Annotated in this window: 108 protein-coding genes and 2 pseudogenes (2 of these 110 cut by a window edge); 54 read left to right on the forward strand and 56 right to left on the reverse strand. The window is 69.4% G+C overall.

Annotated features, from left to right (window positions below):
* The 3 genes from ACNI65_RS13300 to ACNI65_RS13310 all read left to right on the forward strand — a co-directional run.
* Positions 1-495: the 3' portion of an alpha/beta fold hydrolase gene (locus ACNI65_RS13300; RefSeq protein ID WP_416757151.1), read on the forward strand. It extends 492 nt beyond the left edge of the window; only the last 495 of its 987 coding nucleotides appear in the window; its start codon lies beyond the left edge, outside the window; its stop codon occupies positions 493-495.
* Positions 496-648: 153 nt separating this feature from the next.
* On the forward strand, positions 649-1,242 hold the full coding sequence (locus ACNI65_RS13305) for a GNAT family N-acetyltransferase (protein ID WP_416757152.1): 594 nt from the start codon (positions 649-651) through the stop codon (positions 1,240-1,242).
* Positions 1,243-1,367: 125 nt separating this feature from the next.
* Complete coding sequence (locus ACNI65_RS13310; RefSeq protein WP_416757154.1) at positions 1,368-2,585, forward strand: lactonase family protein; 1,218 nt, start codon at positions 1,368-1,370, stop codon at positions 2,583-2,585.
* Between the two features lie 12 nt (positions 2,586-2,597).
* Here the strand turns inward: ACNI65_RS13310 and ACNI65_RS13315 are convergent, their stop codons facing one another.
* From ACNI65_RS13315 to ACNI65_RS13330, 4 genes are read right to left on the reverse strand one after another with little or no spacing between them, the layout of a single operon-like run.
* Complete coding sequence (locus ACNI65_RS13315; protein ID WP_416757156.1) at positions 2,598-3,314, reverse strand: ABC transporter ATP-binding protein; 717 nt, start codon at positions 3,312-3,314, stop codon at positions 2,598-2,600.
* Positions 3,315-3,337: 23 nt separating this feature from the next.
* A complete protein-coding gene (locus ACNI65_RS13320) occupies positions 3,338-4,129 on the reverse strand; it encodes an ABC transporter ATP-binding protein (RefSeq protein WP_416757158.1) in 792 nt (263 codons plus the stop codon).
* 22 nt (positions 4,130-4,151) lie between these two features.
* Positions 4,152-5,282, reverse strand: coding sequence for an ABC transporter permease subunit (locus ACNI65_RS13325; RefSeq protein WP_416757159.1), 1,131 nt, complete (start codon positions 5,280-5,282; stop codon positions 4,152-4,154).
* 10 nt (positions 5,283-5,292) lie between these two features.
* Positions 5,293-6,216: a branched-chain amino acid ABC transporter permease gene (locus tag ACNI65_RS13330; RefSeq protein WP_416757160.1), complete on the reverse strand. Its 924-nt coding sequence runs from the start codon at positions 6,214-6,216 to the stop codon at positions 5,293-5,295.
* Between the two features lie 283 nt (positions 6,217-6,499).
* Here ACNI65_RS13330 and ACNI65_RS13335 point away from each other — a divergent pair, with 283 nt between their 5' ends.
* Together ACNI65_RS13335 and ACNI65_RS13340 are read left to right on the forward strand one after the other, a co-directional pair.
* The gene (locus ACNI65_RS13335; RefSeq protein WP_416757162.1) at positions 6,500-8,395 is read left to right on the forward strand and encodes a sensor histidine kinase; all 1,896 of its coding nucleotides are present in this window, start codon (positions 6,500-6,502) and stop codon (positions 8,393-8,395) included.
* Entirely contained in the window at positions 8,388-9,728 is a 1,341-nt protein-coding gene (locus tag ACNI65_RS13340) for a sigma-54-dependent transcriptional regulator (protein WP_416757164.1), read from the forward strand. The genes ACNI65_RS13335 and ACNI65_RS13340 overlap by 8 nt, the downstream gene beginning before the upstream one ends.
* Positions 9,729-9,895: 167 nt before the next feature.
* Here ACNI65_RS13340 and ACNI65_RS13345 read toward each other — a convergent pair whose 3' ends face one another.
* Positions 9,896-10,270, reverse strand: a complete 375-nt coding sequence (locus tag ACNI65_RS13345) for a response regulator (RefSeq protein ID WP_416757166.1) — start codon at positions 10,268-10,270, stop codon at positions 9,896-9,898.
* A gap of 277 nt (positions 10,271-10,547) precedes the next feature.
* Here ACNI65_RS13345 and ACNI65_RS13350 point away from each other — a divergent pair, with 277 nt between their 5' ends.
* The 4 genes from ACNI65_RS13350 to ACNI65_RS13365 are packed head-to-tail and all read left to right on the forward strand — an operon-like array spanning position 10,548 to position 15,891.
* Positions 10,548-11,162, forward strand: coding sequence for a biliverdin-producing heme oxygenase (locus ACNI65_RS13350; protein WP_416757168.1), 615 nt, complete (start codon positions 10,548-10,550; stop codon positions 11,160-11,162).
* Positions 11,159-13,432 (forward strand): ATP-binding protein, encoded by a 2,274-nt coding sequence (locus ACNI65_RS13355; protein ID WP_416757170.1) that lies wholly within the window; start codon positions 11,159-11,161, stop codon positions 13,430-13,432. The genes ACNI65_RS13350 and ACNI65_RS13355 overlap by 4 nt, the downstream gene beginning before the upstream one ends.
* A 2-nt stretch (positions 13,433-13,434) precedes the next feature.
* Positions 13,435-13,893 (forward strand): response regulator, encoded by a 459-nt coding sequence (locus ACNI65_RS13360; RefSeq protein ID WP_416757172.1) that lies wholly within the window; start codon positions 13,435-13,437, stop codon positions 13,891-13,893.
* A 3-nt stretch (positions 13,894-13,896) separates the two neighbouring features.
* Positions 13,897-15,891 (forward strand): response regulator, encoded by a 1,995-nt coding sequence (locus tag ACNI65_RS13365; protein WP_416757174.1) that lies wholly within the window; start codon positions 13,897-13,899, stop codon positions 15,889-15,891.
* Positions 15,892-16,069: 178 nt separating this feature from the next.
* Here the strand turns inward: ACNI65_RS13365 and ACNI65_RS13370 are convergent, their stop codons facing one another.
* From ACNI65_RS13370 to pmbA, 3 genes are all read right to left on the reverse strand, one after another.
* A complete protein-coding gene (locus ACNI65_RS13370) occupies positions 16,070-16,462 on the reverse strand; it encodes a type II toxin-antitoxin system RelE/ParE family toxin (protein WP_416757176.1) in 393 nt (130 codons plus the stop codon).
* A gap of 174 nt (positions 16,463-16,636) precedes the next feature.
* The gene (locus ACNI65_RS13375) at positions 16,637-17,719 is read right to left on the reverse strand and encodes a TRAP transporter substrate-binding protein (RefSeq protein ID WP_416757177.1); all 1,083 of its coding nucleotides are present in this window, start codon (positions 17,717-17,719) and stop codon (positions 16,637-16,639) included.
* 114 nt (positions 17,720-17,833) lie between these two features.
* Positions 17,834-19,201, reverse strand: a complete 1,368-nt coding sequence (gene pmbA / locus ACNI65_RS13380; RefSeq protein WP_416757178.1) for a metalloprotease PmbA — start codon at positions 19,199-19,201, stop codon at positions 17,834-17,836.
* A 121-nt stretch (positions 19,202-19,322) separates the two neighbouring features.
* Between pmbA and yjgA the strand changes: the two genes are divergently transcribed.
* From yjgA to ACNI65_RS13395, 3 genes are read left to right on the forward strand one after another with little or no spacing between them, the layout of a single operon-like run.
* Positions 19,323-19,937 carry a ribosome biogenesis factor YjgA gene (gene yjgA, locus ACNI65_RS13385; protein WP_416757180.1) on the forward strand — a complete coding sequence of 205 codons (615 nt, stop codon included), beginning with the start codon at positions 19,323-19,325 and terminating at the stop codon, positions 19,935-19,937.
* Positions 19,930-20,556 (forward strand): molybdopterin adenylyltransferase, encoded by a 627-nt coding sequence (gene mog / locus ACNI65_RS13390; protein WP_416757182.1) that lies wholly within the window; start codon positions 19,930-19,932, stop codon positions 20,554-20,556. Before yjgA ends, mog begins: the two co-directional genes overlap by 8 nt.
* Positions 20,557-20,613: 57 nt before the next feature.
* On the forward strand, positions 20,614-21,117 hold the full coding sequence (locus ACNI65_RS13395; RefSeq protein WP_416757184.1) for an FKBP-type peptidyl-prolyl cis-trans isomerase: 504 nt from the start codon (positions 20,614-20,616) through the stop codon (positions 21,115-21,117).
* Between the two features lie 164 nt (positions 21,118-21,281).
* On the opposite strand, the gene cysE is transcribed toward ACNI65_RS13395, so the two are convergent.
* Both cysE and ACNI65_RS13405 read right to left on the reverse strand, forming a co-directional pair.
* Complete coding sequence (gene cysE, locus ACNI65_RS13400; protein WP_416757186.1) at positions 21,282-22,049, reverse strand: serine O-acetyltransferase; 768 nt, start codon at positions 22,047-22,049, stop codon at positions 21,282-21,284.
* Positions 22,050-22,159: 110 nt separating this feature from the next.
* Positions 22,160-23,020 (reverse strand): RNA methyltransferase, encoded by an 861-nt coding sequence (locus tag ACNI65_RS13405; protein ID WP_416757188.1) that lies wholly within the window; start codon positions 23,018-23,020, stop codon positions 22,160-22,162.
* 123 nt (positions 23,021-23,143) lie between these two features.
* On the opposite strand from ACNI65_RS13405, the gene ACNI65_RS13410 reads away from it, so the two are divergent.
* The 12 genes from ACNI65_RS13410 (at position 23,144) to ACNI65_RS13465 (ending at position 35,927) form a co-directional block, all read left to right on the forward strand.
* Positions 23,144-24,112: an inositol monophosphatase family protein gene (locus ACNI65_RS13410; protein ID WP_416757190.1), complete on the forward strand. Its 969-nt coding sequence runs from the start codon at positions 23,144-23,146 to the stop codon at positions 24,110-24,112.
* 196 nt (positions 24,113-24,308) lie between these two features.
* Positions 24,309-24,779, forward strand: coding sequence for a Panacea domain-containing protein (locus ACNI65_RS13415; protein WP_416757192.1), 471 nt, complete (start codon positions 24,309-24,311; stop codon positions 24,777-24,779).
* The gene (locus ACNI65_RS13420) at positions 24,776-25,192 is read left to right on the forward strand and encodes a hypothetical protein (protein WP_416757194.1); all 417 of its coding nucleotides are present in this window, start codon (positions 24,776-24,778) and stop codon (positions 25,190-25,192) included. Before ACNI65_RS13415 ends, ACNI65_RS13420 begins: the two co-directional genes overlap by 4 nt.
* A 101-nt stretch (positions 25,193-25,293) precedes the next feature.
* Positions 25,294-27,903 (forward strand): DNA mismatch repair protein MutS, encoded by a 2,610-nt coding sequence (gene mutS, locus ACNI65_RS13425; RefSeq protein WP_416757196.1) that lies wholly within the window; start codon positions 25,294-25,296, stop codon positions 27,901-27,903.
* A 43-nt stretch (positions 27,904-27,946) separates the two neighbouring features.
* Entirely contained in the window at positions 27,947-28,774 is an 828-nt protein-coding gene (locus ACNI65_RS13430; protein WP_416757198.1) for an alpha/beta fold hydrolase, read from the forward strand.
* A 61-nt stretch (positions 28,775-28,835) separates the two neighbouring features.
* Entirely contained in the window at positions 28,836-30,512 is a 1,677-nt protein-coding gene (locus ACNI65_RS13435) for a CTP synthase (RefSeq protein WP_416757200.1), read from the forward strand.
* A 49-nt stretch (positions 30,513-30,561) separates the two neighbouring features.
* Positions 30,562-30,849: a DUF1330 domain-containing protein gene (locus tag ACNI65_RS13440; protein WP_416757201.1), complete on the forward strand. Its 288-nt coding sequence runs from the start codon at positions 30,562-30,564 to the stop codon at positions 30,847-30,849.
* Positions 30,850-30,932: 83 nt separating this feature from the next.
* Positions 30,933-32,219 (forward strand): phosphopyruvate hydratase, encoded by a 1,287-nt coding sequence (eno, locus tag ACNI65_RS13445; RefSeq protein ID WP_067063345.1) that lies wholly within the window; start codon positions 30,933-30,935, stop codon positions 32,217-32,219.
* A gap of 94 nt (positions 32,220-32,313) precedes the next feature.
* Entirely contained in the window at positions 32,314-32,583 is a 270-nt protein-coding gene (gene ftsB / locus ACNI65_RS13450) for a cell division protein FtsB (RefSeq protein WP_416757204.1), read from the forward strand.
* An 84-nt stretch (positions 32,584-32,667) separates the two neighbouring features.
* Complete coding sequence (gene pnuC / locus ACNI65_RS13455; protein ID WP_416757206.1) at positions 32,668-33,333, forward strand: nicotinamide riboside transporter PnuC; 666 nt, start codon at positions 32,668-32,670, stop codon at positions 33,331-33,333.
* Positions 33,334-33,343: 10 nt separating this feature from the next.
* On the forward strand, positions 33,344-34,027 hold the full coding sequence (locus ACNI65_RS13460; protein ID WP_416757207.1) for an AAA family ATPase: 684 nt from the start codon (positions 33,344-33,346) through the stop codon (positions 34,025-34,027).
* Between the two features lie 115 nt (positions 34,028-34,142).
* Complete coding sequence (locus ACNI65_RS13465) at positions 34,143-35,927, forward strand: bifunctional metallophosphatase/5'-nucleotidase (protein ID WP_416757209.1); 1,785 nt, start codon at positions 34,143-34,145, stop codon at positions 35,925-35,927.
* A 164-nt stretch (positions 35,928-36,091) separates the two neighbouring features.
* Here the strand turns inward: ACNI65_RS13465 and ACNI65_RS13470 are convergent, their stop codons facing one another.
* Complete coding sequence (locus ACNI65_RS13470; protein ID WP_416757211.1) at positions 36,092-37,117, reverse strand: Hsp33 family molecular chaperone HslO; 1,026 nt, start codon at positions 37,115-37,117, stop codon at positions 36,092-36,094.
* 55 nt (positions 37,118-37,172) lie between these two features.
* On the opposite strand from ACNI65_RS13470, the gene ACNI65_RS13475 reads away from it, so the two are divergent.
* Together ACNI65_RS13475 and ACNI65_RS13480 are read left to right on the forward strand one after the other, a co-directional pair.
* Positions 37,173-37,994, forward strand: a complete 822-nt coding sequence (locus tag ACNI65_RS13475; protein WP_416757213.1) for a ferritin-like domain-containing protein — start codon at positions 37,173-37,175, stop codon at positions 37,992-37,994.
* A gap of 1 nt (position 37,995) precedes the next feature.
* Positions 37,996-38,889, forward strand: coding sequence for a DMT family transporter (locus ACNI65_RS13480; RefSeq protein ID WP_416757215.1), 894 nt, complete (start codon positions 37,996-37,998; stop codon positions 38,887-38,889).
* Positions 38,890-38,893: 4 nt separating this feature from the next.
* Here ACNI65_RS13480 and ACNI65_RS13485 read toward each other — a convergent pair whose 3' ends face one another.
* Positions 38,894-39,376: an Lrp/AsnC family transcriptional regulator gene (locus ACNI65_RS13485; protein WP_416757216.1), complete on the reverse strand. Its 483-nt coding sequence runs from the start codon at positions 39,374-39,376 to the stop codon at positions 38,894-38,896.
* A gap of 125 nt (positions 39,377-39,501) precedes the next feature.
* Between ACNI65_RS13485 and ACNI65_RS13490 the strand changes: the two genes are divergently transcribed.
* From ACNI65_RS13490 to ACNI65_RS13515, 6 genes are all read left to right on the forward strand, one after another.
* Positions 39,502-40,830: an aspartate aminotransferase family protein gene (locus ACNI65_RS13490; protein ID WP_416757218.1), complete on the forward strand. Its 1,329-nt coding sequence runs from the start codon at positions 39,502-39,504 to the stop codon at positions 40,828-40,830.
* Positions 40,831-40,921: 91 nt separating this feature from the next.
* Positions 40,922-41,911, forward strand: a complete 990-nt coding sequence (locus ACNI65_RS13495; RefSeq protein ID WP_416757219.1) for a DMT family transporter — start codon at positions 40,922-40,924, stop codon at positions 41,909-41,911.
* A 138-nt stretch (positions 41,912-42,049) separates the two neighbouring features.
* Entirely contained in the window at positions 42,050-43,003 is a 954-nt protein-coding gene (locus tag ACNI65_RS13500; protein ID WP_416757220.1) for a PIG-L deacetylase family protein, read from the forward strand.
* A 140-nt stretch (positions 43,004-43,143) separates the two neighbouring features.
* Positions 43,144-44,139: a succinylglutamate desuccinylase/aspartoacylase family protein gene (locus tag ACNI65_RS13505; RefSeq protein WP_416757222.1), complete on the forward strand. Its 996-nt coding sequence runs from the start codon at positions 43,144-43,146 to the stop codon at positions 44,137-44,139.
* Between the two features lie 22 nt (positions 44,140-44,161).
* Positions 44,162-44,860: a DsbA family oxidoreductase gene (locus ACNI65_RS13510; protein ID WP_416757223.1), complete on the forward strand. Its 699-nt coding sequence runs from the start codon at positions 44,162-44,164 to the stop codon at positions 44,858-44,860.
* A 207-nt stretch (positions 44,861-45,067) separates the two neighbouring features.
* Complete coding sequence (locus ACNI65_RS13515; protein ID WP_416757225.1) at positions 45,068-46,075, forward strand: recombination-associated protein RdgC; 1,008 nt, start codon at positions 45,068-45,070, stop codon at positions 46,073-46,075.
* 75 nt (positions 46,076-46,150) lie between these two features.
* Here the strand turns inward: ACNI65_RS13515 and ACNI65_RS13520 are convergent, their stop codons facing one another.
* Both ACNI65_RS13520 and dusA read right to left on the reverse strand, forming a co-directional pair.
* The gene (locus tag ACNI65_RS13520) at positions 46,151-46,732 is read right to left on the reverse strand and encodes a methylated-DNA--[protein]-cysteine S-methyltransferase (protein WP_416757228.1); all 582 of its coding nucleotides are present in this window, start codon (positions 46,730-46,732) and stop codon (positions 46,151-46,153) included.
* Between the two features lie 25 nt (positions 46,733-46,757).
* The gene (gene dusA / locus ACNI65_RS13525; RefSeq protein WP_416757230.1) at positions 46,758-47,813 is read right to left on the reverse strand and encodes a tRNA dihydrouridine(20/20a) synthase DusA; all 1,056 of its coding nucleotides are present in this window, start codon (positions 47,811-47,813) and stop codon (positions 46,758-46,760) included.
* A gap of 179 nt (positions 47,814-47,992) precedes the next feature.
* Between dusA and ACNI65_RS13530 the strand changes: the two genes are divergently transcribed.
* On the forward strand, positions 47,993-48,784 hold the full coding sequence (locus ACNI65_RS13530) for a hypothetical protein (protein WP_416757232.1): 792 nt from the start codon (positions 47,993-47,995) through the stop codon (positions 48,782-48,784).
* On the opposite strand, the gene ACNI65_RS13535 is transcribed toward ACNI65_RS13530, so the two are convergent.
* The 3 genes from ACNI65_RS13535 to ACNI65_RS13545 all read right to left on the reverse strand — a co-directional run bounded on the left by ACNI65_RS13535 (position 48,772) and on the right by ACNI65_RS13545 (position 51,498).
* Positions 48,772-49,107: a hypothetical protein gene (locus ACNI65_RS13535; RefSeq protein ID WP_416757234.1), complete on the reverse strand. Its 336-nt coding sequence runs from the start codon at positions 49,105-49,107 to the stop codon at positions 48,772-48,774. The two genes, ACNI65_RS13530 and ACNI65_RS13535, sit on opposite strands and share 13 nt — an antisense overlap.
* Positions 49,108-49,236: 129 nt before the next feature.
* Positions 49,237-50,343 (reverse strand): enoyl-CoA hydratase/isomerase family protein, encoded by a 1,107-nt coding sequence (locus ACNI65_RS13540; RefSeq protein WP_416757236.1) that lies wholly within the window; start codon positions 50,341-50,343, stop codon positions 49,237-49,239.
* 165 nt (positions 50,344-50,508) lie between these two features.
* Positions 50,509-51,498, reverse strand: a complete 990-nt coding sequence (locus ACNI65_RS13545) for an isoaspartyl peptidase/L-asparaginase family protein (protein WP_416757238.1) — start codon at positions 51,496-51,498, stop codon at positions 50,509-50,511.
* 164 nt (positions 51,499-51,662) lie between these two features.
* On the opposite strand from ACNI65_RS13545, the gene ACNI65_RS13550 reads away from it, so the two are divergent.
* The 4 genes from ACNI65_RS13550 to ACNI65_RS13565 are packed head-to-tail and all read left to right on the forward strand — an operon-like array spanning position 51,663 to position 55,531.
* The gene (locus ACNI65_RS13550; protein ID WP_416757240.1) at positions 51,663-52,841 is read left to right on the forward strand and encodes an acyl-CoA dehydrogenase family protein; all 1,179 of its coding nucleotides are present in this window, start codon (positions 51,663-51,665) and stop codon (positions 52,839-52,841) included.
* A gap of 21 nt (positions 52,842-52,862) precedes the next feature.
* Positions 52,863-53,984 carry an acyl-CoA dehydrogenase family protein gene (locus ACNI65_RS13555; protein ID WP_416757241.1) on the forward strand — a complete coding sequence of 374 codons (1,122 nt, stop codon included), beginning with the start codon at positions 52,863-52,865 and terminating at the stop codon, positions 53,982-53,984.
* A 51-nt stretch (positions 53,985-54,035) separates the two neighbouring features.
* On the forward strand, positions 54,036-54,590 hold the full coding sequence (locus tag ACNI65_RS13560; RefSeq protein WP_416757242.1) for a DUF3617 domain-containing protein: 555 nt from the start codon (positions 54,036-54,038) through the stop codon (positions 54,588-54,590).
* Positions 54,587-55,531, forward strand: coding sequence for a P1 family peptidase (locus ACNI65_RS13565; RefSeq protein ID WP_416757243.1), 945 nt, complete (start codon positions 54,587-54,589; stop codon positions 55,529-55,531). The genes ACNI65_RS13560 and ACNI65_RS13565 overlap by 4 nt, the downstream gene beginning before the upstream one ends.
* A 2-nt stretch (positions 55,532-55,533) precedes the next feature.
* Here the strand turns inward: ACNI65_RS13565 and ACNI65_RS13570 are convergent, their stop codons facing one another.
* Together ACNI65_RS13570 and ACNI65_RS13575 are read right to left on the reverse strand one after the other, a co-directional pair.
* Positions 55,534-56,676: a hypothetical protein gene (locus tag ACNI65_RS13570; RefSeq protein WP_416757244.1), complete on the reverse strand. Its 1,143-nt coding sequence runs from the start codon at positions 56,674-56,676 to the stop codon at positions 55,534-55,536.
* Between the two features lie 33 nt (positions 56,677-56,709).
* Positions 56,710-57,825, reverse strand: a complete 1,116-nt coding sequence (locus ACNI65_RS13575) for a hypothetical protein (protein ID WP_416757245.1) — start codon at positions 57,823-57,825, stop codon at positions 56,710-56,712.
* A 38-nt stretch (positions 57,826-57,863) separates the two neighbouring features.
* Between ACNI65_RS13575 and ACNI65_RS13580 the strand changes: the two genes are divergently transcribed.
* The 5 genes from ACNI65_RS13580 (at position 57,864) to ileS (ending at position 64,890) form a co-directional block, all read left to right on the forward strand.
* On the forward strand, positions 57,864-58,628 hold the full coding sequence (locus tag ACNI65_RS13580; protein ID WP_416757246.1) for a pseudouridine synthase: 765 nt from the start codon (positions 57,864-57,866) through the stop codon (positions 58,626-58,628).
* A 103-nt stretch (positions 58,629-58,731) separates the two neighbouring features.
* Positions 58,732-58,854: a hypothetical protein gene (locus ACNI65_RS13585; protein WP_416757248.1), complete on the forward strand. Its 123-nt coding sequence runs from the start codon at positions 58,732-58,734 to the stop codon at positions 58,852-58,854.
* A gap of 145 nt (positions 58,855-58,999) precedes the next feature.
* Complete coding sequence (locus tag ACNI65_RS13590) at positions 59,000-60,907, forward strand: ATP-binding protein (protein ID WP_416757249.1); 1,908 nt, start codon at positions 59,000-59,002, stop codon at positions 60,905-60,907.
* Positions 60,853-61,908 (forward strand): bifunctional riboflavin kinase/FAD synthetase, encoded by a 1,056-nt coding sequence (locus tag ACNI65_RS13595; protein WP_416757250.1) that lies wholly within the window; start codon positions 60,853-60,855, stop codon positions 61,906-61,908. The genes ACNI65_RS13590 and ACNI65_RS13595 overlap by 55 nt, the downstream gene beginning before the upstream one ends.
* A gap of 138 nt (positions 61,909-62,046) precedes the next feature.
* Entirely contained in the window at positions 62,047-64,890 is a 2,844-nt protein-coding gene (gene ileS / locus ACNI65_RS13600; protein WP_416757251.1) for an isoleucine--tRNA ligase, read from the forward strand.
* Here ileS and ACNI65_RS13605 read toward each other — a convergent pair.
* The 7 genes from ACNI65_RS13605 to ACNI65_RS13635 form a co-directional block, all read right to left on the reverse strand.
* A complete protein-coding gene (locus ACNI65_RS13605; protein ID WP_416763622.1) occupies positions 64,857-65,690 on the reverse strand; it encodes a hydroxypyruvate isomerase family protein in 834 nt (277 codons plus the stop codon). The genes ileS and ACNI65_RS13605 overlap by 34 nt on opposite strands.
* A gap of 75 nt (positions 65,691-65,765) precedes the next feature.
* The gene (locus ACNI65_RS13610; protein ID WP_416757252.1) at positions 65,766-67,652 is read right to left on the reverse strand and encodes a hypothetical protein; all 1,887 of its coding nucleotides are present in this window, start codon (positions 67,650-67,652) and stop codon (positions 65,766-65,768) included.
* Positions 67,653-67,934: 282 nt separating this feature from the next.
* Positions 67,935-68,096 (reverse strand): YbdD/YjiX family protein, encoded by a 162-nt coding sequence (locus ACNI65_RS13615; RefSeq protein WP_416763623.1) that lies wholly within the window; start codon positions 68,094-68,096, stop codon positions 67,935-67,937.
* Between the two features lie 79 nt (positions 68,097-68,175).
* Entirely contained in the window at positions 68,176-70,254 is a 2,079-nt protein-coding gene (locus tag ACNI65_RS13620; protein ID WP_416757253.1) for a carbon starvation CstA family protein, read from the reverse strand.
* 144 nt (positions 70,255-70,398) lie between these two features.
* Positions 70,399-71,511, reverse strand: coding sequence for a hypothetical protein (locus ACNI65_RS13625; RefSeq protein WP_416757254.1), 1,113 nt, complete (start codon positions 71,509-71,511; stop codon positions 70,399-70,401).
* 72 nt (positions 71,512-71,583) lie between these two features.
* Positions 71,584-72,246 (reverse strand): response regulator, encoded by a 663-nt coding sequence (locus ACNI65_RS13630; RefSeq protein ID WP_416757255.1) that lies wholly within the window; start codon positions 72,244-72,246, stop codon positions 71,584-71,586.
* The gene (locus ACNI65_RS13635; protein WP_416757257.1) at positions 72,243-73,682 is read right to left on the reverse strand and encodes a cache domain-containing protein; all 1,440 of its coding nucleotides are present in this window, start codon (positions 73,680-73,682) and stop codon (positions 72,243-72,245) included. The genes ACNI65_RS13630 and ACNI65_RS13635 overlap by 4 nt, the downstream gene beginning before the upstream one ends.
* Positions 73,683-73,786: 104 nt before the next feature.
* Here ACNI65_RS13635 and lspA point away from each other — a divergent pair, with 104 nt between their 5' ends.
* Together lspA and ACNI65_RS13645 are read left to right on the forward strand one after the other, a co-directional pair.
* On the forward strand, positions 73,787-74,284 hold the full coding sequence (lspA, locus tag ACNI65_RS13640; RefSeq protein WP_416757259.1) for a signal peptidase II: 498 nt from the start codon (positions 73,787-73,789) through the stop codon (positions 74,282-74,284).
* A gap of 249 nt (positions 74,285-74,533) precedes the next feature.
* Positions 74,534-76,255 carry an ATP-binding protein gene (locus tag ACNI65_RS13645; RefSeq protein WP_416757260.1) on the forward strand — a complete coding sequence of 574 codons (1,722 nt, stop codon included), beginning with the start codon at positions 74,534-74,536 and terminating at the stop codon, positions 76,253-76,255.
* On the opposite strand, the gene ACNI65_RS13650 is transcribed toward ACNI65_RS13645, so the two are convergent.
* Positions 76,235-77,218, reverse strand: a complete 984-nt coding sequence (locus ACNI65_RS13650) for a quinone oxidoreductase family protein (protein WP_416757262.1) — start codon at positions 77,216-77,218, stop codon at positions 76,235-76,237. The two genes, ACNI65_RS13645 and ACNI65_RS13650, sit on opposite strands and share 21 nt — an antisense overlap.
* 122 nt (positions 77,219-77,340) lie before the next feature.
* On the opposite strand from ACNI65_RS13650, the gene ACNI65_RS13655 reads away from it, so the two are divergent.
* Entirely contained in the window at positions 77,341-78,231 is an 891-nt protein-coding gene (locus ACNI65_RS13655; RefSeq protein WP_416757264.1) for a DMT family transporter, read from the forward strand.
* 58 nt (positions 78,232-78,289) lie between these two features.
* Here ACNI65_RS13655 and ACNI65_RS13660 read toward each other — a convergent pair whose 3' ends face one another.
* Complete coding sequence (locus ACNI65_RS13660; RefSeq protein WP_416757265.1) at positions 78,290-79,078, reverse strand: SDR family NAD(P)-dependent oxidoreductase; 789 nt, start codon at positions 79,076-79,078, stop codon at positions 78,290-78,292.
* A gap of 33 nt (positions 79,079-79,111) precedes the next feature.
* Positions 79,112-80,071, reverse strand: coding sequence for a DMT family transporter (locus ACNI65_RS13665; RefSeq protein ID WP_416757267.1), 960 nt, complete (start codon positions 80,069-80,071; stop codon positions 79,112-79,114).
* A gap of 358 nt (positions 80,072-80,429) precedes the next feature.
* Here ACNI65_RS13665 and ACNI65_RS13670 point away from each other — a divergent pair, with 358 nt between their 5' ends.
* On the forward strand, positions 80,430-81,464 hold the full coding sequence (locus ACNI65_RS13670) for a GGDEF domain-containing protein (RefSeq protein WP_416757269.1): 1,035 nt from the start codon (positions 80,430-80,432) through the stop codon (positions 81,462-81,464).
* A 68-nt stretch (positions 81,465-81,532) separates the two neighbouring features.
* Positions 81,533-83,086, forward strand: a complete 1,554-nt coding sequence (locus ACNI65_RS13675) for an ATP-binding protein (protein ID WP_416757271.1) — start codon at positions 81,533-81,535, stop codon at positions 83,084-83,086.
* Between the two features lie 63 nt (positions 83,087-83,149).
* Here the strand turns inward: ACNI65_RS13675 and ACNI65_RS13680 are convergent, their stop codons facing one another.
* From ACNI65_RS13680 to ACNI65_RS13700, 5 genes are all read right to left on the reverse strand, one after another.
* Positions 83,150-83,374 (reverse strand): hypothetical protein, encoded by a 225-nt coding sequence (locus ACNI65_RS13680; protein ID WP_416757273.1) that lies wholly within the window; start codon positions 83,372-83,374, stop codon positions 83,150-83,152.
* Positions 83,375-83,530: 156 nt separating this feature from the next.
* Positions 83,531-85,213 (reverse strand): MFS transporter, encoded by a 1,683-nt coding sequence (locus tag ACNI65_RS13685; RefSeq protein ID WP_416757275.1) that lies wholly within the window; start codon positions 85,211-85,213, stop codon positions 83,531-83,533.
* Positions 85,214-85,408: 195 nt separating this feature from the next.
* Positions 85,409-86,053 carry a 2-hydroxychromene-2-carboxylate isomerase gene (locus ACNI65_RS13690; RefSeq protein ID WP_416757277.1) on the reverse strand — a complete coding sequence of 215 codons (645 nt, stop codon included), beginning with the start codon at positions 86,051-86,053 and terminating at the stop codon, positions 85,409-85,411.
* 2 nt (positions 86,054-86,055) lie between these two features.
* Positions 86,056-86,322, reverse strand: a complete 267-nt coding sequence (locus ACNI65_RS13695; protein WP_416757279.1) for a DUF1289 domain-containing protein — start codon at positions 86,320-86,322, stop codon at positions 86,056-86,058.
* Positions 86,319-86,855 carry a YbaK/EbsC family protein gene (locus tag ACNI65_RS13700; RefSeq protein ID WP_416757281.1) on the reverse strand — a complete coding sequence of 179 codons (537 nt, stop codon included), beginning with the start codon at positions 86,853-86,855 and terminating at the stop codon, positions 86,319-86,321. Before ACNI65_RS13700 ends, ACNI65_RS13695 begins: the two co-directional genes overlap by 4 nt.
* Positions 86,856-86,979: 124 nt before the next feature.
* Here ACNI65_RS13700 and ACNI65_RS13705 point away from each other — a divergent pair, with 124 nt between their 5' ends.
* Positions 86,980-87,489, forward strand: a complete 510-nt coding sequence (locus tag ACNI65_RS13705) for a thioesterase family protein (RefSeq protein WP_416757283.1) — start codon at positions 86,980-86,982, stop codon at positions 87,487-87,489.
* Positions 87,490-87,796: 307 nt separating this feature from the next.
* On the opposite strand, the gene ACNI65_RS13710 is transcribed toward ACNI65_RS13705, so the two are convergent.
* The 4 genes and pseudogenes from ACNI65_RS13710 to ACNI65_RS13725 all read right to left on the reverse strand — a co-directional run.
* Positions 87,797-88,501 (reverse strand): helix-turn-helix transcriptional regulator, encoded by a 705-nt coding sequence (locus ACNI65_RS13710; protein ID WP_416757285.1) that lies wholly within the window; start codon positions 88,499-88,501, stop codon positions 87,797-87,799.
* Positions 88,498-89,763 carry an MFS transporter gene (locus ACNI65_RS13715; protein WP_416757286.1) on the reverse strand — a complete coding sequence of 422 codons (1,266 nt, stop codon included), beginning with the start codon at positions 89,761-89,763 and terminating at the stop codon, positions 88,498-88,500. Before ACNI65_RS13715 ends, ACNI65_RS13710 begins: the two co-directional genes overlap by 4 nt.
* Complete coding sequence (locus ACNI65_RS13720; RefSeq protein WP_416763624.1) at positions 89,760-90,644, reverse strand: questin oxidase family protein; 885 nt, start codon at positions 90,642-90,644, stop codon at positions 89,760-89,762. Before ACNI65_RS13720 ends, ACNI65_RS13715 begins: the two co-directional genes overlap by 4 nt.
* Before the next feature lie 45 nt (positions 90,645-90,689).
* A pseudogene (locus ACNI65_RS13725) lies at positions 90,690-91,094 on the reverse strand (VOC family protein); the annotation flags it as partial.
* A gap of 159 nt (positions 91,095-91,253) precedes the next feature.
* On the opposite strand from ACNI65_RS13725, the gene ACNI65_RS13730 reads away from it, so the two are divergent.
* A complete protein-coding gene (locus ACNI65_RS13730) occupies positions 91,254-91,730 on the forward strand; it encodes a protein-tyrosine phosphatase family protein (protein ID WP_416757287.1) in 477 nt (158 codons plus the stop codon).
* Between the two features lie 69 nt (positions 91,731-91,799).
* Here the strand turns inward: ACNI65_RS13730 and ACNI65_RS13735 are convergent, their stop codons facing one another.
* Positions 91,800-92,960 carry an AAA family ATPase gene (locus ACNI65_RS13735; protein WP_416757289.1) on the reverse strand — a complete coding sequence of 387 codons (1,161 nt, stop codon included), beginning with the start codon at positions 92,958-92,960 and terminating at the stop codon, positions 91,800-91,802.
* 184 nt (positions 92,961-93,144) lie between these two features.
* On the opposite strand from ACNI65_RS13735, the gene ACNI65_RS13740 reads away from it, so the two are divergent.
* Positions 93,145-93,798: a pseudouridine synthase gene (locus tag ACNI65_RS13740; protein ID WP_416757290.1), complete on the forward strand. Its 654-nt coding sequence runs from the start codon at positions 93,145-93,147 to the stop codon at positions 93,796-93,798.
* Between the two features lie 40 nt (positions 93,799-93,838).
* Positions 93,839-94,642: an SDR family NAD(P)-dependent oxidoreductase gene (locus ACNI65_RS13745; protein WP_416757292.1), complete on the forward strand. Its 804-nt coding sequence runs from the start codon at positions 93,839-93,841 to the stop codon at positions 94,640-94,642.
* Positions 94,643-94,709: 67 nt separating this feature from the next.
* Here the strand turns inward: ACNI65_RS13745 and ACNI65_RS13750 are convergent, their stop codons facing one another.
* The 6 genes from ACNI65_RS13750 to rpsP all read right to left on the reverse strand — a co-directional run bounded on the left by ACNI65_RS13750 (position 94,710) and on the right by rpsP (position 98,909).
* Positions 94,710-95,699, reverse strand: a complete 990-nt coding sequence (locus ACNI65_RS13750) for a CobD/CbiB family protein (protein WP_416757294.1) — start codon at positions 95,697-95,699, stop codon at positions 94,710-94,712.
* Positions 95,700-95,768: 69 nt separating this feature from the next.
* Positions 95,769-96,608, reverse strand: coding sequence for an NUDIX hydrolase (locus ACNI65_RS13755; protein ID WP_416757295.1), 840 nt, complete (start codon positions 96,606-96,608; stop codon positions 95,769-95,771).
* Positions 96,609-96,741: 133 nt separating this feature from the next.
* Positions 96,742-97,110 carry a 50S ribosomal protein L19 gene (rplS, locus tag ACNI65_RS13760; protein WP_091723501.1) on the reverse strand — a complete coding sequence of 123 codons (369 nt, stop codon included), beginning with the start codon at positions 97,108-97,110 and terminating at the stop codon, positions 96,742-96,744.
* Positions 97,111-97,214: 104 nt separating this feature from the next.
* The gene (gene trmD, locus ACNI65_RS13765) at positions 97,215-98,006 is read right to left on the reverse strand and encodes a tRNA (guanosine(37)-N1)-methyltransferase TrmD (protein WP_416757297.1); all 792 of its coding nucleotides are present in this window, start codon (positions 98,004-98,006) and stop codon (positions 97,215-97,217) included.
* A gap of 19 nt (positions 98,007-98,025) precedes the next feature.
* On the reverse strand, positions 98,026-98,622 hold the full coding sequence (rimM, locus tag ACNI65_RS13770; RefSeq protein WP_416757298.1) for a ribosome maturation factor RimM: 597 nt from the start codon (positions 98,620-98,622) through the stop codon (positions 98,026-98,028).
* Between the two features lie 17 nt (positions 98,623-98,639).
* Positions 98,640-98,909: a 30S ribosomal protein S16 gene (gene rpsP, locus ACNI65_RS13775; protein ID WP_416757300.1), complete on the reverse strand. Its 270-nt coding sequence runs from the start codon at positions 98,907-98,909 to the stop codon at positions 98,640-98,642.
* Between the two features lie 269 nt (positions 98,910-99,178).
* On the opposite strand from rpsP, the pseudogene ACNI65_RS13780 reads away from it, so the two are divergent.
* Positions 99,179-99,721 (forward strand): annotated as a pseudogene (locus tag ACNI65_RS13780) (GNAT family N-acetyltransferase); the annotation flags it as partial.
* A gap of 89 nt (positions 99,722-99,810) precedes the next feature.
* A complete protein-coding gene (locus tag ACNI65_RS13785) occupies positions 99,811-100,278 on the forward strand; it encodes a TM2 domain-containing protein (protein WP_416757302.1) in 468 nt (155 codons plus the stop codon).
* 77 nt (positions 100,279-100,355) lie between these two features.
* Here the strand turns inward: ACNI65_RS13785 and ACNI65_RS13790 are convergent, their stop codons facing one another.
* The 9 genes from ACNI65_RS13790 to murJ all read right to left on the reverse strand — a co-directional run bounded on the left by ACNI65_RS13790 (position 100,356) and on the right by murJ (position 109,456).
* Positions 100,356-101,366: an anion permease gene (locus ACNI65_RS13790; RefSeq protein WP_416757304.1), complete on the reverse strand. Its 1,011-nt coding sequence runs from the start codon at positions 101,364-101,366 to the stop codon at positions 100,356-100,358.
* A gap of 31 nt (positions 101,367-101,397) precedes the next feature.
* Entirely contained in the window at positions 101,398-102,045 is a 648-nt protein-coding gene (locus ACNI65_RS13795) for a DUF47 domain-containing protein (RefSeq protein WP_416757306.1), read from the reverse strand.
* 167 nt (positions 102,046-102,212) lie between these two features.
* On the reverse strand, positions 102,213-103,322 hold the full coding sequence (locus tag ACNI65_RS13800) for an SLC13 family permease (protein ID WP_416757308.1): 1,110 nt from the start codon (positions 103,320-103,322) through the stop codon (positions 102,213-102,215).
* The gene (gene folK / locus ACNI65_RS13805; protein WP_416757310.1) at positions 103,319-103,807 is read right to left on the reverse strand and encodes a 2-amino-4-hydroxy-6-hydroxymethyldihydropteridine diphosphokinase; all 489 of its coding nucleotides are present in this window, start codon (positions 103,805-103,807) and stop codon (positions 103,319-103,321) included. The genes ACNI65_RS13800 and folK overlap by 4 nt, the downstream gene beginning before the upstream one ends.
* Entirely contained in the window at positions 103,804-105,450 is a 1,647-nt protein-coding gene (gene pcnB, locus ACNI65_RS13810; protein ID WP_416757312.1) for a polynucleotide adenylyltransferase PcnB, read from the reverse strand. The genes folK and pcnB overlap by 4 nt, the downstream gene beginning before the upstream one ends.
* The gene (locus tag ACNI65_RS13815; protein ID WP_416757314.1) at positions 105,447-106,115 is read right to left on the reverse strand and encodes an HAD family hydrolase; all 669 of its coding nucleotides are present in this window, start codon (positions 106,113-106,115) and stop codon (positions 105,447-105,449) included. The genes pcnB and ACNI65_RS13815 overlap by 4 nt, the downstream gene beginning before the upstream one ends.
* Positions 106,116-106,171: 56 nt before the next feature.
* Complete coding sequence (locus tag ACNI65_RS13820; protein ID WP_416757316.1) at positions 106,172-106,846, reverse strand: HdaA/DnaA family protein; 675 nt, start codon at positions 106,844-106,846, stop codon at positions 106,172-106,174.
* A 158-nt stretch (positions 106,847-107,004) separates the two neighbouring features.
* Positions 107,005-107,781: a SirB1 family protein gene (locus ACNI65_RS13825; RefSeq protein WP_416757318.1), complete on the reverse strand. Its 777-nt coding sequence runs from the start codon at positions 107,779-107,781 to the stop codon at positions 107,005-107,007.
* A 100-nt stretch (positions 107,782-107,881) separates the two neighbouring features.
* Positions 107,882-109,456, reverse strand: coding sequence for a murein biosynthesis integral membrane protein MurJ (gene murJ / locus ACNI65_RS13830; RefSeq protein WP_416757320.1), 1,575 nt, complete (start codon positions 109,454-109,456; stop codon positions 107,882-107,884).
* Positions 109,457-109,586: 130 nt separating this feature from the next.
* Between murJ and rpsT the strand changes: the two genes are divergently transcribed.
* Positions 109,587-109,883, forward strand: a complete 297-nt coding sequence (rpsT, locus tag ACNI65_RS13835) for a 30S ribosomal protein S20 (protein WP_088385633.1) — start codon at positions 109,587-109,589, stop codon at positions 109,881-109,883.
* 88 nt (positions 109,884-109,971) lie between these two features.
* Here rpsT and ACNI65_RS13840 read toward each other — a convergent pair whose 3' ends face one another.
* Positions 109,972-110,775: an alpha/beta fold hydrolase gene (locus tag ACNI65_RS13840; protein WP_416757322.1), complete on the reverse strand. Its 804-nt coding sequence runs from the start codon at positions 110,773-110,775 to the stop codon at positions 109,972-109,974.
* Positions 110,772-111,368: the 3' portion of a M14 family zinc carboxypeptidase gene (locus ACNI65_RS13845; RefSeq protein WP_416757323.1), read on the reverse strand. 459 nt of this gene lie beyond the right edge of the window; only the last 597 of its 1,056 coding nucleotides appear in the window; its start codon lies off the right edge, out of view; its stop codon occupies positions 110,772-110,774. Before ACNI65_RS13845 ends, ACNI65_RS13840 begins: the two co-directional genes overlap by 4 nt.

Here is a 111,368-nt window from a genome sequence, read left to right on the forward strand (position 1 = left end):
TCCCGCGTGGCCAAGGCGGTGCTGGTCTCGGCCGTGCCGCCGATCATGGTCAAGTCCGACAAGAACCCCGGCGGCGTGCCCAAGGAGGTCTTCGACGGCATCCGCGCCGCGCAGCTGGCCAACCGCTCGCAGCTCTACAAGGACATCCCCGCCGGACCGTTCTACGGCTTCAACCGGCCGGGCGCGAAGGTCTCGCAGGGCCTGATCGACAACTGGTGGTTCCAGGGCATGCAAGGCGGCCACAAGAACACCTATGACTCGATCAAGGCGTTCTCCGAGACCGACTTCACTGACGACCTCAAGAAGTTCGACAAGCCCACGCTGGTCATCCACGGCGACGACGACCAGATCGTGCCCATCGACATCTCCGGCCGCGCCTCGGCCCGCCTGATCAAGGGCTCGCAGCTGATCGTCTACGCCGGCGCCCCGCACGGCCTGACCGACACCCACAAGGATCGCCTCAACGCCGACCTGCTGGCCTTCATCCGCCAGTGATCCCCTCCCCCCGTCCGGATGAGCGAACTCACTCCGGCGGGGGCCCACCTTCGGGGGAGATCAACGCGGGGTTTCGCTCTGCGCTCGGTTTGGTACGCTCGGTGATCTTTCCGATGAGCGGCGCCCCGATGCGCCGGCACGTGGACCTCGCCGATGCCGATCCCCTTCCCGCCCGCCGCCTCGCTGCCGCATGTCCGCGTATTCGAACTGGAAGCCGGCGACGAGGACCTGCTGCAGCGGTTCTACGAGCGCAACCCGCTCTACTTCGAGCAGGTCAACGGCACCCCGCCCCGCCCCGATGAAGCGCGCGAGGAGATCCGCGATCTGCCCCCCGAGGGCTGGAGCTTCACAGCGAAGCGCTTGCTGGGCTACGCGGACGAGTCCGGCGAGCTCGTGGCGATGGCCTCGCTGGTGTCGGACCTGATGGCGCCACGGGTGTGGCTGGTGGGCCTGTTCATCGTCGCCACGACGCTGCACGGCTCGCAGGCCGCGCGTGAGATCTACGCGGAACTCGAGCGCTGGATGCAGCGCCACGGGGCGGCCTGGGTGCGACTGGGCGTCGTCGTCGGCAACACCCGCGCGGAGCGCTTCTGGGAGCGCCAGGGTTTCATCGAGGTCCGCCGGCGTGACGGCCTCGCGATGGGCGAGCGCGTCAACGCGCTGCGCGTGATGGTCAAGCCGCTGGACGGTGGCCGGATCGACGACTACCTCGTCATGGTCCCTCGCGACCGCCCTGGCGAACCCTAACAATCGCATCGACGACGATCGCCAGCCGGCCTGAACCGGCCTCCCTGCTCGGGGGACTCTGGGCGTCCGGTCGAACTTGGTCGACCGCAACACCGCGCATGTCGCGCTCACCCACGCCCCTTTCCATGACACACGTTTTCTCGCGCGCTCCCGGCTACGTTCCCCGTTGGCTCGGCGCCTTCACCTTGACGGCGATGCTGATGGCCTGCAGCGACCACCGATCGTCCCCGGAGCCGAGACCGGTGGTCCCGACTCGCGCCGTCAATCACCTCTACACAGAAACCAACGAGACCCATAACACCGTCGTGCACTTCATCCGTGAGGCGGACGGCAGGTTGGTGCGTCAGGCCACGACCGCCACCCACGGTGCTGGCACGAACGGGCAACGCGACGGCAAGCTGGTGCCGGACTCACTGGTTAGCCAGCACGCGATCGTCATCAGCACCGATGCCAGCCGGCTCTTCGCGGTGAACGCCGGCGATCAGAGCCTCTCGGTGTTCGAGATCTCCCCCACGACGGGCGCCTTGACACTGCTGAAGAAGAACGCGACGCAAGCGGGCGTGAAGCCCAACAGCCTCGCCTATCACCACGGCCACCTTTACGTCACCTTCCTGGAAGGCGCGACTCGCTTCGCCGCTTACAAGGTCGGCGCCGACGGCAGCCTGACGCAGCGCGGCGCGTATGACCTGACCGCGCTGGCCGGCATTCCCGCCGCGGCGCAGCCGACGCAGGTGCTCGTCTCGCCGGGCGGGAAACATGTGATCGTCAACGCCGGGGTCGCGAGCAACGCGATCGTGGCCTTCCCCATCCTGCATGACGGCGGCCTGGGCGTGCCGGTCAAGAACACCGCGCAGGTCGAATCGCCATTCGCCGGCGTCTTCGTGCCTGGCGCCGCCACGCCCACCTACCTGGCCACCAGCATCTCCGGAGTCGGACTGGCGTCCTTCCACTACCAGCCGTCGACCGGCAAGATGACGCGGATCAACCAGGTCCAGATCCCCCATGTGAAGGACCCCTGCTGGGTCGCGGTCACCCCGAACGGGCAACTGGCGTATGTCGGCAATGCGTCGGGCGCCATCTCGTCATTCCGCATCGACGTCGATGGCCGGCTCACGCTGCTGAATGCGAAAGCGGCCGTCGAGCCCCAGGTGCTGCCCGACATCGACAGCGTCGCCGGCGATTCGTGGATCAGCCCGGACGGCAGGTATCTCTACACGGCCTTCCTGGGCGCGGACAAGGTCGTGGCCTACGCCATCAACGCGGACGGCGCGCTGTCCAAGCTCAACGAGGTGGTGGTGGGGACCTCGACGCGGCAAAGCCTGCAAGGCCTCGCCGGTCTGTGATCCCCGCGCTGCTCACTCGCCCAGATAGGCCGCGCGGACCTTCGGGTCGTTGAGCAGCGTCTTGCCGTCGCCCTTCATCGTGATCACGCCGGACTCCATCACGTAGCCGCGGGTGGCCAGTTCCAGCGCGCGGCTGGCGTTCTGCTCGACGAGCAGCACCGTCACGCCCTGCTGGTGGATGTCGTTCACGACCTCGAAGATCTTGTCGACCATGATCGGCGACAGGCCCATCGACGGCTCGTCCAGCAGCAGCAGCTTGGGACGCGCCATCAGCGCGCGGCCCATGGCCAGCATCTGCTGCTCGCCGCCGGACATCGTGCCGGCGAGCTGGTTGCGACGTTCCTTGAGACGCGGGAACAGGCCGAAGACCTTCTCGATGTCGGCCTCGATCTCCTTGTCCTTGCGGATGAAGGCGCCCATCTGCAGGTTCTCGGTGATCGTCATGCGCGTGAACGTGCCGCGGCCCTCGGGCACCATCACCAGGCCCTGCTTGGCCAGGTTCCATGCGCCCTGGCCCTTGATGGACTGGCCCATGAACTTGACGTCGCCGACGCCCAGCGGCTGCAGGCCGGTGATGGCCTTCAGCGTCGTGGTCTTGCCCGCGCCGTTGGCGCCGATCAGCGAGACCAGTTCGCCCTGGCGCACGTCGAAGTCCACGCCCTTGACCGCCTGGATGCCGCCATAGGCGACGGCGAGGCCCTCGACCTGGAGGAGGATGTTGTCTGCCATCTTTTCGATTTCCATGGGTCGGGTCAGGGGGCCGCGTGCACTTCTTGCGCGGCGTGGGCGCCGAGGTAGGCCTCGATCACCTTGGGGTTGCGCTGCACTTCCGCAGGCGTGCCCGACGCGATGAGCTTGCCGTAGTCCAGCACCGACACGCGGTCGCACAGGCCCATCACCAGCTTCACGTCGTGCTCGATCAGCAGGATGGTGCGGCCGTCGTTGCGGATGCGGTCGATCAGCTCGCGCAGCACGACCTTCTCGGTCGCGTTCATGCCGGCGGCGGGCTCGTCCAGCGCGATCAGCTTGGGATCGGTGGCCAGCGCGCGCGCGATCTCCAGCCGGCGCTGGTCGCCGTAGGACAACGTGCGGGCCTTGAAGTCGGCGTGCCGGCCGATGCCGACGTAATCCAGCAGCTCGCGGGCGCGCGCCGTGATCTCGGCCTCTTCCTTCTTGAAGCCCGGCGTGCGGAACACCGCGCCCATCAGGCCCGAGTGCGTGCGCACATGGCGGCCGACCATCACGTTCTCCAGCGCGGTCATCTCGGCGAAGAGCCGGATGTTCTGGAAAGTGCGCGCGATGCCGGTCTTGGCCACCTGGTGCACGGCCTGCGGCTTGTAGGGCTGGCCGCCGAGCTCGAAGGTGCCGCCATCGGGCACGTACAGCCCGGTGATGACGTTGAAGAAGGTCGTCTTGCCGGCGCCGTTGGGACCGATCAGGCCATAGACCTGGCCCTTCTCGATCTCGATGCCCACATCCGACAGCGCCTGCAGGCCGCCGAAGCGCTTGGACGCGCCGGCCACTTTCAGTACGGTTTCAGTCATTGGTTCTTGCTCCTGGCGCGGATCAGGCGTTGATGGCGCTGCCGGCATTGGCGGGCGGCTGCGATCCCGGCGGCAGGGGCCGGGACTTGCCGTGTTCCGGCGAGGGCCACAGGCCGCGCGGACGCAGCAGCATGATCACGATCATCGCCAGCGCGATCAGCAGCTGACGCAGGATGGCGGCGTCCAGCCGGCCATCGGTCATCTCCTGCAGCGGACCGGCGACGTAGCGCAGCACTTCCGGCAGCGCGGCCAGCAGCAGCGCGCCCAGGATGACGCCCGGGATGTGGCCGATGCCGCCCAGCACGACCATCGCGACGATCATCACCGACTCCTGCAGGCTGAACGATTCCGGCGACACGAAGCCCTGGAACGCGCCGAACATCGAGCCCGCCACGCCGCCGAAGGTCGCGCCCATGCCGAACGCGAGCAGCTTCATGTTGCGGGTGTTGATGCCCATGGCCTTGGCGGCAATCTCGTCCTCGCGGATGGCCATCCACGCGCGGCCGATGCGCGAGTTCTCGAGCCGGTAGCAGATCACCACCGAGCCGATCACCAGCGCCAGGAACAGGTAGTAGTACATCGACACCGAATTCACGGCGATGCCGAAGAACTCGTGGTTCTTGCTGAACTCGAAGCCCAGGAAGTGCACGCCGTCGATCTGGCCGATGCCGCGCGGACCGTTGGTGATGTTCAGCGGGTATTCCATGTTGTTCAGGAACACGCGGATGATTTCACCGAAGCCCAGCGTCACGATGGCCAGGTAGTCGCCGCGCAGCTTCAGCGTCGGGGCGCCCAGCACCACGCCGAAAAGGCCGGCCAGCAGCGCCGCCGCCGCGATGGCGATCAGCAGCGGCAGGTGCAGCCCGTTGGGGAAGGCGGCGGCGATGTTCTCGAAGTTCTCCGCCAGGTGCGGGCTGTTGAGCAGCGCGAAGAGATACGCGCCCACCGCGTAGAACGCGACGTAGCCCAGGTCCAGCAGGCCGGCGTAGCCGACGACGATGTTCAGGCCGAGCGCCAGCAGCACGTACAGCAGCGCCAGGTCGATGATGCGGACCGGGCCGTTGCCGAAGGACTGCGCGAACAGCGGGAGCACCAGCAGCAGCGCGCCGGCGATCAGGAAGGTGATGATCTTGGAAGACTTGTTCTGGAACATGTGAGGCTCCTCAGGCGCGGTCGGCGACACGTTCGCCCAGCAGGCCCGACGGACGCAGCGTCAGCACCAGGATCAGCGCGATGAACGCGAAGATGTCGGCGTAATGGCTGCCCAGCACGCCGCCGGTCAGGTCACCCAGGTAACCCGCTCCGATGGCCTCGATCAGGCCGAGCAGCACGCCGCCGACCATCGCGCCGGCGAGGTTGCCGATGCCGCCGAGCACCGCGGCCGTGAAGGCCTTCAGCCCGGGCATGAAGCCCATCGAGTGCTGCACGGTGCCGTAGTTGGCGGCCCACATCAGGCCGGCCACCGCGGCCAGCGCGGCGCCGATGATGAAGGTCAGCGAGATGACCGCGTCAGGCTTGACGCCCATCAGCGCGGCCACGCGCGGGTTCTCGGCGGTGGCGCGCATCGCGCGGCCCATCTTCGTGTGGTTCACCAGGAACAGCAGACCGCCCAGGATCACCACGGTGGACACCAGGATCAGCACCTGCGTCACGGTGATCACCGCGCCGCCGATCTGGATCGGGTCGGTGGGCAGCAGTTGCGGGAAGGGCTTGGGATTCGGCTTCCAGATGATCATGGCCAGCGTCTGCAGCAGCAGCGACATGCCCATGGCGGTGATCAGCGGCGCGAGTCTGGGGGCGTTGCGCAGCGGCCGGTAGGCGATCTTCTCGATCGTGAAGTTGAGCAGCGTGCAGACCACGATCGCGCACACCAGCGCGATGATCATCAGCAGCCAGCCCGGCAGGCCCAGGCCCGCCAGCGCGGTCACCACGGTCCAGCTCACCAGGGCGCCGGCCATCAGCACCTCGCCGTGCGCGAAGTTGATGAGGTTGATGATCCCGTAAACCATCGTGTAGCCCAGCGCGACGAGGGCATACATGCTCCCGAGCACCAGGCCGTTGATGATCTGCTGAAAAAGTATCTCCATAAGGCCCCAGCATGTTGTTGGACACGGCTCGCGCCGCGTGACGGGGCTCCGGGGTGCAACCCCCGTGCCAGACCGTCCGTTTCAAGGGTATTCACCGACAAGCTGGCATGCGTGCGCACCGGTCGACGTTGTGTTCCCAGTCTCGGTGACGCAACGAGGTGCGGAAATCCGCACAAACCGCCTAGCCAGCCGGGCGAATCCTCGCCAGAGGCAAAAAAGCCGGTGCACCGGGTGCCGGTCGCGCGCCAACTTGGGCACACTGGGCGCCGATTTCTTGTCTTCCATGGAACCGGTCGTCACCTCCTCCTTCGCGTCCTCGTCCGCTGGCCAGCGGCTGGCGCACTTCCTGGGCCGGCCCAGCTTCTACCTGTACCTGACCGGCGTGCTGATGCTGCTGGGCCTGCTGCTGGGCCATCGGCTCAGCGAACGCGCCAGCCTGGACCAGCTCAGCGCGCTGGCCACCGAGCGGCTGGAGCTCTACGCCTCCAACCTGCAGACCGAGCTCGGCCGGCACGCCTACCTGCCCAGCCTGCTGGCCATCGACGGCGACGTCACGCGGCTCGTCGAGCATCCCGACGACGAGGCGCTGCGCAAGTCCGCCAGCCTGGTGCTGGCGCGCGTGAACGTGCGCGCGGGCACGACGCAGATCTTCGTGGCCGACCCCGAGGGCCGCGTGCTCGCGTCCAGCGAGCCGCTCACGCCGCCGCTGCGCCTGCAGCAGGCCATCGAGCAGGACCGCCACCATTTCTTCGCCTCCGACGCCGGCCAGGCCGGGCTGAGCGGCTCCACCAACTTCTTCCTGCTGCATCCGCTGCGCCGCAACCAGCAGCTGCAAGGCGTGATCGTCGTCAAGCTCAACCTGGCGCCGCTGGAGTCGACCTGGGTGGACCTCGGGCTGCGATCGCAAGGCGAGCGCATCCTGGTGTCCGACGACCAGGGCGTGGTGATCATGAGTTCGGTGGAGGACTGGCGCTACGCGGTGCTCAACCGCGCGGACGCGTCCGAGCGCGACCGCCTGCAGGCCAGCGCGCGTTATCCGCGCGTGGGTCCGGACCTGGGCCTGCCCGGCGCGCTGGAGGCCTACAACAGCCTGCTGGTACGCGCGCCCGCGCCGGCCAGCACGACGCTGCTGGCCCAGGAGCGGCAGTTGCTGCCGCTGGGCCTGCGGCTGCTGGCGCTGTCGGACCTGTCCGAGGTCCGGCGTCAGGCACGGCTCGCGGCGTGGAGCGGCGCGGCCTTCGGCGCGGCGATCGGCATGCTGCTGCTGTACCTGGCCTCGAGACGGCGCGCGCTGCGCCAGCTCTTCCACGCCAAGACCGAATTGCAGAACGCGCATGCGCAGTTGGAGCGCATCGTGGATGAACGCACGGCGGAACTCCGCCAGATCAACGAGGAGCTGCTCGACCAGATCGCCCAGCGCCGCCAGGCCGAAGGGGAGCTGCTGCAGACCAGCAAGCTCGCGGTGCTGGGGCAGATGTCGGCGGGCCTGTCGCATGAAGTGAACCAGCCGCTGACGGCGCTGCGCGCGCTGGCACGGAATTCGCAACGGCTGCTGGAGGCCGGCCGCCTGCAAGCGGTCGCGGACAACCTGCAGACGATGGACGACATGGTCGAACGCATGGGCCAGATCACCCGCCAGCTCAAGAGCTTCGCCCGCAAGGCGGAGCCCGCGCGCACGGCCGTGTCGCTGCTGGCGAGCGTCAACAACGCGCGGCTGCTGCTGGAGCACCGCACCCGCGCGCTGGACCTGCCGGTGGAGGTCGACGTGCCGCCCGGGCTGCGGGTGAGCGCCGAGTCCAACCGGCTGGAGCAGGTGCTGGTGAACCTGCTGGGCAACGGCATCGACGCGATCGCGTCGGAGGCCGCGCACGACAGCCCCGAGGATCATCCCCGCCGGCTGCGCGTGGCCGCGCTGCCGCTGGAGGATGGTCGGCGCGTGCTGGTGCAGGTGCAGGACACCGGACCGGGGCTGAGCGAATCGCTGCTGCCGCGCCTGTTCGAGCCCTTCTTCACGACCAAGCCCGCCGGCGAGGGGCTGGGGCTGGGGCTGGTCATCTCATCCAAGATCGTCCACGAGTTCGGCGGCGCGCTGCGGGCGCACCGTCTGGACCAGGGCATGAGTTTCGAATTCGACCTGGAGGTCGACACCTGGCAGGCCGAGGAGGGTCAGTATGTTTGAGGGCTACAAGGTCGTGTTCGTCGAGGATGACCTGCCGGTGCGGGTGAGCCTGACGCAGACGCTGGAGCTCGAGGGGCTCGCGGTCGTGCCCTGCCGCTCGGCCGAGGAGGCGCTGCCGCACGTGCAGCCCGGCGCGCAGGTCATCGTCATCACCGACGTGCGCCTGCCCGGCATGGACGGACGGGCGCTGCTGGCGCACGTGCAGGCGACCGATCCGCAGATCCCGGTGATCCTGATCACCGCGCATGGCGACGTGAACATGGCCGTGCAGGCGATGCGCAACGGCGCCTACGACTTCATCGAGAAACCCTTCGCGCCCGAGCGGCTGCTGGAGACCGCGCGCCGCGCGCTGGACCTGCGCATGCTGCGGCATTCCGCCGACGAGCTGCGCGCGCAGCTGTCCGCGGCCAGCGGCATCGAGGCCGCGCTGCTGGGCAAGTCCGCCGCGATGCAGCAGCTGCGCCGCCAGGTGCTGAACCTGGCGTCCACGTCGGCCGACGTGATGATCCTGGGCGAGACCGGCACCGGCAAGGAACTCGTCGCGCGCTGCCTGCACGACCAGAGCCCGCGCCGCGACCGGCACTTCGTCGCGATCAATTGCGGCGGGCTGCCCGAGGCGCTCTTCGAGAGCGAGCTCTTCGGCCATGAGTCCGGCGCGTTCACCTCCGCGGGCAAGCGCCGCATCGGCAAGATCGAGCACGCCAACGGCGGCACGCTGCTGCTCGACGAGATCGAGACCATGCCCGTGCCGCTGCAGATCAAGCTGCTGCGCGTGCTGCAGGAACGGCGCGTGGAGCGGCTGGGCTCCAACGAGGAGCAGGTCATCAACGTGCGCTTCATCGCCGCGAGCAAGGCCGATCTCAAGGAGATGGGCGAGCGCGGCCAGTTCCGCAGCGACCTGTACTACCGGCTCAACATCGCCACGCTGGTGCTGCCCCCGCTGCGCGAGCGCCGGGAGGACATCCCCCTGCTGTTCGAGCACTTCGTCGCGCAGGCCTGCAAGCGCTACGAGCGCGAGGCGCCGGAGCTCACGCCGGACAAGCTGCGCGAACTGATGGCGCACGACTGGCCGGGCAATGTGCGGGAGATCCGCAACGCGGCCGACCGTTTCGTGCTGGCGCTGGATGACCTCGATTCGAGCGCCGCGATCCAGGCGGTGCCCAACCTGGCGCTGGCGCGTCAGATGGAGATGGTCGAGAAGGCGCTGATCGAGCAGGCCCTGCGCCGCTCAGGCGGCAAGGTGCCCGCGGCAATGGAGCTGCTGGGCACGCCGCGCAAGACGCTGTACGACAAGCTGCACCGTCACGGGATCCAGCTGGACGATTTCCGCTGACATCGCTGCATTCCCGCGCGGCCTCTTGACTCCCCTCGCCCGCGGAGCGGGAGAGGGGTGGGGGTGAGGGCTCGGGTGAGGGCTCGGTGCCCTTCGAAGAGCCCTCACCCCCCGCCCTCTCCCGCTTCGCGGGCGAGGGAGCTTTCAAGGATCCGCTCAAGGCGTCGTCAGGCTGCCTGACGCGCGCCCTGTTGCGCCTGATCGAGCACGGCCTTGAGCTGATCGATCGTCGCGGGCTTGACCAGGTAGGCGCTCGCGCCGCGGCGGATCGCCTCGGCGGCATCGCCCGCGTCCGAGGTCCCGGTCAGCATCACCACCGTCATCGGACCGCCGGCCAGCGCCTCGGTCAGGAAGTCCATGCCCTGCCCGTCCGGCAGCGCGCGGTCCAGGATCAGCACTTGCGGCCGGCGTTCCGCGAGTCGCTGACGCGCCTCGGCGAGCGAGGCCGCGGTGGCCGCGCTGTAACCCTCCAGTTCGAGGAGGATGCCCAGCGTCTCGCTGGACTCGAGGTTGTCGTCGACGATGACGGCGTGGGGGGACATGGCAAACCCTGCGGCAAGAGGTCCACGTCGACAGACCGGCGGGGAGACCGGCTGATGACGCGATGGGACGGACGATGAAAGGGACGGCGTGCGATTCGCGGTCCATGGATTCACCGGCAATCGACGTGCCCACGTGACCTCGCGCCCTCTCGGAGAAGTCCGGCATTCTTGCGCGGATCGCCGCGAGTCGCCCGAACCCCTCGTCCATAGGGGCGGGACGGATTCTTGCCCTGCGCCTTTCTGCCCATAATCCGCGCGCCCCGCTTCCCCGAGTTCCATGACGACGATAGCCACGACGACCGAGACAACCACCGAGCTGCTGCCGCGCCTGCGCCACTGCACCGGCCCGCTGCACGAGGACATCGAGGCGCTGCTGCGGCTGGAGGCGCCGATGCCGATCGCGCGTTACGGCCGCATCGTCCAGGGCTTCCACGAGTTCCTCACGCTCTGGGAGATGCGCGTGCGTCACGCCCTGCCCGAGCGGCTTCGGCCCTGGTTTGACGAGCGCCAGCGCGCGCCCTTCGCCGCGCGCGACATCGCCGCGCTGGGCCTCACGCAAGACCTGGCCATGCGCGACGCCGCGCGCGCCGCGCAGCACCGAATCATGCTCGACTCGCCGGCGACGGCGATCGGATCGCTGTACGTCCTCGAAGGCTCGGCACTGGGCGGCCAGGTGCTGACCCGGCAACTGGCCGGACAAGGCCTGACGCCGGACCGCGGCGCGGCCTATTTCCACGGCTACGGCGAACGCACCGGCGCGATGTGGCGGGAGTTCCGCGCGCTGGCCCAGGACACCGCCGGCGGCGACGCCGCGAGCCGCACCGCCGCCTGCAAGGCGGCGGTCCAGACCTTCAAGGCGCTGATCGAGACCTTCGGCGCGCTGGATCGATGACACGCGCCCTCTCCGCCGCCACGGCCGCGGCCACCGATCAGCAGCTCGCGCAGTGCGCGAGCGAGCCGATCCGCGTGCCCGGCGCCATCCAGCCGCACGGCTGGCTGGCCGTCGTGGACTGCCGCACCGGCGCGCTGGTGGCCTTCAGCGACAACTGGGACACGCTGCTCGCCGGCACGCCCGACCTGCTCGCCGCGCGCATCGAGGGCGCCCTCGACCTGGTGACCACCACGCGCCACCGGCTCGTCGACGGCGAGGGTCCGGTGTCCTGCGGCACGCTGACCGTGGGCGATCGCCGGCTGCATGTGGCCGGCCACCGGCTCGGCACGCTCGTGCATTTCGAGCTCGAGCCCGACAGCGAGGACACCGGCACGCGCGCGCCGATCTACAGCCTGGCACGCCACCTCGTGCCCCTGATGCAGCGCACCAGCGGCGTGAACGAGCTGTGCCGCGTCGTCGTCGCCGAGATGAAACGGCTGACCGGCTTCGGCCGCTGCCTGGCCTACCGCTTCGACGCCGAGGGCCACGGCGAGGTGCTCGCCGAGTCCGTCGACCCCGGTTACGACGCCTACGCCGGGCACCGCTTCCCGGGCTCCGACATCCCGGCGCAAGCCCGCGAGCTGTACCGCGTCAACCACATCCGGCTAATCGCCGACGCCCATTACGAGCCGGTCCCGGTGCGCTTCGTCGACGGGCGCGAGGGCACGGCATTGGACATGTCGCAGTCCGCGCTGCGCAGCGTGTCGCCGGTGCACCTCGAGTACATGCGCAACATGCGCACGCTGGCCTCGATGTCGGTGTCCATCGTGGTCGGCGGCAAGCTCTGGGGCCTGGTGTCCTGCCACGACCACGCGCCGCGACAGTTGCCCTGGGAAACGCGCATGGCCTGCGAGCATCTGGGCCAGCTGCTGTCGCTGCAGATCGAGGCCAAGGAAGAGAACGAGCAGGTGACCGAGCAGCTGCGGCTGCGCCAGCTGACGCTGGCCATCGTGGCCCAGCTCGCCGACAGCGACGCGACGCTGCAGCGCCTGGTCGACGAGCCCGGCCCGCTGCTGCGGCTGGGCCGGGCCGCCGGCGCCGCGGTGATCCTCAACGACCAGTGCTGGACGGTCGGCGAGACGCCGGACCGCACCACGCTGCTGGCGCTGGGCGCATGGCTGGCCAACCGCATCGACCGGGTCTGGCACAGCGACCGGCTGCCCCAGGACGCCGCCTCGCTCGACGGCATGAGCGAGGGCGTGCTGGGATCGACGGCGGGCCTGCTGGCGATCTCGATCTCGCGGCTGCACCGGCATCACATCGTCTGGTTCCGGCCCGAGATCGTGCAGACCGTGACCTGGGCCGGCGACCCGCGCAAGGAATCCGCCGTCGGCGCCGACGACCGCCTGCATCCGCGGCGCAGCTTCGCGAGCTGGAAGGAACAGCTCGGCGGGCGCTCGCTGGCGTGGACGCCGGGCGAGGTCCACGCGATGGAGGAACTGCGCCAGGCGCTGATCGGCATCGTGCTGCGCCGCGCCGAGGAGATGGCCGAGGTCGCCATGGAGCTGGGCCGTGTGAACAAGGAGCTGGAAGCCTTCTCCTACACGGTCTCACATGACTTGCGCGCGCCGATGCGCCACATCGCCGGCTTCGTCGACCTCGTCATGGAGATGGAGGGCGCGTCGCTGACGCCGCGCTCGCAGCGCTACCTCACGCATGTGAAGGAGGCCTCGGCGCATGCCGGTCAACTCGTCGACGCGCTGCTGGACTTCTCGCGCATGGGCCGCTCGGCGATCAAGCACGCCAGGATCCCCACCGAGCACCTGATCGACGACCTGATCGCCGAGCAGACCGAGCAACACAAGGACCGCCGCATCGAGTGGGTCGTCCAGCGCCCCTTGCCGGTGCTGTGGGGCGACCCGGTGCTGCTGCAGGTAGCCGTGCGCAACCTCGTGAGCAACGCCGTCAAGTACACGCGGCCGCGCGAGGTGGCGCGCATCGAGATCGCCGGTATCCAGGACGAGACCGGCGTGGGCCTGTCCATCGCGGACAATGGCGTCGGCTTCCAGATGAAGTACGTCGGCAAGCTGTTCGGCGTCTTCCAGCGCCTGCACCAGACCGAGACGTTCGAAGGCACCGGCATCGGACTGGCCAGCGTGCGCCGCATCGTCGAGCGCCACGGCGGGCGCATCGACGCCTGGGGCGAGCCCGAACGCGGTGCCCGATTCACCTTCACCCTGCCCACGCGCGAGATGCTCGCGCAGTCCCCCTTCCCCCTTGTCGACCGATGACCATGCTCAAGCCCATCCTGCTCGTTGAAGACGATGCCCGCGACCTGGAGCTCACCCTGGTGGCGCTGGAACGCAGCCAGCTCGCCAACGAGGTGATCGTCGTGCGCGACGGCGCTGAGGCGCTGGATTACCTGCTGCGCGAAGGCACGCACGCGGACCGCGCCGAGGGCAACCCGGCGGTGATCCTGCTGGACCTGAAGCTGCCCAAGGTCAACGGGCTGGAGGTGCTCAAGGCGGTGCGCGGCACGGCCGGGCTCAAGAGCATTCCGGTGGTGATGCTCACGTCCTCGCAGACCGAGTCCGACGTCGTGCAGAGCTACGAGCTGGGCGTGAACGCGTATGTCGTCAAGCCGGTCGAATTCAAGCAGTTCGTCACCGCGATCGCCGACCTGGGCGTGTTCTGGGCGGTGCTCAACGAACCGCCTCCGGGATCGCTGCGCGCGGCCCGTCGCTACGAATGAGCCATGTCTGAGCCGACCCTGCCCCTCGAGGACGGCGTGTCGCCGCCGCTGGAGATCCTGCTGCTGGAGGACTCGACCTTCGACGCCGAGCTGCTGATGGCGTCGCTCGAGACCACGCATCCGCGCGCCCGGATCACCTGGGTGAAGGACGAGCCGGGGCTGCTGGGCGCGCTCGAGACGCAACGCTTCGACCTGATCCTGTCCGATTACCAGCTGCCGGGCTTCACCGGCGCGGAGGCGCTCTCGCTGGCGCAGCAGCGGGTCCCGGGCACGCCGTTCATCTTCGTGTCGGGCGTGATCGGCGAGGAGAACACGGTAGAGCTGCTCAAGCGCGGCGCCACCGACTACGTCATGAAGGGGCGGCTGGCGCGCCTGCCCGTGGCCATCGACCGCGCACTGCGCGAGGTGCGGCAGCGCGACGCGCAACGGCAGGTGGAGGCGCAGCTGCGCGAGGCCGATGCCTTGTATGCGCGGGTGGTCGACTCGCTGCAGGACCACGCGGTGATCCTGCTCGACAGCGAGGGACGGATCCGGGACTGGAACCGCGCTGCGGGCACGATCTTCGGCCATGCGCTGGAAACCGTGCGGGGGATGTCGGCGGAGATCCTGCTGACGCCGGACGACCGCGCGGCCGGCGTGCTCGAGAACGAGCTGGCGATGGCGCTCACGCAGGGCGCGGCGCGCGACGACCGTTGGCTGATGCGCCAGGACGGCACGCGACTGCGGGCCGAGGGCGTGGTGACACCGCTGTTCAGCGCGGGCGGCACGCTCACGGGTTATTCCAAGATCATCCGGGACTCGACGCCGGCCTACGAGGCGCAGCAGGCGCTGCGCCAGGGCAAGGAAGCGGCGGAGCGCGCCAACGAGCTGAAGGACCAGTTCCTGGCGGTGCTGTCGCATGAGCTGCGCTCACCGCTGAGCGCGATCACCGGCTGGGCGGACATCCTGGGCAACTTCTCCGACGCGCACCCGCTGCTGGGCAAGGCCGCGACGGTGATCCGGCGCAACGCGCAACTGCAGGCGCGCATGATCAACGACCTGCTGGACATGAGCGCGGTCGCCGCCGACAAGCTGGTGCTGCAGACCGCGCCGATGGACCTGGCCGCGCTGGCGTCGGAGTCGGTGCTCGGCGCCCTGCACGAGGCGCAGGGCAAGGGCGTGGCGCTGCACTGCCAGGCGCCCGAGCCGGTGTGGATCGGCGGCGACGCGCAGCGGCTGCTGCAGGTCGTGACCAACCTGATCGGCAATGCGATCAAGTTCACCGACAACGGCGGACGCGTGGAGGTGTCGGTGTCCGCGGAGGACGGTTGCGCGCTGCTGCGCGTGACGGACACGGGACGCGGCATCTCGCCCGAGTTCCTGCCCTTCGTCTTCGACCGGCTGCGCCAGGAGGATGGGTCCTCGACGCGCAAGGTCGGCGGACTGGGTCTGGGCCTGGCGATCGCACGTGCGATCGCGCAGCTGCATCACGGGCGCATCAGCGCGGAGAGCCCGGGCCCCGGCGGCGGCGCGAGCTTCGAGCTGCGCCTGCCGATGCTGCGTGACCAGGCGCCGCCACCGGCACCGGTGGCGACGCCGGTGGAGCTGTCCGAGGAGACGCTGTCGGGCGTGCGGGTGCTGCTCGTCGATGACGAGGAGGACGCCCGCGAGGTCGGCCAGGTGGCACTGAGCCGGCTGGGCGCGAAGGTCAGCGTGGCGACGAGCGCGGCGGAGGTGCTGGCGCGGCTCAGCGAAGGCGAGGAGCGCTACGACCTGCTGGTGTCCGACATCGGCATGCCGGAGATGGATGGACGCTCGCTGATCCGCGCGGTGCGGCAGTTGCCCGGCGGCAGCGCGGACCAGCTGCCGGCGGTCGCGCTGACGGCCTTCGCGATGGTCGCCGATCGCCAGGAAGGCCTGGCCGCGGGCTTCCAAGGGTACGTGGCCAAGCCGATCGAGCTGGGAGCGCTCACCCAGGCCATCCAGCGCGCGCTCGGGCGCGCGGGTGGTGGGGATTGATGCGGCTCAGTGTCGCGAGCCCGCCGCGCTGAGCGCGCGGCGCTTGCGCGGGCGGATCGACTCGCAATCCCGGCGCGGTTGCACGACGGGCCGGCAACGGGCTTGGACGCCCATGTACTTTGCTCGGCTGACCAGGCCGGCACGCATTAGCTCAAAGTAGGTCGTCAGCAGCATGCGATCAAATGTCGTGCGAGTCCTGTGCATGGCAATTCACCTCGAAAAGTAGTCCAACGTCGACGCGCCTCGCGCGTTCTTCACGGCTGAGCAAGTGGAAACAGTCAGCAGCATCCCGGCAGTCCGCCTCCTTGGCTGCGCTGATGTTCTCCCTTTCGCTCTTGGCGAAACCGTAGATGAAGAACCATCCGACCGATTTGGGCTTGGCCACGATCGTCCGAAAGCCGCCACGCTTTCCTTGACCGATCTTCGGAATTCGCTTCTTCACCAAGCCGCCGCCAAGATCCGCGTCGATCAGTCCCCGCGCCATCTCGCTGACGGCACGGCAGAGATCGCGCTCCAGCAATCGGTGCTGTCGCATCCAGCGCCAGAACCACCCCGTTGCATACACCCCCATGACAACCTCCACGCATCGCTGCGATGGAGGTCAGTGCCAGGTCTTGTCTCAGACTGATTCGTCCTGAAGTCGGACAACTGATGGGGGTGTCGGGTCACCCCGGCGGGGGCATCCAATGAAAAGGGCCGCGCCCCTTTCGGAAGCGCGGCCCGTGTTGACGGGGGCCGTCGAGGATCAGAAGCGCTGCGACTGCATGAAGTCGTCGAAGCCGGCTTCCGCGAAGCGGAACCACAGGTTCTGGTCGCGACGGAAGTTGGCGTAATCCTCGTACACCTTCTTCCAGTTCGGGTTCTTCGCCGACAACTCGCTGTACAGCGCCATCGACTCCTTGAACGCCAGATCCATCGCATCCTTCGGGAAACGCATCAGCTTGGTCTTGGCCGCCACCAGCTGCTTGAGCGCCGGCGGGTTCAGCACGTCGTACTTGGCCTGCATGTCCACATGCGTGTACGCCGACGCCGCCTCGACGATCGCCTTGTACTCGGCCGACAGACCCTCGTACGCCTTCGTGTTGAGGTAGAAGTCGACCTGCGGACCGCCTTCCCACCAACCGGGGTAGTAGTAGAACGGCGCGACCTTGTTGAAGCCCAGCTTCAGGTCGTCATACGGCCCGACCCACTCGGCCGCGTCGATCGTGCCCTTCTCCAGCGCCGAATACAGCTCACCGCCCGGCAGGTTCTGCGGCACGCCGCCCATGCGCTCGATCACCCGGCCCGCGAAACCGCCGATGCGGAACTTCAAGCCCTTGAAATCGGCCGCCGACTTGATCTCCTTGCGATACCAGCCCGCCATCTGCGCGCCGGTGTTGCCGCCGGGGAAGTTGATGATGTTGTAGTTCCGGTAGAACTCGCGCATCAGCTTCAGACCGTTGCCGTGGAAGGTCCACGCCGTCATCTGCCGCGAGTTCAACCCGAACGGGATCGACGCGCCGATGGCGAAGGTCTCGTCCTTGCCGAAGAAGTAGTACGGCACCGTGTGCGCGATCTCGACCGTGCCGTTCTGCACGCCGTCCACCACGCCGAACGCCGGCATCAACTCGCCGCCCGCGTGCACGCTGATCTGGAACTTGCCGCCGCTGAGCTCGCTGACCTTCTTGGCGAAGACCTCGCCACCGCCGTAGATCGTGTCGAGCTGCTTGGGGAAGCTCGAGGCCATGCGCCAGCGGATGTTGGCCTGCGCATGCACGATGGCCGGGGCCGCACCGGCGGCCAGCACGCCGGCCAGGCCGGCATTCTTGACGAACGAACGACGCTCCATGAAGTCTCCTGTTTCGTTGCTTTGATGTCGGCCCTTCTCGGGGGCCGGAGCGAAAACAGGATTAACCACCGCCGGGCTGGCGTCAACCTGACAAGCCCTGAAGGGCCGCCGGCCTCAGGCGCCGGCGAGCTTCATCTGCTCGATCAGGATCGAGCCCACCGTCTTGCTGCCCAGCGTGTAGGTGTCGGCGCCGATGCCCACGATCTGCTGGAACATCTCCTTGACGTTGCCCGCGATCGTGATCTCGTGGACCGGGTGCGCGATCACGCCGTTCTCCACCCAGTACCCGCTCGCGCCCCGCGAATAGTCGCCGGTCACGTAGTTCACGCCCTGCCCCATCAGCTCGGTCACGAACAGGCCGGTGCCCAGCCGGCGCAGCATCGTCGGGAGGTCATCGCCCGGTGCGGTGGCCTTGCTGCGCATCGTCAGGTTGTGCGAGCCGCCCGCATGACCCGTCGTGCGCAGGCCCAGCTTGCGCGCCGAGTAGGTCGACAGGAAATAGCCCTTGAGCACGCCCGCCTCGACGACGGTGCGGGCCTTGGTCACGACGCCTTCGTCATCGAACGGGGAGCTGCCCTTGCCCTTGATCACATGCGGGTCCTCGACGACCTCCACGTGCGGGGACAGGATCTGCCGGTCCAGGCTGTCCAGCAGGAAGCTCGCGCGCCGGTACAGCGCGCCGCCGCTGGTGGCCTGCACCAGCGCGCCCAGCAGCCCGGCCGCCACCGGCGCCTCGAACAGCACCGGCACGCTGGCCGTCTTGACCTTGCGGCCCTTGAGCCGCGCCAGCGCGCGCTCGGCCGCATACCGGCCGATGGATTCCGCGGACGACAGATCCGCCGCGTCGCGCATCGAGCTGTACCAGGCGTCGCGTTCCATGCCGGCGCCGCGGCCGGCGATCGGCGCCACCGACACCGAATGCCGCGAGCTCGCGTAGCCGCCGCGGAAACCGCGCGAGTTGCCCGAGAAGAAGTGCGACTGCTGCGCGGACACCGCCGCGCCTTCGGAGTTGGTGATGCGCGCGTCGGTCTTCATCGCCGCGTCCTCGCAGCGCAGCGCCAGCTCGGCGGCCTGCTCCGCGGTCACGGCCCAGGGATGGAACAGGTCCAGCTCGGGCCGGGCGGCGGGATCCAGCGACAGGTCCTGCTCGTCGGGCAGGCCGGCGAACTCGTCGTCGGCGGTGAAGCGCGCGATGTCGTAGGCCGCGCGCACGGTGTCGCGCAGCGCCTGCGGCGAGAAGTCCGAGGTGCTGGCATTGCCTCTGCGCTGGCCCAGGTACACGGAGATGCCCAGCGACTTGTCGCGGTTGCGCTCGACGTTCTCCAGCGCGCCGCGCCGCACGGACACCGACATGCCGCTGCCCTCGGACACTTCCGCGCCGGCGTCGCTGGCGCCCAGGCGCTTGGCCTCGCCCAGCACGTCCTCGATCAACTGGCGGAACTGGTCCTGGCTGTAGGCGAATCCTTGCTCGGCTTGACTCATGAATGCGGTCTCATTGAAAGCAGCGCGGCCTGGGGGAATCCGAGGCCGCGGCGGGGTGGCGACTATCATACGGGCGCTGTGCCCCGCCCTCCCGGTCGGGGCTTCTCGCTTTTCTTCTCCCATGCACGACGACCACGACGACCCGCACGACCGCGACGACCTCGATGATTTCGAGGACGACCGCCCCAGCAAGAGCCAGCTCAAGCGCGACATGGACGCGCTGCAGCAGCTCGGCGAGGAGCTGCTGACGCTGCCCGAGAAGCGCGTCGCCGCGCTGGACCTGCCCGAGTCGCTGATGGACGCGATCAAGGAAGGCCGCCGCATCGTCGCCGGCACCGCGCGCAGCGGCAAGAAGCGCCACCTGCAGCTGATCGGCAAGCTGATGCGCCAGGTCGACCCCGCCCCGATCCGCGAGGCCGTGGCCGAGTTCAAGCTCGGCCGCGCGCAGGACTCGCTCGAGCTGCATCAGGCCGAGCGCTGGCGCCAGCGCCTCGTCGACGAGGACACCGCGCTGCAGGGGTTCATCGACAGCTTCGACGAGGTCGACGTCCAGCAGCTGCGCAGCCTGATCCGCGCCGCGCGCAAGGACCGCGCCCAGGCACCCGAGCAGCGCAACGGCCGCGCGTGGCGCGAGCTGTTCCAGTTCATCAAGGGCCATGTGCTCGCGGCCAAGGGCGCCTCGGCGGACGGCGACGACGCGCCTGAACAGGGTGAGGACGAGGACGACGATGCGTGAGATCAATGCCAGCGCGGCCAATGACGGCGCGGGCGCGCTGGCGCCGCCGGAGGCCGTGCGCATCGGCATCGTCTCGATCAGCGACCGCGCCTCCAGCGGCGTCTACGAGGACAAGGGCCTGCCCGCGCTGCAGGACTGGTTGCGCTCGGCGCTGATCAATCCGATCGAGTTCCAGCCCCGGCTGATCCCCGACGAGCGCGAGCGGATCGCCGACACGCTGCGCGCGCTGGTCGACGACGCTCGCTGTGACCTGGTGCTGACCACCGGAGGCACCGGCCCGGCGGTCCGCGACGTCACGCCCGAGGCGACGATGGACGTGGCCGACCGCGAGATGCCGGGCTTCGGCGAGCAGATGCGGCAGATCTCGCTTCACTTCGTGCCCACGGCCATCCTGTCGCGGCAGATCGCGGTGATCCGCGGCCAGGCGCTGATCATCAACCTGCCCGGTCAGCCCAAGGCGATCGCCGAGACGCTGGCCGGGCATGCCGGCGCGAGCGGCATCTTCGCCGCAGTGCCTTATTGCATCGACCTGATCGGCGGCCCCTACCTGGAAACGCGCGACGCCGTGTGCGCCGCGTTCCGCCCCAAGAATGCCCAGCGGCCCAAGCGGCCGGGCTGATCCCAGCACGGCGCCCACGCCCGTTTCAACGAACGACTCCACGAGAAGCAACACCCCATGAAGATCACCAAGGACACCATCGCCACCGTCGAACTGAAGGTCGCCAACAAGCTCGGCCAGGTCATCGAGAAGACCGATGAGCCGATGGCGCTGCTCATCGGCGGCTACGGCAACACGCTGCCGGCCATCGAGGCGGCGCTGGAAGGCCAGGAGAAGGGCTTCGCCACCACGATCGAGCTGACGCCCGAGACCGGTTTCGGCGAGCGCGACGAGAGCCTGCTGATCAGCATCCCCAAGAAGGACTTCCCGCCCGGCGTGAAGGTCGGCGGCCAGTTGCAGATCCGCCAGGCCAAGGACGGCGAGGACGAGGCCACGGCCGAGGACGGTTTCCACGTCTTCACCGTGGTGAAGATCAAGGGCGACAGCGTGCACCTGGACGGCAACCACCCGCTGGCCGGCCAGCACCTGAAGATCAGCGTCAAGGTCAAGGACGTGCGCGCCGCCACGCAGGAAGAGATCGACCACGGTCACGCCCACGGCGACCACGGTCACCATCACTGATCCGCTTCCCCTTCAGGCAGCCTCTGCCTGAGAAGCCCCTCTCCCGCGAAGCGGGAGAGGGGTGGGGGTGAGGGCTCGCGTGAGGGCTGGGTGCCCTTTGCAGAGCCCTCATCCTCCGCCCTCTCCCGCTTCGCGGGCGAGGGGACTTGAAGAGACTTGAAGAGCTACTTCACCAGCCGCGACAACTCGTCCGCGTCGAAGTGCTCGCCCTGCTGCGCGCCCTCGGGCACGCAATCGGTTCTCTCCGCCTCGGACAGCTTCGCGATCGCCTGCCAGAGCAGCGCGATCTGGTGCTCCTGGCCCGCGGCGTTGTCGATCAGACCCTTCATGGCCTGCGCCACCGGATCGTCGCCCTGCGTCACGCCGTAGGCCGAGAAGCCCATGCGGGCCGCCGCCTCCTCGCGCTGCGCGTCGCCCTTGGCCTCGATGATCCGCGCGGGGTTGCCCACGGCGGTCGCACCCGGCGGGACCGGCTTGGTCACCACCGCGCCCGAGCCCACGCGCGCGCCCTCGCCGACCGTGAAGCCGCCAAGGATGCAGGCGTTGGCGCCGACGATCACGCCGCGCGCCAGCGTCGGGTGTCTCTTGGCGCCCTTGACCAGCGAGGTGCCGCCCAGCGTCACACCCTGGTAGATCGTGACCTCGTCGCCGATCTCCGTCATCTCGCCGATGACGATGCCCATGCCGTGGTCGATGAACACGCGCCGGCCGATGGTCGCGCCGGGGTGGATCTCGATGCCGGTCAGGAACCGGCCGATGTGCGAGGTGAAACGCCCGAGCCAGCGGAATCCACGCCGCCAGAACCAGTGCGCGCAGCGATGCACCATCAGCGCGTGCAGACCCGGATAACAGGTCAGCACCTCCCAGGCCGAGCGGGCGGCGGGGTCGCGTTCGAGGATGCAGGCGATGTCTTCGCGAAGACGCTGGAACATGGTGGGGGAACCCGATGGAAGCCCGCTCGGGGCTCGTGATGGAGGGTCGGCCAGTTTAGCGGCGCCCCTCACCCTTGCCGGGTGGAGGTCTTCTGGAGCCGACGCGGGGCTTACTCGTCTCCCCCGAGTGCGGGGGGCGTGCCGGCGGCGGGCGCGGTCTTCTCGATCGCGCGGGCGATGCCGCGCAGGATATGCACCTCTTCCTGCGTCAGCGCCGCGCGATTGAACAACTGGTTCAGGCGCGGCATTAGCTTCTTGGGCGAGGCCGGATCCAGGTAACCCAGGTGCACGAGGCTGGACGCCAGGTGCGTCAGCAGCCCTTGCACCGCCTGCGCGTCGGCCAGCCGAGGATCGGCGGTGCGCGCCAGGACCTCGTAGCCGCCCAGTGCCTGGCGCCAGTCGTAGGCCAGCAGCTGCACCGCCTGCGCCAGGTTCAGCGAGCCGTAGTCGGGATGCGTCGGGATCGACAGCACGGCATGCGCGCGATAGACGTCCTCGTTGCTCATGCCGTAGCGCTCGGACCCGAACAGGAAGGCCACCTGATGCGCGGTGCCGCCGGTGTCCGCCTGGGCGACGAGCTCCGCGAAGAGCTCGCGCGGCCGGCGCGTGGGCGGGCCGAAGTCGCGCGGCGTCATCGCCGTCGCGCACACGAAGGTGCAGCCGTCCAGCGCGTCCTCGACTCGATCCACGATCCGCGCGCGGGCCAGGATGTCGGCCGCGCCGCTGGCCATCGCGACGGTCTCCTCCTGGCTGAGCACATCGGCGAAACGCGGTCGCACCAGCACCAGGTCCCGGAAGCCCATCACCTTCATCGCCCGCGCGGTCGAGCCGACGTTGCCGGGATGGCTGGTGTCGATCAGGACGAAACGGGTGCGATCGCGGGTCGGGCCGTCGCCCTCGTTGGAGGTGGATTCGCGTGACGGATCCGACGGCGCGGGGGTGGCGGTCAGGCCGGAGTCAGCCGAGGGCATAGGGGAAACCACGAGTCTGTGCCAAAATCGCGCATTATCCGCGCCGGACGTTGGTCGACATCGACGTCTGGCGCTTGCTCTTTCCTTTCGCCAGTCCACTTCTTCCACAGGAAAACGTCCCGCATGACGCAAGCCGCTCACCATCCCATGCTCAACGTCGCCATCAAGGCGGCGCGTACCGCCGGCGCGATCATCAACCGCGCGTCGCTGGACCTGGACATCCTGAAGATCAACACCAAGTCGCCCAATGACTTCGTGACCGAAGTGGACCAGGCCGCCGAGCAGGCGATCATCGAGACGCTGCTGCAGGCCTACCCCGACCACGGCATCCTGGCTGAGGAATCCGGCCGCGAATACGGCGCGAAGCATTCCGAGTTCCAGTGGATCATCGACCCGCTGGACGGCACGACGAACTTCATCCACGGCCTGCCCTTCTACTGCGTGTCGATCGCGCTGGCGCATCGCGGCGTGGTGCAGCAGGCGGTCGTGTACGACCCGACGCGCAATGACCTGTTCTACGCCACGCGCGGCCGCGGCGCCTTCCTGAACGACAAGCGCATCCGCGTGTCCAAGCGCACGCGGATGAGCGACGCGCTGATCGGCACGGGTTTCCCGTTCCGACGCGGCGACAACTTCAAGCGCTACCTGAAGATGTTCGAGGAAGTCTCGACGCAGGTCGCCGGCGTGCGCCGCCCCGGCGCCGCCGCGCTGGACCTGTGCTACGTGGCCGCGGGCCACTACGACGGCTTCTTCGAGACCGGTCTGAATCCGTGGGACGTGGCCGCGGGGTCACTGATCATCACCGAGGCCGGTGGCCTGGTGGGCAACTTCACCGGTGAGCCCGACTTCCTGCATCAACGCGAGATCGTCGCGGGCACGCCGCGCATCTACGGCCCGCTGGTGCAGATCCTGGCGCCCTACTCCCGCGTGATCTCGCAGGACGACCTGGACGCCGATGCCGCCGCGGGGGAGGAGTCCGCCGACAAGCCGACCCCCAAGAAGAAGGCCGCCGCCGTGGACGGCGCCGCCGAGGCCCCCAAGAAGCGGGGACCGGTTCGCATCAAGAAGACGGACGACGACGCGCAGGCCTGATTCTCTCGGCCGACAAGGTCTGACACGGCCGAGAAGGCCGATGCCATCGGACATTCGGGCGATCCCAACGCCCGCTGACAAAGCCCTCCCTTGGAGGGCTTTGTCGCTTTTGGCGCGAAGGGCTCGATCGGCGCGCCGCTGGCCCGACCTAGCATGGCCTCACGCATTTCGCACAACATGCCGTGAGGTGAAGTCCATGCCGTCCAGCGCCCAGAAGATCTCCGAGTACATCCTTGCCGCTTTCCAGGAGGTCGGCGATCCCATCACCACCGCCAAGTTGCACAAGCTGCTGTACTACGTGCAGGGCTGGCATCTCGCGCATTTCGAAGAGCCCGCATTCCCTGAGCGGATCGAGGCCTGGATGCATGGGCCGACAGTGCCTGCCGTCCATGACCTCTACAACGGCCATTGGGGGCGGCCGATCGTCGAGCCCATCGAAGCGCCTCAGGATCTCGACACGCGCTTGCGCGAGTTGATCGACGAGGTGATCGAGCTCTATGGCATCGATACCGGCTACTCATTGCACATCCGCACCCGCATGGAAGATCCGTGGCTGGAAGCTCGACACGGTCTGTCCAATCATCATGAAGGCTGCCGCGAGGAAGTCACGCAGGAATCAATGAAGCGCTTCTTCAAGTCTGAGGATGTACGCAAGGAGGCCGCATGAACAAGCGCCGGCCCCTGACTCCCAGGACTCGCGAGCACGTCACCCGAGGACTGCCGGATGACTTGCTGAAATTCTCGTTTCGCCTGCTGCAGACCACGATGAAGTTCGGGTTTGAACAAACCGACGACGCCAGGCGATATCTGCAGCAGTTGCTGGCTCGGCTGCAAGCGATCTCCTCGCTCCAAGTGGAAGAGTTTCGATGCAGCAAGGCCAAGGCGCTCCGCGCACATCGACACCACTGGCGAGGAACGACCGAGAAACAGGGGTTTCCGCGCCTGCCAGACGAATGGGAAGGCCACGAAGCCTGGCAGTTCCAGCTGAGCGCCAACAAGCATGGCCGCGTGCACGGGATCCTGGTCGACGAGGTGTTCTACGTCGTCTGGCTCGATCCCGAGCATCGTCTCTACCAATGACGCTCGATCACGCCCCCGTGATCGGCCATGCCCTACACTCCCCACCCAGCCACCCACCACAACGCCCTCCCACCGAGGGCGTTGTCCATTTCCCTCCTCCGATGAGCAGCGCCGCGACCGACGATTTCAGCCAGCACACGCCGATGATGCAGCAGTACTTCCGCATCAAGGCCGACTACCCCGACACGCTGGTCTTCTATCGCATGGGGGACTTCTACGAGGTGTTCTTCGACGACGCCCGCAAGTGCAACGCGCTGCTGGACGTCACGCTCACCACCCGCGGCCAGAGCGGCGGACAACCCGTCGTCATGGCCGGCGTCCCCGTGCATTCGCTCGAGTCCTACCTCGCCAAGCTGATCCGGCTCGGCGAATCCGTGGCCATCGCCGAGCAGGTCGGCGAGGTCGGCGCCACCAAGGGCCCGGTCGAGCGCAAGGTCGTGCGCGTCGTCACCCCCGGCACCATCACTGATTCGGAACTGCTCGCCGACAAGCAGGACGCGATCCTGTTGTCGATCTCCACGCAGGGCAAGACCATCGGCCTGGCCTGGCTGTCGATGACGCAGGGCGAGATCGGCCTGGCGCAATGCGGCGAACGCGAACTGGGCGCCTGGCTGGCGCGCCTGTCGCCGGCCGAGGTGCTGGTCGACCGCGAGAAGCATCCCGCCGCGGTGCTCGCCGCCCGGCTGCCCATCACCAACCGCCAGGCCTGGCACTTCGACGCCACGCTGGGCCTGCGCAAGCTCTGCCAGCAGCTGGGCGTGGCCAGCCTGCAGGGCTTGAACGCGCAGGACATGAGCGCGGCCCACGCGGCCTCGTCCTGCCTGCTGGCCTACGCCGAGAGCACCCAGGGCAGCCGCGCCCTCACCCACGTCAAGCGCCTGCAGGTGCTGCGCGCCACCGACCTGCTGGACTTGCCACCGGCCACGCAGCGCAACCTGGAACTGACCCAGACGCTGCGCGGCGAGACCTCCCCCACGCTGCTGTCGCTGCTGGACACCTGCCGCACCGGCATGGGCAGCCGCGCGCTGCGCCACTGGCTGCTGCATCCGCAGCGCGAGCGCGCCACCGCCCGCGAGCGCCAGGACGCGATCGCCGAACTGATGACCACCGGCTTCGAGCCGCTGCGCGAGGCGCTTCGTCAGGTCTCCGACGTCGAGCGCATCGCCGCCCGAATCGCGCTGCGCCAGGTGCGCCCGCGCGAGCTCGCCGGCCTGCGCGCCACGCTTCACATCCTGCCCGAGCTGGCGCAGACCGTGCCCGCCGGCGCGGCGCTGCTGGACCAGCTGTCCGAGGGCCTGCGCGCCTCGCCGCACATCGCCGAGCTGCTGAGCCGCGCCATCGCCGAGGAGCCCGCGGCGTTGCTGCGCGAAGGCGGCGTCATCGCCAAGGGCTTCGACGAGGAACTCGACGACCTGCGCGCGATCCAGACCAACTGCGACGATTTCCTGATCGCGCTGGAGGTCCGCGAGCGCGCCCGCACCGGCATCGCCAACCTGCGCGTCCAGTACAACAAGGTGCATGGCTTCTACATCGAGGTCACCACCAGCGGTCTGGACAAGGTCCCCGCCGACTACACGCGCCGTCAGACGCTGAAGAACGCCGAGCGTTTCATCACGCCCGAACTCAAGGCCTTCGAGGACAAGGCGCTGTCCGCGAGCGAACGCGCGCTGAGCCGCGAGAAGATGCTCTACGAACTGGTCGTGGACCAGTTGACCGAGGAGATGAGCGCGCTGGGCGGACTGGCCCGCTCGCTGGCGTCGCTGGACGTGCTCGCTGCGCTGGCCGAACGCGCCGCGACACTGAACTGGTGCCGTCCGGAGTTCGTCTCGCATCCGTGCATCGACATTCAGGGCGGCCGCCATCCGGTCGTCGAATCCCGCCTGCGCGAGACCGGCGCCGGCGAGTTCATGGCCAACGACTGCCGGCTCGACGCCCGCACCAAGCTGCTGGTCATCACCGGCCCGAACATGGGCGGCAAGAGCACCTTCATGCGCCAGGTGGCGCTGATCGCGCTGCTGGCGGCGATCGGCTCGTACACCCCGGCCGCGGCCTGCCGGCTCGGCCCGATCGATGCGATCCACACCCGCATCGGCGCGGCCGACGACCTCGCCAACGCGCAGTCCACCTTCATGCTGGAGATGACCGAGGCCGCCGCGATCCTGCACGCCGCGACCGAGCAGTCGCTGGTGCTGATGGACGAGATCGGCCGCGGCACCTCGACCTTCGACGGCCTGGCGCTGGCCGGCGCGATCGCCACGCACCTGCACGACAAGTGCCGCGCGTTCACGCTGTTCGCCACCCATTACTTCGAGCTGACCGAGTTCCCGACCAAGCACGGTCAGGCGGTCAACATGCATGTCTCGGCGATCGAGAGCGGCGAGGACATCGTCTTCATGCACGAGATCCAGCCCGGTCCGGCCAGCCGCAGCTACGGCGTGCAGGTCGCGCGTCTGGCGGGCATGCCCGCGCAGGTGGTGCGACAGGCCCGCGCGTCGCTGGAAGCGCTGGAAGCGCGCGCGACCGAGGGCGACACGCAGATCGACCTCTTCGCCCCGCCGCCTGAACCCGCCCCAGGCGAGCTCGCCATGGCCGCGCCGGACACCGCCGAGCTGCTGGACGCGCTGCGCGACCTGGACCCCGACGCGCTCAGCCCGCGCGAGGCCCATGCCGCGCTCTATCAGCTGAAGTCGCTGCTGGCCGCGCGCGCCTGACCCGACCGCTGCCCCCTGCACCGCGCCCGCACAGACCCGCTCCATGACATCGCCCAAGACCATCGTCTTCTCGCATGCCAACGGGTTTCCGTCGGGCTGCTATCGCGTGCTCTTCGACATCTGGCGCGACGCGGGCTGGACGGTGCACGCGCTGCCGCGCATCGGCCACGACCCGCGCTATCCGGTCACCAGCAACTGGCCGCACCTGCGCGACGAGTTGCTGGCCTTCATCCAGGACGAGGTGAAACCCGCCGGTCCGGTGATGCTGATCGGGCACTCGCTGGGTGGTCTGCTGTCGCTGCTGGCGGCCTGCCGCAAACCCGCGCTGGTCCAGGGCCTGGTGATGCTGGATTCCCCGGTCATCGACGGATGGCGCGCGCACAGCCTGCGCGTGGCCAAGTCCGCGGGTTTCATCAAGAAGGTCTCGCCGGGCAAGATCTCGCATCAGCGTCGCTACGAGTGGCCCAGCCGCGACGAGGTGCACACGCATTTCGCCGCCAAGGGCAAGTTCGCGCGCTGGGATCCGCGCGTGCTCCAGGACTACATCGCCAGCGGCTTCGACGAGCACGAGGACGGCCAGGTCCGGCTCGGTTTCACGCGCGAGATCGAGACCCGCATCTACAACACGCTGCCGCACAACCTGCCGCGCATCCTCAAGGGCCATGCGCCGAAGTGCCCGGTGGCCTTCATCGCGGGCACGCAGTCCGAGGAGCTGCGCCAGGCCACCGCCGCGGGCTCCAAGGCGCTGGCCAAGGACCTGTTCCGCTGGTTCGAGGGCACGCACCTCTACCCCTTCGAGAAACCCGACGAGACGGCGCACCTGGTCCTCGAGTTGATGGGCGAGATGAAGGGCAGGACGGCATCGCTATAATCGCGCTTTACCACCACGGCGTTTTCGGGTTCCGTTCGGAAGACCCAGGCGCTGCAAGACAATGACCAAGTACGTCTTCGTCACCGGCGGTGTCGTGTCCTCCCTCGGCAAGGGCATCGCATCGGCCTCTCTCGCGGCGCTTCTCGAGTCCCGCGGCCTCAAGGTCACCCTGATCAAGCTGGATCCCTACATCAACGTGGATCCGGGCACGATGTCGCCGTTCCAGCACGGTGAGGTCTTCGTCACGGACGACGGCGCGGAGACCGACCTGGACCTGGGCCACTACGAACGCTTCATCACCACGCGGATGAAGAAGAGCAACAACTTCACCACCGGACAGATCTACATGTCGGTGCTGGAGAAGGAGCGTCGCGGCGACTACCTCGGCAAGACCGTCCAGGTGATCCCGCACATCACCAACGAGATGCAGGACTTCATCCGTCGCGGCGCCGGTCACGGCACCGCCGACGCGGTGGACGTGGCGATCGTCGAGATCGGCGGCACGGTCGGCGACATCGAGTCGCTGCCCTTCCTCGAGGCCGCCCGTCAGATGTCGCTGAAGATGGGCCCGACGAACGTCGCGTTCGTGCACCTGACCTACGTGCCGTGGATCGCCGCGGCCGGCGAGCTCAAGACCAAGCCCACCCAGCACACCGTGCAGAAGCTGCGCGAGATCGGCATCCAGCCCGACGCGCTGCTGTGCCGCGCCGACCGCCGCGTGCCCGACGACGAGCGCGAGAAGATCTCGCTGTTCACGAACGTACCGGAGTACGGCGTGATCTCCATGTGGGACGTCAACACGATCTACAAGGTGCCGCGCGTGCTGCACGAGCAGGGTCTGGACCAGCTGATCTGCACCAAGCTGCAGCTCAACACCAAGTCCACCGACCTCAAGCGCTGGGACACGCTGGTCAACGAGGTCGAGAACCCCAAGACCGAAGTCACCATCGCCATGTGCGGCAAGTACACCGACCTGTCGGACAGCTACAAGTCGCTGAACGAGGCGCTGCGCCACGCCGGCATCCACAACCACGCCCGGGTCAACATCGAGTATGTCGACTCCGAGACGCTGGACCGCGAGCATGTGAAGCAGCTCGACAAGTACGACGCGATCCTGGTGCCCGGCGGCTTCGGCAAGCGCGGCGTCGAGGGCAAGATCCTCGCTGCCCAGTACGCCCGCGAGCACAAGACCCCCTACCTGGGCATCTGCCTGGGCATGCAGGTCGCCACCATCGAGTACGCGCGTCACAAGGCCCACCTGGACGGCGCCAACTCCACCGAGTTCGAACCCGATGCGCCGCACAAGGTCATCGCGCTGATCGACGAGTGGCAGGACGCGGACGGCTCGATCCAGAAGCGCGACGAGAAGTCGGACCTCGGCGGCACGATGCGCCTGGGCGCGCAGAGCTCGGATGTCAAGCCGGGCACGCTCGCCCACGAGATCTACGGCCCGGTCGTGACCGAGCGTCACCGCCATCGCTACGAGGCCAACGAGCAGTACCTGGACCAGCTGCAGGACGCCGGCCTGGTGATCTCGGCGATCACGCAGCGCGAGAAGCTGACCGAGATCGTCGAGCTGCCGCGCAACGTGCACCCCTGGTACATGGGCGTGCAGTTCCACCCGGAGTTCAAGTCGACGCCGTGGGACGGCCACCCGCTGTTCATCGCGTTCATCAAGGCCGCGCTGGACCACAAGGCCAAGGCCGGCCACGAGGTCAGCGCCCCCGCCGCCGCCTGAGACCCCCAGGGTCCGGGACTTCAGACATCACCGATCGAGACACCGCCCCATGCCCGCCTTCATCATTGCCGACGTGACCGTGACCGATGCTGACCAGATGGCCAAGTACCGCGAATGGAGCACGAAGGCGATGCAGGAGCATGGCGCGGAGGTCCTGGTGCGCGGCGGCGCGGTCGAGGTGCTGGAAGGCCCCTGGACGCCCTCGCGGCTGGTCGTGCTGAAGTTCGCCGACCGCGACGCGGCCAGGCGTTTCTACGACTCCGAGACCTATCAGCATGCCAAGTCGCTGCGCGAGCACGCCGGCGTCATGCGCATGATCGTCGTCGACGGGGTCTGAGCCCGCAGCTTGTTCAGCAGCGGTAACCCGTTGCTGGCACCATGCGCGCCGCACAAGCTTTTTCACTTCTGGAGACTGTTCCCATGAGCGCCATTGTTGACATCGTCGGCCGCGAGATCCTCGACAGCCGCGGCAACCCCACCGTGGAATGCGACGTGCTGCTGGAGTCCGGCGTGATGGGCCGAGCGGCCGTGCCGTCGGGTGCGTCCACCGGCTCGCGTGAAGCCATCGAACTGCGCGACGGCGACAAGTCGCGTTACCTGGGCAAGGGCGTGCTCAAGGCCGTCGAGCACATCAACACCGAGATCTCCGAGGCCGTGCTGGGTCTGGACGCTTCCGAGCAGGCCTTCCTGGACAAGACGCTGATCGACCTGGACGGCACCGAGAACAAGAGCCGCCTGGGCGCCAACGCGATGCTGGCCGTCTCGATGGCCGTGGCGCGCGCCGCCGCGGAAGAGTCGGGCCTGCCGCTGTACCGCTACTTCGGCGGCATGGGCGGCAACCAGCTGCCGGTGCCGATGATGAACGTCATCAACGGCGGCGCGCACGCCAACAACTCGATCGACCTGCAGGAACTGATGATCATCCCCGTGGGCGCGCCGTCGTTCCGCGAGGCGCTGCGCTGGGGCGCGGAAGTCTTCCACGCGCTCAAGAAGATCATCGACGCCAAGGGCATGTCCACGGCCGTCGGCGATGAGGGCGGTTTCGCCCCCAACGTCGAGAACCACGAAGCCGCGATCCAGATGATCCTCGAAGCGATCGACAAGGCCGGCTACACCGCCGGCGAGCAGATCGCGCTGGGTCTGGACTGCGCTGCCAGCGAGTTCTACAAGGACGGCCAGTACGTGCTGGAAGGCGAAGGCGGCATCAAGCTGAGCGCCGAGCAGTGGACCGACATGCTGGCCACCTGGGTCGACAAGTACCCGATCATCTCGATCGAGGACGGCATGGCCGAAGGCGACTGGGACGGCTGGAAGCACATCACCGAGAAGCTCGGCGACAAGGTGCAGCTGGTGGGCGATGACCTGTTCGTCACCAACACCAAGATCCTGAAGGAAGGCATCGACAAGGGCATCGCCAACTCGATCCTGATCAAGATCAACCAGATCGGCACGCTGACCGAGACCTTCGCCGCCATCGAGATGGCCAAGCGCGCCGGCTACACCGCCGTGATCTCGCACCGCTCGGGCGAGACCGAGGACTCGACGATCTCCGACATCGCCGTCGGCCTGAACGCCGGCCAGATCAAGACGGGTTCGCTGTCGCGCTCGGACCGCATGGCCAAGTACAACCAGCTGCTGCGCATCGAGGAAGACCTGGGCGACGTGGCCGTGTACCCGGGCCGCTCGGCCTTCTACAACCTGCGCTGAATCCCGCGGGTGTGACGATGGCGCGGGCGCTCCCCGCGTTCGAAGGGCAGGCCCGCGGGCCTGCCCTTTTTCGTTGCAGCTACACTCGCGGCCTGTGAAAGCCCTGGCCATCGTCCTCACCGCCTTCCTTGTCGCCATCCAGGCCCAGCTCTGGTTCGGCAAGGGAGGTCTGGCCCGTGGGGTCCAGTTGCGCGCCGAGTTGCGCGAGCAGGAAGACGCCAACGAGAAGGCCCGCGCGCGCAACACGCAGCTGCAGGCCGAGCTGCTCGACCTGCGCGAGGGCCTCGAGATGGTCGAGGAGAAGGCGCGCATCGAGCTGGGCATGGTCAAGCCGGACGAGGTCTTCATCCCGCTGCGTCGCTGAAGATCGCGTCTTCCCGTTCGCCTTCCCTTTCGCCTTTCACCTCCTCCCTTTCCGCCTTTCCCTTCCCCGCGCATGCTCCCGACGATGGATCTCCTGTCCGGGCCCGTGTCGGCCCTCCTCTCGCAGGCCCTCAGCCTGGCGCTCTCGCCGGCGTTCACCGCGCTGGGCAGCCCCATCAGCTGGCTGGAGCTGGTCGCTTTCGTGCTGGCGATCTGGATGGTGGTGTGCAACATGCGCGTGCAGGTGCTGGCCTGGCCGCTGGCGCTGAGCAGCTCGCTGCTGTACTTCGTGCTGTTCTGGAGCGGCAAGCTGTACGGCGAGGCCTCGCTGCAGTTGCTCTTCGCCGGATTGGCGCTGTGGGGCTGGTGGCAATGGCGGCGCGGGCGCACCGCCGAGGGCGACGCGCTGCATGTGCGCACGCTCGACGCGAAGGGCCGCGTCACGGCGCTACTGGTGACGCTGGCGGCGTGGCCGCTGCTGGGCCTGTTCCTGCAGCACCGCACTGATTCCCCCCTCCCCTATTGGGATGCCCTCCCCACGGTGGCCAGCATCACCGGCCAGTGGCTGCTGGGCCGCAAGTACCAGGAGAACTGGCCCGTCTGGGTGATGGTCAACCTGGTGAGCATCGGACTGTTCGCGCTGAAGGGCTACTGGCTCACGGTCGTGCTGTATGCGGTCTTCGTGCCGATGTCCGTGGCCGGCTGGCGCGCCTGGCAGCGTCAGCTGCGCCCGGCGGCGGCCGCGGCCTGAGGACCTTCCCGTGGCTCTGCACATCGCCCTGGTCGGCGCCGAGAGCACCGGCAAGAGCCAGCTCGGCGTGGCGCTGCTGGATCACCTGCGATCGCAGACCCGGCTGCGCTGCGCGCTGGTGGGCGAATACCTGCGCGAGTGGTGCGACCGCGAAGGCCGCACGCCGCGCCCTGATGAGCAGGACGCCATCGCCCGCGAGCAGTGGCGCCGCGCCGAGGCCGCCGCGGCGGACCACGACCTGGTCCTGAGCGACACGACGCCGCTGATGACCGCGGTCTACAGCGAGCAGCTCTTCGACGACCGCTCGCTCTACCCCTTCGCGTTGCAGGTCCAGGCCCGCATGGACGCGACGCTGTTGATGGCGCTGGACCTGCCCTGGGTCGCCGACGGCATGCGCGATGGCCCTCACGCGCAGCAGCCCACGGACCGGCTGGTGCGGCGCGCGCTGCGCGACGCCGGGCTGGGTTACAGCCTGGTCACCGGCGCCGGGCCGGAGCGGCTGCAGCAGGCGCTGAACGCGCTCGGACCGCTGCTGCGCCCTCATCTCGGGCGCACGGACGGCCTCTTCGGCCGGCTGCTGCAGCGCGGGGAGAACCTGGGCGGCGACTGGTCCTGTGAGCTCTGCGATGACCCGGCGTGCGAGCACGCCAGCCGCACCGCCGCGCGCCAGGCGTGCGATCCCACCTCCGACTGAACGCGCCGCTCACGGCATCGCCACACGGTCGAGGCACAATCCGCGGCTTCGCTGCCCGCAAACATTTGCGAGCGCGCCATTCCACGGTAATCCGGCGTCCCAGGAGCCTGCCCCGATGAATCGTCCTTCCGTGCGCCGCCCGCTGGGCGCGCTGTCGCTGCTGCTGAGCGCGGCCCTGCTCGCGGCTTGCGGCTCGCTGAGCTCCTCGAACCCGGGCGCGTCGTCGCGGCCCTCCGCCTCCGCCCCGCTGCCGCCCGCGCTGAATGCGCCCGCGGCGCCGGCCAAGGCCGCCACGGGCTCGGTCGCGGTCAAGGTGCTGGCGATCAACGACTTCCACGGCAACCTGCTGCCCCCGGCCGGTGGCATCAAGCTGCCCGATCCGCAGAACCCCGACAAGACCGTCACGCTGGAAGCCGGCGGCGCCGAGCGCATGGCCACCGTGGTCGCGCAGATCAAGGCGAAGAATCCGAATCACGTCTTCGTCGCCGCGGGTGATCTGGTGGGCGCGAGCCCGCTGCTGTCAGCGCTCTTCCATGACGAGTCGACGATCGAGTCGCTCGGGCTGATGGGGCTGGACATCTCCTCGGTGGGCAACCACGAGTTCGACCAGGGCATCGCCGAGCTGCTTCGCAAGCAGCGCGGCGGCTGCCACCCCAAGGACGGCTGCAAGGGCCCGACCGAGTTCAAGGGCGCGAGGTACCAGTACCTGGCCGCCAGCACCATCGACGAGAAGACCGGTCAGTCCGTGCTGCCCGCCTACGCGATCAAGCGCTTTGACGGCGTGCCGGTGGGCTTCATCGGGCTGTCGCTCAAGGGCACGCCGGAGCTCGTCAGCCCGACCGGCATCCGCGGCCTGCGCTTCGATGACGAGGCCGACACCATCAACCGCATCGTGCCCGAGCTCGAACGCCAGGGCGTGCACGCCTTCGTCGTGCTGATCCACGAGGGAGGCTATCCGAGCGGCGGCATCAACGACTGCCCGGAGATCTCCGGCCCCATCGTGGACATCGTCAAGAAGCTGGACAAGCGCGTCGGGCTGATCGTCTCTGGCCACACGCACCGCGCGTACAACTGCCGCGTCGATGGCCGCCTGGTCACCAGCGGCGACAAGTACGGCACGCTGGTCACCGAGATCGACCTGACGCTGGACCGCGCCACCGGCACGATGACCGAGGCGCGCGCCAATAACGTGGTGGTCCGCCCCGAGACCGCCAAGGATCCGCGCCAGACGCTGCTGATCAACAGCTATCAGCAGGTCGCGCAGCCGCTGATCGAGCGTCCGGTCGGCTTCCTCGCGCAGGCGCTGAGCAAGGACGGCGAGGACCGCAGCGACGGCGGCGGCACGACGATGGGCCAGCTCGTCGCGGATGCGATGCTCGCGGCCACGCGCGCGCCGGAGAACGGCGGCGCGCAGATCGCCTTCCAGAACATCGGCGGCGTGCGCACCGGGCTGATCCACCGCGATGGCGACACGGTCACCTTCGGCGATCTGTTCGCGGCCCTGCCCTTCTCCAACGCGCTCGTCGTCGTGGAGATGAGCGGCGCGCAATTGCAGCAGGTGCTCGAGGAGCAATGGTGGGCGAATGACGCGAAGTACCTGCCGCTGCAGACCTCGCAGGGCTTCAGCTACCGCTGGGACAAGCGCCGGCCGGTGGGCTCGCGGCTGGTGCCGGGCAGCCTGATGCTCAACGGTCAGCCGATCGCGCCGGGCCAGAAGGTGCGCGTGGTCATCAACAACTTCCTGCAGGTCGGCGGCGACAGCTTCAAGACCTTCGCCGAAGCGCGCTTCGTGCAGACGGGCCCGATGGACGTGGACGCGCTGGAGGCCTACTTCAAGGCGCACGGCACGCAGCGCGTGAAGCCGACGACGCTGGATCGCACGGTGCGCGTGGATCGCTGAAGGAAACCCTGGGAGTTCCCCTCGCCCGCGGAGCGGGAGAGGGGTTGGGGTGAGGGCTCGGGGAGGCGCTCGGTGCCCTTCGAAGAGCCCTCACCCCCCGCCCTCTCCCGCTTCGCGGGCGAGGGGGCCTTCCGGGCCTTCAGGGCCATTGGGGCCCGGAGGGCTTATTGCACCTGCCGGGAGCCCGGCGCCTGGTTCTGCGGGTCGGTGAAGAGCTCGCCGACGTCCACCGGGTCGTAGACGTAGTGGTTGCCGCAGAACTCGCAGCCGATCTCCACGCCGCCGAGTTCCGCCAGGATCTCGTCGACCTCCTGCCGGCCCAGCCCCAGCAGCATGCGCCCCACCCGCTCGCGCGAGCAGGTGCAGGCGAAACGCGGCGTCTGCGGATCGAAGCGCCGCACGGTCTCTTCCCAGAACAGGCGGCGCAGGATGGTGTCGCTGTCCAGCGTGAGCAGTTCCTCGGCGGTCAAGGTCGAGGCGAGCATGCTGATGCGGTTGTAGGCCTCTTCCATTTCCTCGCGCACCACGCCCGAGCTGGCATCGGCCTCGAGGTTGCCCTCGCCCTCGATGGGCAGACGCTGGATCAGCAGGCCCGCGGCGATGTCGTCATTGGCCGCGAGCACCAGCGTGGTCTCGAGCTGCTCGGACTGGCGCATGTAGTGCTGCAGCACGTCGCTGAGCTTTTCCAGCGGCTGACCGGTGGGGCCGCTCAGCGGCACCACGCCCTGATAGGGCTGCTGCCCCGGCAGGCGGTCCTTGGGATCGAGCGTGATCGCGCAACGGCCCTGACCGTGCACGTTGAGCATCTGCTGCAGCGTGGCGCCGTCGGGCACGTCCTCGCGGGTCTTGGCCGTGGAGCGGAAGCTCATGTCGGGCTGGACTTCCACCACCGCGAGCTTCAGCGGGCCATCGCCCATCACCTGGAACACGAGCGCGCCGTTGAACTTGATGTTGGCTTGCATCAGCACCCCGGCGGCCGTCATCTGGCCGAGCAGCCCGCGCACCGGCGCGGCCAGCGGCTCCCTGCGGCGGCCCAGCAGCTCCTTCCAGCTCTCGTCCAGGCGCACGAGCATGCCGCGCACGGGCAAGCCCTCGAAGATGAACTTGTGGAGCTCGCTCGGGGCGGGTCTGGACGACGGGGTCGAGGGCGTGGGGGCGCTCGGCGGGGTCGGCGGTGTAGGGGACGACATGGCGGGTTCCTTTTGAATTCGAGTTATCTGGGGACGAATGGCGATAATTCTACGAATGGAACTTCGAACCCGCGCGCTGCAGGTCCTTCTGATCCCGGACCCGCACGAGAAGGCGCAGGCGGCCCGGGCGCTCCTGGCCGCGGTCTCGGACCCTGATCCGCGCACCGGCCTGGCCCCCGCGCTGGACACCGCGCTGGACACCGCCGCCGTCCTCACCCCCGACACCGAGCCGCCCGGCCGCCCCGAGCGGCCGCGGCTCGTGGCCGCGCTGCAGGTGGCCTCGCGCTCGCCGTTCACGCCCGAGGGCCGCGCGGCGCTGCTGCACGCGATCGCGCACATCGAGTTCAACGCGATCAACCTGGCGCTGGACGCCGTCTGGCGTTTCCCCGGCATGCCGCCGGCGTATTACCGGGACTGGATCCAGGTCGCCGGCGAGGAAGCGCTGCATTTCACGCTGCTGGACGAGCACCTGCGCTCGCTCGGCCGCGGCTACGGCGATTTCGACGCCCACGACGGGCTGTGGACGATGGCGATGCGCACGGCGGGCGACGTGCTCGCGCGCATGGCGCTGGTGCCGCGCACGCTGGAGGCGCGCGGGCTGGACGCCACGCCGCCGCTGCAGGCCAAGTTCGCCAAGGCCGGCGACACGCGCGCCGTGGAGATCCTCGCCGTCATCCTGCGTGACGAGGTCGGCCACGTGCGCATCGGCAACCACTGGTACCGGCACCTGTGCCGCGAGCGCGGACTCGATCCGGTCGCGCTCTACCCCGAACTGGTCGAGCGCTTCGAGGCGCCGCGCCTGCGCCCGCCCTTCAACGTCCAGGCCCGCAGCGACGCGGGCTTCAGCGACGAGGAAATCGCCTACCTCTCCTCCTGACATGACCCGTATCCAAGCCAACCTGCTGCTCACCCTCATCGCGATGATCTGGGGCTCGGCCTTCGTCGCCCAGGCCCATGGGATGGAGAGCATCGGACCGATGATGTTCACCGGCATCCGTTTCCTGATCGGGGCGCTCGTCGTGCTGCCGCTGATCGTGCGGGAACGCCGCGCGCCGGGCGCGACCGTGCTGCGCGGCAGCGACGCGCTCAAGATCATGGGCCTGGGCGCGCTGCTCACCACCGGCGCGGCGCTGCAGCAGATCGGCATCCAGTACACGACCGTCACCAACGCCGGCTTCCTCACCGCGCTGTACGTGCCGCTGGTGCCGCTGCTGGGCTGGCTGGTGCTCAAGCACCTGCCGCACTGGTCGGTGTGGCCGGGCGCGCTGGCCTGCCTGGTGGGCGCCTTCCTGCTGTCGGGCGCGCATGAGCTCAACATCGGCCCCGGTGACGCCTGGGTGATCGCCTCCTCGCTGCCCTGGGCCGTGCATGTGCTGCTGGTGGGCCTGGTGGCCGACCGGATGAATTCCCCGTTCACCGTGGCGGGCGGGCAGTTCCTGTTCTGCGGCGTGGTGGCGCTCGTCTGGGCGTTGTGCTTCGAGCCCTGGAGCTGGGCCGGCATCGAGGCCGCCGCCGGTCCCATCCTCTACACCGGCGTGCTGTCGGTGGGCGTGGCCTTCACCGGCCAGGTGGTCGCGCAGCGCTACGCCCATGCGGCGGACGCGGCGATCATCCTGTCCTCGGAGACGCTGTTCGCCGCCATCTTCGGCTACCTGATGATGGGCGACCGCCTGAACGCCGCGGGCCTCGCGGGTTGCGGGCTCATCCTCGGCGCGATGCTGCTGATCCAGTTGCTGCCGATGCTGCGCGTGCTGCGGCCGCGCGCGGCCTGACCGCTTACTCCAACGGGAACGCGCTCGTCTTCTTGACGGTGCGCAGCACCAGCATCGAGTTGGCCCGGGCCACGCCGGGCAGCTGCATCAGCACCTGCGTGTGCAGCCGCTCCAGGTCCTCGGCGTCCTTGTAGGCGAAGCGCAGCAGGTAGTCGTTGGTGCCGGCGACGTAGAAGCAGTCCAGCAGCTCGGGCGCGTCCTTGACCGCCTGCTCGAAGGCCGCGAGCGACGCCGGCGTCATCCGTTCCAGGTTGACGATCGTCCAGCTGGTGCCGGGCTTGCCGATCGCCTTGGGATCGAGCAGCGCCACCACGCGGTCGATCACGCCGGTGTCCTCCAGCCGCTTCACCCGGCGCAGGCAGGCCGACGCCGACAGATGGACCCGCTGGGCGAGATCCTGGTTGGAGATCCGCGCGTCGCGCTGCAAGACCGCGAGGATCGCGCGGTCGATCGCATCCAATTGCACTTCCTTGACCATGGGCGGCATTCTGTTCGAAGAACCGGCCACGTTGTCGCATCTGATTGCGTGAACGCGGGTTTTCCCGCCTCCGGAACGCTCACCGATTGCGCGGGCCCTTCCCTAGACTGACCGGCATTGAACCGGGAGCCCCCATGACCACGCCCAACCCCGAAGCCCACGGCGACCTTGACGCCTACTGGATGCCGTTCACCGCGAACCGGCAGTTCAAGCAGGCGCCGCGCCTGCTCACACGCGCCGACGGCATGTTCTTCACCGACGACCAGGGCCGCCAGATCCTGGACGGCGTGGCCGGCCTGTGGTGCGTGAACGCCGGCCACAACCGACCGCGGATCGTGCGCGCGATCCAGGAGCAGGCCGCGGAACTCGACTTCGCCCCGCCCTTCCAGATGGGCCATCCCAAGGCCTTCGAGCTCGCGACGCGGCTGGCGGCGCTCGCGCCCGAGGGCATGGACAGGGTGTTCTTCACCAACTCCGGATCGGAGTCGGTGGAGACGGCGCTGAAGATCGCGCTGGCCTACCACCGCGTGCGCGGCGAGGGCCAACGCACCCGGTTGATCGGCCGCGAGCGCGGCTATCACGGCGTGAACTTCGGCGGGATGTCGGTGGGCGGCATGGTCGCCAACCGCAAGATGTTCGGCTCGCTGCTGGCCGGCGTGGACCACCTGCGCCACACGCATGACCTCGCCCGCAACGCCTTCAGCGTCGGCCAGCCGGCGCACGGCGCGGACCTCGCGGAGGACCTCGAGCGCATGGTCGCGCTGCACGACGCGTCGACGATCGCCGCGGTGATCGTGGAACCGGTCGCCGGCTCGGCCGGCGTGCTGATCCCGCCCCAGGGCTACCTGCAGCGGCTGCGCGAGATCTGCGACAAGCACGGCATCCTGCTGATCTTCGACGAGGTCATCACCGGCTTCGGCCGCACCGGCAAGGCCTTCGCCGCGCAGACCTTCGGCGTGACGCCCGACCTCATGACCGTGGCCAAGGGCCTGACCAACGGCTGCGTCCCCATGGGCGCGGTGCTCGCACAGCGGCGCATCCACGACACCTTCATGACCGGGCCCGAGCACGCGATCGAGTTCTTCCACGGCTACACCTACTCGGCGCATCCGCTGGCCTGCGCGGCCGGGATCGCGACGCTGGACACCTATGCCGAGGACGGCCTGCTCACGCGGGCCGCCGAGCTGCAGGGCTACTTCGCGGAGCAGCTGCACGCGCTGCGGGGTGAGCCGCATGTGATCGACGTGCGCAACCTCGGACTGGTCGGCGGGGTGGAACTCTCGCCGCGTGCCGGCGAGCCCACCAAGCGCGCCTTCGAGACCTTCCTCGATTGCTGGCAGCAAGGCGTGCTGATCCGCACAACGGGCGACATCCTCGCGCTGTCGCCGCCGCTGATCGCCGAGCGCGAACACCTCGACCGGATGATCGATGCGATCCGGGTGGCGTTGCGGCGGTTGAAGTGATCGACTGCGACGTGGGCGCGCTTGGGCGCTCTCCCGACTCCTGACCCCGTCGCCCTGCCTGACCCTTCCTCCGGTCGGGCATCATCCCTCCATGTCCAGCGCCACCACCGAACCGAAATCCAAAGCCTCGGCCGAGGCTCTCAGCGCGCCTGCCGCGCACGGCCACCACGTCCCCTGGCTCTCCTACCTGAGCCTGGCCGCGAGCACCAGCGTGATCGGCAGCTACGTCGGCCTGTCCAAGCTGCTGGTGGTGGTGTTCCCCGTCTTCCTGCTCGCCTGGCTGCGCTTCGGCATGGCCGCCGTGTTCATGCTGCCCTGGCTGAAACGCGGCCCCACCGAGGCACCGCTCAGCGGACGCACCCGTTTCCTGCTCTTCCTCGAATCGTTCTTCGGGAACTTCCTGTTCTCGCTGTGCCTGCTGTTCGGCATGAAACACAGCTCGGCGGTCGTCGCGGGCGTGATCATGGCCGGCATCCCGGCGACGGTCGCGCTGATGAGCTGGCTGTTCCTGCGCGAGCGCATCGCCCCGCGCACGCTGGCCGGCATCGCGATGGCGGTGGGCGGAATCGCGCTCGTGGCGCTGAACAAGCACGGCGACAGCGCCGGCGCGGCCACCTCCGGCTGGGGCGCGCTGCTGCTGGTCGGCGCCGTGATCTGCGAGGCGAGCTACGTCGTCATCGGCAAGCAGCTGACCACCGCCCTGCCCCCGCGGCGCATCAGCGCGCTGATCAACCTCTGGGGCCTGGTGCTGGTCACGCCGCTGGGCCTGTGGCAGGCGCTGGACTTCGACTTCAGCACCGTGGCGATCAAGGACTGGGGGCTGCTGCTCTTCTACGCGATCGCCGCGAGCACCGTCACGGTCTGGCTCTGGATGAAGGGGCTCCAGCACGTCAGCGCGGCCAAGGCCGGCGTGTTCATGGTGTTCCTGCCGGTGTCCACGGCCGTGGTCGGCCTGGTGTTCCTCGGCGAACGCATGAGCTCGCTGCAGCTCGCCGCCTACGCGCTGGCGCTGGGCGGCGTGGTCCTGGCGACCTGGCCGGGGCGATCCGCGATCCGCCCCGCGCAGGCACCGGTCGCCTGAGACCACTTCATGTCCGGGATTACACCGGTCTGCGTCTAGTTTTACTACCAATGTAATACCATTTGGGGATTCGCCCGCTAAGATGGGCCGATCGAACCCGCCCGTGCGCTCGGCGCCCGGGCCGCCACATCCCCGCCGATGAACGCGAATTCCCCTGCCCCGGCTCCCACGCCCGCTTTCTCCCCCGTCGCCGCCGACGCCAACCGCCAGGCGGACTGGGAGGCCTGGATCGCCAGCTGGTATGCCGTGCTGAGGCAGCCGGTGCGTACCGGTGTCAGTCCTTTGACCGCGCCCTCGGGCCGCCCCACCGCCGGCCATGGTGCCGGTACCAGCGAGGCACCGACGCCCCACGTGCTCGTCTTCGCGCCGCATCCGGACGATGAATGCATCGTCGGCGCGCTGCCGCTGCGGCTGCGTCAGGAAGCCGGCTGGCGCGTGACCAACATCGCCGTGACACTGGGGAGCAAGCAGGAGCGGCGCGGCGAGCGCTGGACCGAGCTCGGCGCCGCCTGCGACGTGCTGGACTTCGACCTCCGGCTGCTGGCCGCGGACGGCTTCGAGCAGGTCAAGCCCGAGGCCGACGACGCGCGCACGCCGCTCTGGCAGCAGCAGGTGCGCCTCGTGGCGGAACTGCTCGCGGCGGAGAAGCCGGCGCTGATCCTGATCCCGCATGCGGGCGACGGCATCCCGACGCACATCGGCGTGCACCGGCTGGTCACCGAGGCGCTGGCGCAGGCGCGCATCGACACGGTGGTCGCGCAGACCGAGTTCTGGGCGACGCAGCCCGGCCCGACCACGCTGATCGAGACGGGTCAGCGCGACACCGCGCGTCTGGTGCGGGCACTGGCCTGCCACCACGGCGAGATCGCGCGCAATCCGTATCACCTGCGCCTGCCGGCCTGGATGGCGGACAACGTGCGCCGCGGCGGCGAGCTGCTGGCCGGCCCCGGCGAGGCGCCGCCGGACTTCGCCTTCGGCACGCTGTACCGGCTGACGCGCTGGACCGCCGGCGTTCCCGCAGGCGATCTGCCGAACACGCATTGGACCTGCGAGCAACCCATCGATCCGCGCCAGCTGCTGGGCACGCCCTGAGCGACCTGAGCGCCACCTGAGCCCAACCTGGGCTCATTGCTTCCAGCGATTTCGGCATACGCGCCGCGCACGCGCGCGGCTCGGTGCGCGCCGCGCGGGCCTATGCTTCGCGTTTCCTCCTCGAGACCTCCCGCCCCGCCATGAGCGACGCCCGCACCGATCACCCGACCCACCTCCGTGTCCACCAGTTCGCCGGCCTGCGGCCCGGCCCCCGGCTGCTGGTGAGCGCGGCCGTGCACGGCAACGAGGTGGCCGGTGTCGGCGCGATCCAGCGCGTGATGGCGATGCTGGACGACGGCTCGCTGACGCTGGTGAAGGGCACGCTGACGATGATCCCCATCGTCAACCCGCTGGCCCACCGCCTGCAGCGCCGCGAGGGCGAGCGCAACCTGAACCGCAACCTGCGCGTCAATCCGATCCCGCAGGACTTCGAGGACCGCATCGCCAACCGGCTCTGCCCGTGGATCGCCGCCAGCGACGTGATGCTGGACCTGCACAGCTTCAACAACCCCGGACCGGCCTTCGCGATGCTCGGTCCGCGCGACAACGATGGCGACCTGGAGCCCTTCCGCCATCAGGCCGCCGAGAGCGCGCTGGCGCTGGCCGTGGGCACGCAGCGCATCGTCGAGGGCTGGTTGTCGACCTACGCGCTGGGCCTGAAGCGCCGCGCCGAGAAGGCCGCGGACGGCTCGCGCCGCATGGCGCTGCAGCAGGACCCGCATTACGGCGTCGGCACCACCGAGTACATGCGCAGCACGGGCGGCTACTGCATCACGCTGGAATGCGGCCAGCACGCCGATCCGCAGGGACCGGAGGTCGCGTTCAAGGCCATCCTGCGCACGCTGGTGCTGCTGGGCATGGTCGCGCCGGGCTGCGTCGAGGCGGCCGATCCGAAGCGGCCGGTCGAGCTGCTGCAGCTCTACGAGGTCATCGACCGCGAGAGCGTCGACGACCGCTTCGAGCGCCACTGGGCGAGCTTCGACGCCATCGCGCAGGCCGAGCGCATCGGCACGCGCGCCGACGGCACGCCGGTGCTCGCGCCCTTCGGCGGCCGCATCGTCTTCCCCAACAACAACGCCGAGCCCGGCCACGAGTGGTTCTACCTGGCAAAACCCAGCGACCGCGTGTTGACTTGAACTTCTGGCTAGAGTGGGCGGCATGACTGACACCACCGCTTCGACGCCCCCCACCGCCCTGCAACCACTGCGCATCGACTTCGTCTCCGACGTGGCCTGCCCCTGGTGCGCCGTCGGGCTGAAGTCGCTGGAGACCGCCCTGACCCGGCTGCCCGAGGTCGCGGTCGACCTGCACTTCCAGCCCTTCGAGCTCAACCCGCAGATGGTCCCCGAGGGCGAGGACATCGAGGAACACCTGACGCGCAAGTACGGCTCCACCACCGAGCAGCGCCAGCAGATCCGCGGCCATCTGCGCCAACGCGGCGCGGAGGTCGGCTTCACCTTCACCGAGGGCGCCCGCAGCCGGATCTGGAACACCTTCGACGCCCACCGGCTGCTGCACTGGGCGGGTCTGCAATCGGCGCAGGCGCAGCGCGACCTCAAGCTGGCGCTGCTGACCGCGTATCACACGAACGGCAAGAACCCGGGCGAGCGCGAGACGCTGCTGGCCGCGGTGCGCGAGATCGGCCTGGATGCGGCCGAGGCGGCGCGGGTCTTCGACAGCGGCGAGTTCAGCGACGACGTCCGCGAGACCGAATCGCTGTGGCTGGGCCGGGGCATCAGCTCGGTGCCGGCGGTCGTGATCAACGAGAAGTACCTGATCCAGGGCGGCCAGCCGCCCGAGGCCTTCGAGCAGGCGCTGCGCCAGATCGCGGCGGAGCAGCAGGCGGCCCAGGCGTAAAAGATTGAAAGCAGGAATCCCGGCAGGAATGCCAGTGAAGGGCGAAACGGCTTGGCAAGCGGGTTGATCCGCGTCCGGAGCGTCCGCCGGATTTGAGACAATCCGCCCATCGTTTGAACGGGGCCACGCGTCGTCCGCTTGGCCCCGTTGTCATTCCTGGCGCGCTCGCGCGCCGCCATGGCTCATCGCCTCTACGCAGTCCCCGAGATGTTCAAGAACCTGATCGTTTATCGCCTGTCCAACGACTGGCAAGCCAATGTCGAGAAGCTCGAGGATGCCCTCGAGAACGAGCGTTTCACTCCCTGCGGCGCCACCGAGGCGCTGTCCGCCGGCTGGGTGCCGCCGCGCGGCGAGCCCGGCGCCCGGCTGCTCGAGGAGATCGACGGCCACTGGCTGCTGAGCCTGCGCATGGAAAAGCGCGTGCTGCCCGGCTCGGTGGTGCGCGAGAAGGTCGACGAGATGGTCGAGCGCGTGGAGCTCGAGACCGGCCGCCGCCCGGGCAAGAAGCAGCAGCGCGACATGAAGGAGCAGGCCACGCTGGAACTGCTGCCGCGCGCGTTCACGCTGCAGTCCCACCTGCGGGTGTGGATCTCCCCCAAGCAGGGGCTGCTGATGGTGGATGCGGGCTCGATCGGCAAGGCCGATGAGCTGATCACGCTGCTGGTGAAGGCGGACTCGTCGATCAACCTGCATCTGCTGCAGAGCGCCGAATCGCCGGCCGCCTGCATGGCCGCGTGGCTGATGGACGGCGTGCCGCCGGCCGAGTTCGTGATCGACCGCGACTGCGAGCTGAAGGCGGCGGACGAGCTGAAGGCGGCGGTGCGTTACGCCCGCCACAACCTGGACACGGACGAGGTCAAGGCCCACCTGACCGGCGGCAAGATGCCGACGCGCCTGGCGATGACGTGGAAGGAACGGGTGTCGTTCACGCTGACGGACACGATGCAGATCAAGGGCATCAAGTTCCTGGACGTGGTGTTCGATGGCCGCGACAAGCCGGCCAAGGATGAGGCCTTCGACGTCGACGCGGCGCTGGCCACGGGCGAGCTGGCGCGTCTGATCCCCGATCTGATCGAGGGTCTGGGCGGCGAGCTGGACTTCATCGGCCAGTCGGCCAAGATCGCCGCGGAGCATGCGCCGGGCAAGACGGCAGAACCTGCCGTGGACACCTCGGCCGAGACGGCAACGGCTACCGAGGCAGCCCCCTGGGAGTGATCCTGCGGCGGCCACTGGCCCTCACCCCTGCCCTCTCCCGCAAGCGGGAGAGGGAGTCCGCAGAGCGCCAACCGATCAAAACAGATCCTGTTGTTCGCCGACCTGCTGCCCGGTCGCCCTCGCCTCGATCGCGAGGATCTTGAGCTTCGTGACGACACCACCGGCCGCCGAGAACCCGGTGAGGTTGGCGGCCTTGCCCGCCGTCGGCGCGCCCATCACGCGATGACAGGGCACGATCGGCGCGAACGGGTTGTGGCCCTCGGCGCGCCCGACCGCCCTGGCCGCGCCGGGATGCCCCAGCTGCAGCGCCACCTCGCCATACGTCAGCGTCTGCCCGACCGGAATGCGGCGCGTGAACGCGAGCACCTCCCGATCGAAGGCCGGCACCGCGCTGTCATCCAGCGGCACTTCCAGCAGATCGCGCGGCTCGCCCGCGAGCAGCGCCCGTACGCCCAGGCAGGCCTGCTGCACCGACTCGGGCAGGCGCTCGAACGCCGCTTCCTCAAGCGCCGTCGGAAACCGCACCCACATCCGGTCGCGGGTCATCGAGAGGGATTCCTCGGGCAACTGCGAGCCCACGATGCCGCGCTCGGTCCACGCGATGCCGCAGTGGCCGAGCACCGTCTCGTAGCAATGGAAGAAAACCTGAGGCGCCATGGCGCGATGCTGATCCTTGACGCGGTCAGTCCGTGACAGGAGACGGCGCGTCCGCGTCGACCGGTGGCTTGAACGCGGGGTGCCGGCTGGCGATCTCTGCCGCCTGCACCCTCGCTTCGGTGGCGATCCGGGCGACCTCGCGCGGCGCCAGCGCCTTGAGCTTGTGGTCCGACCACACCTGGCGCCAACGGCGCGCGCCGGGCAACCCGTTCCACAGGCCCAGCGCATGGCGCATCGCCTGCGACCAGGGCCGGCCGGCGGCGACCTGGCGATCGAGGTAATCCAGCCAGAGCGCCTCGACGGCTTCACGGCTCTCGGCGATCGGCGCGGCCGAGCCGAAGAAGCGCTGGTCCCAGCCCGCCATCTGCCAGGGCTCGTGATAGGCCTGACGTCCCACCATCACGCCGTCGACATGGTCCAGCTGAGCAGCGATCTCATCGTCGGCCTTGAGCCCGCCGTTGATCGCGATCGTCAACCGCGGGAACTCCTGCTTGAGCCGATGGACCAGCTCGTAACGCAGCGGCGGGATGTCCCGGTTCTCCTTGGGCGACAGGCCCTGCAGCCACGCATTGCGCGCATGCACGATGAAGACCTCGCAGCCCGCGTCGGCGACCTGGCCGACGAAGTCCCGCACGAAGTCATAGCTCTCGATCCGGTCGATGCCGATGCGGTGCTTGACCGTCACCGGGATGGACACCGCGTCGCGCATCGCCTTCACGCCATCGGCCACCAGCCCGGGCTCGGCCATCAGGCAGGCTCCGAACGCGCCCCGCTGCACGCGCTCGCTCGGGCAGCCGCAGTTCAGGTTGACCTCGTCGTAGCCCCACTGCTCGGCCAGCTTCGCGCAGGCCGCCAGATCCGCGGGCTCGGAGCCGCCCAGCTGCAGCGCGACGGGGTGCTCCTCCGGGTTGAAGTCGAGGTGGCGCGGCTGATCGCCGTGCAGGATCGCGCCGGTCGTCACCATCTCGGTGTAGAGCAGCGTGTGGCGGGTCAGCAGCCGATGGAAGTAGCGGCAATCAGCCGTGGTCCAGTCGAGCATCGGCGCCACGGACAGGCGCCAGGGAGAGAACGTGGAAGGCATAAGCAGGTGATTATCCCAGGCGCCGATTTGTATCGAATGGCGTCCTCACTCGGCGGAGGGATGGGCCGCGCGGGCCGTACGTCGTACCATCCCGGCCGCCCTCGCGGCCGTGTTCACCGATGTCTTCGTTCCGCCATCCCACCCGCTCTCCCGGAGGTCTTCTGCGCCTCGGCGGGGCCGTGCTCGCGGTGCTGATCGGTGCCGTGTCCAGCACGCCGATCGCCGCGGCGGACAAGCCTCAGCCCGCGAAGACCGCCAAGACAGCGAAGGCCGCCAAGCCTGTGAAGGCACCGAGCAAACCCGCGAAGAACGCCAGGACGAAGAAGGACCCACCGGGCGCCCGTCATCCCGGCCCAAGCGCCCCGCCGGCCCGCACCGAGGCCACCGACATCGCCGAGCTTCGCGCCCGGCAGGCGGCCGGCGAGGTGGTGCTGATGCGGCGTCATACCGTGGACGACCTGGCGATCGAGGTCTGGTCCACCGGGCTGCCGCGCAGACTCTACGTCGCGGTCTCACAGCAGGGTCTGCTTCGGCGCACCTTGACCTTCACCGATGAGGCCCAGGCCTGGCGGGGCTTCGACAGCTTCCGTCGGATGGCAGCGGCCGGCGAGGTCGGACGGCCGGTGCTGCTGGGCCAGCTGCCGGCGCCCGGCGCCACGACGTCCACCTCCGCCGCCCTCGACACCCCGCCCACCCAGAGCGCGGGCCAGGAAGTCGCGACGCTGCGCCGGGAGCGGATCGGCAACGAACTCGCGCGGCTGGTGTGGGATGCGGGCGCCTCCGAGTACGTCGTCTCGCTGACGCGCCAAGGCGCGGCGGTGGCGATGCAGCGCAGCCCGGACGCCGTCGTCGCGACCCGCGTCTACGAGGAGTTCATCCGCCAGGCCGAGGGCCGCGCCGCGCTGCTGCCGGCCGATCAGCCCCGCGGATCAGAGCCTGCGCTGACCCGTTCCGCTGATCAGAGCCGTTGACTGAAGCTCAGCTTGATGTTGCGGCCCGGCGCGTAGACGGCCTCGGCGAGATAAGGTTGCACGCTGCGGTTGAACAGGTTGTCGACGCCCTCGCTGCAATAGCCGGGCAGGTTGCGATAGAACGGCATGTTGGGCGGACGCGTGGTGCCGGGCTCCACGAAGATGCCGAAGCGCTTGTGGATGTTGTCGTGCACCAGGTTGCGGAAGACCGTCAGCGTGGCGGCCAGCGCGTCGCGGCTGATGAGAGTTCGGCGACGCACTTCCGGAGAGAGATTCGGTCGCTCCTTCGCTTGGTCCAGCAGGTCACGATTGGAGATTGACATGCCCGTCTCCTGCCTGCTGTTCCGAATCGACATCGTGGACCCTCGACGGGCGATCCGAGGGGGGATACCGATTTAAGCAGGTGGCTCCCCCCTCTCAAACTGAGAAAGGGGATGGACCTGATCTCCCGATCAGTCCAGCGCGCGCAGCGGGTGCTCGGCCGCCGTCCAGGGGCTGCGGAAGAACGCATCCACATCGGCCGGCGTCACGTCCTCCACGCGCGCCGGGTTCCAGCGCGGCGCATGGTCCTTGTCCACGGCCAGCGCGCGCACGCCCTCCACCGTCTCGCTCGCCGCGCCCGGGCGCAGGTGGAAGCAGTGATGCACCAGGTCGCGCTCCATGCGCAGGTCCTCCGCCAGCGACATGCCGCGCGCCCGGCGGATCTGCGCCAAGGTCACCGACATCATCAGCGGCGAGCGCTTGCGCAGCGTCGCCAGCGTGTGCTGCGCCCACGCGTCGGCATCCGCCTCCAGCGACGCGAACAGCGCCGCCACCGTCGGCGCCGCGAAGTGCCGGTTGATCAGCGCCCGCGCGTTCCAGTGCTCGGCCGGCGGCGCCAGGTCCGCACGCTCCATCACCGTGGCCACCACATGCTCGGCGCTGTCCTGCGCGCCGGTGCGGAAGGCCTCGACGATCGCCGGCAGCTCGCTGCTGCGCACGAACACGTCGCCCAGGCCCAGCTCGATCGCGTCACCCGCGCCGATGACCTGACCGGTCAGCGCCAGCCACTCGCCGCTGTGCCCCGGGCAGCGCGACAGGAAATACCCGCCGCCCACGTCCGGGAACAGACCGATGTTGGTCTCGGGCATCGCCAGCTTGGAATGCTCGGTCAGCACGCGCAGCCGCGCGCCCTGGCTCACGCCCATGCCCCCGCCCATCACCACGCCGTCCATCAGCGCGATGTAGGGCTTGGGGAACTGGTGGATCAGGTGGTTGAGCGCGTATTCCTCGGTGAAGAACGCGTCCAGCGCGGCATCGCCCGCCAACGCAGCCTGATGGAAGAAGCGGATGTCGCCACCCGCGCAGAACGCGGCGGGCTTGCCCTCGCGGCCCGCGCCCAGCACCGCCACCGCCTGGATGCGCGGATCGTCACGCCAGGCCGTGAGCAGCGTCGTCATGTCGCGGATCATCGCCAGCGACAGCGCGTTCAGCGCTTGGGGACGGTTCAGCGTGATCAGGCCGAGGCAGCCGTTGACCTCGGCCAGGATCAGCCCTTCGGATTGCAGCGACGGAATCACAGCGACATCTCTCCACTCGTAGTTGCGGTCGGGTGGCGCCAGGCACCCCACCGTTCGTTGCCCTTCAACGCGGCCCGCACCATAACACCGCGCACGGGCGTTTGCCGGAGCATCCGGCCTGGCGCGACCAGCCATCCGGCCCGCCGCGACCTGCAGGCAGCGGCCTCATTCATCCCGATAAACACCCACGACCGGCGCCCCGCCCGCCTCGACCCAGCCGCGGTACATGCCCTCGGTGTTGAAGCCCAGCCACACGTTGCCCAGCGCGTCCACGGCGATCAGGCCGCCGTCGCCGCCCACCGGGGGCAGCTCCTCGAACACGACTCGCGACGCCGCCTCGGCCAGCGACATCCCGCCGATGCGCATCAGCGCGCCGACCTCATGGGCGGCCGCCGCGCGGATGAAGGCCTCGCCGGTGCCGGTGCAGGACACCGCGACGCTGCGGTCGTCCGCGTAGCAGCCCGCGCCGAGGATCGGCGAGTCGCCGACGCGCCCCGGCCGCTTGTTGGTCATCCCGCCGGTGGACGTGGCCGCCGCCAGATGCCCCGCCGCGTCGCGGACCACCGCGCCGACGGTGCCGAACTTGGTCTTCTCGTCGATCGGGCCGCCCGCCACGGCCTGCTGGCCGTCATGGTCGAGCACCTGCCCCATCGCCGACGCCTGCGCCTTGCGCAGTTGGGCCAGGCGCTGCGGCGTGCCGAACCAGGTCGGCTCCACGCGCTCCAGCCCCTGCTCGAAGGCGAAGGCCTCGGCGGCCGGACCGATCAGCATCACATGGCCGCTGTGCGCCATCACCGCCCGCGCCGCCAGCACCGGGTTGCGCACCCGCGTCACGCCGGCCACCGCCCCCGCGGACCGGTCGCGACCGTCCATCACGCTGGCATCGAGCTCATGCCGCTCGTCGGCCGTGTACACCGCGCCCTTGCCGGCGTTGAAGAGCTCGCACTCCTCGAGCCGCCGCACCGCCTCCACCGCCACGTCCATCGCGGCGTCGCCGCGGGACAGGCGCTCGGCGCCGTCGGCCAGGATCACCTTGAGCGCGGCCCGATAGCTCGCCTCCATCTCCGCGCTCATGCTGTCGCGGCGGATCGTGCCGGCGCCGCCATGCAGGGCGAGCACCGGGCGCGGCAAGGCGGTCGGGAAGGAAGCGGTCATGGGCAGGCCTCGGACGGAGCCTGGGCGGCTCGCAAGCCGCGCATTCTCGCTGGGATCGGGCATGTCCCTCGGCTTGTCCCGGTCGGGACATGGAAAAAGCGAACGCTCGTGCTAAAACCCCGCGCAGTTCGCCACAGGCGGCATCCAGGACTGCAGGAGACGACATGGACCTGAATTTCACGCCCGAGGAGCAGGCCTTCCGGGCCGAGATCCGCCAGTGGGTCGCGGATCACCTTCCCCAGGACATCAGCCACAAGGTGCACAACGCGCTGCGCCTGAACAAGGACGATCTGCAGCGCTGGGCGCGCATCCTGGGCAAGCAGGGCTGGCACGGCTGGGCCTGGCCGAAGCAGTTCGGCGGACCGGGCTGGAACGCCGTGCAGCGCCATCTGTTCGAAGAGGAATGCGCGCTGGCCGGCGCGCCCCGCGTCGTGCCCTTCGGGCCGGTGATGGTGGCGCCGGTGATCATGGCTTTCGGCTCGCGCGAGCAGCAGGAGCGCCACCTCCCCGGCATCATGAGCGGCGACGTGTGGTGGAGCCAGGGCTACAGCGAACCGGGCTCGGGCTCGGACCTGGCCTCGGTGAAGACGCGCGCCGAGAAGCGCGGCGACACCTACATCGTCAACGGCCAGAAGACCTGGACCACGCTGGGGCAGTACGGCGACTGGATCTTCTGCCTCGTGCGCACGGACCCGAGCGTCAAGCCGCAGGCCGGCATCTCCTTCCTGCTGATCGACATGAAGTCGCCGGGCGTGACCGTGCGGCCAATCATCATGCTCGACGGCGAGCACGAGGTGAACGAGGTGTTCTTCGACAACGTCGAGGTCCCCGCCGAGAACCTCGTGGGCGAGGAGAACAAGGGCTGGACCTACGCCAAGTACCTGCTCGCGCATGAGCGCACCAACATCGCCGACGTGAACCGCGCCAAGCGGGAGCTGGAGCGCCTGAAGCGCATCGCCAAGGCCGAGGGCGTGTATGAGGACGGCCGCTTCCGCGATCAGGTCGCGCTGCTGGAAGTGGACATCGTCGCGCTGGAGATGATGGTGCTGCGCGTGCTGTCCGCGGAGAGCAGCGGCAAGCAGTCGCTGGACGTCGCGGGCCTGCTCAAGATCCGCGGCAGCGAGATCCAGCAGCGCTACACCGAGCTCATGATGCTGGCCGCCGGTCCCTACGCCACGCCCTTCATCCACGAGGCCATGGAAGCGGGCTGGCAAGGCGACCAGGTGGGCGCGGCCCATTGCGCGCCGCTGGCCAGCCACTACTTCAACTACCGCAAGACGACGATCTACGGCGGATCCAACGAGGTCCAGCGCAACATCGTCGCGCAGACCGTGCTGGGCTGAGGCAGGCGACAGGAGACAGACATGGATTTCGATTTCACCGAAGACCAGAACTCGCTGCGCGACGCCGTGCGGCGTTACGTCGACAAGGATTACGGCTTCGAGCAGCGCCGCGCGATCGTCAAGGCGGGCGGCTTCTCGCGCCAGGTCTGGGAAGGACTCGCGGGCCTGGGCCTGACCGCGCTGGCCGTGCCCGAGGCGCATGGTGGCCTGGGCTTCGGCCCGGCCGAGGCGATGGTCGTGATGGAGGAGCTCGGCCGCGGCCTGGTCATGGAGCCCTTCGCCCAGGGCGGCCTGGTCGCGCCGGCGGTGCTGAGCCGGGCCGGCAAGGACGTCCAGGCGGACTGGCTGCCCCGCATCGCGGGCGGCGACGCGCTGGTGGTGCTGGCGCATCAGGAACGCCGCGCGCGTTATCGGCTTGAGATTTGCGACACGCTGGCGACCGCCGATCATCACCTGATCGGTGCGAAGAGTCTCGTGCCCGCCGGGGATGTGGCGGATGCCTTCATCGTGCCGGCGCGAGCGGACAACGCCGGCCGAGGCATCGCGCTGTACCTGGTCAAGAAGGACGCGCCCGGCATGACGGTGCGCGGCTACGCATTGCATGACGGCTCGCGCGCCGCTGAACTGACCTTTGATCGCACACCCGCCACGCGCTTGGTCAGCCCGGGTCTCGGCCTCGATGTGCTCGAGCACGCCGTGGACATCGCCATCGCGGCGCAGGCCGCGGAAGCGGTCGGCGTGATGGACCGCTACGTCGCGCTGACGGCGGACTACCTGAACACGCGCAAGCAGTTCGGCGTGGCCATCGCCAGCTTCCAGGCGCTGCGCCACCGCATGGCCGACATCAAGATGCAGCTGGAGCTGGCGCGCTCGATGAGCTACTTCGCCACGCTCAAGCTCAACGAACCGGCCGAGGCCCGCCGCCGCGCGGTGTCCCAGGCCAAGGTGCAGCTGGGCCGGTCGATGCGTTTCGTCGGCCAGGAGTGCACGCAGCTGCACGGCGGCATCGGTGTGACCGACGAGTACATCGGCAGCCATTACTTCAAGCGCCTCACGGTCATGGAGATGCAGTACGGCGACACGCTCCACCACCTCGGCGAGGTGAGCGCGCGAATGCAGGACACGGCGGGCGTCTTCGCCTGACGCTGCGTACACTGGCCGGGTCCCGCCGCCGTCGCGGCGGGGGAGCCCGCCATGTCGATCGCGTCGATCACGCCCCCTTCCCTGATCGCCGGACTGCTGCTCGCGGCCGCGGCGTTGTCGGCCTCCGCCCAGGACTTCAAGCCCGGCCTGTGGGAGATCAGGCAGAAGCCCCAGCTCGACCCGCAGCGTCAGGCGCAGATGGAGCAGATGCAGAAGCAGATGGCGGCGCTGCCGCCCGAGCAGCGCAAGCAGCTGGAATCGATGATGACGAAGAACGGCGTCAGCATGAACTTCCAGGGCGGTGAGCTGACGCTCAAGAGCTGTGTGACCAAGGAACAGGCCGACCGCGCCGCCCTGCCCCGCACCGAGGGCAAGTGCGAGCACGACAGCAAGCGCTCCGGCGACAAGCTGCTGGTGAACTTCCGCTGCTCGAATCCGGCGTCGGAAGGGACCAATGAGATCACCTTCCTCGGCGCGGACCATTACCTGACCAAGTCCGAGATCCGCTCGCAGCGCGACGGCAAGACCGAGGTGCTGCGCTCCACCGGCGAGGCCCGCTACCTTGGCAGCGACTGCGGACCGCTCACGCCCAAGGCCAAGCCTTGAGCCGCGTTGAGATCGGCGCTGGGAGCGGCAGCCTGTGCGACGTCGCCGGGCTCAAGCTCGGCCACTTCACCCATCCGGACGTGCCCACCGGCTGCAGCGTCGTGCTGTGCGAGGCCGGCGCGACCGCCGGCGTGGACGTGCGCGGCGCGGCGCCGGGCACGCGCGACACCGAGCTGCTGCGTCCCGAGAACACGGTCCAGCAGGTCCACGCGGTGCTGCTCACTGGCGGGAGCGCCTTCGGGCTGGCCGCCGCGGACGGCGTCATGCGCTGGCTGGCCGAGCGCGGCCATGGGTTCGCCGTCGGCCAGGCGCGGGTGCCCATCGTGCCGGCCGCCGTGCTCTTCGACCTCTGGCTGCATGGCGCCGAGACCGCGCCCGACGCGGCGGCCGGCCGCGCGGCCTGTGACGCGGCCACGTCCACGGAGCGCTCGCGGGGCCGGGTCGGTGCCGGGGCCGGCGCGACGGTCGGCAAGCTGCTGGGCGTGGACCGCGCGATGCCGGGCGGCCTGGGCATGGCCTCGGTGCGCGTGGGCGGCGTCACGCTGGCCGCGATGGTGGCGGTGAACGCGGTCGGCGATGTCGTCGATCCGCGCTCCGGCGACGTGCTCGCCGGATCGCGCGGCGCCGACGGCCGGCCGCGCTCCACGGTCCAGGCCCTGCTTGCCGGTGAGGCGCCGGGTGGCGGGCTTCAGGGCAGCGCCACGACGCTGGGGATCATCGCCACGGACGCGCGCCTGACGAAGTCGCAGGCGGCCAAGCTCGCCCAGATCGCGCACGACGGCTTCGCCCGGGCCATCCAGCCGGTGCACACGGTGATGGATGGCGACGTGATGTTCGCGCTGGCCACCGGCGCCGCCGACGTCGACGGCGACATGACGCTGCTGGGCGCGCTGGCCGCGGAAGTGGTGGCGCGGGCCGTGGTCGACGCGGTGCTCGCCTGAGATCAGAGCCCTTCCGGTGGCGGGGGCAGGTCGTCCGTCACGGGTGTCTGCGCCACGACGGGCGGAGGCGGCGCGGCCCGCCGATGCAACACTTTGTCCACGCCTTCGCGGTTCAGCGGCACATCGTGGAGATCCTGGACGAAAGCAAGCAAGGTCATCAGCTCCTGCTGGCGAAGTTGCAGCGGTCCGATCTCGACGCCGATGCGCGTGCACGCGTCGCGCACGGCCTGTTCTGGCGTGGCGTGCAGGAGCTCACCGCTTCGATGCTGGCGATGCAGCATCAGCGCGGCTTCCAGCACCACGCCGGCGCGGCGGTCGCCCGCGGCGGTTTGGATGGCCTGGTGTTGCCCCGGCTCCAGCCGATGCGTCGTCAGGTGCGCGCAGAGGGTTTTCAGCCGAGAGGCCGACGGAACCTCGCCGGACTTCAGCGGCACGCGCAGCCAGGTCAGTCGAAGTTCCGCGCCCGGCGCCGGTTGCCCGGCGCCATTGAGCACCACACCTTGTTTCGACATGCTCACACCGACCAGCGTCTCCGAGGCGTGGGGGCCCAGGTGCTTCTCGGGTTGCGCCGCCGGCTTCTTCGAACGGGGGCCACGCAGGTTGATCGCGCGGAACCTGGCCGTCAGCCCTCCGCGGTAGTTCTGGAAGCTCTTGCCGCCGTCCATGCAGGACGGCTCGCCGGCCGTGCCAGGTGGGCGCAGGTCGATCACTCGCGCGATGTTGTGCTTGAGGCAGGCGTGGGCCCAGCCATGGGCCTCGGCGCGGTTCGGCGCCGTCATCAGGACGTTGCCGGTACCGGACAGCGCGTGCGCGGCAAGGGGTCGGAACTCGACGCCGTGCATCGAGCCCGGAGGCAGCATGTGCTTGCCCAACCATGACTTGCCCTCCGTTTCCAGTTGCTCGAACAGCTTGCCGGCCGGGGCAGCTTGAGCGCGCCACGCTTTGGTTTCGCTGCGCGACAGCCCGGAGGGCGCCTTGAACTTGGCGCTGGTCGGCGTGGTGTCCGCGTCAGTCGCGGGTTTGCTGCGAAGCAGCGACGAGAGAGAGAATTTCATCGGCGTGGGGACAAGTTCGGCGACATTGCCTCCACGTTTGTCTGTCGATCCGCCAATCCGGCTGTCACTTGGATGCTCCCGGCAGGACATCCGTCACACTTGCAAGGCCGCACCGCCCAGGCCCTAGATCAGGAACGACTCATTCGAGCTGTCGGAATCCTCCGAGTCGCCCGCACCGTCCTCGCTCGCCAATCGAGGCGGCCCGTCCGCGAACAGGCGCACGTCCAGCGTCCTCGCGAAGCTCACATGGCGTGTGGACGCGACGCCCCCGCCAGGATTCCCCGCCTTGAGGATGGAGCGTGGGGCTCGGGCCTGCAGGGCCTGCGCGCGGATCTGGGCCAGCGTCGGCCGGGACTGACCCAGCAGCGGCCGGGGCCGATGCAGGCCACGCAAGTCCCCTCGCCGATCAGCCTCGAGCAGCAGGCGGCCGAACCCCATCAGCGAGACGAGGTCACACGCCCGGAACAGATCGAGACCGCGGTCCCGGCGGATGTCCAGGCACTGTTGCAGCACGGCATCAGGCAGGTCGCGCTCCTCGAACCCTTGCCGCAGATGCCGCCGGACCAATCCGAGCGCCGCGGCGAAGGTGGCGCCGACATGCCGGCCGTCCGCGCATTGGAAGGCGGTCTTCCCGCCCTGCCGAGGTTCGAGCTCGGCGAGCTGCAGGCTGGTCTGCAGCAACTGGCTCGGCGCGATGGGCGTGTCGGCGCCAACATCGACCGGGATCCAGCTCAGGGCCACAGGCATGCGCATGCGCGGACCGTGGTGTCGCTCGCGCTCCGAGCGCAGGTCGACCACCCGGCAGACGGTTTCCTCCTGGCAGGCGCGCGCGAACGGGTGAAGCTGCCGCGCGTCCGGCGCCGCCAGGAGCAGGCAGCCATCGGACAACTGACTGGCCAGCAGCGATGCCGGCTGGATCAGCGTCACGGCGCTGAGGTGGCGCGGCGCCCGGGCATCGGGGCCGGTGTCGACGTGGAGATCGGTACGCAGCTCGGCGGCGGTCCGCTGCTTCAGGACCTCGAGCAGTTCGCGGCCCTGCGCCCGATCGGCGCGTGGGATGCCGGGCTTGGCCCGCAAATGAAGCAGCGCGGCGGCGCGTTGGAGGAGGGAGGACATGGGTTTGAGGGGCCACCGGTCGATCGCCGGTCGCGGTGATGCGAAGCGGCGTACGTACCCGTCACGGACGAGAACATCCAACTTCAAGGCGTTCTCACCGCGCCATTTCTTGATCTCGATCAAGATTTTTCATTTCCAAACCCGCGGCGACAATCACGCCCATGAGTTCGAGTTCTTCCAAGGCCGCCAAGCCGGTCGCCATCGCCCAGATCCTGTTCAGCCAAGGCTTCGGTACCCGCCGGCACTGCGCGGCGCTGATCGATCACGGCCTCGTGACGGTCGCCGGCGAGGTCGTCGAGGACCCGCAGCAGGCCTTCCCCACCGAAGGGCTGGTGTTCGAGGTCGAGGGCCAGGTCTGGCCGTTCCACGAGAAGGCGCTGATCCTGCTGAACAAGCCGGCCGGCTACGAGTGTTCACGCAAGCCCAGCCATCACCCGAGCGTCTTCTCGCTGCTGCCCGAGCCGCTGCGCAACCGCGACATCCAGCCGGTGGGCCGCCTTGACGAGGACACGACCGGCCTGCTGCTCCTGACCGATGACGGCCCGCTGCAGCACAAGCTGACCAGCCCGAAGTACCACGTGCCCAAGCTGTACCAGGCGGCGTGCAAGGCGGAGGTCGACGAGGCGCAGTTGCGTCAGCTGCTGGCGGGCGTGCTGCTCGAGGAACGCAACCCCAAGCTGGCCGAAGAGCCGGTGAACGCGGTCAGCGCCGAGCGGCTGCCCGACGGCCGGCTGCAGATGGCGCTGACGGAGGGGCGTTACCACCAGGCCAAGCGCATGGTGGCAGCGGTCGGCAACCGGGTGCTGGCCCTGCACCGCCAGCGCATCGGCGCGCTGGACCTGCCAGCCGACCTCAAGGAGGGCGGCTGGATCTGGTTGGACGCCGCTCAGCGGGACTTGGCGATGTCGGAGCCCGTCTCGGGCTGATCGTCCCAGGGCCGATCCTTCAGCTTGAGGGCCTCCAGGTCCGCGAACGGCCACCACCTGGGGCGAACTCGAGGCTGCCACTCGCGCCTGCAGACGCCGGCACATGAGCAACAGCATCGCCGGATCGGGCGAGCCACCTGGCGCGACCGGCAATCGGGTCCATGCCAGCGAGCGACTGGTCTCCTTCCTGCCGACCGCCTTCCAGCGGAGATTCACGGGCGATTGACGGATGTCATCCTTCCAGCCTCGGGAAGGTCCCGAGGGCGGGCATCGCGGAACTTGGATAGAAACGCGCCACCAAGGCGCCGCTCACGCGGCGGCGTCACGAGCCTGGAGGGCGCATCGGCCGGGATCCTCGACGGCCGCGTCGTATGGGAACTTCTGAGAATCATCACATCGGGGAATCGGGCCCGCTCAGCATCGCGCTGCAGGTCCGCGCGGAACGCCTCACGCACCTGCAGGCGCGCGTGGCCATGCCCGCGATCGTCGGCGCGCTCTTCAGCCTGCTGCCCGTCGTCCTGTTGTGGTCGCACCTGCCCGCGGTCGACCTGATCGGCTGGCTCCTGACCCGCTGGGGCATCTCGTCGTGTCGCGTGCTCGACGCCGGCCGATTCCTGAAACTCCCGCTGGTCGAACGCGCGCGCCCGCATCACGAGCATCGCTATCTGGCCGGTCTCGCGCTCGACGGCCTGGCCTGGGGCGTCATCGGCGCGCTGTTCGCCACGCCCAACCTGCCAGAGATCGACGGCGCCGTCATGACGACGCTGGTCGGCTTGGTGGCCTTCACGATGGTGTCGCTGGGCCATTGGGCGCGCGGCCAGGCGCTGTTCGCCTCGCTCGTGATCGCGCCGATCGCCATCCGCATGCTCCTGCAGGGCGGCACCACCGGCTGGCTGAGCGCGGGGGGGCTGGCGATGTTCTGGCTGCTCACCGTGCTGGAGTCACGCCGTGTCGAGGCCCGCACGCTGGAGTTGCTGCGCCTGCGCTTCGAGCAGGCCCGGTTGGCCGAGCAGCGCCGGCTGGCGCTGGACGCCGCCGAGGAAACCAGCAGCAGCAAGAGCCGCTTCGTCGCGGTGATGAGCCACGAGATCCGCACGCCGCTCAACGGCATCATCGGCATGACCCAGCTGCTGGAGCGCGGCGATCTGAGCGCGCAGCAGCGCGAGCAGGTCGAGATCGTGCGTCGCTCGGGCCGACACCTGCTGACGCTGGTCAATGACATCCTGGACCTCGCCCGCATCGAGTCCGGCAAGCTCGTCGTCGAGCCTCGCCCGATGGAGCTGCGCGAGGTCGTGGGCGACGTGGCCCGGCTGCTGGGCGAGACCGCCCGGGCCAAGGGCCTGGCCTTCTCGTGCAGCGTCGCCCCGCAACTGCCGGCGCGGGCGATGGGGGACGCGTCCCGCATCCAGCAGGTGCTGCACAACCTGGTGGGCAACGCGATCAAGTTCACCGACCGCGGCCGGGTGGACGTGGAAGTCAGCCCGGTGCTGGACATGCGTGCGGGGACGTTGCTGCGCTTCGCCGTGCGCGACACCGGCGACGGCATCCCCGCCGACCAGCTGGAACGGATCTTCGCGCCCTTCGAGCAGGCTGAAGCGCCGCGCGGCGGCTCGGACCGCGCCCGGCGCGACGGCGCGGGCCTGGGGCTGACGATCTCGCGCGAGCTCGCCCGCGCGATGGGCGGCGACCTGCGCTGCACGTCGACGCCGGGCGAGGGCTCGACCTTCGAGTTCACGCTGCCGCTGCAGATCGCCGCGGCCGAGACGGAGCCGCCTCGACCCGCCGTTCCTGGCGCGGCCGCCGGCGTCCCCGCCACGCCGCTGCCCACGCTGGGCGGGCGCGTGCTGCTGGTGGACGACAGCCCGGTGAACCTGCTCGTGGCCTCGACGATGCTCACGCGCTGCGGCGTGGAGGTCGTGCCGGCCGAACACGGCGAGCAGGCGCTGGAGCGCTTGCGCGCGCAGCGCTTCGACCTGGTGCTGATGGACTGCCACATGCCCGGCCTGGACGGCTACGCCGCCACCCAGGCCTGGCGTCAGGAGGAGGCGCGCCGGCTGCTGCCGCGCACGCCCGTGGTGGCGCTGACCGCCAGCGCCGTCGAGGACGACCGCGGCCGTTGCCTCGCTGCCGGCATGGACGATTACCTGGTCAAGCCCTTCGAGATGGACGACCTGCTCGGCGTGGTGAAGCGGCACCTGAGCGCGGCGACAGATAATCCCGGCCCATGCAGGTTTTCCGCGGCTTCCACCATCCCGGCATCGCAGCCCAGTGCGCGCTGACGATCGGCAACTTCGACGGCGTCCATCGCGGCCATCAGGCCATGCTGGCGCTGCTGCAGTCGGAGGCCCGCCACCGCGGCCTGCCGACCTGCGTGCTGACCTTCGAGCCGCACCCGCGCGATTTCTTCGCCGCCAGGCTGGGCAAGCCTGAACTGGCCCCGGCCCGCATCGCCACGCTGCGCGACAAGCTCCAGGAACTGGAGCGCTGCGGCGTCGATCAGGTCGTCGTGCTGCGCTTCGACGAAGCGCTCGCCTCGCTGCCCGCGCAGGACTTCATCCAGCAGGTGCTGGTGGACGGCCTGGGCGCGCGGTACGTGCTCGTCGGAGACGACTTCCGCTTCGGCGCCAAGCGCCAGGGCGACTACGCGACGCTGGACGCCGCCGGGCAGCGGCTGGGCTTCGACGTCGCCCGGATGATGAGCTACGAGGTCCACGGGCTGCGCGTGTCGAGCTCCGCGGTGCGCGAGGCGCTGGCCGCCGGCGACATGGACGGCGCGGCGCGGCTGCTGGGCCGCCCGTATGCGATCTCCGGCCATGTGATCCACGGGCAGAAGCTCGGCCGGCAGCTCTCGGAGAGCGCGCCCGGACGCGGCGACGGCTTCCGCACGCTGAACCTGCGCTTCGATCACGACAAGCCGGCCGCGCACGGCATCTTCGCGGTGCGGGTGCATGGGCTGGATGGGGATTACGGCACCGTGCTCGATGGCGTGGCCTCGCTGGGCGTGCGCCCCACCGTCGAGGACGCCGGCCGCGTGCTGCTGGAGGTGCACGCGCTGGACTGGCCGGCCGAATTGGCCGCCCGGCTGGGCGCCTCGGAGGCCTACGGTAAACTCGTGCGGGTGGAACTCCTCCAAAAACTGCGCGATGAAGCCCGTTTCGACGGGCTTGATGCGTTGACGGCCGCCATCCGCGACGACGTCCGCCAGGCCCGCGCGTTCTTCGCCCAGCAGGCGAGCCCGCACGCCGCCGTCCGCCGCCAGACCACCCGCGACCGAATTTGACGGGCTGAGCGCCCTCCCCGCGTTCAGCCGGCGCGCGGCGTGCCAGCGCCCGCGCCCTCCTGCCGACAGGCCCCGTTCCCCTCCTTTCCCCGCTGCCCCGCCTTCCGCGCGAGGCCGCCCTCTTCGATTGCCGCTGCCATGACCGACACGTCCAAGCCTGACTACCGATCGACGCTCAACCTGCCCGACACGCCGTTCCCGATGCGCGGCGACCTGCCCAAGCGCGAGCCGGGCTGGGTCAAGGAATGGGAAGACCAGGGCGTGTACCAGCGCCTGCGCGTGGCGCGCCAGGGCAAGCCCAAGTTCGTTCTGCACGACGGCCCGCCCTACGCCAACGGCCAGATCCACATGGGTCACGCGGTCAACAAGATCCTCAAGGACATGATCGTCAAGGCGCGCCAGCTCGAGGGCTTCGACGCCGCCTACATCCCGGGCTGGGACTGCCACGGCCTGCCCATCGAGAACCAGATCGAGAAGACCTTCGGCCGCGGCCTGCCGCGCGACGAGGTGCAGGCCAAGAGCCGCGCCTACGCCACCGCGCAGATCGACCAGCAGCGCGCCGACTTCAAGCGCCTGGGCGTGCTCGGCGACTGGGACCATCCCTATCGCACGATGGACTTCAAGAACGAGGCCGGCGAGATCCGTGTCCTCAAGCGCCTGTTCGAGCGCGGCTTTGTCTATCGCGGCCTCAAGCCGGTGTACTGGTGCTTCGACTGCGGCTCCTCGCTGGCCGAGTTCGAGATCGAGTACGCCGACAAGCAGTCGCCCGCGGTCGACGTCGCCTTCCTGAGCGCGGAACCGGAGAAGCTGGCCGCCGCCTTCGGCGTGCCCCAGCTCGACAAGGAGGCGTTCACCGTCATCTGGACGACCACGCCCTGGACCATCCCGGCCAACCAGGCGCTCAACCTGAACCCCGAGCTGCCCTACGCGCTGGTCGACACCGAGCGCGGTTTCTTCGTCGTGGCCGAGGCGCTGGTCGAGAAGTGCCTGGCCCGCTGGGGCATCGAGGGCAAGACCGTCGCCGTGACGGCCGGCAAGTCGCTCGAGCTGCTGAAGTTCAAGCACCCGCTGGCGCATGTGCACCCGGGCTTCGACCGCGAGAGTCCCGTGTACCTGGCCGACTACGCCACCGCCGATGACGGCACCGGCGTGGTCCACTCGGCGCCGGCCTACGGCGTGGACGACTTCAACTCGTGCATGTCGCACGGGATGACGTTCAAGGAGATCCTGAACCCGGTGCAGGGCAACGGCGTCTACGAGGCCGAGCTGCCGCTGTTCGGCGGCCAGCACATCTGGAAGGCCAACCCGGTCATCGCGCAGGCGCTGCAGGACGCCGGCCGCCTGATGGCGCAGAGCAAGATCAGCCACAGCTACCCGCACTGCTGGCGCCACAAGAGCCCGGTGATCTACCGCGCCGCGGCGCAGTGGTTCGTCCGCATGGACGACGGCGACGGCGTGTTCACCGTGGACAAGGCCGACAAGACGCTGCGTCAGCTGGCGCTGGACGCGATCGAGCAGACCAGCTTCTACCCGGAGAACGGCCGCACGCGGCTGCACGACATGATCGCCGGCCGGCCCGACTGGTGCATCTCGCGCCAGCGCAGCTGGGGCGTGCCGTTGCCGATCTTCCTGCACAAGGACAGCGGCCAGCCGCATCCGAAGACGCTCGAGTTCATCGAGCGCGCCGCGCAGCTGGTGGAAGCCGACGGCATCGAAGCCTGGTCCAAGCTGGATCCGGCCGAGTGGCTGGGCGCGGAGGCCGAGCAGTACTCGAAGGGTCAGGACATCCTGGACGTGTGGTTCGACTCCGGTTCCACGTTCCAGCACGTGCTCAAGGGCTCGCATGCCGGCGCCGCGCACGACAGCGGTCCGGAAGCCGACCTGTACCTGGAAGGCCATGACCAGCATCGCGGCTGGTTCCACTCGTCGCTGCTGATCTCCTGCGCGATCAACAGCCGCGCGCCGTACCGCGGCCTGCTGACCCACGGATTCACCGTGGACAGCCAGGGCCGCAAGATGAGCAAGTCGCTGGGCAACGGCGTGGACCCGCAGGAAACCAGCAAGTCGCTGGGCGCCGAGATCATCCGGCTGTGGGTGGCCGCGTCCGATTACTCGGGCGACATCGCCGGCGACAAGAAGATCCTGGACCGTGTCGTGGACGGCTACCGCCGCATCCGCAACACGCTGCGCTTCCTGCTGGCCAACACCTCGGACTTCGACGCGGCCACGGACGCCGTGCCGATGGATCAGCTGCTGGAAGCGGACCGCTACGCGCTGGCGCGCGCGGCGCAGTTCCAGGAGGAGATCCTGGCGCATTACCAGCGCTACGAGTTCCACCCGGTCGTGGCCAAGCTGCAGGTGTACTGCTCGGAGGACCTGGGCGCGTTCTACCTGGACGTGCTGAAGGACCGCCTGTACACGAGCGCGCCGAACGCCAAGGCGCGCCGCTCGGCGCAGACCGCGCTGTGGCACATCACGAACGCGATGCTGCGCTGGATGGCGCCGTTCCTGAGCTTCACCGCCGAGGAAGCGTGGAAGGTCTTCGCCGGCAAGCAGCCGGGCGAGACGATCTTCACCGAGACCTTCTGGTCCTTCGGCGTCGCGCACGACGACGGCCTGATCGCGAAGTGGAACCGCATCCACGAGCTCCGCGATGCGGTGAACAAGGCGATCGAGGCGGTGCGCACGACCGGCGCGATCGGCTCGTCGCTGCAGGCGGAAGTCGCGCTGGGCGTGACCGCCGAGGACCTTGCGCTGCTGAGCAGCCTGGGCGAGGACCTGAAGTTCGTGCTGATCACCTCGGCCGCGAGCGTGGCCGCGGCGCAGGAGCTCAGCATCACGGTGACGCCGTCGACGCACCAGAAGTGCGAGCGCTGCTGGCACTACCGCGCGGACGTCGGCGCCAATCCGGCCCACCCGACGATCTGCGGCCGCTGCGAGAGCAATCTCTACGGCGACGGCGAGACGCGCGTGATCGCCTGATCCCGCAGCCAGCCCAGGCCGGCGCTGGTGCCTTCGGGCACCGCGCCGCGCCTCGGCCGGTATTCGCAGCCCACCCAGCCGTCCCAGCCGGTCTCCGCGGCGATCTCATCGATCGCCGCGAGCGCGCCGCGCCAGTCCAGCGTGCCGACGTCGGGCTCGTGCCGATCCGGCACGCCGGCGATCTGGAAGTGCCCGACGCGGCCCGTCGGCAGCCATTGCCGCAGCTGCGCGAGCACGTCACCCTCGACCCGGGCGCAGTGATACAGGTCCATCTGGACCTTCAGATGCCCGGACCCGATCCGCTCGACGATCGCGTGCGCTTCGTCCTGCCGTTGCAGCAGATAGCCCGGCATGTCATGCGGATTGATGGGCTCGATCATCAGCGTGATGCCGGCGCGAGCGCCCTGCTCCACCGCCCAGCGCAGGCGCGCCTCATAACGCCCGATCGCGGCGTCGCGATCCTCATTCGGCGCCAGCAGGCCCGCGAGCACATGCAGCCGTGGCGCGCCCACGCGATGCGCGTAGTCCAGGCCCCGCTCGATCGACTCGCGGAAGTCCTCGTCGCGCCCGGCCAGTGAGGCCAGGCCGCGCTCACCGCCGGCCCAATCGCCAGGTGGCGCGTTGATCAGCGCCACCTCCAGTCCGTGCGCATCGACCCGCGCGCGCAACTCGGCGGCCGGCACGTCGTAGGGGAACAGACATTCGATGGCCCGGAAACCGTCGCTCGCGGCGGCCTCGATGCGATCGAGGAAGGGCAGCTCCTGATAAAGGAAGCCGAGGTTGGCAGCGAAGCGAGGCACCGCTCGATTGTTCATGCAATCACACGTTGTGGATACTCACGAGTGCCACGAGCGCCACGAGCGGCAGCCGATCGCTCAAAGCGTCTCCACGTCGACGTCCACGCTCAGCTTGTTCTGCTCGGCGCCGGCCCCGGAGGCATGGCTGCCATCCATGTCGAATCTGCCGCGGTAGATGCCCGGCGGCAATCCGAGGTTGTCCTCCTTCGCGAAAGAGACCGTCAGGCGCCGCTTCCAGTCTCGCGGCGCACAGGGTTTCGCTCCGCCGCAGCCCCGGCCCACTTGTGCACGAAGGTGGATCACTCGCGTGGTCCTGGGCATGTGACGGTCATAGGAGCCGGGGCTGACCTGCTCCCACTCCGACGTCTGTTGAAGCACGTCGTGCGCGACCACGCGTATGAGGCTGTACGGTTTCTCCGCCTTCCTGTTCGTGGTCACCTCGACGGATTCCTCCACGCCTGCCTGCTCGGGCACGCGGAAGGTGAACCGGTTGGGCCGCCTGCTGTCGCCCTCCTTGAAGGCGCCGGCCCGCTGTACCGCGCCCTTGTAGTCCCATTCGAACGGCCTCGTCGCCGTGACGCGCCCCAGCTTGCGGGTGGAGATGCGTACATCGACCCGCCACACCTCGGGGGAGACAAGGCTGAAGTTCGAGGCATCGACGCGGTCGAAGATTGCGCCGATGTCGAACGTACCGACGAACACACGCCCCTGCGCCAGCGTGGGGTTGTCTTCCGGCCAGTAGCTCAGCATCAGTCGACCATCCCCGCCCTCGGGGCAATCGTGCGAGTCGTTCATCGCCAGGAGCCCCACGCAAGGCGCGATCTTCTGTCCGCGCAGTGTCAGCTGGGTGGGCACGGACGTCCGTTCATCCTTGACCGTGATCTGGAACCTGGTATGGCCCGGTGTGCCGGACGGCATCGGAACGCCGCCGTCCGGGGCCGAAGGCACCTTGAAGTACAAGCCGCGTCGCCGCTCGCCCGTCAGGCCGTTCAGACTGAGATCAGTGGTGACAAGGGCTCGCCGCTCGGTCAACGGATAGGCCTCAGCCCAACTGCCATTGAAGGCATGTGCGACTCGCCTCGCGATCCGGACATCGGGGTAGAGGCCCTCAATCCAGAGGGCATGAGCCGCCACCCGCGTGGCCGCCGTCATTGTTGGATTGAACCAGGTGGTCAGGCCTGTCAGCATCCCCTCGTGTTCCCCGCGCTCGTACCAGCCGCCGCCGTTGTCGCCGGCCCCGCGTGCCCAGTTCTCGCTGCCGGTCGTTGCGTCGTAGTCGAGGTACATGGCATTGGGATCGTCCCTCGAGAAGTCGCGCCTCCCCGCGACGCCAAAGCGACGAGCGGGCTGCCTGTCCTCCGAGTTTCCGACACCGCCCCGGCCATAGGCGACCACTTCCATGGAGGGATCGCCTCTGCCCGCGCGATCACCGAAGGTGTCGTTGATCCACACCGGCGGCAGCAAGGGCCGGAGGACATCCAGCGGCCTGTCGGCGGGCCGTGGCACGCGTACGAGCGCCATCGCCATCGCCTTTCCGTGAGCGGGAAAAAAGACGCGGCCCTCCCCGCTGACCACGCTCCGCCCCTGCCAATCGATGAACTCGACCTGGGCGACACGAGTTGTCGCGTGAACGTCCTTGCCGCTCAGACAGGACGCCCCGGCCAGTATGTAGACGAAGGCCGCATCCTCGCCGAGCCAGGTCCCGTTCGTCTGGTGGCATCCCTTCCGATCGATGCCCGTGAGCTTGAGAAGACCGGCCGAGTGGAAGCGCGGCTTCCGGCTCTCCGCCAACAGCTGCTCGTCCACGCGCCCGGCCGTTCCCTCGATGTTGGACAGGTCGCCGCCGAAGCGCTTGAACGCTTCCTCGTTGATGACGATGGCACGAGCGTCCGGCGCAAGGAGCGCGCAGGGCAACAGCAGTGCGAGCAACTGGCGACGCGGACTCGGGAAAGATTGGGCGGGCATGAGGGCTCCGGGGGTGGATGGAGCAGAAGATTCTGCGAAGCCCCCGGTCAGGCCGCCATGACCGGAATCACGAGACCAGGCAGGTCCCGATCACTGGTCAGGGTCCGGATCGACCCGTCCCCGCCATGTCCGTTGCCACTGCGAACCTTTCCGCCCACCGTTGCCGATGGACGCGGCCAGCGCCTGCCATCGACCCTTCTGTGGACGCGGCATCCGGTGGACGCCGCGGAAACGGCGAGGGCCCCGAAGGGCCCTCGTCGCGACGCGCCGGGATGCGCCCGCTCAGCAGCAGCGCCCGGTGCGCGAGCTGTAGCGCGCCTCCTGCCGCTCGCGGAAGAAGTCCTCGTAGCTCAGCGGCGCCTGGTCCGGATGCGTGCGGCCCATGTGCGCCAGATAGGCGCCGTAGTCCGCGCCGATCAGCTGCTGGCGCACGCCGCGCGCCATGTAGCGGCCGGCCTGCAGCACCTCGGAGGCCGCGGACAGCGCGGCTTGCGCCGCCTGGGCCGCTTCCGCGGCGACCTGCTTAAGCATGGCCGCCCGCCGTGGCGCCTTCAGGCATGCGCTCGAACGGCGTCTCGTGGACCGTGGGCTTGCGCTCGGCACGCGCCTTCAGCACCGCCTTCACGCTGTACACGAGCACGCTGATCACGACGAACATGAACAGCCCGCACAGCGCCGCGTCCAGCCGGTCGTTGAAGATCACACGCTCCATCGCCTCCAGGCTCTTGGCCGGCGCCAGCACCTTGCCGGCGGCGAGCGAGTCGGCGTACTTCGCGGCATGCGCCAGGAAGCCGACCTTCGGGTCGTCGCTGAAGATCTTCTGCCAGCCCGCGGTCATCGTGCAGATCAGCAGCCAGGCCGCCGGCACGATCGTGGTCCACGCGTAGCGGTCCTTCTTCATCTTGAACAGCACCACCGTGCCCAGCAGCAGCGCCACCGCGGCCAGCATCTGGTTGGCGATGCCGAACAGCGGCCACAGCGTGTTGATGCCGCCCAGCGGATCCACCACGCCCTGGTACAGGAAGTAGCCCCACGCCGCCACGCACAGGCCGGTGGCGATCAGGTTCGCGGGCAGCGACTCGGTGCGCTTGAGCGCCGGAACGAAGGTGCCCAGCAGGTCCTGCAGCATGAAGCGGCCGGCGCGCGTGCCCGCGTCCACGGCGGTCAGGATGAACAGCGCCTCGAACAGGATGGCGAAGTGGTACCAGAAGGCCATCATCGCCTTGCCGCCCACCACCTGATGCAGGATGTGCGCCATGCCCACGGCCAGCGTCGGTGCGCCGCCGGCGCGCGCCAGGATGGTGTTCTCGCCGACGTCCTTGGCCGTCTGCACCAGCATCTCCGGCGTGATCACGAAGCCCCAGGTCGACAGCGTCGCCGCCACCGTCTCGGGCGTGTTGCCCACCAGCGCGGCCGGGCTGTTCATCGCGAAGTACACGCCCGGCTCGATGCACGAGGCCGCCACCAGCGCCATCACCGCCACGAACGACTCGGCCAGCATGCCGCCGTAACCGATGAAGCGCGCGTTGACCTCGTTGTCCAGCATCTTGGGCGTGGTGCCCGAGCTGATCAGCGCGTGGAAACCCGACACCGCGCCGCACGCGATGGTGATGAACAGGAACGGGAACAGGTTGCCCGACCACACCGGACCGTTGCCCGCCGCGAACTGCGTGAACGACGGCATCTGCATCGGCGGCGCCACGACGACGATGCCGATGGCCAGCGCGATGATCGTGCCGATCTTCAGGAAGGTGGACAGGTAGTCGCGCGGCGCCAGCAGCAGCCACACGGGGATGGAGGCCGCCACGAAGCCGTAGCCGATCAGCATCCACGTCAGCGCCTTGCCGTCGTAGGTGAACAGCGGCGCCCAGGCCGGGCTCTCATGCACCCACTGGCCGCCGATGATGGCCAGCATCAGCAGCACGAAGCCGATGATGGAGACCTCGCCGATGCGTCCCGGGCGGATGAAGCGCAGGTACACGCCCATGAACAGCGCCACCGGAATCGTCGCCGCCACGGTGAAGGTGCCCCAGGGCGAACCCGCCAGCGCCTTCACCACGATCAGCGCCAGCACCGCCAGGATGATGATCATGATCATGAACGCGCCGAACAGCGCGATCACGCCGGGCACGGTGCCCATCTCCTGCTTGACGAGGTCGCCCAGCGAGCGGCCGTCACGGCGCGTGGAGATGAACAGCACGATGAAGTCCTGCACCGCGCCGGCGAAGATCACGCCCGCGAGGATCCACAGCAGTCCGGGCAGGTAGCCCATCTGCGCCGCGAGCACCGGACCGACCAGCGGCCCCGCGCCGGCGATGGCCGCGAAGTGGTGGCCGTAGAGCACGTACTTGTGGGTCGGCACGAAGTCCAGCCCGTCGTTGTGCTTCCAGGCCGGCGTCTGGCGGGTGGGGTCCAGGCCCAGCACCTTGGTCGCCAGGAAGAGGCTGTAGTAGCGGTAGCCGATCAGGTACACGCAGATCGCCGCGACGACGACCCACAGCGCGCTCACCGCCTCGCCGTTGGCCAGCGCGACGGTGGCCAGGGCGAAGGCCCCGAGGATGGCCACGCCCGCCCAGGCGAGGTGGCGACTCATGTTCGACATCGATGTCTCCTTTTTTGGCGCGCACGGTGGCGGCCTCAAGGGACGACGACGCACGCGGACTGTCTTGCGGCGGAGTGTCGGTGTCCGTGCGGCTTCCCACATCCGTCGACTGGACTAGCCCACCGGCGTAGGAGCACGTAGGGATTAACCCCGACCTTCCTCGCTCGGCAGCGTGGGGTCGCCCATCCACGACACCTGTCCGACCTGCCAGGACGCGAGCAGCCCCGCCGACACGGCGACCGCCAGGTCCTGCCCGGCGTCGAACAGCCGGCGCGCCCGGCGGGTGGGGGTGGCCACGCCGGCCAGCAGGGCTCGCATCGCCTGCGGCGAGCGGCCCCGGATCAGCGAGGGCTCCAGGCATTGGCGCCCATGCACGCTGAGCCGCCCCCCCTGCGCGCCGAAGCACATCGACCAGGCCATCGGCATCAGCGGCAATCTGTGGCGGAGCTCGGCCTGCTGCCTGCGCCACCGGCCGGACAGCCTCGAGCCGCCGTCCGGCAGCAACGCGCGCAACACCTCGGGCGGCAGGCGCAGATCCTCGGGTCGCGCATCGCGGCCGGAGTGGCACGTCCGCTGCGCTTGCCTGATCTCCGCCGCCAACGGACGCGGCCACGGGCGAATGCCCTGCTGCAACGGGAAGCGCGCGGCCAGCGCCTCGGTCAGTTCCGGTCGCGTGCCCAGGAAACGGCAGAGCGCCTCTCGCAGCGCCATCGCGTCATCGCAGCAGGACGGCCACGCCTGCCCCCGCCGCCGATGCGCATCCCTCGCCGACGAGGCGAGCATCTCGAAGGCGCGCCGCGCGCCCAGCGCGCAGGTCTGCGACACCACGGGCTCGGCGGAGCCGCCAGGGTCCCGGACCAGTCCCAGCATCAGGCGCCGTTCGCCGTCGTAGTTCTCGAAGCCCCCCAGCCAAGGTCGCGGGATTGGAACGGCCGCGCCGGCCGGGCACGCATACGGCAGGTCGCGCTGGCGCACCCGTGGCGGCCGACCGCCCCCGAAGGTGACCCAGCTGGCCAGCACCTCGTCGGGTGCGGGGAAGACGTCCATCTCGCCCAACACCTCCACGAGCGCGAAGAGGAAGTCCACGGGGGCGTCGCGCGTCGTGGCCGCGGCCCAGGCCCGCGGATGCGCCAGATGATCCAGCCAGCGGTGGGCGCGCGGGCTCAGGCCGTCGACCCGCGGCGCGGGTGTCTGTTCAATCGGCGCTTGGGCGCCACCCGGCGCAGGGGGGACGAATCCCGAGGGCATCGGTTGCATCGGACAGCGGCGGCGAGCGCCAAGGAAAGCGGGGCCACTGCGTGCGCACGGACCCGCGCGCGGTTCCGGCGTTCAGCCCTCGTCCCGATGCAGCCCGCGCGCGTGTTCGACCGCGTAGCGGATGAGTTCGGCCTGGCCTTCGAGCTCGAGCTTGCGCTTGATGTTCTGGCGATGCGTCTCGACGGTGCGCACGGACAGGTCCAGCGCCTTGGCGATCTGCTTGCTCGATTCGCCGCGGCCCAGCGCGGAGAGGATCTCGCTCTCGCGCGGCGACAGGATGGGCCGCGGCTGCTGGCTGCGGAACATGCGCTTGGACACGCCCGGGCTGAGGAAGGTCCCGCCCGCGGCGACCGCGTCGATCGCCGCGACGATCTCGCCGGCCGGCGCGTCCTTGAGCACATACCCCCGCGCCCCGGCCTGCAGCGCGCGCTGCACGTATTCCGGGTTGTCGTACATGCTGTACATCAGCACGCGCAGGTCGGGCGCGCGCTCCAGCATCGTCTGCGCGAGCTGGATGCCGTTGTGCCCCTTCAGCCCCACGTCCAGCAGCACCACCTGCGGCTGCGTGGCGATGAGCATCATCATCGCCTCCTCGGCATTGCCCGCCTCGCCCACGACCAGGTAGCGCGCCTCGTTCTGCAGCCGCGAGCGCACGCCCTCGCGCACCAGCGGGTGGTCGTCGACCAGCAGCAGACGCACGGCGGCGGCCGTGCCCAGGGAAGGATCCGAGCTCATGGGGCCGGATTGTCGCGCGCCAGGCGCCGGATCGCCGCCGCGGGCATCAGCGCCTCGATCTGCGTGCCGTGGCCGGGGCTGGCCTGCAGGTCCAGCACGCCGCCGACCGACGCCATCCGCTCGCGCATGTTGCGCAGGCCGATGCCCCGTCGCGGATCCTCGCGCTCGGCGCGTTCGGCGTCGGCCGGGTCGAACCCCGCGCCATCGTCCAGCACCCGCAGCAGCACGCCGCCGGGTTCGCCGCGCGCCGAGTCCGGCGACTCCGCGGGACCGAATTCCAGCGACATCTCCACCCGCGCCGCGCCAGCGTGCTTAGCGACGTTGGTCAGCGCCTCCTGGGCCACGCGGAAGAGCACCGTGTTGAGCAGCTCGGGCAGCTCGCGCGGCGTACCGGTCACGCGCATGGACACCGGCATCGCGCCGCTGTCGCCGAACTCGCCAGCCAGGTGCTCCAGCGCCGCGGGCAGGCCCAGCGTGTCCAGCAGCGCCGGACGCAACCGGTGCGACAGATCGCGCACCTCGGTCAGGCTGGCGTTGAGCCGTTCAAGCGCGCGCGGCAGCAAGGCCGTGGACCCGGCCTGCTGCGCCGATTCGATCAGCAGCTTGGTCGACACCAGGGTCTGGCTCACGCCGTCATGCAGCTCGCGCGACAGGTGCGCGCGTTCGTCCTCCTGCGAGCGCACGACCTCATGCGCCAGCGCGCGCAGCTTGGCCTCGGACTGGCGGTGCTCGCTCAGGTTGAGCGCCAGCGCGCACACGCTGATCAGCGCCACGCCGAAGACCGCGATCGCCGCGATGCCCCACATCGTGCGCGCGATGTTGGCCTGCGCCTCGCGATCGAGCTGCTCCAGCGTCGCGCGGATGCCGTCCAGGTACAGCCCCGTGCCCAGCATCCAGTTCCAGCGGTCCATCGCCACGACATACCCGAGCTTGGGCGCGCGCTCGCCGCTGGAGGGCTTGCGCCACTCGTAGTCGACGTAGCCGCCACCGGCCTTGGCCTGCGCGATCAGCTGCTGGATGGTGGGACGGCCCTGCGCGTCGCGCAGGGCCCAGAGATCGCGCCCGACGAGCTCGGGCTGGCGCGAGTGCATCAGCACCCGCCCCTGCAGGTCGTAGACGAAGAAATAACCGTCCTCGCCGTAATCCAGCGCCGACAGCAGGCGCAGCGCCTCGCGCTTGTCGCGCTCCACATCGAGGGCGCTGCCCTGCGCGGCCAGGCCCGGCGTGCGCTCATACAGCGGCTGCAGCGTGCTGACGGCCAGCTCGACGTAATGGCGCAGCTCGTCGCGCCGCGCGTCCATGTAGGCGCGCTGCACGGCGGCATGCTCGCGCGCCAGCAGCTCGCGCTCCTGCTGGCGCACCGCCACCGCGATCAGCAGCAGCGAGGCGACCAGCGGCAGCAGCGCCAGCAGCGCGATCTTCAGGCGGAGTCTCATGGGAGTCGCACTCTAGCCGCAGCCGTCCGCGCGGTCCTGGCACCGGGCAGCGCTACAGTTGCGGGTTTCGCCCGCCGATCCCCGCATCCAGCACCCCGCACCCCATGGTCACCAAGTCCCCGTCCTCGTCGAACAACCGCCTGATCCAATGGCTGGCCATCGCCTTGCTGGTGATCGTGGCCGACCAGTTCACCAAGGTGCTGATCCTGCACAGCTTCCAGTACGGGGACAGCCATTACGTGCTGCCCTTCTTCAACCTGGTCCGCGTGCACAACACGGGCGCCGCGTTCAGCTTCCTGGCGGGCGCTTCGGGCTGGCAGCGCTGGTTCTTCGTCGGCCTGGGCGTGGCCGCGACGATCTTCATCATCTGGATGCTGCGCCGCCACGGGCACCAGACGCAATTCGCCTGGGCCCTGAGCCTGATCCTGGGCGGTGCCGTGGGCAACATCGTGGACCGGCTGCTGCACGGCTACGTCGTGGACTTCATCCAGCTGCACTGGGCCGGCTGGTACTACCCGTCCTTCAACATCGCCGACAGCGCCATCACCGTCGGCGCCATCCTGCTGATCTGGGACGAGCTGCGCCGCGTCAAGCGGGGCTGATTCCGCGTCATATTCCCTCCGACCGAGGGTTCCCCCGGAGAAACGAGGCTGGCGCGGGAGCGCCCGCCTGATTAGCCTTGTCCGCAGGGAGAGCCGTGGTCGCGGTGGGCGCTCTTCACGCAAGCGCGGGGGCTGGGAAACGCCCGCGCTTTTCACGTGAAGGAATGGACACCGCGAGCCATGGACAGGACACGGTCGGCGGCGACAATCCGCTGCGACCAAACGTAACCAGAACAGGGCCTCGCCCCCATGCTCGATTTCTCCTGCCTGACCCACTATGACTGGCTCGATGTGCCCATGTGGGTGTACGACCAGGAGCGTCAGCGCAACCTCTGGGCCAACGCCGCCGCGCTCAGCTTCTGGCGCGCCGACAGCGCCGAGGAATTCCTCTCCAGCGATCTCTCCGACATGAGCGCCTCGGTGGCCGAGCGCCTGGCCGTCACGGCCGCCGACCACACGCAGGGCAAGCTCGTGCGCGAGCAGTGGACGCTCTATCCGAAGGGCCAGCCGACCACGGTGATGCTGGTCTCGCGCGGCATCCGCACCCCCGACAAGCGCCAGGTCATGCTGTTCGCCGCCGATTCGCTGGTGAGCGGCGTGGACAAGAGCCTGCTGCGCGGCGTCGAGGCGCTGCAGCACACCTCGGTGCGCATCGCCGTGTTCTCGCTGCGCGACGGCAGCACGCTGATGCGCAACCCGGCCGCGGCCATGTGCTTCAACGGCCTGCGCAAGACCATCGGCGCGACCGATTTCAGCGCGATCTTCCCGGAGCAGGAACTCGCGCGGCGCATCATCGCGCAGGTGCGCGGCGGGCTGACCTTCACCGCCGAGCTCGAGATCAACACCGCGCACGGCCGGCGCTGGCACGCGGTGGACGCGCGCCCGATGCGCGACCCGGTCAGCGGCGAGATCGTGCTGCAGCTCAACGCGCGCGACATCAGCGACTTCAAGGCCACGCAGGCGCAGCTCGAGGCCGCGCGCGAGGCCGCCGAGGCCGCGAGCCAGGCCAAGAGTTCCTTCCTGGCCAACATGAGCCATGAGATCCGCACCCCGATGAACGGCGTGCTGGGCCTGACCGAGCTGGTGCTGCAGACCGAGCTCAACGAACGCCAGCGCAAGTTCATCGAGCTCGCGCACAGCTCGGCCAAGGGCCTGATGGTCATCATCAACGACCTGCTGGACATCGCCAAGATCGAAGCCGGCCGCGTGATCATCGATCAGGCACCGTTCAGCCTGCATGACTGCCTGCGCGAGGCGCTGCATCCGCTGCTGCTGCAGGCGCACGAGAAGGGCCTGCAGCTGCACGCGCGGGTGCAGCCCGGCGTGCCGCAGCACTTGCTGGGCGACGCGCTGCGGCTGCGTCAGATCCTGGTGAACCTCGTGGGCAACGCGCTGAAGTTCACCGAGAAGGGCGAGGTCCGCGTCGACATCCAGCGCATCGATGCGGCGAGCGAGGGCGAACCGGCGCAGGCCGGTCCGCTGCGGCTGCGCATCGCGGTGCACGACACCGGCATCGGCATGACGCGCGAGCAGATCGCGCAGATCTTCAGCCCGTTCACGCAAGCGGACGGCAGCATCACGCGCCGCTACGGCGGCACGGGCCTGGGCCTGACCATCGTCAAGCGCCTGGTGGAGCTGATGGGCGGCGAGGTGCAGGTCGAGAGCCAGCCGGGCGCGGGCTCGTGCTTCAGCTTCGAGATCAAGGTGTCGCAGCCGCTGGTGCTGGACGAGGTGCTGCGCACCGAGACCGTCGACGTGGAGGTCCACGAGTCGACCGCCGGCGCGCTGGACGGCGACGAGCCGTCGGACTTCGGCGCCGACACGGTGCCCGCGGACCTCGACGATCTGCCGGCGCCGCGGCGCATCGTCAGCGATGCCAGCGCCAACGATGCCCTGCTGGATGCGGAGACGGTCGCGGCCGATCTCGATCCGCCGCTGGCCGCCGCCGGATCAAACCAGCAGCACGCCTGAGCCGGTGGTCGTGCGGGCTTCCAGCTCGCGATGCGCCCGCTGGACCTCGTCGAACGGATAACGCTGCTCGATGGTGATCTTCACCGCGCCGCTTTCCACGGCCTGGAACAGCTCGCCGGCGATCTCCTGCGTCGCGGCCTGCGAGCTCAGGTGCACGAACAGCGAGGGCCGCGTCAGGTACAGGCCCTTGCCCGCGAGCGCGCCCAGCGACACCGGCGGCACCACACCCGACGCGTTGCCGAAGCTGACCATCAGCCCGAACGGCCGCAGGCTCGCCAGCGAGCCCTCCCAGGTCGACGCGCCGACCGAGTCGTAGACCACCTTCACGCCCTGACCGCCGGTGATGTCCTTGACGCGCTCGGCGACGTTCTCGGTCGAGTAGTTGATGGCGAACTCCGCGCCGTGATCGAGCGCCAGGCGGCACTTCGCGTCGCTGCCCGCGGTGGCGATCAGCCGCAGCCCCAGCGCCTTGGCCCATTGGCAGGCGATCAGCCCGACACCGCCGGCCGCCGCGTGGAACAGCACGTGATCGCCCGGCTGCAGCCCGCCCTGCGGCAGCGTGCGGCGCAGCAGGTACTGCACCGTCATGCCCTTGAGCATCATCGCGGCGCCCTGCTCGAAGCTCAGGAAGTCGGGCAGCCGCACGACGCACTTGGCGGGCATCACGCGCGCGGTGGCGTAGGCGCCGATCGGATGGCTCGCATACGCGGCGCGGTCGCCGGGCTTCAGATGCGTGACGCCCTCGCCCACCGCCTCGACGATGCCCGCGCCCTCCATGCCCAGCCCCGACGGCAAGGGCAGCGGATAGACGCCGCTGCGGTGGTAGATGTCGATGTAGTTCAGGCCGCAGGCCGCGTGGCGGATGCGGATCTCGCCCGGACCCGGCTCGCCGACCTGGACCGGTTCGATCGTCAGGACCTCCGGTCCGCCGGCTTGCGAGATGCGCACAGCTCTGTCGCTCATCAGGGTTCTCCTCATGGGGGGATGTCGCTCGCGCGTCGCCCGACGCGTCGAATGGGGCTATCGTGCCAGCCTCCTGTCCGCCGTGCATCGATCCGATGACGTTGACCCCACGACTGGCCCTGATGCTGACGCTGCCTCCGCTGCTGTGGGCGGGCAACGCCGTGGTGGGACGCTCGGTGGGACCGCTGGTGCCGCCGCTGCTGCTCAACGCGATGCGATGGACGCTGGCGTTCGCGCTGCTGGTGGCGATCGCGCGGCCGGCGCGCGCGCTGCTGCAAGACCTGGCCCCGCTGCGGGCGCGCTGGGGCTACTTCGTGCTGACGGGCGTGCTGGGCATGGGCTGCTACAACGCGCTGCAGTACCAGGCGCTGCACAGCTCCACGGCGCTCAACGTGACGCTGATCGCCGCGAGCCTGCCGGTGTGGATGCTCGCGGTGGGCGCCCTGCTCTACCGCGTGTGGCCCACGCCGCGCCAGCTCATCGGGGCGGCGCTGTCGCTGGCGGGCGTGGCGCTGGTGATCTCGCGCGGGCACCTGGCGCGGCTCGCCGAGGTGCGCTTCGTCGAGGGCGACCTGCTGATGCTGCTGGCCGTGCTGAGCTGGGCCTTCTACAGCTGGCTGCTCGCGCGGCCGCCCGCGCACATGCAGGGCGAGCGCCGGCCGGGCTGGGACTGGTCCGCGCTGCTGATGGCGCAGATGGTCTTCGGGCTGGCCTTCGGCTGGGCCAGCGCGGGCGTCGAGCAGGCCGTGGGCGTGCCGCCGGTGCAATGGGGCTGGCCGATCGTCGCGGCGCTCGTGTACGTGGCGGTGGGGCCCTCGCTGATCGCCTATCGCTGCTGGGGACTGGGCGTGGCGCAGGCCGGGCCGACGCTGGCCGCCTTCTTCGGCAACCTCACGCCGGTCTTCGCGGCGCTGATGTCCGCGGCACTGCTGGGCGAATGGCCGGCGTGGTTCCACGGCGCGGCCTTCGCGCTGATCGCGGCAGGCATCCTCGTGTCGTCGGGCCGGCGCTGACGCCGAGGCGCCCGCGAAAGCCTTCCGCTCGGAAGGCCCTCGCCCGGTAGGTATTCGCTCAGAAGGTCCCGGGGTAGGCGCCGCCGTCCAGCAGGATGTTCTGCCCGGTCAGGTAGCCCGCGTGCGCCGAGCACATCAGCGCGCAGATCGCGCCGAACTCGGCGGCGCTGCCGAAGCGCTGCGCCGGGATGGCCGTCATGCGCTTGGCGCGGACGTCGTCCACCGGCTGACCGGTCTTCTGCGCGCCGGCGGCCATGGTCTTCTGCAGGCGTTCGGTGTCGAAAGCGCCGGGCAGCAGGTTGTTGATCGTGACGTTGCGTCCGGCGATGCGCGGCTGGCGCGCGATGCCCGCGATGAAACCCGTCAGGCCCGAGCGCGCGCCGTTGGACAGGCCCAGCACGTCGATCGGCGCCTTCACCGCCCCGGAGGTGATGTTGACGATGCGGCCGAAGCCGCGATCGGCCATCTGGTCGACGGTCGCCTTGATCAGCGCGATCGGCGTGAGCATGTTGGCGTCGATCGCGGCGAGCCACTGCTCGCGCTCCCAGTCGCGGAAGTCCCCCGGCGGCGGACCGCCCGCATTGTTCACGAGGATGTCGATGCGCGGCGCGGCTGCCAGCGCGGCGGCGCGGCCGGCCTCGGTGGCGATGTCGCCGGCGACGGCCACGACCTGCACGGCGGGGTTGATCGCGCGCAGCCGCGCGGCCTGCGCCTGCAGCGCCTCCTCACCGCGCGCGGTGATCACCACGTTCACGCCCTCGGCGGCCAGCGCCTCGGCGCAGCCCGCGCCCAGGCCCTTCGAGGCCGCGCACACCAGGGCCCACTTGCCCGAAAGTCCCAAGTCCATGTCGATCTCCGTTGCCCAGGGTGGTTGTTGTCCTCATCGCCGCTGGCGCGCGAGCAGCCACACGCCGCCCAGCACCAGCACCGTGCCCGCGACGACCCAGCCCGTGAGCGGTTCGTCCAGGATCAGCACGCCCATCAGTATCGTGGACATGGGGCCGATCATGCCGGTCTGCGCGGCCACGCCCGCGCCCATGCGCTCGATGGCCATCATCACCATCAGCACCGGCGCGAAGGTGCAGGCCAGCGCGTTGAGCGCCGACAGCCACCACACCGCCGGCGCGAGTTCCGCCAGCCCCGACACCGGCCGCGTCAGCAGGAACTGCGCGATGCAGAAGCCGCAGGCCACCGAGGTCGCCAGCCCGGTGAGCCGCATGGCGCCGAGCTTGCGGACCCATTCGCCGCTGTAGACCAGGTACAGCGCGTACGACACCGCGCTGCCCAGCACGAGCGCGCCGCCGATCCACACGTTGGCGCCGGCCACCTGCAATTCATGCCCGAAGACGAGCAACACGCCGGCGTAACTGACCGCCAAAGCGCCGGCCTGGCTCAGACTGACGCGGCGGCCGAACATCGCCCACGAGAGCAGCAGCACGATGGTCGGGTTGAGGTACAGGATCAGGCGCTCGAAGCTGGCCGTGACGTAGGCCAGGCCGGCGAAGTCCAGGAAGCTCGCCAGGTAGTAGCCGCTGAAGCCCAGGCCCAGCACGGCGAGCTTCTCCCGGCCGGTGAGTTCGGGCTTGCCGCGGCCGGCCCACCAGGCCAGCGCCAGGAACAGCGGCAGCGCCAGCAGCATGCGCAGCATCAGCAGCGTGATCGCGTCGACGCCGTGCCGGTAGGCGAGCTTGACGATGATCGCCTTGCCCGAGAACCCGATCGCGCCGCCGATGGCCAGCAGCAGGCCGCTCAGCGGCACGCGGGCGTCGGACGCGTGAGCGCCTGTGGGGGCGGACGGCCCGGACGGCCCGGCGGCCGGCGTGGAGGGGGTACTGCTCATGGCGGTCGATTCTAGGAATCGAGGTCGGTACCGCTTTCGTGAAGGGGCAATGCACGATTGCCGCCCGGATCGCCACCGGGCGGCGTGCGCGCATCCGGCATGGGCCCGTCTTTTCCCTTTCCCTTTTTTCCTTGTCCCTTCCTTGTCCCTTCCCGCGTGAATAGTTGTCCCGCGGGCGGCTGATGTGGGCTTTTGTGCGTTGCCGCGCTCAAGACCTGGCCCCGGCGCGCCGAAGACCGACGAGCGCCTGCCGCGATCGAGCACCTTCGAGCGGACGGCGGGTTGTGGGGATAGGAAAGAACAAGGGGCCGCGCGCCGACGGGCGCGATGAGACTCCGACCTGTGAGGGACCCTGCCGATGAGGTACACCGAGAGCATCGCCGCCAGTGCGCAAGCCTTGCGCACGGCCTTGCCGTTGATGTCCAGGCAGCGCGCGGCGCTGCACCCGGTCACGTATGCCGTCTGGTATGAACACGTGACCGCCATGAACGGCGCGCTCAGCCGCGAGCTGATGAGCCTGACCCAGGAGGGGGCCACGCTCGACGAGCCGCAGACCTGGGCGCTCTACCGCAAGCACATCGCCGAGCTGGACGAGGACGTGGCCGTGGCGCTGGCGCGCGACGTCGGCGACGTGCTGCGCGGCGTGTCGGACTGCACCGACCAGGCCGGTCACCAGGTCCAGCACTACGCCCGCGCGCTGCAGGGCTGGGAGCGCTCGCTGCGCGAGGCCGCGCCGGGTCAGCACGTGCAGGTCCTGGCCGCCGCGATCGAGGGCACGCAGGACATGGGCCACGCGGTGGCGAGCCTGATGGCGCGGCTGGAGGCCAGCCGGCAGGAGGTCGCGTCGCTGCGCCAGGAAGTGCACCGCGCGCGCAGCGAGGCGCTGCTGGATCCGCTGACCGGGCTGAGCAACCGGCGCGGTTTCGACCGCGCGCTGGCGGACTGCCTGCTCAGCCCGGAGGCGGGTTCGGCGGGTTCACCGACCGCGCCCTGCCTGCTGCTGGGCGACATCGACGATTTCTCCGCGCTGCGCGAGCGGCTGGGCGCGTCGCGCCTGGACGAGGCGCTGCGGCAGGTCGCCAACACGGTGCGCGCCGTGGCCCAGAGCCATCACGTCGCGGCGCGGCTGGAGGACGAGGAATTCGCGCTGCTGATTCCCGGCGCCGGCCTGCACGAGGCCTACACGCTGGCGGAGCAACTGCGCCACGGCGTCGGTCAGCTGCAGGCGGACGCCGACCGGCGGCTGAGCCTGTCGGTGGGCGTGACGCAGCTGGGCCAGGGCGAGAGCGCCCGGGACTTCATCGGCCGCGCGGACCAGGCGCTGCAGGCGTCGCGCGCGCAGGGGCGCAACCGGGTCACGGTACTGGCCGCGGATGAGCGTTTCGCCGCATGAGGCCGTCATCGGCGGCCCGTATCATCAGCCCGCATGACGGGATGGACAGGACAACGGACGTGGCCCTGATGAAGACTTCCTTGCGCAGCGCCGTGATCCTGGCGCTGCTGGTGGGCTTGGCGCTGCCGACCGGCGGCGTGCTGCTCTATGAGCAGCAGCTGAGCCGCCGCGTCGTCATGGAGGACCTGCAGCGCGATCTGTCCCGCGTCTCCGAGGTGCTGGCGCTGTCGCTGGCCGAGCCGATCTGGCAGGTCTCGCCCGACCTGGCCGAGCCGATGGTCAAGGCGCAGGTGGACGATCCGCGCTTCGTCTCGGTGGTGGTGACGGAGAACGCCGCGCAACAGGCCTTCGTCGAATTCCATCGCGGCTCACCCGACGACGCGATGACGCTGTCCGAGACCCGCCCGGTGATGCGCGACGGCCGCGAGATCGCCAAGCTGACCGTGGTCATGAGCGCCGAGCCGCTGATGGCGCGCAAGCGCAATGACCTGTGGAACGCGCTGTGGCGCAGCCTGCTGACGCTGACGGTGTCACTGGCGCTGATCCTGGTGGTGATGCAGCGCCGCGTGCTGCGCCCGATCGCCAAGCTGTCGGAAGCGGCGGATGAGCTGGCCTCGGGCCAGCTGGACAAGCCGCTGGAGCTCGGCGGCGAGGACGAGATCGCTCGCGTGGGCAAGGCGATGGAGCGGATGCGGCTGGCGCTGCTGAAGGCCTTCCACGACCTGCGCGGCCACGCCAGCACGCTGGAGGATCAGGTGGCGCAGCGCACGGTGCAGCTGACCGAGGCCAACGTGGAGCTGACGCAGGCGATGGCCAATCTGAAGACCGCGCAGCGCGAGCTGGTGGAGTCGGAGAAGCTAGCGTCGCTGGGGCGGCTGGTGGCGGGCGTGGCGCATGAGCTCAACACGCCGCTGGGCAACGCGCTGACGGTGGTGTCGGCGCTGGAGGACCGCTGGAACAAGCTGGACCGGATGCTGACGGACAACACGCCGATGCGGCGCAGTCAGCTGGAGGACCTCGTGAAGGACACGCGGCGCGGGCAGGACATCCTGCATCGCAACGTGCAGAAGGCGGCGGACCTGGTGCGCGACTTCAAGCAGGTCGCCATCGATCAGACGAGCGACACGCGACGCGATTTCGAGTTGGCGACGGTGGTCGAGGACGTGCTGGTGATGGTGGAGCCGAGCTTCAAGCACACGCCGTTCCGCGTGGTCACGGAGCTGCAGCCGGAGCTGCGGATGAACAGCTATCCGGGCGCGCTGGGTCAGGTACTGACGAACCTGCTGATGAACGCGCTGGTGCATGCCTTCGAGGGGGCGGAGCGCGGGCAGGTGACGGTGAGCTGCAACCGGCTGGACGCGTCGCAGGTGGAGCTGTGCGTGTGCGACGACGGGCGCGGCATGGACGCGTCGATCGTGCGCCGGATCTTCGATCCGTTCTTCACGACCAAGCTCGGCAAGGGCGGGTCGGGGCTGGGCATGCACATCGTGCACAACATCGTGACGAACGTGCTGGGCGGTCAGATCGAGGTGATCTCGCAACCCGGCGAGGGCACGCGCATGGTGATGCGGCTGCCGGTGGACGCGCCGCTGCGCGCGGCCGGCGAGGACCGGCTGGGCTGATCCTCGCGGGGAGCGGGCGCGCGGGATGCGCTGAGCTCGCGCCCTGCCCGCTGACGCTGACGATTACTGCGAGGCGGCCGACGCGGCCGGGACCGGCTCGGAGGCCGCGGGCAACGCGGCGGAAGCGGCGGCCATCGCGGCGGAGGCGGCGTCGCTGGCTGCCTGATCGGCGTGACCGCCGGTCACGTCATGCTTCTCGCCGGTCAGGTCGATGTTGCCCCCGCTCTTCATCAGCACGAACAGCGCGATGGCGGCGAAGACGATGAATCCAAGTACTAGCTTCCACATGGTCGGGGGAACTCCTGTTTGCGACAGCCCTGATTCTTTCGGGCTTTGCTGACAGCAGGCTGAGACGCTCCCACGTCGTGGCGATGCGGGCGCGCGCCCATGAAAAAAAGGCGGCCCGAAGGCCGCCTTTCAAGCTCGAGGTTTTGTGTCGCTCGCTCAGTCGCGGGCGTAGATGTCCACGTCCTTGGTCTCGCGCACGAACAGCAGGCCGATGACCAGCGTCAGCGCGGCGATCCCGATCGGATACCACAGGCCGTGATAGATGTTGCCGTTCTGCGCCACCATCGCGAAGCTGATCGACGGCAGCAGACCACCGAACCAGCCGTTGCCGATGTGATACGGCAGGCTCATCGACGTGTAGCGGATGCGCGTCGGGAACAGCTCCACCAGCATCGCGGCGATCGGGCCGTAGACCATCGTCACGTACAGCACCAGCACCGCCAGGATCGCGATCACCAGCGGCGTGTTGACCTTCGCCGGATCGGCCTTGGCCGGATAACCCGCCGCCTTCATCGCATCGCCCAGTTCCTTCTTGAACGCGGCGATCTTCTTGGCGCTGTCTTCATCGAACTTGTGACCACCGGCCGTCAGCGAGGCGGTCGGCGCCTCGATGACCTTGTCGCCGACCTTCACCTGACCGGTGCCGGCCGTGCCAGCCACGGTCTCGTAGTTCGCCGCCGACTGCGCCAGCGCGCGCTTGGCGATGTCGCAAGGCGTGGTGAAGTCCACGTCACGCGCCACCGGGCTGCCCTGGAACGAGCACTGCGCCAGGTCCGTCGTCAGCGTGATCTGCGCCGTCGCCTGCGCGCGGGCCAGGTCCGGGTTCGCCGCGTTGGTCAGCGCCTTGAACAGCGGGAAGTAGGTCAGGATCGCCAGCAGCAGACCCGCCATGATGATCGGCTTGCGGCCGATCTTGTCGGACAGCGTGCCGAACACGACGAAGAACGGCGTGCCGATCAGCAGCGCCACCGCCACCATGATGTTGGCCGCGGCCGGATCGACCTTGACCACGCTCTGCAGGAAGAACAGCGCGTAGAACTGACCCGTGTACCAGACCACGCCCTGGCCGGCCACCAGGCCGAACAGCGCCAGCAGCACGACCTTCAGGTTCTTCCACTGGCCGAAGGACTCGGACAGCGGCGCCTTGGAGGTCTTGCCCTCGGACTTCATCTTCTGGAAGGCCGGCGATTCGTTCATCGACAGCCGGATCCACACGCTGATGCCCAGCAGCAGGATCGACACGATGAACGGAATGCGCCAGCCCCAGGCGGCGAAGGTCGCCTCGCCCAGCGCCGTGCGCGTGCCCAGGATGACGATCAGCGACAGGAACAGGCCCAGCGTCGCCGTGGTCTGGATCCACGACGTGTACGCGCCGCGCTTGCCGTGCGGCGCGTGCTCGGCGACGTAGGTCGCGGCACCGCCGTATTCACCACCCAGCGCCAGGCCTTGCAGCAGGCGCAGACCGACCAGGATTACCGCCGCGGCGGGACCGATCGTGTCGTAGGTGGGCAGCACGCCGACGATGAAGGTCGACAGACCCATGATCAGGATCGTGACCAGGAAGGTGTACTTGCGGCCGATCATGTCGCCCAGGCGGCCGAACACCAGCGCGCCGAACGGACGCACGATGAAGCCCGCCGCGAACGCCATCAGCGACGCGATGAACTGGGCCGTCGGATCCAGCCCGGTGAAGAACTGCTTGCCGATGATCGCGGCCAACGAGCCGTACAGATAGAAGTCGTACCACTCGAACACCGTGCCCAGCGAAGAGGCGAAGATGACCTTCTTCTCTTCGGCCGTCATCGGCGCATTGGTGGTCACTGCGCTTGCAGTTGCCATGGGATTGTCTCCTCGGGATTTCCCAGAGCCACCGACCGGTGGCCCTTGGAGCGGCACTATCCGAGCCGCCTCTGACCCGTTTCTGACGACTTGCTTTCCCGAGACTGACAACTCCGGGGGTTACCCTCGCTTCGGATTTCTCGATGCGGAATTTCGGCCCCTGTGCGCCGCAGCAGAGGGTATGTCCCTAGCGGCTCAACCGCCGCGTTTCACGCCGACGGGCCAGGTCGCCGCGTCGGTCCACGCCGGGCCGTCGAACCACGCGTCGCCGTCGAGATAGGCCGCGAGCATGTCCAGCGCGTCCAGGCCCCAGAAGAGCTTGTCGTCGACGGCCAGCGTCGGCACGCCGAAGACGCCGCGCGCGAAGGCCGCGTCGGTGGCGTCGCGCAGCGCGGCCTTCACCGCGTCGGTCGCGGGATCGCGCGCGGGCGCCAGCTCCGCCGTCAGCGCCGCGAGCCGCGCCGGATCAGCGGCGTCGAGTCCGCCGCGCCACACGTGACGCAGCACGCGCTCGACGGCGTATCGGCCCGGCGTCTGGCCGTCGGGCGCGGTGGCCCACAGCAGGCGCGACAGGCCCAGCGGATTGAACGGATGCGCGGCGGGCAGGTCCAGCGGCACGCCCAGCCGATGGCCGAGCCACAGCACCTGGCGATAGGTCCAGTCGCGCTTGCCGGGGATCTCGGCGGGACCCTTGTGATCGAGCGACTTCAGCAAGGCCCCGAACAGGATCGGCACGTAGCGCACGGCGACGCTGCGCCCGGCGAGCACCTCGGGCAGCCGCTCGAACGCCAGCGCCGCGTAGGGCGAGATCGGGTCGAAGTAGAAGTCGATCGAGCGCATGGTCAGGCCTTGGGAAGGGGTTCCGTCGCCAACGCGCCATGCGCGGCCAGCAACGCCCGCCGCTCAGGCAACAGGTTGAGCAGCCGGATGCGGTCGGCATCGTCGGACTTGCTCCAGCCGGCGATCTCGGGGATGGTGCGCGCGCAACCGCGGCACAGCGCGGTGGGCTCATGCATCTTGCAGATGTTGATGCAGGGCGAGGCCACGCGGCCTTCGGGCGTGCGCTTGACGTTGGCGGCGGTCAGCACCGTGTCGATGGACTCGCTCATGCCTGTGCCACCTCGATCACGGGCGCGCCGGTCAGCGCCACGAGTTCCTGCGGCGTCATCGGGAACACGCCGTTGGGATGCCCTGCCGCGGCCCACACGACGTCGAAGCGGAACAGCTCCTGGTCGATGAACAGCATCGGTGCCGTGACCGTGTCGGCGTAGGTCGGCTGAAAGCCGAGCGGCGACACGCCGCCGATCGAGAACCCGGTGCGCGCCTTCACGTAATCGGCGTCGGCACGGCCGAGCTTGCCGGTGTGGGCCTCGAGCTTGCGCTCGTCCACGCGCTTGTCGCCCGAGGCGATCACGAGCACGGCGGTGTCATCGGCCTTGCGGCGGAACACGACGCTCTTGGCGATCTGTCCGAGCGCGACGCCGAGCGCGTCGGCCGCTTCCTGCGAGCTGCGCGCGGAGACCTCGAGCCAGCGCGGCTCGTGCGCGTGCGCCAGCGCGCGCAGCGCGGCGCTCACGCGCAGGAAGCCGTCGGGACGGGCCGAGGCGGCCGCGGTGGAAGTCGATTCGCTCATGTCACTCATGGCGCGCATTGTGCCGAAGGCGCGCGGCGCGAGGCGGCGGCGGGGTCGGATGTCACCTGGGCGTCAGCGGCGCTAGGGGGAGCGCTCTCCTGCGGCGCATCGCGTTGCGTTAAGGTCCGCGACCATGACCGACGCCAAGACCGATGTGAGCACCGATGCGCCCACCGCCGTGAAGAGCCCCTTCGAGCCCGAGTTCACCTCGGCGCTGTGCGAGATCTTCGAGCAGCTGATCACCTTCAACCAGGTGCTGGGCCTGAAGGTGGACGAGCTGCAGCACGAGATCGTGCGGGCGCACATCCGCATGCGGCCGGACCTGGTGGGGCACTACGCCCACAACCGGCTGCACGGCGGCGTGATCAGCGCGACGCTGGACGCGATGGGTGGACTGGCGGTGATGGCGGCGACGGGTGCGCGGCATCTGGATGAACCGCCACAGCAGCGGCTGCAGCGTTTCGGCAAGCTGGGCACGATTGATCTGCGGGTGGACTACCTGCGTCCCGCGATCGGCGCGATCTTCCGCTGCGAGGCCGAGGTGATGCGCCTGGGCAGCCGCGTGGCCAATACGCGCATGTCGTTCACCGATGAGCAGGGCCGGCTGCTCGCCACGGGCGCGGCCGCGTACATCGTGTCTTGATGTCTTCCCCTCGCCCGCGAAGCGGGAGAGGGGTTGGGGTGAGGGCTCGGGTGAGGGCACCGTGCCCTTCGCAGAGCCCTCACCCCACCCTCTCCCGCTCCGCGGGCGAGGGAGTGCGCTGGTGTACTTCCACCGCCGCAGGCCCTCACCCCTGCCCTCTCCCGCAAGCGGGAGAGGGAGCATGCAGAGCACCATTCAGTCACCCTCTCCCGCAAGCGGGAGAGGGAGCATGCAGAGCGCCATTCGGTCGCCCTCGCCCGCTTGCGGGAGAGGGAGGGGTGAGGGCCAGAGGCGGTGGCAGTCCGCATCAATCAACCGCGGATGTCTCCCTGACCGCGCTGACCCGATACGCGCAACGCCTCGCCCCCGCGAGCAGATGCTCGGTCCGCTCGACGCGCAGCTCGGGCCCGAGGCAACGCTGGAACAGCACCAGTTCCGAGCGGCAGAAACCCTGGCAGCTCTGCGCTGCCGCGCAGATCGGGCAGTGGTCCTCGACCAGCAGCCAATCGCGCCCATCCCGCTCCGCGCGAGCCATGTAGCCCTCCTCGGCCCGCAGCCGCGCGAGCTCGCGCACCTTGTCCGCGGTCGATCGGCAACGCGCCAGCGCGGCGCGATACCGCTGCTCGCTGTCGCGCTCGCGCGCCGCGATCAGCTGATCCAGTCCCGACTCGCCGAAGAGCCCCTTCACCTGCTGGATCAACTGCACCGTGAGATCGCCATGCCGATCGGGGAATCGGCCATGCCCCGCCTCGGTCAGCGACCACAGCTTGCGCGGCCGACCCAGACGCGGCGCGCCCCCGTCGCCATCGGCATCGCCGCCGACGCCCCCAGCGTCCCGCGACGGCTCCCGGCCTTCGTCCCGCGCCCGCACCAGCCCCTGCTCCTCCAACCGAGCCAGCAGCTTGTGCGCGCCCATCGGCGTGATGACCAGCGCCGCGGCCAGCGCGGCCACCGGCTGCGGCCCGCGGCTCTTGAGCTCGAACAGCAGCCGTTCCTCGTTGGCCTGGCTCATGAATGGCGCCTCGCGAAGCGGATGAACCCGATCGCCGCGATCAGGCAGGTGACCCCGCCCAGCAGCATGATCCAGCGCGCCGACATCATCCCGAGCACGCCGCCGATCAACGCGATCAGCGTGTTGGAAAGACAGAAGACCGTCGTCAGCAGCCCCATCACCCGCCCCTGCCCGTGCGCGGCGAAACGCTCGGACATCCACGCCGGCATCAGCGCGTTGTAGAACGACAGCGGCACGCCCAGCAGCGGAATCAGCGCCAGCCCCAGCCACGACGGCGCCAGGCTCAGCGCCAGCAGCCCGATCGCCGCGACGACCGCGAAACGCGCCGCGCGATGCAGCGGCGTCGGCCCCGATCCGATGCGCGCGGCCACCACGCTCGCCGCCGTCATCGCCGCGCACTGCACCGCCGTCACCAGCGCGATGCCGCGGCTGTCCAGCCCGGCCTGCTGCAGCATCCACAGCGGCGCGAATTCATACAGCGCGTTCACGCCCAGCGTGTAGGCCAGCTGCAGCAGCGCCAGATGCCGCAGCACCGGATCCTGCGCGATCAGGCCGAGCGACTGCTGCTGGCGCATCGCCGCGAGCATGCCGCCCTGCGGCGCCGCGGCCGGCCGGTCATCGGGCAACCCCAGTCCCAGCAGCACCAGGCACGGCACCAGCACCGCCGCGGCGACCAGGAAAGGCACGGCCTCGCCCCACGGCAGCGTCAGCCCGCCCAGCAGCGGTCCGACGAGCCAGCCGATGTACAGGCTCGCGTTGAGCCAGGCGAAGCTGCGCGTGCGCTCCAGCTGCGGATGCCAGTCCGCCAGCAGGGCCCGCACGACCGCCACATTGCCTTCGGTCAGCCCGGTGGCGAAACGCGACAGCACGAACAGCGGATAGTCGCGCGAGGCCAGCGCGTAGGCGCTCAGCCCGTAACCCACCAGCGTCGCGGTGATGGTCACGCTGAGCACGCGACGCCGGCCGTAGCGGTCCGACATCGGCCCCACGACCAGGCTGCCCACCAGGATGCCGGCGGGGTTCACCGCCAGCGCCAGGCCCATCAGCAGCTCGGGGCGCAGGCCGAGGAAGTGCGTGAAGCCGTCGACCGGTCCGCCGACGAAGATCGGCGCCAGGATCGGATACGGCAGCGCGACACCCGCCGTGCTCATCAACGCAAGCGCGCAGACGGCCCAGAGCAGCAGGTGGGGATGGCGCAGCGGCGCGGGCGGCGCCGCGTCGGCGGGAGAAGGCGCAGCGGAGGACGACAACACGGCGCTCATTCTGCAGCCCCCTGGCGGCGCAGGCACAAGGCATAGCCCGGCCAGCCGCGATGGCGCCACTCCTCGCGCGCCGCGTCGGCGACCTTGATGCGGTGATCGTTCATCGAGGCCTGCAGCGACGGCAGCTCGCGCGTCCAGTCGTCCTCCGAAGCCGTGCCCGCATGCACCAGCGCCCAGGCCGGCGCCGGCTTCAGGTCCGACAGGTAGGCGCCCAGCCAGGCCCGCCAGACGGTGCGCAGCACGCGGGCCTCGTCGACCTCCACCCCACGTGACGCGGCCGCCGCCAGCAGCACGCGCAACGCATGCGTGCCGGTGACCAGGTGCAGCGCGGTGAACTGATGCCGCGACAGGTACACGGCCAGCGAGGCCTCGGCCAGCTCGTCCAGCGTCAGGCGCGGACGGGCGACGTACTCGTCGAAGCCGGGCAGCGCCGCCGCCTGCTGCATCCGCGCGGTGATCAGCGTTCCGGGCATCGCGGGCATCGTCATCGCCGGGTCGGCGCGCAGCGCGTCGATCACATCGCGCAGGCGCTCCCCGCCCTGCCCCGCCGCGGACGTCGCCGGCAGCGGCGAGGCGAACCGGCTCTTCAGACCGGTGGTCGCGCGCGAGGCCGCGGCCAGTTCGCCCTCATGACCGGACTGCAGCGCGTAGGCCAGCCGGATCGCGACGTGGAAGGCCTGCGCCTCGGGCACCGCGAGCACGCGCCGCAAGGCGCCCTCGATCCTGGGTGGCGAGCTGCCGTCATCGACTGCCGGCCGCGACAGCGGCGTCCAATGCGCGATGTGGCGTTGCAGCGCCTCGCGCGATCCGCCCAGGCGCGCCAGCGCGCCCAGCGCCATCGGCAGGTGGTTGAACAGCGGCATCGCCTCGGTGCCGTACATCGGGCCGAAGGCCACCGACTCGTCCAGCGCGTCATGCAGGCCCTCGGGCCACGGCGGGCCCTTGAGCTCCAGCGCGTTGCCGTCCGGATCGAAGAGATACAGCGACGGGCCGTCGCCCTCCGCGCCGTAACGCGAGCCGTAGGCATCGACGGTGACACCGCGCTCGGTCAGCCAGCGGCGCAGCGCGGGCTCGTCGAGCTCGGCCACGCGCAGGCAGAAGTGGTCCACGTTGCGGCCCTCGGCACCGGGCCCGGCGCCGCCGACGCGGCCGAGCTTGCCGTCCAGCGGCACCTGGTCGATGAGCTGCGCGCCCGCGCGCAGCTGCACGAGGCCGATCGCCTCTTGGTGGCGCTCCACCGTGCAACCGAGCAGGTCCACGTAGAAATGCAACGAGGCCGCCAGATCGCGCACGCGCAATACGAGGTGGTCGAGTCCCTGGATCCTGATCATGGCGAGCTCCTTGTTCTGGCTGGCGGCCCTGTCGGGCCAGTGGCAGCGTCGTGCCGTGGCGCCATGATCGCCGCGTTCGGCCATTTAATAAACTTCCAGTTGAATAACACGCCTGCACGCAGGGTGACGATCGGCACCCGGATTGCCGACAATCCGTCCATGGCCTTCCGTTCCATTTCCCTTCCTGACAGCGTGACGGGCCGACTGTGGTTGCAGTCGATGCCCGGACGCCGCGAGCCGTGGTCCGCGTTCCTCGACGAGGCGCGATCCAACCGCCTGGACCTGCTGGTCTGCCTGAACCCGCTGGACGAGGTCGCGGCCTTGTCGCCGGCGTATCACAAGGCGATCGCCGAGGGTCGCCTGCCCATGCGCTGGCTGCACGTCCCGATGCGCGACTACGGCCTGGCGACCGATGCCGCCGCGTTCCGCCAGGGGGTGGAGCAGGTGGCGAACGGGCTGCGACTGGGCGACCGCACGCTGTTGCACTGCGCGGCCGGCATGGGCCGCACGGGCACGATGGCGGCGTGCGTGCTCAAGCACCTGGGAATGCCGGCCGCCGACGCGCTGGCCGCGGTCACCGCCGCGGGATCGAATCCGCAATCGGCGCTGCAGTCGGGGTGGATCCACCAGTTCTGAGCGCGGGCCACCGAGTCGCGTCGTGCCCGGTCGTTCCCGGTCGCGTTCATTCGCGCCGGCTTGCGATCCTCAGCGCTCCGGCCAGCGCCAGGGCGGCGTCTCATCGAGCGGCAGGTCCGGCAGACGCGTCTCGCCGAACTCCTTGCGCAGCTCCCAGGAGCGGCAATCGGGCGCGTCCTCCAGCGCGCTGATCAGGCGGCGCGCATGCGAGACCACGATGACCTGGCTCTGGGCGCTCGCCGTCGCGATCAGCCGGCCCAGCGCGGGCAGCAGGTCGGGATGCAGGCTGTTCTCGGGCTCGTTGAGCGCCATCAACTCGGGCGGGCGCGGGCTCAGCAACGCCGCCAGCAGCATCAGGTAGCGCAGCGTGCCATCGCTGAGCTCGGCCGCATCGAGCGGCCGCAGCAGCCCCGGCTGGCGCATCGCGAGCCGGAAACCGGCGTCATCGCGGCTCACGGTCACCGACGCGCCGGGGAAGGCGTCCTGCAGGCAGCGATCCAGCAACTCCCCGTTGCCGATGGCCACGATCGTCTGCCAGGCGGCCGCCAGGTCCGCGCCGTCCCCGGCCAGCACCGGCGTGAAGCTGCCCACGCGCACGCGCCGCGCCGGCGCCTCGGCGTCGGTCCGCAGGCTGTCGTAGAAGCGCCAGCCGCGCAGCCGTTCGCGCATCGTGATCATCTCCGGCGCCTGCGAGGGGTCGGCGTGCTGCGACAACATGCTGTCGAACGCCGCCAGCGGCGTGTTGACCGCCGCCCAGCCGCGGCCGTCGCGCACCTGCAGCGACGGGTTGCGCCGTTCCACCAGCGCCGACGCCGGCCGGTACGACGCGCCGGCCCACAAGGCCTCGCGCTTGATCTGCGGGTCGTCCTCGAACAACTCGGGCGCATCCTGCGGCAGCCCGAGCTCGATCGAGTAACCGAAATCGTCCCCGCCGATGCCCAGGCGCAGCGACACCGGTCCGTCGCGCACCGTGCCCTGGATCGGCTGCTCGCCGGCCCGCATCGCGCGGCTGATGACCTCGGGGCCCGCCCATCGCGTCGAGGCGAAGCCGCCCTCGTTGGCCAGCGCGGGCAGCACGCGGTTCTGCGCCGCGTCGGCCAGCAGCCGAAGCGCGCGGTACAGGCTCGACTTGCCGCTGCCGTTGGGGCCGGTGATCAGCGTCAGCGGATCCAGCGGCAAGCGCAGATCACGCAACGAGCGATACCCGGCGACGCTGAGCACGCGCAACATGCCGGTGCCTCAGCCGCGCGGCGCCGACGGGCGCCGTGTGTCGATCCGAGGATCGGGGAAGAAACGGATCTGGTGGTGTGCTGTCATCGCGCAGCCTGCTCCCTGAATGGCGGCCGATGATACGAGGACGCCGCGACAATCCGCCGGTCCCACTCGCCCCTCGCGCGATCCGCCCCTCACCCGCATGCCTGCCTCCGCCTTCGCCCACCTGAACCAGCGCGTGATGCACGCTGACGCGCATCGCGTCGTCGTCGACAAGCCCTCGGGCCTGCTGTCGGTGCCGGGCCGGGGCGAGGACAAGCAGGACTGCGCCTGGGCCCGCGTCGCCGCCGAGTTCCCCGATGCGCTGATCGTCCACCGGCTGGACCAGTCGACCTCGGGGCTGATCGTCTTCGCGCGCGGCGAGGCCATGCAGCGCGCGCTCAGCGGGGCCTTCGCCGCCCGTCTCGTCGACAAGCGCTACGAGGCCGTCGTCGCCGGCGTCATCGAGCGCGACACGATGGACATCGACCTGCCGCTGATCGTCGACTGGCCCAACCGCCCGCGGCAGATGATCGACCACGAGCGCGGCAAGCCCAGCCTCACTCGCGTCCGGGTGCTCAGCCGCAATGTCGACGCGGGCACCACGCGCGTCGAGCTGGAGCCCGTCACCGGCCGCTCGCACCAGCTGCGCGTACACCTGCTCGCCGCCGGCCATCCCATCCTCGGCGACGCGCTCTACGCGCCGCCCGAGGTCCTCCGTCTCGCGCCCCGGCTGCTGCTGCACGCGCGCGACCTGAGCCTGCCGGCGGTGCTCGACGCGCCGTCGCTCACCCTGCACGAACCGGCGCCCTTCTGAGCCCCGGCCGCGCCCCCTTTTCTTCATCAGGAGCCTTGTGATGACCTCCACCCCGACCAACCCGACCTCGCCGGCCACCGGCCCCCACCTCACCGTCATCACCGGCAGCTCGCGCGGCCTGGGCGAGGCGCTGGCGCGCCAGGCGCTCGAGGCCGGTCATCTCGTGGTCGGCATCGCCCGCGGCCGCAGCGACGCGCTGGAACGCTTCGCCCACGAACGCGGCCTGCCGCTGCAGCAGTGGCAGGCGGATCTGTCCTCGCCGTTGACGGTCGCGCAGCATTTGGGCGACTGGCTGCGCACGCAGCCAAGTGATTGGCGCTCCGCGACGTTGATCAACAACGCCGGCGTCGTCACGACGCCGGGACCGATCGACGGCGAGTCGCTGCAGGCGTTGTCCAGCGCGCTGCGTGTCGGCCTGGAGGCCACGGTGCTGCTGAGCGCCGCCTTCCTCGACGCGACGCGCGACTGGCCCGCCACGCGCAAGGTGCTCAACATCTCGTCGGGCCTCGGACGCCGCGCGATGGCCGGCAGCGCGCTCTATTGCGCGGCCAAGGCGGGCATGGACAACCTCAGCCGCGCGATGGCGCTCGACGAGGAGCACAAGGCCGCGCGCGGCCTGAACGCGGCGCGTGTCGTGTCGCTGGCCCCCGGCATCATCGACACCGACATGCAGGCCCAGTTGCGCGGCGGCGATGCCGCGCAGTTCCCGGATCGCGACGTCTTTGCCGCGTTCAAGGCCGAGGGTCAGCTGGTCAGCGCCGACAACACCGCGTCGCGCGTGCTCAAGTACCTCGCGCGCGCCGACTTCGGTCAGCAGGTCCTGGCCGACGTGCGGGACGCTTGAAGCCCCTGTACCAAGCAAAAGGCCGCCCGAGGGCGGCCTTGTCGCATCGCGCGGCACGCGCGCCCCGTCAGCCGACCAGGTTCGCGAAGGTCAGCAGCGCCAGCAGCAGCATCCACAGCACGACCGAGCGCCAGACCAGGCCGACGACGCTCTGCAGGTGGCCCAGCTGCGGCGGCACGCCGCCTGTGGAGCCTTCGGCGCGGGTGGCGTCGATGTCGCCGCCGGACTCGAAGGTCTTGCTGCGGTCCGGCGTCACGCCCGGCGCGGCGCTGCCGCCCAGCTGCACGCCCACCGCGCCCGCGGCGGAGGCGAGGATCACGCCCTCGTTGTTGTGGGCCCAGAGCGTCGCGTCACGGCGCCAGGCGCTCACAGCTTCCTCGAAGTTGCCCACGATCGCGAAGCCCGCGGCGGTCAGACGCGCCGGGATGTGGTCGATCAGGCCGAACAGCCGGCGCGAGAGCTCCATCAGGCGCTCGTTGGTCGGCGCGTCCAGCGTGCGGCTCTTGAAGGCCCAGTAGCGGCCGGCGAACTCCGCCATCCGGTACAGCACCGCGCCCGCCGGGCCCAGGCCGAGCGTGGACAGCAGCACGAACCAGAAGAACACGCCGAAGACATGGCGATGCGCGGCCAGCAGCGAATGCTCCAGCACGTGGCGCAGCAGCTCGGTGCGGGGCAGCTCGCTGGCGTCCAGGTGGCGCCATTCGGCCAGCAGGCGTCGGGCCTCGAGCTCGTCACCGCGCTCCAGCGCGTCACGGATGTCGGTGAAGTAATGGCTGAACTGGCGGAAGCCCAGCGTCAGGTAGAGCACCAGCACGTCCAGCGCCAGCGACAGCAGCAGGCTGTAAGGCCGCACGAGCGCGTAGATCGCGCCCACCAGCAGCGCCGGACCGACGACGGTGATCGTCCACACGACCGCCGCATGGTGCGACCGGCCGGCGTCGAAGTTGCGCCCGGTCCAGCGCACCCAGGCGATCATGCCTTGGTGGACCGGATTGCCGTGCGGCAGGGGCTTGAGTTGCTCGCACACCAGCGCCAGCAAGACCGCGAAGAAGTTCATGGCCCGGGATGATAGCGGCCCGCCACACCCTCGGCGGGGGGATTGCCTCGCCCCCGCCGCATCGAGGTGTCAGACCTGCAGGAAGCGGTAGAGATTGCGCAACATCGCGGCGGTCGCGCCCCAGATGAAGAACTCCTTCGACTCCGACGCCATCAGGCCCACTGCGGGGTCCGCGTTGGACATCGCAAGACCTGGCCCCGTCCACGGCATCGACAGGAACTGGCGCCGGCCCATCAGCGGTCCCGCGGCGTCCGACGCATTCGACGCATCCGGCCCGACCGGCAGCTCGTACTCGAACAGATGCCGCTGGTGATGCGCGGGGTCCATCAGGAACGCGAGCGGCACCTCGAAGGCCTCGGCCACCTCGAACGCGTCCAGGCGCAGCGAGAAGCCCGGACGGATCAACGCGACCACCGGCGTGACCTCGTAGGCCGTCACCGTGCGGTAGACCGGCAGTTGGCCGATCAGGTCGACGAAGCGTTCATCCAGGCCGATTTCCTCTTCGGCCTCGCGCAGCGCGGTGCGCTCGGGCGACCCGTCCTCGGGCTCGGCGCGCCCGCCGGGAAAACTGACCTGCCCGGCGTGATCGCGCAGATGCGCCGTGCGCTGCGTCAGGAGCACGTGCAGGCCGCTGGGGCGCTCGACCAGCGGCACCAGCACGGCGGCCTGCGTCGTGTTGCGGCCAGGAAAGACGCCGCCATCGCCGGGGATCTCCGGGTCGATCGCGTTCGCGGGCGGATTCAGGAAACGCTCACGCAACCACGCGGCCGTCAGGCGATCCAGCGGCACGGCCGGCAGGTGCGCATCGGTCCCGGCGACAGGCACCACGCGAGGGTCCTTGATGGGCGGTCGGGTGGCGGGAGGACTCGTGGGAGAACTGGCGTGAGAGCTGGCGGGAGGCGTCGTCATGCGTCGAGGTCCGTCCGGTGAGCCGGACTTGTTCGTGGGCGCCCGGAGGCGAGGTCCCGATTGGACGCCAGAAACGACAAAGCCGCTCCGGGCAGGGCCTTGGAGCGGCTTTGAGGGGGCGAACGCCGAAGGATTATTCGGCTGCCTTGAAGGACAGCTTTTCCTTGATGCGCGCCGACTTGCCCGAACGCTCACGCAGGTAGTACAGCTTGGCGCGACGGACATCGCCGCGGCGCTTCACTTCGATCGAGGCGATCAGCGGGCTGTACAGCTGGAACGTACGCTCCACGCCTTCGCCGCTCGAGATCTTGCGGACGATGAAGTTGGAGTTCAGACCGCGGTTGCGGCGGGCGATGACCACGCCTTCGTAGGCCTGCACGCGCTTGCGGGTGCCTTCGACGACGTTCACGTTCACGATCACCGTGTCGCCGGGGGCGAACGCGGGGATGGTCTTGTTCAGGCGAGCAATTTCTTCTTGCTCGAGGGTCTGGATCAGATTCACGAGGATCTCCTGGTGATCATGCCGGCGCGAATCAGGATGATGCCCGGTAGAGGATCGGAAAAACCCGCGATTATAGACGTGGTTGGTCGATCGTCAAACTGCGCTCAGGTCTTGCGCGGTTTCGCGGGCGTCGCGCCCGTGAGGGAAGCGAGGAATTTCTCGTCCTTCTTGTCGAGCCGGCCATCGCGCCGCGCGGCCTCGATCAGCTCCGGCCGGCGCTGGAGCGTCAGCGCCAACGACTGCTCCCGGCGCCAGCGCGCGATCTCCGCGTGATGGCCCGACAGCAGCACCGGCGGCACCGGCAGCGGACCCTCGGCGGTCTCGAGCACCTCGGGGCGGCTGAAATGCGGGCAGTCCAGCAGCCCGTCGGAGAAGCTGTCCTGCTGGTGCGAGGCCGCGTCGTTGAGCACGCCCTCCTGCAGCCGCGCGATCGCATCGAGCATCGCGATCGCCGGCAGCTCGCCGCCCGACAACACGAAGTCGCCCAGGCTGATCTCCAGCGTCACATGGCGGTCCAGCACGCGCTGGTCGATGCCCTCGTAGCGGCCGCACAGCAGGATGGCACCCTCGCCCGTGGCGAGTTCCCCCGCCAGGGCCTGGTCGAGCTTGCGCCCGGTCGGGCTGAAATGGATGACGGCGGGCGCGCCGGGGTGCGTCGTCGCGCGGTCGGCCTTGACGGCAGCCAGCGCGCGCTCCAGCGGCGCGGCCAGCATCACCATGCCCGGACCGCCGCCGAACGGGCGGTCATCGACACGGCGGTAGTTGTCGTCGGCGTGATCGCGCAACTGCCACAGCCGCACGTCGACCTGCTTGCTCTCGTAGGCGCGACGCGTCACGCCGACCCGCAGGAAGGGGTCGAAGAGCTCAGGGAACAGGGTGAGAACGTCGAAGCGCATGGGCCGCGGAGCCCCGGCTTCAGTAGTCGAGATCCCAGTCGACCGGGATGACGCGGGCCGCCTTGTCGACATCGCCGACATAGGCGTTCACGAACGGGATCAGAATCTCTTCGTCGGGCTTGACCGGCGCGGTCTTGCCCGCGGGCAGGATGCGCAGCACGCAGTGCGGACCGGTGTCGATCAGGTCGATCACCTCGCCCAGCGTCGAGCCGTCCTTGTTGACGACGGACATGCCGATCAGGTCGACCCAGTAGAACTCGCCATCGTCCGTCTCGGGGAAGAGGCTGCGCGAGACGAAGATGCGGGCGCCCTTGAGCGCCTCGGCGCCATTGCGGTCGGCGACGCCTTCCACTTGGGCGACGATGCCATCCGCGTGATCACGGACGGAAAGAATCTTGAGCACGGGCGGCACGACATGCGGCTTGCCCGGCAGCGCCTTCTCGCTCGGTTTCATGAACCAGCGGCGAGAGGCGAAGAGCGCCTGGGCATCGGCGGAGTGGCTGAGGATCTTCAGCCAGCCCTTGATGCCCCAGGCGTCCAGCACGCGCCCGACTTCGATGGCGTCCTCCGGGAAGGCCGGAGATTGCGCGATCAGATCGTCAGGCGCCTGCTTCATCTGCTGCGATCCGTGGATTAGGCAGCAGAGGCGGCCGGAGCGGCAGCCTTCTTGGACACGTCCACCAGGCGGGCAACCGCCGGCGACAGCTGGGCGCCAACGCCCACCCAGTACGACACGCGGTCTTGCGAGACGCGCAGGCCTTCGGCATTGCCCGAGGCGACCGGGTTGTAGAAACCGAGGCGCTCGATGAAGCGGCCGTCACGACGGTTGCGGCTGTCGGTCACGACGATGTTGTAGAACGGACGCTTCTTGGAGCCACCGCGGGAGAGTCGAATCACGACCATGATCTATCCTTCAGTCTTTTGGCGTTCCACCGCTCCAGGGACACACAGGGGCAAGCAGATCATTGAATCGACCATTCCAGTCGGGGAGCGCGTGTGTCGCGCGTGAATCCCCACGAAAGGTCGGAAGCGGCGCCGTAGATACGCCCTCGGTCCGTCCATCGCCCGTCGCTCCGGATCAGGGAGCTTCGAGGCATGACAGCCACACCCAAGGGCCAGCGCCAAAACCGGGCATTATAAACTCGCTCCTGACGCTTTGTCTTCCTCCCCCAATGACGACGACCACCAGCAGTACTTCCCCGCTCCTGATCCGCCCCAGTCTGGAAGGCGACATCACCGCGATCCAGCAGATCTACGAACACGCGGTGCTGCATGGCACCGGGACATTCGAGACGGACGTCCCCGACCGCGCCGAGATGGGCCGCCGCCGCACCGAGGTGCTCAGCCGAAGCCTCCCCTACCTGGTCGCCGAGCGCGACGGGCAGGTGCTGGGCTTCGCCTATGCCAACTATTTCCGCCCCCGGCTGGCCTACCGCTACTTCGTCGAGGACTCGATCTACCTCGCCCCGACCGCTCAAGGCCAGGGCGTGGGCCGGCTGCTGCTGGCCGAGCTGATCGCGCGCTGCGAGGCCGCGGGCGCGCGCCAGATGATCGCGGTGATCGGCGATTCGCAGAATCTCGGCTCCATCGGCGTGCATCGCAGCCACGGCTTCGAGGACGTCGGCGTGATGAAGTCCGCAGGCTGGAAGTTCGGCAAATGGCTGGACGTGGTGCTGATGCAACGCCAACTGGGCCAGGGCGACACCAGTTCACCCACCGGCACCGCGGCAGCCAGCACCGTCGCGGCACCCGCTGCCGACACGGGCACGGGCACAAGCACCACGACCGCCGCCACCCCCGCCGCATGAGCGCCCTCGCCCCCGACGCCGGCACCACGGCGGACCTCAAGTCCAAGACCGTCGCCACCTGGTTGAGCTTCGCGCTCGGCAGCCTCGGGGCGCATCGCTTCTACCTGCACGGCTGGCGGGACCGCCTCGGCTGGTTGCACCCGCTGCCCACGCTGCTCGGCCTGTACGGCGTGCACCGCATGGACACGCTGGGCCAGGACGACGTCACGGCTTGGTTCCTGATCCCGCTGCTCGGATTGATGGTCGCGCAAAGCATGCTCGCGGGCATCGTCCACGGGCTGACGTCCGATGAGCGCTGGGCGCAGCGTTTCCATCAGCCCGAGCGCCGCACCGGCTGGCTGCCCATCCTGGGCGTCATCGCCTGTCTGATGGTCGGCGGCGCCTGCCTGATGGCCACGATCGCATTCTCGGCGCAGCGCTACTTTGAATCGCAGGTCGAGGCGGCGCGCGAGATCAGTCAGTAAGCCCAAGAGGCTTCCGTACTTCCGCCGCCACTGGCCCTCACCCCTGCCCTCTCCCGCAAGCGGGAGAGGGAGTGCTCTCAGAACAGCGTGAAGCTGATCCAGTAGAAGATGCCGGCGATGAAGGCCGAGGCCGGGATCGTGAAGATCCAGGCCCAGACGATGTTGCCCGCCACGCCCCAGCGCACCGAGGATGCGCGCTGCGTCGAGCCCACGCCGACGATCGCGCCGGTGATCGTGTGCGTCGTCGACACCGGGATGCCCAGCGCCGTCGCCAGGAACAGCGTGATCGCGCCGCCGGTCTCCGCGCAGAAGCCCCCCACCGGCTTGAGCTTGGTGATCTTCTGACCCATCGTGCGGACGATGCGCCAGCCGCCGAACATCGTGCCCAGGCCGATGGCCAGGTAACACACGACGATCACCCAGGTCGGCGGCGAATGCTCGCCGGCACCCGCGTAACCCGACGCGATCAGCAGCATCCAGATCAGGCCGATCGTCTTCTGCGCGTCGTTGCCGCCGTGGCCCAGGCTGTACAGGCCGGCCGAGACCAGCTGCAGCCGCCGGAACCAGTTGTCCACGCGCAGCGGCGAGCTTCTGCGGAACAGCCACGCCACCGCCACCATCAGCAGCGACCCGAGCAGGAAGCCCAGGATCGGCGACACGAAGATGAACAGCACCGTCTTGCCGATGCCGCTCATGATCAGGCCCTTGGTCCCCGCCTTGGCGATCGCCGCGCCCACCAGGCCGCCGATCAGCGCATGCGAGGAACTCGACGGAATGCCGTAGAACCAGGTGATGACGTTCCACGCGATCGCGCCGATCAGCGCGCCGAAGATCACGTGGTGATCGACGATGCTCGCGTCGATCGAGCCCTTGCCGATCGTCGCGGCCACCTTCAGCTCGAAGAACAGCACCGCGATCACATTGAAGAAGGCCGCGAACAGCACGGCTTGCTGCGGCTTGAGCACGCCGGTCGAGACGACCGTCGCGATCGAGTTCGCCGCATCGTGGAAGCCGTTCATGAAGTCGAACGCGACGGCCAGCACCACGAGCATGGCCACGACCCAGAAGGCCACCTGCATCGTTCCCATTGGAGACGCTCCTATCGAACGATCGCGGGGATCAGGAGTTCTCGAGGACGATGCCCTCGATCAGGTTGGCGACGTCCTCGCAACGGTCGGAGATCGACTCGAGCTGCTCGTAGATGGCCTTGAGCTTGATCAGCTCGCGCACGTCCTCCTGCTCGCGGAACAGCTTGGACATCGCGGCGCGCATCACGCGGTCGGCGTCGGACTCGAGCTTGTCGATCTCCTCGCAGGCCTTGATCGCGGCCTCGGCGGTCTGCGGCTCGCTGAGCTTGGGCAGCAGCGTCACGGCGTGCTTGACGCGCTCGCAGCACTTGGCCGACAGCTCGCCCAGGCGCAGCACCTCGTCGGGGATGGAGCGCACGTCGTACAGCTGCATCGTCTCGGAGGAGTCCTGCAGCAGGTCCAGGATGTCGTCCATCGCGTTGATCAGGCCGTGGATCTGCTCGCGGTCGATCGGCGTGATGAAGGTCCGGTGCAGCAGCCGGTTCACCTCGGCGGTGACGCGGTCGGCATGGTGCTCGGCCCGGTCGACCTCGGCAGCGTACTTCTCGCGCAGCGTCAGGTCGTTGTAGTTCTGGATCATGAGCATGAAGGCGCGCGCGCCTTCGACGATCTGCGCGCCGTGCTCATTGAACAGTTCGAAGAAATTGCCCTCTCGGGGCAGCAGCTTGCCGAAAAACATGGGGAGGCTCCGGGCCGTGCGATCCTCGCCGGACCGTCACAAATGATTCATTTCCGTGTCACGGAAAACCCGCAAGTGTAGCGGCCCGTGGCCCGATGGAGCCACCGCCGGGATTTCCCCGGCCCTCATTCATCGGTCGAATGAGGAAATGTCCGGGCGCTCCGCGCTCACAGGAACAGCAGCGCGTAGCCGATCGCCGTGGCCACCACCAGCGCGGGAATCGCGTACAGGTGGAAGACCTTCCACGCGCGCGGGTCATCGGTCATGCGCAACGCGATCAGGTTGGCCAGCGAGCCGATCATCAGCCCGAAGCCGCCGACGTTGACCCCGTAGGCGATGACGCGCCAGTCGGTGGAGAACTCCGCCAGCGCGATGGTCGCCGGCACGTTGCTGACGAGCTGGCTGACGCCGATGCTGGCCAGGTACAGATGCGTCGGCTGCTCCAGCCCCAGACCGCGCATCAGCTGGTTCACGCTGTCCAGCCCGGCCAGCAGGCGCAGGTCGACGAACATCAGCACGAACACGAGCAGCAGGCCCCAATCCAGGTCGGCCACCACCCGCGGACGCAGCACGAGAAACAGCACCAGGACCGCCGCGGCCGCCCATCCGGCCTGATGCATGTCGGTGGCGATGAGGAACGGCAGATACAGCAGTGCGGAGACCACGAGCAGGCGCTTGTCCAGCGACACGGTCTCGTGCGCGAGCACCGCGAGCCGGCGGCCCTTGAACGCCATCGCCGTGACCACGAGCAGCACCGCCATCAGGCTGGCCACGAGCGGCAGCTGGTGCCAGATGAAATCGGTGAACGGCACCTGGGCGCGCTGCCACAGGAAGATGTTCTGCGGATTGCCGATGGGGGTCAGCGCCGAGCCGGCGTTCACCGCCAGGGCCTCGAAGATCACGATGCGCGTGGCCGGCATGCCGGTGATCGTGCACACGCGCAGCGTGAGCGGCACCACGACGAAGAGCGCCACGTCGTTGGTCAGCACCGTCGACAGCAGCGCCGCCGTCGCGACGAGGAACAGCGCCGCGGCCCGCTCGGTGCCCATGGACTCGACCAGCGTGCGCCCCAGCGCATGCAGCGCGCCGCTCAGCTCCAGGCCCTTCGTCAGCAGCAGCAGGCCCGTCAGGGCGGCGATCGTGGGCCAGTCCACCAGCGTGCCGTAGCTGGCGATGCGCGCGGGCTGCACCACGGAGAAGATCAGCAGACCGGCCAGCAAGGCCAGGAAGAAGCGGTCCTGCTTCAGGCCCAGCAGCACACGGGAGATCACGCTCATCGCAGCGGTGCGTCCTCACGGGTCAGCGCCTGGTCGGCGACGGCCGGCAGATGGGCAAGCAGTGCGCCAAGCCCGGGCGCGCTCAGCGCCGGATCCAGCTCCAGCAGCGGTCGCAGCACGAAGGCGCGTTGGTGCAGGCGCGGATGCGGCACGACCAGCCGATCCAGCGCGATGGATTCATCGCCGTAGAGCAGCAGGTCCAGGTCGAGCGTGCGCGGCGCGTTCACGAACGGGCGCTCACGCCCGTGTCGCAGCTCGATCGCCTGCAGCGCCGCCAGCACCGCCAGCGGCGACAGCGTGGTGCGCACGCGGGCGACCGCGTTCAGGTAGTCGGGCCCCTCGCAGCCGACCGGCGCGCTGCGCCAGGCGCCGGAGACGGCCTCCAGGGTCAGGCCGGGCTCGTCGGCGAGGTCGGCGAGCGCCGCCTCCAGCGTGCGCCGCAGGTCGCCGAGATTGGCGCCCAGGCCGACGTACGCCGTGATCATGCGTCGCCGGTCGAGCCCGCGTCCGCCGCGCCGGTGCCGCCCGCCGCCTTGGGCTTGCGTCGACGGCGGCGCTTCTTGGCCGGCGCGCTCGCGCCGCCCTCGGAGGACTCGAAGCCCTCACCGCCATCGCCGTGGTCCATGGCCTCGGGATCGATCGGCAGCGAGGCCGCGGATTCACCGCTGACCGGCTGCGCTCCGCCCACCGAGCCGCGCGGCACCGAGTGCACCCGTCCGCCGCCCGCCTTGGGCTTGCTGCGCGGGCCGCCCTGACGCTGCGTCTCGCGCGCCTGGTCGAGCAGCGCGCGGCGATCGTCCTCGCTGCCCAGCGCGAAGTCCTCCCACCAGTCGGCCAGCGCCGGATCGATCTCGCCCGCCTCGGCGCGCAGCGCCAGGAAGTCGAAGCCCGCGCGGTAACGCGGCTGCTCGATCAGGCGATGCGGACCGCTGCCGGTGCGGCGCTCGAAGCGCGGCTGCATCATCCAGATCTCGCGCATGTCCGCGGCGAGCTTGCCGCGGCCGGAGATGTCGCCCACGCGCGCGTCGAAGACCAGGTCGATCGCCTGCTGCAGCGCGGGCACCGGGCCCTCGCCGCCGTCGGTCAGGCGCTTCCAGCGCTGCTGGACCTCGCCCCAGAGCATGCACGCGAGCATGAAGCTCGGCGCCACCGAGCGCCCCTCTTCCACGCGCTTGTCGGTGTCTTCCAGCGCCAGGCGGACGAACTTGCCGTGCACGTTGTCGGGCAGCGCGCCGTCCTTGTCCAGCACCGCGTCCAGGATGGGGAACACGCCGCGCGCCAGGCCCTGCTTGCGCAGCTCATCGATGCTGGCCAGCGAATGCCCGGTCTGCAGCAGCTTGATCATCTCGTCGAACATGCGCGACAGCGGCACGTTCGCGAGCAGCGGCGCCATCGCGGCGATCGGCGCGCGGGTCTTGGGCTCGATCGTGAAACCGAGCTTGGCGGCGAAGCGCACCGCGCGCAGGATGCGCACCGGATCCTCGCGGTAGCGGGTCTCGGGGTCGCCGATCATGCGCAGGACCTTCTTGCGCGCGTCGGCCAGGCCGCCGTGGTAGTCGACCACGAGCTCGCGCTCGGGGTTGTAGTACATGGCGTTGACGGTGAAGTCGCGGCGCGCGGCGTCTTCGATCTGAGGACCCCACACGTTGTCGCGCAGCACGCGGCCGGACGCGTCCACGACGTGCGACTTGCCCTCCAACGCGCCCTTGGACGTCTTCTCGTTGCCCTGCACCTGCTCGGCGTCGTCCTCCTTGAGCAGCGCGCGGAAGGTCGAGACCTCGATGACCTCATGCTCGCGGCCGCGGCCGTAGACCACGTGGACGATGCGGAAGCGCCGGCCGATGATGAACGCGCGGCGGAACTGGTTCTTGACCTGTTCCGGCGTGGCGTCGGTGGCGACGTCGAAGTCCTTGGGGCGGCGGCCCAGCAGCAGGTCGCGCACGGCGCCGCCGACGATGAAGGCCTCGAAGCCCGCGTCGGTCAGGCCCTTGACGACCTTCACCCCGCGCTCGTCCAGCAGCGCCGGATCGATGCGGTGTTCCTCCGCGGTGACTTCCACCCGCTTGCCCAGCGGCGTGGCGGTCCCCTCGGGTTTGCCCAACAGCTTGTTGATAAATTTCTTGATCATTCGAAGAGCTTCAATATCGGCCAGCCGCGCTCGCGCGCCAACGTCTCGAGGGCCGCGGTGGGATTGGTCGCCACCGGATGGCTGACCCGCTCCAGCAGCGGCAAGTCATTCATCGAGTCGCTGTAGAAATGCACACGCTCGAACTCCTCCCAGCGACGGCCCTGGGCGGCCAGCCACTCGTTCACGCGCACGATCTTGCCCGCCTGGAACGAGGGCGTGCCGCGCACGCGTCCGGTGAACGCACCGGTGTCATCGCGCTCCAGCTGCACGGCGATCAGGTGATCGATGCCGAAGGCCTGGGCGATCGGCGCGGTCACGAATTCATTGGTCGCGGTCACGACGACCACGAGATCCCCGGCATCCAGGTGGCGCTGCACCAGTGCGCGCGCATTGTCGCGCAACATCGGCGCGACGATCCGGGCCATGAATTCGGCCCGCGCGGCCTCGGCCTCGGCCAGCGGGCGGGCCCGCCAGACCGAGGTGGCGAAGTCGACGTATTCGTCCAGGTCGAGCTCGCCGCGCTGGTACTGGGCGTAGAACTCGTCGTTGCGCGCGGCCCAGGCGGCGCCATCGGCCCAGCCGATCTCCACCATGTAGGCGCCGAAGGCGTGGTCGGAGTCCTGCGGGATCAGCGTCCCATCCAGGTCGAAGAGGGTCAGGTCCACGGGCGAGTCCTTGAAGAAGCGGTGGGTTCCGGGAGGCGCGGACCAGGGCCGGCGGCTCAGGCGAGCACGCCCTGGTCGGCCAGCATCTGGCGCAGCAGCGGCACGGTGACGGCGCGCTTGCTGGCCATCGCGAATTCATCCAGCCCGTCCAGCAGCGTCATCAGGTGCTTCAGGTCACGGGCGTAGCGGTTGAGCAGGTAGTCGATCACGTCGTCGGTGAGCGCGATGCCGCGGCGGTCGGCCTCGCGGCGCAGCACGGCGCGGACCTCGGCCTCGGACAGCGGCTGCAGCGCGAAGGTCGGGCCCCAGCCGAGCCGGGTGCGCAGGTCTTCGCGCAGGTCCAGGTCCACCGGCGGCGCGGTGCCAGTGGAGACGACCGCCAGCCCCAGCGTGGCGGCCTCGACGAACAGGGCGAAGGCGGCGTGCTGCTGACCGGGATCGAAACGCTGGGTGTCGTCCAGCAGCAGCAGGCTGGGATGGGTGGGCAGTTCCCAGGGCAGCGGCGTGTCGGCGTCATACCAGCCGACCTGCGCGCCGGCATGCTGCCAGTGCTGGGCGAGCGCGCGCAGCAGGTGCGTCTTGCCGCTGCCGGGCGGCCCCCACAGGAACACCGGCGGCGAGCCCCCACCCAGCCCCAGCACATGCGTCAGGGCGGCGGTATTGGCACCGGTGAGGAGCGTGTCAAAGGTGTAGTCGGGCTCGGGACCGAGCGACAGCGGGATCTGCTTCAAACCACTTCAGCGTTGGATGACGGGGGCGCGTGCGCGGCAAGGCCGGCGCGAAGATGGACGCGACGACGGGCACGAAGACGGGCACGAAAACGGGCACGTCTCCCTCGAAAGGGGAGGATTCTAAGCGTCGGGCGACGCTCTCCCTCTTTCGGATGCCCTCAATGGAAGGTGGCGGGACCGCCACCCGCATCGCGCAGTTGCTGGAGCGCCTGCTCGAGCTCGGCGCGCTCGACCCGGTCCTCGGGCAGCAGCGCCACGAGCTTGCGCTGCACGGCCAGCAGCCGGGGCAGATCCTGCCGGTCCATGTGGATCTGCTTGAGGTTGCGCAGGATGCGGGCCAGGATCTGCCGCGGCGACGCCGTGCCGAGGAAGGCATCCAGCGACATCGGCTCCTGCGGCATCAGCCCGGCGCGCTCTCGCCAGGGGCTGAGGAACTCATCGAGCTCGCCGCGGCCGAGCGAGCGGCCGCTGAAGGGATCGAGCACGACCTCACCCTGCGGCAGCCGCAGTTTCATCAGGAAGTGGCCGGGAAAACTGACGCCCTTGACCCGCAGGCCGACGTGCGAGGCCAACTCCATGTAGACGATGGCCAGCGTGATCGGGATGCCGCGGCGCGTGGCCAGCACCTGGTGCAGGTAGCTGTTGCCCACGGCGTAGTAGTCGTTGACGTTGCCCGCGAAGCCGAGCTCGCCATGGAAATACTGGTTCAGCATGCGCAGCCGGTGGCTGGGCGGCGCATCGGCCGGCAGGCGCTGCCGCAGCCGTTCGCCGAGCCGGTCCAGCTCCGCCATCACCTGCTGCACATCGAGCCGGGGGAAGTCGTCCAGCGCGATCGCGGTAGCGGCCTCGGCCAGGTTCAAGGTGTCGTCGTCGGCAACCAGCGTCGAGAAATAGTCCAGCGCCGTCGGCACCGTCCACTGCAAGGGTGAACTCATGCGCCGGAGTCTACGCCCGCCATCGGGTCCCGCCACCCACACGGAAGCAGGCCCCCGCCCTCCCCCATCAGACGGTCTTCCCGGGGTGAGCCCTGCCGCTTCAGGCCCGGCGGGCGAACTCCCGCAGCTTCACGCCCAGCAGCATCAGCACGGCGAAATACAGCAGCGCCGAGCCGCCCAGGCTCAACGCCATCCAGCCCGCGCGCGCGAGTTCGAAGCTCATTCCCTTGCCGCCGACCCACGGGAAGTACCGTGCCAGCCACCACTGCAGCGCGCCCATCGCCGCGCTGGCGATGACCACGCGCAGCAGGAACAGCGCCCAGCCCGGCTCCGGCGTGTAGGTGCCGAGCTTGCGCAGTCCGTGCAGCAGCAGCAGCGCGTTGACCACGGCCCCCAGGCCGATGGACAGCGAAAGCCCCGCCACGCCGATGCCCAGCCCGAACACGAAGATCGCGTTGAACACCTGCGTCAGCACCAGCACGCCCACGGCGATGCGCACCGGCGTGCGCATGTCCTGGCGCGCATAGAACCCGGGCGCCAGGATCTTGATCGACACCAGTCCCATCAGGCCCAGCCCGTAGCCCATGACCGCGCGCGCGGTGTGCGCGACGTCCTCGCCATGGAAGGCGCCGCGCTGATACAGCGTCGCCACGAGCGGCTCGGCGAAGACGAGCAGCGCCACCGCGCAGGGCAGCGCCAGCAGGAAGGTCAGGCGCAGACCCCAGTCCAGCAGGCCCGAGTAGCGCGCGGTCTCGCCCTTGGCGGTGCTGGCGGCGAGCTGCGGCGTGAGCACCACGCCCAGCGCCACGCCCAGCAGCGCGATGGGGAACTCCATCAGGCGGTCGGCGAAGGTCAGCCACGACGCGGCGCCCTCACCCACCGAGATGGCGATCTGCGTGTTGATCAGCAAGGACAGCTGCGCCACGCCCACGCCCAGCAGCGCCGGCCCCATCTTGCCCAGCACCTGGCGCACGCCGGGATTGGCCGCGGCCTGGCGGAAACCGGACCAGCTCAGCGCGAAGCGCGGCATCAGGCCGATCCTGAGCAGCGCGGGCACCTGCATGCCCAGCTGCAGGATGCCGCCGAGCATCACGCCCAGCGCCAGCGAGTAGATGGGTTCATATCCATGGCGCGCCAGCACCGGTGTCAATCCATAACCGCAGGCGATCGAGGCCACGTTCAGCAGCACCGGCGTCACCGCCGGCACGATGAAGCGCTTCCACGTATTGAGGATGCCGGCCGACAGCGCCACCAGCGACATGAACCCGATGTACGGGAACATCCAGCGCGTCATGACCACGGCGGCCTCGTGCGCGTCGTGCGACAGGCCCGCGCCGAGCGCCCACACCAGCACCGGCGCGCCGACCACGCCCAGCACGCAGGTCCCCAGCAACGCCCACAGCAGCACGGTGGCCACGGCATCGATCAGGCCGCGGGTGGCATCATCGCCATCGCGCGCGCGCGCCGCGGCCAGCGCCGGCACGAAGGCCTGCGAGAACGCGCCCTCGGCGAAGAGACGGCGCAACATGTTGGGGATGCGGAACGCGACGTTGTAGGCGTCGGTCATCGCGTTCGCGCCGAACAGACCGGCCACCATCTGATCCCGGACCAGGCCCGTGATGCGCGACAGCAGCGTGAAGACCGAAACGACGGAAGCGGTGCGGAGCAGGTTCATTCAGGGGACGGGCGGGCGCGAAGGACCGCGCATTATGGGTGCCCGCTGAGAACGACATCTCTCCGGATTTGGTTTTTCCATTCCTGGCTGCTATACTCGCCGTCTTTGCACCATCTGGACTGATAAGACAATGGCAAGCTCTTCCAAAGCCAAGAAGAAAACCGTGCGCCTGGCCTCGGGCCGCAAGCGCGCACGTCAAGACGTCAAGCTGAACGCCGCCAACACGGCGCTGCGTTCGAAGTTCCGCACGGTCATCAAGAACGTGCAAAAGGCGATCGTCACGGGTGACAAGGCCAAGGCCGCTGACCTGTTCAAGACCGCCCAGCCCGTCATCGACTCCGTCGCCGACAAGGGCATCTTCCACAAGAACAAGGCTGCTCGCCACAAGAGCCGCCTGTCCGCCAAGATCAAGGCGCTGGCCGCCTGATAACCAAGATCCAGCTCTGGTGCACGTAGAAGGCCCGCCATTCGGCGGGCCTTTTCGCTTTCAGGATCGCCCGTTGCCGGGCTGGCCCTCACAGCGGCATCGGGGCGGTCTGCCCCACCACCTCGCGCACGTGGAGCCAATCCACGACATTGCGCGCCACCCATTCCCCGTCATCCAGCGGCAGGTCATGCCCGGCATGGCGGTGCAGCCGCAGCGGCGCGCCCCAGGCGCGGCTGATCGCCTGCGAGCATCGCCAATCCACCAGCGTGTCGCCCTGGCTGCACAGCAGCAGCATCGGCGGTTCGGGCTTGGCCAGGCTGGCGCGATAACGCGCCGCGGCCAGCAGCTGGCGCAGCGCATTGCGCCGACGCACCGGATGCCGGCGCTGGATCGACACCCAGTCGTCGAGCACCTGCTCGGGCTGCTGCTGCAGCCGCGTCGTCATCTGGAGCACCTTGGCCTCGCGCCTGCGCAAGCTCAGCCGCGTGAGGCTCAACAGCAGCAGCGACCAGTAGTTCGACGGCCGCAGGCGGCGGAAGAACGCGCTGAACGGCCGCAGGCTCGTGTTGATGAGCACCACACCGTCGAGTTCCCGCGGATGGCGCGCCGCCCACTCGCTGGCCACCATCGCTCCGAGCGACATCGCCAGCACCTGATAGGGCGGCGGCACGCCGCGTCGGCGCAACTCCGCGCGGCATTCCTCCATCATCGCGTCCACGTGCGTGGGACTGCTCTGCCGATGCTTGTCCCCGTTGCCCGGCAGGTCGAGCAACTCCAGCCGCGCCTGCGGCTGCTGCACCTGCAACGCGCGTTGCAGGTGGATGGGGAAGTCGCCCCAATGGGCGCTCTCGCGTGTCAGCCCGCGCAGCAGCACCCACGTGTGCATGCTCATCGGACGATCCTCCGATACCAGCGGTTCAACGCCTGCTCCCCGTGATCGATTCTTGTGTCCGGCCCCGGCAACCACCGGAACGCGCTCTGCGTCGCGCGAGTCATGAAATCCATCCAAGCCATATGCCGTCGCAATACACGCTGTTCGCGATGGGCGATCAGCGGATTGAACATGCCGTGCCGGGAGAGTAGCTGGCGAGGATTTTTCTTCACCCACAGCCATGACCCCATTTCGAGTGTCATTGGCAGGAAGATCCCCCGATCGAGGGTGAGCGCCTCGTCATAAAGATGGTCCCAGAGGTCCCCATGCGTCAGGTAATGGCGGCTCTGCGGCTCCATCACGTAAGGGTGCGGAGACAGGCATTGATCCAGGACCTCGCACAACGCATGGATCTCGGCCAGGTGCGGCATCGGCCGGCGGCTGCGCGCATATGGGAACCAGATCCGGTCCCGCAAGCCGAAGCCGCTGTGGAAGTCGATCGAGATCGACACCGGCCGCCCCAGCAGCTCCTCGCGCACGAATCGGCACAGGGCCTCGCTCTCGGGCTGCATCGGCGCCTGCGCGGGGCCGCGGTAATACGGCAGCAGTCGGGT

The organism is Roseateles sp. So40a, assembly GCF_048081605.1.
In the GTDB taxonomy this organism is placed as follows: Bacteria; Pseudomonadota; Gammaproteobacteria; order Burkholderiales; family Burkholderiaceae_C; genus Roseateles.

Coding starts and splice junctions, on each gene's coding strand:
- ACNI65_RS13305 (WP_416757152.1), top strand. CDS start 649: ATGCCGATCCCCTTCCCGCCCGCCGCCTCGCTGCCGCATGTCCGCGTA.
- ACNI65_RS13310 (WP_416757154.1), top strand. CDS start 1,368: ATGACACACGTTTTCTCGCGCGCTCCCGGCTACGTTCCCCGTTGGCTC.
- ACNI65_RS13315 (WP_416757156.1), bottom strand. CDS start 3,314: ATGGCAGACAACATCCTCCTCCAGGTCGAGGGCCTCGCCGTCGCCTAT.
- ACNI65_RS13320 (WP_416757158.1), bottom strand. CDS start 4,129: ATGACTGAAACCGTACTGAAAGTGGCCGGCGCGTCCAAGCGCTTCGGC.
- ACNI65_RS13325 (WP_416757159.1), bottom strand. CDS start 5,282: ATGTTCCAGAACAAGTCTTCCAAGATCATCACCTTCCTGATCGCCGGC.
- ACNI65_RS13330 (WP_416757160.1), bottom strand. CDS start 6,216: ATGGAGATACTTTTTCAGCAGATCATCAACGGCCTGGTGCTCGGGAGC.
- ACNI65_RS13335 (WP_416757162.1), top strand. CDS start 6,500: ATGGAACCGGTCGTCACCTCCTCCTTCGCGTCCTCGTCCGCTGGCCAG.
- ACNI65_RS13340 (WP_416757164.1), top strand. CDS start 8,388: ATGTTTGAGGGCTACAAGGTCGTGTTCGTCGAGGATGACCTGCCGGTG.
- ACNI65_RS13345 (WP_416757166.1), bottom strand. CDS start 10,270: ATGTCCCCCCACGCCGTCATCGTCGACGACAACCTCGAGTCCAGCGAG.
- ACNI65_RS13350 (WP_416757168.1), top strand. CDS start 10,548: ATGACGACGATAGCCACGACGACCGAGACAACCACCGAGCTGCTGCCG.
- ACNI65_RS13355 (WP_416757170.1), top strand. CDS start 11,159: ATGACACGCGCCCTCTCCGCCGCCACGGCCGCGGCCACCGATCAGCAG.
- ACNI65_RS13360 (WP_416757172.1), top strand. CDS start 13,435: ATGCTCAAGCCCATCCTGCTCGTTGAAGACGATGCCCGCGACCTGGAG.
- ACNI65_RS13365 (WP_416757174.1), top strand. CDS start 13,897: ATGTCTGAGCCGACCCTGCCCCTCGAGGACGGCGTGTCGCCGCCGCTG.
- ACNI65_RS13370 (WP_416757176.1), bottom strand. CDS start 16,462: ATGGGGGTGTATGCAACGGGGTGGTTCTGGCGCTGGATGCGACAGCAC.
- ACNI65_RS13375 (WP_416757177.1), bottom strand. CDS start 17,719: ATGGAGCGTCGTTCGTTCGTCAAGAATGCCGGCCTGGCCGGCGTGCTG.
- pmbA (WP_416757178.1), bottom strand. CDS start 19,201: ATGAGTCAAGCCGAGCAAGGATTCGCCTACAGCCAGGACCAGTTCCGC.
- yjgA (WP_416757180.1), top strand. CDS start 19,323: ATGCACGACGACCACGACGACCCGCACGACCGCGACGACCTCGATGAT.
- mog (WP_416757182.1), top strand. CDS start 19,930: ATGCGTGAGATCAATGCCAGCGCGGCCAATGACGGCGCGGGCGCGCTG.
- ACNI65_RS13395 (WP_416757184.1), top strand. CDS start 20,614: ATGAAGATCACCAAGGACACCATCGCCACCGTCGAACTGAAGGTCGCC.
- cysE (WP_416757186.1), bottom strand. CDS start 22,049: ATGTTCCAGCGTCTTCGCGAAGACATCGCCTGCATCCTCGAACGCGAC.
- ACNI65_RS13405 (WP_416757188.1), bottom strand. CDS start 23,020: ATGCCCTCGGCTGACTCCGGCCTGACCGCCACCCCCGCGCCGTCGGAT.
- ACNI65_RS13410 (WP_416757190.1), top strand. CDS start 23,144: ATGACGCAAGCCGCTCACCATCCCATGCTCAACGTCGCCATCAAGGCG.
- ACNI65_RS13415 (WP_416757192.1), top strand. CDS start 24,309: ATGCCGTCCAGCGCCCAGAAGATCTCCGAGTACATCCTTGCCGCTTTC.
- ACNI65_RS13420 (WP_416757194.1), top strand. CDS start 24,776: ATGAACAAGCGCCGGCCCCTGACTCCCAGGACTCGCGAGCACGTCACC.
- mutS (WP_416757196.1), top strand. CDS start 25,294: ATGAGCAGCGCCGCGACCGACGATTTCAGCCAGCACACGCCGATGATG.
- ACNI65_RS13430 (WP_416757198.1), top strand. CDS start 27,947: ATGACATCGCCCAAGACCATCGTCTTCTCGCATGCCAACGGGTTTCCG.
- ACNI65_RS13435 (WP_416757200.1), top strand. CDS start 28,836: ATGACCAAGTACGTCTTCGTCACCGGCGGTGTCGTGTCCTCCCTCGGC.
- ACNI65_RS13440 (WP_416757201.1), top strand. CDS start 30,562: ATGCCCGCCTTCATCATTGCCGACGTGACCGTGACCGATGCTGACCAG.
- eno (WP_067063345.1), top strand. CDS start 30,933: ATGAGCGCCATTGTTGACATCGTCGGCCGCGAGATCCTCGACAGCCGC.
- pnuC (WP_416757206.1), top strand. CDS start 32,668: ATGGATCTCCTGTCCGGGCCCGTGTCGGCCCTCCTCTCGCAGGCCCTC.
- ACNI65_RS13465 (WP_416757209.1), top strand. CDS start 34,143: ATGAATCGTCCTTCCGTGCGCCGCCCGCTGGGCGCGCTGTCGCTGCTG.
- ACNI65_RS13470 (WP_416757211.1), bottom strand. CDS start 37,117: ATGTCGTCCCCTACACCGCCGACCCCGCCGAGCGCCCCCACGCCCTCG.
- ACNI65_RS13475 (WP_416757213.1), top strand. CDS start 37,173: ATGGAACTTCGAACCCGCGCGCTGCAGGTCCTTCTGATCCCGGACCCG.
- ACNI65_RS13480 (WP_416757215.1), top strand. CDS start 37,996: ATGACCCGTATCCAAGCCAACCTGCTGCTCACCCTCATCGCGATGATC.
- ACNI65_RS13485 (WP_416757216.1), bottom strand. CDS start 39,376: ATGCCGCCCATGGTCAAGGAAGTGCAATTGGATGCGATCGACCGCGCG.
- ACNI65_RS13490 (WP_416757218.1), top strand. CDS start 39,502: ATGACCACGCCCAACCCCGAAGCCCACGGCGACCTTGACGCCTACTGG.
- ACNI65_RS13495 (WP_416757219.1), top strand. CDS start 40,922: ATGTCCAGCGCCACCACCGAACCGAAATCCAAAGCCTCGGCCGAGGCT.
- ACNI65_RS13500 (WP_416757220.1), top strand. CDS start 42,050: ATGAACGCGAATTCCCCTGCCCCGGCTCCCACGCCCGCTTTCTCCCCC.
- ACNI65_RS13505 (WP_416757222.1), top strand. CDS start 43,144: ATGAGCGACGCCCGCACCGATCACCCGACCCACCTCCGTGTCCACCAG.
- ACNI65_RS13510 (WP_416757223.1), top strand. CDS start 44,162: ATGACTGACACCACCGCTTCGACGCCCCCCACCGCCCTGCAACCACTG.
- ACNI65_RS13515 (WP_416757225.1), top strand. CDS start 45,068: ATGTTCAAGAACCTGATCGTTTATCGCCTGTCCAACGACTGGCAAGCC.
- ACNI65_RS13520 (WP_416757228.1), bottom strand. CDS start 46,732: ATGGCGCCTCAGGTTTTCTTCCATTGCTACGAGACGGTGCTCGGCCAC.
- dusA (WP_416757230.1), bottom strand. CDS start 47,813: ATGCCTTCCACGTTCTCTCCCTGGCGCCTGTCCGTGGCGCCGATGCTC.
- ACNI65_RS13535 (WP_416757234.1), bottom strand. CDS start 49,107: ATGTCAATCTCCAATCGTGACCTGCTGGACCAAGCGAAGGAGCGACCG.
- ACNI65_RS13545 (WP_416757238.1), bottom strand. CDS start 51,498: ATGACCGCTTCCTTCCCGACCGCCTTGCCGCGCCCGGTGCTCGCCCTG.
- ACNI65_RS13550 (WP_416757240.1), top strand. CDS start 51,663: ATGGACCTGAATTTCACGCCCGAGGAGCAGGCCTTCCGGGCCGAGATC.
- ACNI65_RS13555 (WP_416757241.1), top strand. CDS start 52,863: ATGGATTTCGATTTCACCGAAGACCAGAACTCGCTGCGCGACGCCGTG.
- ACNI65_RS13560 (WP_416757242.1), top strand. CDS start 54,036: ATGTCGATCGCGTCGATCACGCCCCCTTCCCTGATCGCCGGACTGCTG.
- ACNI65_RS13570 (WP_416757244.1), bottom strand. CDS start 56,676: ATGTCCTGCCGGGAGCATCCAAGTGACAGCCGGATTGGCGGATCGACA.
- ACNI65_RS13580 (WP_416757246.1), top strand. CDS start 57,864: ATGAGTTCGAGTTCTTCCAAGGCCGCCAAGCCGGTCGCCATCGCCCAG.
- ACNI65_RS13585 (WP_416757248.1), top strand. CDS start 58,732: ATGAGCAACAGCATCGCCGGATCGGGCGAGCCACCTGGCGCGACCGGC.
- ACNI65_RS13590 (WP_416757249.1), top strand. CDS start 59,000: ATGGGAACTTCTGAGAATCATCACATCGGGGAATCGGGCCCGCTCAGC.
- ACNI65_RS13595 (WP_416757250.1), top strand. CDS start 60,853: ATGCAGGTTTTCCGCGGCTTCCACCATCCCGGCATCGCAGCCCAGTGC.
- ileS (WP_416757251.1), top strand. CDS start 62,047: ATGACCGACACGTCCAAGCCTGACTACCGATCGACGCTCAACCTGCCC.
- ACNI65_RS13610 (WP_416757252.1), bottom strand. CDS start 67,652: ATGCCCGCCCAATCTTTCCCGAGTCCGCGTCGCCAGTTGCTCGCACTG.
- ACNI65_RS13615 (WP_416763623.1), bottom strand. CDS start 68,096: ATGGCGCGCGGCGTGCGCCAGCAGCTGATCGGCGCGGACTACGGCGCC.
- ACNI65_RS13620 (WP_416757253.1), bottom strand. CDS start 70,254: ATGTCGAACATGAGTCGCCACCTCGCCTGGGCGGGCGTGGCCATCCTC.
- ACNI65_RS13625 (WP_416757254.1), bottom strand. CDS start 71,511: ATGCAACCGATGCCCTCGGGATTCGTCCCCCCTGCGCCGGGTGGCGCC.
- ACNI65_RS13630 (WP_416757255.1), bottom strand. CDS start 72,246: ATGAGCTCGGATCCTTCCCTGGGCACGGCCGCCGCCGTGCGTCTGCTG.
- ACNI65_RS13635 (WP_416757257.1), bottom strand. CDS start 73,682: ATGAGACTCCGCCTGAAGATCGCGCTGCTGGCGCTGCTGCCGCTGGTC.
- lspA (WP_416757259.1), top strand. CDS start 73,787: ATGGTCACCAAGTCCCCGTCCTCGTCGAACAACCGCCTGATCCAATGG.
- ACNI65_RS13645 (WP_416757260.1), top strand. CDS start 74,534: ATGCTCGATTTCTCCTGCCTGACCCACTATGACTGGCTCGATGTGCCC.
- ACNI65_RS13650 (WP_416757262.1), bottom strand. CDS start 77,218: ATGAGCGACAGAGCTGTGCGCATCTCGCAAGCCGGCGGACCGGAGGTC.
- ACNI65_RS13655 (WP_416757264.1), top strand. CDS start 77,341: ATGCTGACGCTGCCTCCGCTGCTGTGGGCGGGCAACGCCGTGGTGGGA.
- ACNI65_RS13660 (WP_416757265.1), bottom strand. CDS start 79,078: ATGGACTTGGGACTTTCGGGCAAGTGGGCCCTGGTGTGCGCGGCCTCG.
- ACNI65_RS13665 (WP_416757267.1), bottom strand. CDS start 80,071: ATGAGCAGTACCCCCTCCACGCCGGCCGCCGGGCCGTCCGGGCCGTCC.
- ACNI65_RS13670 (WP_416757269.1), top strand. CDS start 80,430: ATGAGGTACACCGAGAGCATCGCCGCCAGTGCGCAAGCCTTGCGCACG.
- ACNI65_RS13675 (WP_416757271.1), top strand. CDS start 81,533: ATGAAGACTTCCTTGCGCAGCGCCGTGATCCTGGCGCTGCTGGTGGGC.
- ACNI65_RS13680 (WP_416757273.1), bottom strand. CDS start 83,374: ATGTGGAAGCTAGTACTTGGATTCATCGTCTTCGCCGCCATCGCGCTG.
- ACNI65_RS13685 (WP_416757275.1), bottom strand. CDS start 85,213: ATGGCAACTGCAAGCGCAGTGACCACCAATGCGCCGATGACGGCCGAA.
- ACNI65_RS13690 (WP_416757277.1), bottom strand. CDS start 86,053: ATGCGCTCGATCGACTTCTACTTCGACCCGATCTCGCCCTACGCGGCG.
- ACNI65_RS13695 (WP_416757279.1), bottom strand. CDS start 86,322: ATGAGCGAGTCCATCGACACGGTGCTGACCGCCGCCAACGTCAAGCGC.
- ACNI65_RS13700 (WP_416757281.1), bottom strand. CDS start 86,855: ATGAGTGACATGAGCGAATCGACTTCCACCGCGGCCGCCTCGGCCCGT.
- ACNI65_RS13705 (WP_416757283.1), top strand. CDS start 86,980: ATGACCGACGCCAAGACCGATGTGAGCACCGATGCGCCCACCGCCGTG.
- ACNI65_RS13710 (WP_416757285.1), bottom strand. CDS start 88,501: ATGAGCCAGGCCAACGAGGAACGGCTGCTGTTCGAGCTCAAGAGCCGC.
- ACNI65_RS13715 (WP_416757286.1), bottom strand. CDS start 89,763: ATGAGCGCCGTGTTGTCGTCCTCCGCTGCGCCTTCTCCCGCCGACGCG.
- ACNI65_RS13720 (WP_416763624.1), bottom strand. CDS start 90,644: ATGTACGGCACCGAGGCGATGCCGCTGTTCAACCACCTGCCGATGGCG.
- ACNI65_RS13730 (WP_416757287.1), top strand. CDS start 91,254: ATGGCCTTCCGTTCCATTTCCCTTCCTGACAGCGTGACGGGCCGACTG.
- ACNI65_RS13735 (WP_416757289.1), bottom strand. CDS start 92,960: ATGTTGCGCGTGCTCAGCGTCGCCGGGTATCGCTCGTTGCGTGATCTG.
- ACNI65_RS13740 (WP_416757290.1), top strand. CDS start 93,145: ATGCCTGCCTCCGCCTTCGCCCACCTGAACCAGCGCGTGATGCACGCT.
- ACNI65_RS13745 (WP_416757292.1), top strand. CDS start 93,839: ATGACCTCCACCCCGACCAACCCGACCTCGCCGGCCACCGGCCCCCAC.
- ACNI65_RS13750 (WP_416757294.1), bottom strand. CDS start 95,699: ATGAACTTCTTCGCGGTCTTGCTGGCGCTGGTGTGCGAGCAACTCAAG.
- ACNI65_RS13755 (WP_416757295.1), bottom strand. CDS start 96,608: ATGACGACGCCTCCCGCCAGCTCTCACGCCAGTTCTCCCACGAGTCCT.
- trmD (WP_416757297.1), bottom strand. CDS start 98,006: ATGCGCTTCGACGTTCTCACCCTGTTCCCTGAGCTCTTCGACCCCTTC.
- rimM (WP_416757298.1), bottom strand. CDS start 98,622: ATGAAGCAGGCGCCTGACGATCTGATCGCGCAATCTCCGGCCTTCCCG.
- rpsP (WP_416757300.1), bottom strand. CDS start 98,909: ATGGTCGTGATTCGACTCTCCCGCGGTGGCTCCAAGAAGCGTCCGTTC.
- ACNI65_RS13785 (WP_416757302.1), top strand. CDS start 99,811: ATGAGCGCCCTCGCCCCCGACGCCGGCACCACGGCGGACCTCAAGTCC.
- ACNI65_RS13790 (WP_416757304.1), bottom strand. CDS start 101,366: ATGGGAACGATGCAGGTGGCCTTCTGGGTCGTGGCCATGCTCGTGGTG.
- ACNI65_RS13795 (WP_416757306.1), bottom strand. CDS start 102,045: ATGTTTTTCGGCAAGCTGCTGCCCCGAGAGGGCAATTTCTTCGAACTG.
- ACNI65_RS13800 (WP_416757308.1), bottom strand. CDS start 103,322: ATGAGCGTGATCTCCCGTGTGCTGCTGGGCCTGAAGCAGGACCGCTTC.
- folK (WP_416757310.1), bottom strand. CDS start 103,807: ATGATCACGGCGTACGTCGGCCTGGGCGCCAATCTCGGCGACCTGCGG.
- pcnB (WP_416757312.1), bottom strand. CDS start 105,450: ATGATCAAGAAATTTATCAACAAGCTGTTGGGCAAACCCGAGGGGACC.
- ACNI65_RS13825 (WP_416757318.1), bottom strand. CDS start 107,781: ATGAGTTCACCCTTGCAGTGGACGGTGCCGACGGCGCTGGACTATTTC.
- murJ (WP_416757320.1), bottom strand. CDS start 109,456: ATGAACCTGCTCCGCACCGCTTCCGTCGTTTCGGTCTTCACGCTGCTG.
- rpsT (WP_088385633.1), top strand. CDS start 109,587: ATGGCAAGCTCTTCCAAAGCCAAGAAGAAAACCGTGCGCCTGGCCTCG.
- ACNI65_RS13840 (WP_416757322.1), bottom strand. CDS start 110,775: ATGAGCATGCACACGTGGGTGCTGCTGCGCGGGCTGACACGCGAGAGC.